Origin of the sequence: Bradyrhizobium erythrophlei (genome assembly GCF_900142985.1) — a bacterium.
Taxonomy (GTDB): Bacteria; Pseudomonadota; Alphaproteobacteria; order Rhizobiales; family Xanthobacteraceae; genus Bradyrhizobium; species Bradyrhizobium erythrophlei_B.
Window position 1 is genome coordinate 6907778 of record NZ_LT670849.1, and the last position, 113201, is coordinate 7020978.

The 113201-nt window shown below is 60.7% G+C and carries 106 protein-coding genes, 3 tRNA genes and 4 pseudogenes (1 of these 113 cut by a window edge); 47 read left to right on the plus strand and 66 right to left on the minus strand.

Translation table 11 applies throughout. The features are described from left to right. The first annotated feature begins 111 nt into the window (after window positions 1-111). Entirely contained in the window at window positions 112-738 is a 627-nt protein-coding gene (locus tag BUA38_RS33255) for an SAM-dependent methyltransferase (RefSeq protein ID WP_072824778.1), read from the plus strand. On the opposite strand, the gene BUA38_RS33260 is transcribed toward BUA38_RS33255, so the two are convergent. From BUA38_RS33260 to BUA38_RS33270, 3 genes are read right to left on the minus strand one after another with little or no spacing between them, the layout of a single operon-like run. Next, window positions 720-1025 carry a hypothetical protein gene (locus BUA38_RS33260; RefSeq protein ID WP_083587870.1) on the minus strand — a complete coding sequence of 102 codons (306 nt, stop codon included), beginning with the start codon at window positions 1023-1025 and terminating at the stop codon, window positions 720-722. The two genes, BUA38_RS33255 and BUA38_RS33260, sit on opposite strands and share 19 nt — an antisense overlap. Before the next feature lie 5 nt (window positions 1026-1030). Continuing rightward, entirely contained in the window at window positions 1031-1405 is a 375-nt protein-coding gene (locus BUA38_RS38675; RefSeq protein ID WP_072824780.1) for a hypothetical protein, read from the minus strand. Further along, the gene (locus BUA38_RS33270) at window positions 1399-1638 is read right to left on the minus strand and encodes a hypothetical protein (protein WP_072824782.1); all 240 of its coding nucleotides are present in this window, start codon (window positions 1636-1638) and stop codon (window positions 1399-1401) included. The genes BUA38_RS38675 and BUA38_RS33270 overlap by 7 nt, the downstream gene beginning before the upstream one ends. 286 nt (window positions 1639-1924) lie before the next feature. On the opposite strand from BUA38_RS33270, the gene BUA38_RS33275 reads away from it, so the two are divergent. From BUA38_RS33275 to BUA38_RS33290, 4 genes are all read left to right on the plus strand, one after another. Beyond that, the gene (locus BUA38_RS33275; protein ID WP_156898844.1) at window positions 1925-2407 is read left to right on the plus strand and encodes a hypothetical protein; all 483 of its coding nucleotides are present in this window, start codon (window positions 1925-1927) and stop codon (window positions 2405-2407) included. Further along, window positions 2404-3321 (plus strand): hypothetical protein, encoded by a 918-nt coding sequence (locus tag BUA38_RS33280; RefSeq protein ID WP_072824785.1) that lies wholly within the window; start codon window positions 2404-2406, stop codon window positions 3319-3321. The genes BUA38_RS33275 and BUA38_RS33280 overlap by 4 nt, the downstream gene beginning before the upstream one ends. Before the next feature lie 108 nt (window positions 3322-3429). Then, the gene (locus tag BUA38_RS33285; RefSeq protein WP_072824787.1) at window positions 3430-3792 is read left to right on the plus strand and encodes a hypothetical protein; all 363 of its coding nucleotides are present in this window, start codon (window positions 3430-3432) and stop codon (window positions 3790-3792) included. A gap of 575 nt (window positions 3793-4367) precedes the next feature. Then, complete coding sequence (locus BUA38_RS33290) at window positions 4368-4862, plus strand: putative quinol monooxygenase (RefSeq protein ID WP_244553126.1); 495 nt, start codon at window positions 4368-4370, stop codon at window positions 4860-4862. Between the two features lie 86 nt (window positions 4863-4948). Here BUA38_RS33290 and bla read toward each other — a convergent pair whose 3' ends face one another. After that, window positions 4949-5836: a class A beta-lactamase gene (gene bla / locus BUA38_RS33295; RefSeq protein WP_156898845.1), complete on the minus strand. Its 888-nt coding sequence runs from the start codon at window positions 5834-5836 to the stop codon at window positions 4949-4951. Between the two features lie 105 nt (window positions 5837-5941). On the opposite strand from bla, the gene BUA38_RS33300 reads away from it, so the two are divergent. From BUA38_RS33300 to BUA38_RS33335, 8 genes are all read left to right on the plus strand, one after another. Next, a complete protein-coding gene (locus BUA38_RS33300; protein WP_072824791.1) occupies window positions 5942-6841 on the plus strand; it encodes a LysR family transcriptional regulator in 900 nt (299 codons plus the stop codon). A gap of 199 nt (window positions 6842-7040) precedes the next feature. After that, window positions 7041-7964 (plus strand): septal ring lytic transglycosylase RlpA family protein, encoded by a 924-nt coding sequence (locus BUA38_RS33305; protein WP_072824793.1) that lies wholly within the window; start codon window positions 7041-7043, stop codon window positions 7962-7964. 208 nt (window positions 7965-8172) lie between these two features. Further along, a complete protein-coding gene (locus tag BUA38_RS33310; RefSeq protein WP_072824795.1) occupies window positions 8173-9429 on the plus strand; it encodes a D-alanyl-D-alanine carboxypeptidase family protein in 1257 nt (418 codons plus the stop codon). After that, entirely contained in the window at window positions 9429-10124 is a 696-nt protein-coding gene (gene tmk / locus BUA38_RS33315; protein WP_072824797.1) for a dTMP kinase, read from the plus strand. Before BUA38_RS33310 ends, tmk begins: the two co-directional genes overlap by 1 nt. Further along, complete coding sequence (locus BUA38_RS33320; RefSeq protein ID WP_072824798.1) at window positions 10121-11158, plus strand: DNA polymerase III subunit delta'; 1038 nt, start codon at window positions 10121-10123, stop codon at window positions 11156-11158. Before tmk ends, BUA38_RS33320 begins: the two co-directional genes overlap by 4 nt. A gap of 54 nt (window positions 11159-11212) precedes the next feature. Then, window positions 11213-13084 (plus strand): methionine--tRNA ligase, encoded by a 1872-nt coding sequence (metG, locus tag BUA38_RS33325; protein WP_072826633.1) that lies wholly within the window; start codon window positions 11213-11215, stop codon window positions 13082-13084. Window positions 13085-13093: 9 nt separating this feature from the next. Next, entirely contained in the window at window positions 13094-13870 is a 777-nt protein-coding gene (locus BUA38_RS33330; RefSeq protein ID WP_072824800.1) for a TatD family hydrolase, read from the plus strand. After that, window positions 13867-14664: an MBL fold metallo-hydrolase gene (locus tag BUA38_RS33335; protein WP_072824802.1), complete on the plus strand. Its 798-nt coding sequence runs from the start codon at window positions 13867-13869 to the stop codon at window positions 14662-14664. The genes BUA38_RS33330 and BUA38_RS33335 overlap by 4 nt, the downstream gene beginning before the upstream one ends. Window positions 14665-14681: 17 nt before the next feature. Here BUA38_RS33335 and BUA38_RS33340 read toward each other — a convergent pair whose 3' ends face one another. Together BUA38_RS33340 and BUA38_RS33345 are read right to left on the minus strand one after the other, a co-directional pair. Continuing rightward, a complete protein-coding gene (locus tag BUA38_RS33340; RefSeq protein ID WP_072824804.1) occupies window positions 14682-16013 on the minus strand; it encodes a GAF domain-containing protein in 1332 nt (443 codons plus the stop codon). Beyond that, window positions 16010-16498: a pyridoxamine 5'-phosphate oxidase family protein gene (locus BUA38_RS33345; protein ID WP_072824806.1), complete on the minus strand. Its 489-nt coding sequence runs from the start codon at window positions 16496-16498 to the stop codon at window positions 16010-16012. The genes BUA38_RS33340 and BUA38_RS33345 overlap by 4 nt, the downstream gene beginning before the upstream one ends. 121 nt (window positions 16499-16619) lie before the next feature. Between BUA38_RS33345 and BUA38_RS33350 the strand changes: the two genes are divergently transcribed. Further along, window positions 16620-18164, plus strand: a complete 1545-nt coding sequence (locus tag BUA38_RS33350) for a flavin-containing monooxygenase (RefSeq protein ID WP_072824808.1) — start codon at window positions 16620-16622, stop codon at window positions 18162-18164. Window positions 18165-18230: 66 nt separating this feature from the next. Here BUA38_RS33350 and BUA38_RS33355 read toward each other — a convergent pair whose 3' ends face one another. Further along, entirely contained in the window at window positions 18231-19220 is a 990-nt protein-coding gene (locus BUA38_RS33355) for an ABC transporter substrate-binding protein (RefSeq protein ID WP_072824810.1), read from the minus strand. Window positions 19221-19297: 77 nt separating this feature from the next. On the opposite strand from BUA38_RS33355, the gene BUA38_RS33360 reads away from it, so the two are divergent. After that, complete coding sequence (locus BUA38_RS33360; RefSeq protein ID WP_072824812.1) at window positions 19298-20038, plus strand: class II aldolase/adducin family protein; 741 nt, start codon at window positions 19298-19300, stop codon at window positions 20036-20038. 15 nt (window positions 20039-20053) lie between these two features. Here BUA38_RS33360 and BUA38_RS33365 read toward each other — a convergent pair whose 3' ends face one another. The 8 genes from BUA38_RS33365 to BUA38_RS33400 form a co-directional block, all read right to left on the minus strand. Further along, a complete protein-coding gene (locus BUA38_RS33365) occupies window positions 20054-21700 on the minus strand; it encodes an acyl-CoA synthetase (protein ID WP_072824814.1) in 1647 nt (548 codons plus the stop codon). A gap of 20 nt (window positions 21701-21720) precedes the next feature. Next, window positions 21721-23601 (minus strand): TRAP transporter large permease subunit, encoded by a 1881-nt coding sequence (locus tag BUA38_RS33370; RefSeq protein ID WP_072824816.1) that lies wholly within the window; start codon window positions 23599-23601, stop codon window positions 21721-21723. A 30-nt stretch (window positions 23602-23631) separates the two neighbouring features. Continuing rightward, a complete protein-coding gene (locus BUA38_RS33375; protein ID WP_072824818.1) occupies window positions 23632-24651 on the minus strand; it encodes a TRAP transporter substrate-binding protein in 1020 nt (339 codons plus the stop codon). A gap of 302 nt (window positions 24652-24953) precedes the next feature. Continuing rightward, the gene (locus tag BUA38_RS33380) at window positions 24954-25760 is read right to left on the minus strand and encodes an enoyl-CoA hydratase/isomerase family protein (protein ID WP_072824820.1); all 807 of its coding nucleotides are present in this window, start codon (window positions 25758-25760) and stop codon (window positions 24954-24956) included. An 18-nt stretch (window positions 25761-25778) separates the two neighbouring features. Beyond that, the gene (locus BUA38_RS33385; protein WP_244553127.1) at window positions 25779-26498 is read right to left on the minus strand and encodes a LamB/YcsF family protein; all 720 of its coding nucleotides are present in this window, start codon (window positions 26496-26498) and stop codon (window positions 25779-25781) included. A 30-nt stretch (window positions 26499-26528) separates the two neighbouring features. Then, window positions 26529-26942, minus strand: a complete 414-nt coding sequence (locus tag BUA38_RS33390; protein ID WP_072824824.1) for a DoxX family protein — start codon at window positions 26940-26942, stop codon at window positions 26529-26531. A gap of 21 nt (window positions 26943-26963) precedes the next feature. Next, window positions 26964-28316 (minus strand): MFS transporter, encoded by a 1353-nt coding sequence (locus BUA38_RS33395; protein ID WP_072824826.1) that lies wholly within the window; start codon window positions 28314-28316, stop codon window positions 26964-26966. Window positions 28317-28385: 69 nt separating this feature from the next. Next, complete coding sequence (locus BUA38_RS33400; protein WP_072824828.1) at window positions 28386-29363, minus strand: amidohydrolase family protein; 978 nt, start codon at window positions 29361-29363, stop codon at window positions 28386-28388. Between the two features lie 143 nt (window positions 29364-29506). On the opposite strand from BUA38_RS33400, the gene BUA38_RS33405 reads away from it, so the two are divergent. The 8 genes and pseudogenes from BUA38_RS33405 to BUA38_RS33440 all read left to right on the plus strand — a co-directional run bounded on the left by BUA38_RS33405 (window position 29507) and on the right by BUA38_RS33440 (window position 34674). Then, a complete protein-coding gene (locus tag BUA38_RS33405; RefSeq protein ID WP_072824830.1) occupies window positions 29507-30055 on the plus strand; it encodes a MarR family winged helix-turn-helix transcriptional regulator in 549 nt (182 codons plus the stop codon). A 99-nt stretch (window positions 30056-30154) separates the two neighbouring features. Further along, on the plus strand, window positions 30155-30784 hold the full coding sequence (nthA, locus tag BUA38_RS33410) for a nitrile hydratase subunit alpha (RefSeq protein ID WP_072824832.1): 630 nt from the start codon (window positions 30155-30157) through the stop codon (window positions 30782-30784). Further along, a complete protein-coding gene (nthB, locus tag BUA38_RS33415) occupies window positions 30781-31440 on the plus strand; it encodes a nitrile hydratase subunit beta (RefSeq protein WP_072824834.1) in 660 nt (219 codons plus the stop codon). Before nthA ends, nthB begins: the two co-directional genes overlap by 4 nt. Further along, a complete protein-coding gene (locus BUA38_RS33420; RefSeq protein ID WP_072824836.1) occupies window positions 31437-31823 on the plus strand; it encodes a nitrile hydratase accessory protein in 387 nt (128 codons plus the stop codon). The genes nthB and BUA38_RS33420 overlap by 4 nt, the downstream gene beginning before the upstream one ends. Before the next feature lie 101 nt (window positions 31824-31924). Then, window positions 31925-32173, plus strand: coding sequence for a hypothetical protein (locus tag BUA38_RS33425; RefSeq protein ID WP_072824838.1), 249 nt, complete (start codon window positions 31925-31927; stop codon window positions 32171-32173). A 146-nt stretch (window positions 32174-32319) separates the two neighbouring features. Further along, window positions 32320-33171 (plus strand): nucleoside triphosphate pyrophosphohydrolase, encoded by an 852-nt coding sequence (gene mazG / locus BUA38_RS33430; protein WP_072824840.1) that lies wholly within the window; start codon window positions 32320-32322, stop codon window positions 33169-33171. A 146-nt stretch (window positions 33172-33317) separates the two neighbouring features. After that, a pseudogene (locus BUA38_RS38370) lies at window positions 33318-33545 on the plus strand (NAD(P)-binding protein); the annotation flags it as partial. A gap of 370 nt (window positions 33546-33915) precedes the next feature. Continuing rightward, window positions 33916-34674, plus strand: coding sequence for an FAD-dependent oxidoreductase (locus BUA38_RS33440; protein WP_072824844.1), 759 nt, complete (start codon window positions 33916-33918; stop codon window positions 34672-34674). 72 nt (window positions 34675-34746) lie between these two features. On the opposite strand, the gene hflX is transcribed toward BUA38_RS33440, so the two are convergent. The 7 genes from hflX to dusB all read right to left on the minus strand — a co-directional run bounded on the left by hflX (window position 34747) and on the right by dusB (window position 44105). After that, window positions 34747-36126, minus strand: coding sequence for a GTPase HflX (gene hflX / locus BUA38_RS33445; protein ID WP_072824846.1), 1380 nt, complete (start codon window positions 36124-36126; stop codon window positions 34747-34749). A gap of 11 nt (window positions 36127-36137) precedes the next feature. Continuing rightward, window positions 36138-36386 (minus strand): RNA chaperone Hfq, encoded by a 249-nt coding sequence (gene hfq, locus BUA38_RS33450; RefSeq protein ID WP_006020546.1) that lies wholly within the window; start codon window positions 36384-36386, stop codon window positions 36138-36140. A gap of 244 nt (window positions 36387-36630) precedes the next feature. Continuing rightward, on the minus strand, window positions 36631-37998 hold the full coding sequence (locus tag BUA38_RS33455) for a sigma-54-dependent transcriptional regulator (protein ID WP_072824848.1): 1368 nt from the start codon (window positions 37996-37998) through the stop codon (window positions 36631-36633). Window positions 37999-38015: 17 nt separating this feature from the next. After that, window positions 38016-40343, minus strand: coding sequence for a sensor histidine kinase NtrY-like (locus BUA38_RS33460; protein WP_072826634.1), 2328 nt, complete (start codon window positions 40341-40343; stop codon window positions 38016-38018). A gap of 158 nt (window positions 40344-40501) precedes the next feature. After that, window positions 40502-41944, minus strand: coding sequence for a nitrogen regulation protein NR(I) (gene ntrC / locus BUA38_RS33465; RefSeq protein WP_072824850.1), 1443 nt, complete (start codon window positions 41942-41944; stop codon window positions 40502-40504). A gap of 14 nt (window positions 41945-41958) precedes the next feature. After that, window positions 41959-43107: a two-component system sensor histidine kinase NtrB gene (locus BUA38_RS33470; RefSeq protein ID WP_072824852.1), complete on the minus strand. Its 1149-nt coding sequence runs from the start codon at window positions 43105-43107 to the stop codon at window positions 41959-41961. Then, complete coding sequence (gene dusB / locus BUA38_RS33475) at window positions 43104-44105, minus strand: tRNA dihydrouridine synthase DusB (RefSeq protein WP_072824854.1); 1002 nt, start codon at window positions 44103-44105, stop codon at window positions 43104-43106. The genes BUA38_RS33470 and dusB overlap by 4 nt, the downstream gene beginning before the upstream one ends. 419 nt (window positions 44106-44524) lie before the next feature. On the opposite strand from dusB, the gene BUA38_RS33480 reads away from it, so the two are divergent. Together BUA38_RS33480 and BUA38_RS33485 are read left to right on the plus strand one after the other, a co-directional pair. Continuing rightward, entirely contained in the window at window positions 44525-45718 is a 1194-nt protein-coding gene (locus BUA38_RS33480; protein WP_072824856.1) for a bifunctional 2-C-methyl-D-erythritol 4-phosphate cytidylyltransferase/2-C-methyl-D-erythritol 2,4-cyclodiphosphate synthase, read from the plus strand. 25 nt (window positions 45719-45743) lie between these two features. Continuing rightward, complete coding sequence (locus BUA38_RS33485; RefSeq protein WP_072824857.1) at window positions 45744-46337, plus strand: CinA family protein; 594 nt, start codon at window positions 45744-45746, stop codon at window positions 46335-46337. A 9-nt stretch (window positions 46338-46346) separates the two neighbouring features. Here the strand turns inward: BUA38_RS33485 and BUA38_RS33490 are convergent, their stop codons facing one another. From BUA38_RS33490 to lipA, 5 genes are all read right to left on the minus strand, one after another. After that, a complete protein-coding gene (locus tag BUA38_RS33490) occupies window positions 46347-47051 on the minus strand; it encodes a transglutaminase-like cysteine peptidase (RefSeq protein ID WP_072824859.1) in 705 nt (234 codons plus the stop codon). A gap of 111 nt (window positions 47052-47162) precedes the next feature. Beyond that, window positions 47163-47372, minus strand: a complete 210-nt coding sequence (locus BUA38_RS33495; protein WP_072824861.1) for a hypothetical protein — start codon at window positions 47370-47372, stop codon at window positions 47163-47165. A gap of 576 nt (window positions 47373-47948) precedes the next feature. After that, window positions 47949-49001 (minus strand): IS110 family transposase, encoded by a 1053-nt coding sequence (locus BUA38_RS33505; protein ID WP_244553128.1) that lies wholly within the window; start codon window positions 48999-49001, stop codon window positions 47949-47951. A gap of 819 nt (window positions 49002-49820) precedes the next feature. Next, window positions 49821-50279 carry a type II toxin-antitoxin system RatA family toxin gene (locus tag BUA38_RS33510; RefSeq protein ID WP_072824865.1) on the minus strand — a complete coding sequence of 153 codons (459 nt, stop codon included), beginning with the start codon at window positions 50277-50279 and terminating at the stop codon, window positions 49821-49823. 4 nt (window positions 50280-50283) lie between these two features. Further along, complete coding sequence (gene lipA / locus BUA38_RS33515) at window positions 50284-51243, minus strand: lipoyl synthase (protein WP_072824867.1); 960 nt, start codon at window positions 51241-51243, stop codon at window positions 50284-50286. Between the two features lie 95 nt (window positions 51244-51338). On the opposite strand from lipA, the gene BUA38_RS33520 reads away from it, so the two are divergent. Further along, on the plus strand, window positions 51339-51938 hold the full coding sequence (locus tag BUA38_RS33520) for a DNA-3-methyladenine glycosylase (protein ID WP_072824869.1): 600 nt from the start codon (window positions 51339-51341) through the stop codon (window positions 51936-51938). A gap of 18 nt (window positions 51939-51956) precedes the next feature. Here the strand turns inward: BUA38_RS33520 and BUA38_RS33525 are convergent, their stop codons facing one another. Then, window positions 51957-53369 (minus strand): GH1 family beta-glucosidase, encoded by a 1413-nt coding sequence (locus BUA38_RS33525; protein ID WP_244553129.1) that lies wholly within the window; start codon window positions 53367-53369, stop codon window positions 51957-51959. Between the two features lie 268 nt (window positions 53370-53637). On the opposite strand from BUA38_RS33525, the gene BUA38_RS33530 reads away from it, so the two are divergent. Then, on the plus strand, window positions 53638-55191 hold the full coding sequence (locus tag BUA38_RS33530) for a beta-(1-6) glucans synthase (protein ID WP_244553130.1): 1554 nt from the start codon (window positions 53638-53640) through the stop codon (window positions 55189-55191). A 152-nt stretch (window positions 55192-55343) separates the two neighbouring features. Here the strand turns inward: BUA38_RS33530 and BUA38_RS33535 are convergent, their stop codons facing one another. From BUA38_RS33535 to BUA38_RS33555, 5 genes are all read right to left on the minus strand, one after another. Further along, window positions 55344-56084 carry an NAD-dependent epimerase/dehydratase family protein gene (locus BUA38_RS33535; RefSeq protein ID WP_072824875.1) on the minus strand — a complete coding sequence of 247 codons (741 nt, stop codon included), beginning with the start codon at window positions 56082-56084 and terminating at the stop codon, window positions 55344-55346. Between the two features lie 15 nt (window positions 56085-56099). Continuing rightward, complete coding sequence (locus tag BUA38_RS33540; RefSeq protein ID WP_072824877.1) at window positions 56100-58970, minus strand: valine--tRNA ligase; 2871 nt, start codon at window positions 58968-58970, stop codon at window positions 56100-56102. 197 nt (window positions 58971-59167) lie between these two features. After that, window positions 59168-59917 carry a PopZ family protein gene (locus tag BUA38_RS33545; RefSeq protein ID WP_072824879.1) on the minus strand — a complete coding sequence of 250 codons (750 nt, stop codon included), beginning with the start codon at window positions 59915-59917 and terminating at the stop codon, window positions 59168-59170. A gap of 338 nt (window positions 59918-60255) precedes the next feature. Then, window positions 60256-61665 (minus strand): TolC family outer membrane protein, encoded by a 1410-nt coding sequence (locus BUA38_RS33550; RefSeq protein WP_072826635.1) that lies wholly within the window; start codon window positions 61663-61665, stop codon window positions 60256-60258. Window positions 61666-61867: 202 nt separating this feature from the next. Continuing rightward, a complete protein-coding gene (locus BUA38_RS33555) occupies window positions 61868-62533 on the minus strand; it encodes a protein-L-isoaspartate O-methyltransferase family protein (protein ID WP_072824881.1) in 666 nt (221 codons plus the stop codon). Window positions 62534-62782: 249 nt separating this feature from the next. On the opposite strand from BUA38_RS33555, the gene BUA38_RS33560 reads away from it, so the two are divergent. After that, window positions 62783-62857, plus strand: a tRNA-Asn gene (locus BUA38_RS33560). A gap of 46 nt (window positions 62858-62903) precedes the next feature. On the opposite strand, the gene BUA38_RS33565 is transcribed toward BUA38_RS33560, so the two are convergent. After that, entirely contained in the window at window positions 62904-66209 is a 3306-nt protein-coding gene (locus BUA38_RS33565) for a sensor domain-containing protein (protein ID WP_072824883.1), read from the minus strand. Window positions 66210-66623: 414 nt separating this feature from the next. Here BUA38_RS33565 and BUA38_RS33570 point away from each other — a divergent pair, with 414 nt between their 5' ends. Further along, window positions 66624-66803: a hypothetical protein gene (locus BUA38_RS33570; RefSeq protein WP_072826636.1), complete on the plus strand. Its 180-nt coding sequence runs from the start codon at window positions 66624-66626 to the stop codon at window positions 66801-66803. A 103-nt stretch (window positions 66804-66906) separates the two neighbouring features. On the opposite strand, the gene BUA38_RS33575 is transcribed toward BUA38_RS33570, so the two are convergent. The 3 genes from BUA38_RS33575 to BUA38_RS33585 all read right to left on the minus strand — a co-directional run bounded on the left by BUA38_RS33575 (window position 66907) and on the right by BUA38_RS33585 (window position 68951). Beyond that, window positions 66907-66980 (minus strand) — tRNA-Cys (locus tag BUA38_RS33575). Between the two features lie 62 nt (window positions 66981-67042). Continuing rightward, window positions 67043-68053: a UDP-glucose 4-epimerase GalE gene (gene galE / locus BUA38_RS33580; RefSeq protein ID WP_072824885.1), complete on the minus strand. Its 1011-nt coding sequence runs from the start codon at window positions 68051-68053 to the stop codon at window positions 67043-67045. A 160-nt stretch (window positions 68054-68213) separates the two neighbouring features. Then, window positions 68214-68951 carry a tRNA-uridine aminocarboxypropyltransferase gene (locus tag BUA38_RS33585; RefSeq protein ID WP_072824886.1) on the minus strand — a complete coding sequence of 246 codons (738 nt, stop codon included), beginning with the start codon at window positions 68949-68951 and terminating at the stop codon, window positions 68214-68216. 147 nt (window positions 68952-69098) lie between these two features. Between BUA38_RS33585 and BUA38_RS33590 the strand changes: the two genes are divergently transcribed. The 4 genes from BUA38_RS33590 (at window position 69099) to BUA38_RS33605 (ending at window position 73718) form a co-directional block, all read left to right on the plus strand. After that, the gene (locus tag BUA38_RS33590) at window positions 69099-70412 is read left to right on the plus strand and encodes an NAD(P)/FAD-dependent oxidoreductase (protein WP_072824888.1); all 1314 of its coding nucleotides are present in this window, start codon (window positions 69099-69101) and stop codon (window positions 70410-70412) included. A gap of 3 nt (window positions 70413-70415) precedes the next feature. After that, window positions 70416-71273 carry a DUF1365 domain-containing protein gene (locus tag BUA38_RS33595; protein ID WP_072824890.1) on the plus strand — a complete coding sequence of 286 codons (858 nt, stop codon included), beginning with the start codon at window positions 70416-70418 and terminating at the stop codon, window positions 71271-71273. Window positions 71274-71291: 18 nt separating this feature from the next. Continuing rightward, window positions 71292-72518 (plus strand): SAM-dependent methyltransferase, encoded by a 1227-nt coding sequence (locus BUA38_RS33600; protein WP_072824892.1) that lies wholly within the window; start codon window positions 71292-71294, stop codon window positions 72516-72518. A gap of 150 nt (window positions 72519-72668) precedes the next feature. Further along, a complete protein-coding gene (locus BUA38_RS33605; RefSeq protein WP_072824893.1) occupies window positions 72669-73718 on the plus strand; it encodes a cysteine synthase A in 1050 nt (349 codons plus the stop codon). Window positions 73719-73747: 29 nt separating this feature from the next. On the opposite strand, the gene BUA38_RS33610 is transcribed toward BUA38_RS33605, so the two are convergent. Genes BUA38_RS33610 through BUA38_RS33625 form a run of 4 tightly spaced genes read right to left on the minus strand, consistent with a single transcriptional unit; the run spans window position 73748 to window position 78252 of the window. Further along, window positions 73748-74488 (minus strand): amino acid ABC transporter ATP-binding protein, encoded by a 741-nt coding sequence (locus tag BUA38_RS33610; RefSeq protein ID WP_072824895.1) that lies wholly within the window; start codon window positions 74486-74488, stop codon window positions 73748-73750. Window positions 74489-74500: 12 nt separating this feature from the next. Beyond that, window positions 74501-76012, minus strand: a complete 1512-nt coding sequence (locus BUA38_RS33615) for an amino acid ABC transporter permease (RefSeq protein WP_072824897.1) — start codon at window positions 76010-76012, stop codon at window positions 74501-74503. Continuing rightward, window positions 76009-77214, minus strand: a complete 1206-nt coding sequence (locus BUA38_RS33620) for an amino acid ABC transporter permease (RefSeq protein WP_072824899.1) — start codon at window positions 77212-77214, stop codon at window positions 76009-76011. Before BUA38_RS33620 ends, BUA38_RS33615 begins: the two co-directional genes overlap by 4 nt. Window positions 77215-77235: 21 nt before the next feature. Further along, window positions 77236-78252, minus strand: a complete 1017-nt coding sequence (locus BUA38_RS33625; RefSeq protein WP_072824901.1) for an amino acid ABC transporter substrate-binding protein — start codon at window positions 78250-78252, stop codon at window positions 77236-77238. A 322-nt stretch (window positions 78253-78574) separates the two neighbouring features. On the opposite strand from BUA38_RS33625, the gene metC reads away from it, so the two are divergent. Continuing rightward, window positions 78575-79765, plus strand: coding sequence for a cystathionine beta-lyase (gene metC, locus BUA38_RS33630; protein WP_072824903.1), 1191 nt, complete (start codon window positions 78575-78577; stop codon window positions 79763-79765). On the opposite strand, the gene BUA38_RS33635 is transcribed toward metC, so the two are convergent. The 6 genes from BUA38_RS33635 to BUA38_RS33660 are packed head-to-tail and all read right to left on the minus strand — an operon-like array spanning window position 79762 to window position 90845. Further along, a complete protein-coding gene (locus BUA38_RS33635) occupies window positions 79762-80100 on the minus strand; it encodes a lipid-A-disaccharide synthase N-terminal domain-containing protein (protein WP_072824905.1) in 339 nt (112 codons plus the stop codon). The genes metC and BUA38_RS33635 overlap by 4 nt on opposite strands. Further along, window positions 80100-80843, minus strand: coding sequence for a glycosyltransferase family 2 protein (locus BUA38_RS33640; RefSeq protein ID WP_072824907.1), 744 nt, complete (start codon window positions 80841-80843; stop codon window positions 80100-80102). The genes BUA38_RS33635 and BUA38_RS33640 overlap by 1 nt, the downstream gene beginning before the upstream one ends. A 46-nt stretch (window positions 80844-80889) precedes the next feature. Further along, entirely contained in the window at window positions 80890-81726 is an 837-nt protein-coding gene (locus tag BUA38_RS33645; RefSeq protein ID WP_072824909.1) for a phosphatase PAP2 family protein, read from the minus strand. After that, entirely contained in the window at window positions 81727-83469 is a 1743-nt protein-coding gene (locus BUA38_RS33650) for an ArnT family glycosyltransferase (protein WP_072826637.1), read from the minus strand. A gap of 51 nt (window positions 83470-83520) precedes the next feature. Then, the gene (gene pbpC / locus BUA38_RS33655; RefSeq protein ID WP_083587872.1) at window positions 83521-85632 is read right to left on the minus strand and encodes a penicillin-binding protein 1C; all 2112 of its coding nucleotides are present in this window, start codon (window positions 85630-85632) and stop codon (window positions 83521-83523) included. Next, window positions 85629-90845, minus strand: a complete 5217-nt coding sequence (locus BUA38_RS33660; protein ID WP_072824913.1) for an alpha-2-macroglobulin family protein — start codon at window positions 90843-90845, stop codon at window positions 85629-85631. The genes pbpC and BUA38_RS33660 overlap by 4 nt, the downstream gene beginning before the upstream one ends. 286 nt (window positions 90846-91131) lie before the next feature. Between BUA38_RS33660 and BUA38_RS33665 the strand changes: the two genes are divergently transcribed. From BUA38_RS33665 to BUA38_RS33675, 5 genes and pseudogenes are all read left to right on the plus strand, one after another. Continuing rightward, window positions 91132-91208, plus strand: a tRNA-Arg gene (locus BUA38_RS33665). 202 nt (window positions 91209-91410) lie between these two features. Further along, on the plus strand, window positions 91411-92043 hold the full coding sequence (locus BUA38_RS33670) for a hypothetical protein (RefSeq protein ID WP_072824915.1): 633 nt from the start codon (window positions 91411-91413) through the stop codon (window positions 92041-92043). 116 nt (window positions 92044-92159) lie between these two features. Further along, window positions 92160-92402: a hypothetical protein gene (locus tag BUA38_RS37305; RefSeq protein ID WP_156898847.1), complete on the plus strand. Its 243-nt coding sequence runs from the start codon at window positions 92160-92162 to the stop codon at window positions 92400-92402. A gap of 121 nt (window positions 92403-92523) precedes the next feature. Then, window positions 92524-92763, plus strand: a pseudogene (locus tag BUA38_RS38380) (hypothetical protein); the annotation flags it as partial. 107 nt (window positions 92764-92870) lie between these two features. Then, a complete protein-coding gene (locus BUA38_RS33675) occupies window positions 92871-93749 on the plus strand; it encodes a hypothetical protein (protein ID WP_072824917.1) in 879 nt (292 codons plus the stop codon). A gap of 128 nt (window positions 93750-93877) precedes the next feature. Here the strand turns inward: BUA38_RS33675 and BUA38_RS33680 are convergent, their stop codons facing one another. Next, entirely contained in the window at window positions 93878-94732 is an 855-nt protein-coding gene (locus BUA38_RS33680; RefSeq protein WP_172806131.1) for a hypothetical protein, read from the minus strand. A 152-nt stretch (window positions 94733-94884) separates the two neighbouring features. Beyond that, complete coding sequence (locus tag BUA38_RS33685) at window positions 94885-95139, minus strand: hypothetical protein (protein WP_072824921.1); 255 nt, start codon at window positions 95137-95139, stop codon at window positions 94885-94887. Between the two features lie 564 nt (window positions 95140-95703). On the opposite strand from BUA38_RS33685, the gene BUA38_RS33690 reads away from it, so the two are divergent. Continuing rightward, window positions 95704-95892 carry a hypothetical protein gene (locus BUA38_RS33690; RefSeq protein WP_072824923.1) on the plus strand — a complete coding sequence of 63 codons (189 nt, stop codon included), beginning with the start codon at window positions 95704-95706 and terminating at the stop codon, window positions 95890-95892. A 79-nt stretch (window positions 95893-95971) separates the two neighbouring features. Here BUA38_RS33690 and BUA38_RS33695 read toward each other — a convergent pair whose 3' ends face one another. The 8 genes from BUA38_RS33695 to BUA38_RS33720 all read right to left on the minus strand — a co-directional run bounded on the left by BUA38_RS33695 (window position 95972) and on the right by BUA38_RS33720 (window position 101597). Beyond that, on the minus strand, window positions 95972-97267 hold the full coding sequence (locus tag BUA38_RS33695) for a tetratricopeptide repeat protein (RefSeq protein ID WP_172806132.1): 1296 nt from the start codon (window positions 97265-97267) through the stop codon (window positions 95972-95974). Between the two features lie 400 nt (window positions 97268-97667). Continuing rightward, window positions 97668-99182, minus strand: coding sequence for a DNA-packaging protein (locus tag BUA38_RS33700; RefSeq protein WP_072824927.1), 1515 nt, complete (start codon window positions 99180-99182; stop codon window positions 97668-97670). Further along, complete coding sequence (locus BUA38_RS33705) at window positions 99179-99760, minus strand: hypothetical protein (RefSeq protein ID WP_072824929.1); 582 nt, start codon at window positions 99758-99760, stop codon at window positions 99179-99181. Before BUA38_RS33705 ends, BUA38_RS33700 begins: the two co-directional genes overlap by 4 nt. Before the next feature lie 91 nt (window positions 99761-99851). Further along, on the minus strand, window positions 99852-100043 hold the full coding sequence (locus BUA38_RS37310) for a hypothetical protein (RefSeq protein ID WP_156898848.1): 192 nt from the start codon (window positions 100041-100043) through the stop codon (window positions 99852-99854). A 19-nt stretch (window positions 100044-100062) separates the two neighbouring features. Beyond that, window positions 100063-100221 carry a hypothetical protein gene (locus BUA38_RS37315; protein WP_156898849.1) on the minus strand — a complete coding sequence of 53 codons (159 nt, stop codon included), beginning with the start codon at window positions 100219-100221 and terminating at the stop codon, window positions 100063-100065. A gap of 22 nt (window positions 100222-100243) precedes the next feature. Further along, a complete protein-coding gene (locus BUA38_RS33710) occupies window positions 100244-100681 on the minus strand; it encodes a hypothetical protein (RefSeq protein WP_072824931.1) in 438 nt (145 codons plus the stop codon). Continuing rightward, window positions 100678-100911: a hypothetical protein gene (locus BUA38_RS33715; protein WP_072824933.1), complete on the minus strand. Its 234-nt coding sequence runs from the start codon at window positions 100909-100911 to the stop codon at window positions 100678-100680. The genes BUA38_RS33710 and BUA38_RS33715 overlap by 4 nt, the downstream gene beginning before the upstream one ends. Then, window positions 100908-101597: a hypothetical protein gene (locus BUA38_RS33720; RefSeq protein ID WP_156898850.1), complete on the minus strand. Its 690-nt coding sequence runs from the start codon at window positions 101595-101597 to the stop codon at window positions 100908-100910. Before BUA38_RS33720 ends, BUA38_RS33715 begins: the two co-directional genes overlap by 4 nt. Window positions 101598-101903: 306 nt before the next feature. Here BUA38_RS33720 and BUA38_RS33725 point away from each other — a divergent pair, with 306 nt between their 5' ends. Further along, window positions 101904-102404 (plus strand): hypothetical protein, encoded by a 501-nt coding sequence (locus BUA38_RS33725; protein ID WP_072824937.1) that lies wholly within the window; start codon window positions 101904-101906, stop codon window positions 102402-102404. Window positions 102405-102566: 162 nt separating this feature from the next. Here the strand turns inward: BUA38_RS33725 and BUA38_RS33730 are convergent, their stop codons facing one another. Genes BUA38_RS33730 through BUA38_RS33740 form a run of 3 tightly spaced genes read right to left on the minus strand, consistent with a single transcriptional unit; the run spans window position 102567 to window position 103908 of the window. Next, window positions 102567-103280, minus strand: coding sequence for a DUF1376 domain-containing protein (locus BUA38_RS33730; protein ID WP_072824939.1), 714 nt, complete (start codon window positions 103278-103280; stop codon window positions 102567-102569). After that, window positions 103277-103567 (minus strand): hypothetical protein, encoded by a 291-nt coding sequence (locus BUA38_RS33735; protein WP_072824941.1) that lies wholly within the window; start codon window positions 103565-103567, stop codon window positions 103277-103279. Before BUA38_RS33735 ends, BUA38_RS33730 begins: the two co-directional genes overlap by 4 nt. Next, a complete protein-coding gene (locus tag BUA38_RS33740) occupies window positions 103564-103908 on the minus strand; it encodes a hypothetical protein (protein ID WP_072824943.1) in 345 nt (114 codons plus the stop codon). The genes BUA38_RS33735 and BUA38_RS33740 overlap by 4 nt, the downstream gene beginning before the upstream one ends. A gap of 347 nt (window positions 103909-104255) precedes the next feature. Between BUA38_RS33740 and BUA38_RS33745 the strand changes: the two genes are divergently transcribed. Then, complete coding sequence (locus tag BUA38_RS33745; protein ID WP_072824944.1) at window positions 104256-105023, plus strand: phage/plasmid primase, P4 family; 768 nt, start codon at window positions 104256-104258, stop codon at window positions 105021-105023. 412 nt (window positions 105024-105435) lie between these two features. On the opposite strand, the gene BUA38_RS33750 is transcribed toward BUA38_RS33745, so the two are convergent. Further along, window positions 105436-106101, minus strand: coding sequence for a recombinase family protein (locus tag BUA38_RS33750; RefSeq protein WP_072824946.1), 666 nt, complete (start codon window positions 106099-106101; stop codon window positions 105436-105438). A gap of 119 nt (window positions 106102-106220) precedes the next feature. On the opposite strand from BUA38_RS33750, the pseudogene BUA38_RS38905 reads away from it, so the two are divergent. Continuing rightward, window positions 106221-106331: pseudogene (locus BUA38_RS38905) on the plus strand (helix-turn-helix domain-containing protein); the annotation flags it as partial. Between the two features lie 1490 nt (window positions 106332-107821). Next, window positions 107822-108499, plus strand: a complete 678-nt coding sequence (locus BUA38_RS33760) for a Crp/Fnr family transcriptional regulator (protein ID WP_072824948.1) — start codon at window positions 107822-107824, stop codon at window positions 108497-108499. Between the two features lie 607 nt (window positions 108500-109106). On the opposite strand, the gene BUA38_RS33765 is transcribed toward BUA38_RS33760, so the two are convergent. Next, a complete protein-coding gene (locus BUA38_RS33765) occupies window positions 109107-109364 on the minus strand; it encodes a hypothetical protein (RefSeq protein ID WP_156898851.1) in 258 nt (85 codons plus the stop codon). A gap of 251 nt (window positions 109365-109615) precedes the next feature. On the opposite strand from BUA38_RS33765, the gene BUA38_RS37320 reads away from it, so the two are divergent. The 3 genes and pseudogenes from BUA38_RS37320 (at window position 109616) to BUA38_RS37325 (ending at window position 110591) form a co-directional block, all read left to right on the plus strand. Then, on the plus strand, window positions 109616-109765 hold the full coding sequence (locus tag BUA38_RS37320; protein WP_156898852.1) for a hypothetical protein: 150 nt from the start codon (window positions 109616-109618) through the stop codon (window positions 109763-109765). A 272-nt stretch (window positions 109766-110037) separates the two neighbouring features. Next, window positions 110038-110184: pseudogene (locus BUA38_RS38910) on the plus strand (DUF4167 domain-containing protein); the annotation flags it as partial. Between the two features lie 230 nt (window positions 110185-110414). Then, window positions 110415-110591 carry a hypothetical protein gene (locus BUA38_RS37325; protein ID WP_156898853.1) on the plus strand — a complete coding sequence of 59 codons (177 nt, stop codon included), beginning with the start codon at window positions 110415-110417 and terminating at the stop codon, window positions 110589-110591. 34 nt (window positions 110592-110625) lie between these two features. Here the strand turns inward: BUA38_RS37325 and BUA38_RS33775 are convergent, their stop codons facing one another. From BUA38_RS33775 to BUA38_RS33790, 4 genes are all read right to left on the minus strand, one after another. Beyond that, a complete protein-coding gene (locus BUA38_RS33775; RefSeq protein ID WP_197685891.1) occupies window positions 110626-111579 on the minus strand; it encodes a hypothetical protein in 954 nt (317 codons plus the stop codon). Window positions 111580-111706: 127 nt separating this feature from the next. After that, window positions 111707-112363, minus strand: a complete 657-nt coding sequence (locus BUA38_RS33780; RefSeq protein WP_072824956.1) for an SOS response-associated peptidase — start codon at window positions 112361-112363, stop codon at window positions 111707-111709. 32 nt (window positions 112364-112395) lie between these two features. After that, window positions 112396-112959, minus strand: a complete 564-nt coding sequence (locus tag BUA38_RS33785) for a hypothetical protein (RefSeq protein WP_072824958.1) — start codon at window positions 112957-112959, stop codon at window positions 112396-112398. Window positions 112960-113079: 120 nt separating this feature from the next. Continuing rightward, window positions 113080-113201, minus strand: partial view of a hypothetical protein gene (locus BUA38_RS33790; protein WP_072824960.1) — the final stretch only. The gene runs 211 nt beyond the window's last position; the window shows 122 of its 333 coding nt (coding positions 212-333); the start codon falls outside the window, past its right edge; the stop codon is at window positions 113080-113082.

Sequence of the window (113201 nt, forward strand, 5' to 3'; positions counted from 1 at the left end):
ATCCCGCCGATGATGGCCATGGCATAGATCAGAATCGTGAGAGTGATCGCCCGTACCAGGTCGAACGCATGAAGGGATTCCCTTCTATTCGAAAAAGCGTATGATTCTCTGATGGCCCAGAATCGATCTCACGCCGTGATGGCTCAACGAACCGAAGCTCAGGATAGTCGAGACGATTTTCCCACACCGCCTTGGGCGACCCGCGCTCTTTGTGAGCACATCCTCTCCAAAATCGAGCTTTCCTCCCAGACCTGCCTGGAGCCGGCATGCGGGCGCGGCTACATGGCAACGCCGCTAACGGAATATTTTGCCAACGTCGAAGCCGCGGATGCCTACCATTACGGTTTCGCGCCAGTCCGTGATTTTCTCAGTTACCCGTACGAGACAGGATCCCACGACTGGGTCATCACGAACCCGCCGTTTCGCTTGGCGGAAGAGTTTGTTTTACGGGCGTTGATAGTTGCCAGGCGAGGCGTGGCGATCCTCGCCCGTACGGTTTTTTTAGAAAGTTCTGGACGGCACGAGGCTATTTTTTCACGCACACCGCCGATGGCATTTGCTCAATTTGTCGAGCGCGTCCCGATGGTAAAGGGAAGGCTTGATCGAAAAGCATCAACCGCGACAGGGTATGCTTGGCTAGTCTGGGACAAGCGATATGTCGGACCACCGCTTCTCAAATGGGTACCTCCCTGCCGAAAGGCCCTTGAGCGCCAAAGCGACTATTCAGAGCGGTTGTAGCGTTCAAGGCCGGCTTCGAGCTGCTTGATGGCATCTTGCGTGTTATCCGCCTTCAGAGCAGCAAGCGCTTTTTCGACGAATGCATGAAGGAAGCGTCCTTTGACGCCTGGTGGACCTTTTGGCGGAAGCTCTGAAGCGTGAGCAGCTTCCGTTGTGCCGTACTTTCCCTGCGAAGCTTCAACGATGCGGGCCTGATTTTCGCCGAACCACGCGGCGACATCATGCTGGTTGTCACCTCTCGCTAGCATTCCAATGGCAATCTTGGCGTCGTGAACAGTCATCGCCATGACATTCAATCTCCAACAAATTTTGGTTTACACACATTATCCAACCCCAACCGCAGCGCGAGATCAATGGGGCGGAGCCGCGCGAAAACCGCCCATGAGGGCTTGGCGGCCTTCATGCAAATAGCTCCGCGCCCCGCCTGCGTGAACCGGACGAAGGTGCCGGACTCGTGCAGCACGATCCAGCCGCGCTCTACGGCGTGCTTTAGGCCGGCCAGGTACTGCGCTGGCGCGCCTTTGATCTCGAACAGGAACGGCCCGTTCATCTTCTCGATGTGAATGCGACCATCCTGAACGGCTTCGACCCCGCTGGCGATCTCGAGCAGCTTGCGCGCGGCAGTCTCGGGGTCTGATAGCGGACTGGTCTCGACGTACTTCACCATTTTCGGCCTTCTGCTTGTGCGGCGTAGATATGCGCACTGTGGTCGTAGCTCTCAGCGGGCGTGTGGCTGTCGAACCTTATGCCGCAGGCGCATCGCATCATCGAGCTAGGTGGGTCGACGTCGACCGGTACGCCGGCGCGCTCGCCGATTGTGCCGACATGCACGTCGCCCCAATAGACGTGCCAGGTGACCTGGTGCGGGTTGTCTGAGCGGCGGCGGGTGAGGGCGGGCATGCCCCATGATTCCGCCGAATGGGCGCGGAGGGAAGCCGCTAGGGATTGCGGGCGTGAACGCCGCGCAGACTATTGCCTGAGACAAACGCGCGAAGGCCGTCCCTGAGGGCTTGGCAACTCAGCAAATCAGTGATTCTGTTAGCGCCGCGACCAGGTGCTCTAACACCTGGCCGCGACTTACCACCGAACAGCCATAGGCGGGCAGTCCGATGATCGATTCTGAAAATATCACAGGTATATGCGGTGTGTCCGCCTTGGCGTTTTCAACGCACAGGAAGGATACAACATGACCATCGAACGACCGACATTCTCATCGCATGAGCCGTCTACATCCCCCCAGATTGGCAGACGTGGCCTGCTATGCGGCCTCGCTGCGGTACCAGCGGCGACCGCTCTCGCCAGCGCGACGCTGCACGCGTCGCCGGCAGCTACGCCTGATCCCGTCTTCGCCGCGATCGAGGTCCACCGTACTGCGAATGCCGCACACCATGCCGCTATCATCAAACTCAACCGGCTCCAAAAACTCCATCGCTTTGATGGTAACTTCGAAGAAATCACCGGCAAGGCCTGCGACGACGAGAACGAGGCTTTCGAGGTTCTAATCGGCGCGCCGGCCACCACGCTTCAAGGCCTTGTTGCCAAGCTGGACTATCTACGCGCCATTGCGGATAGCGACGAAGCATGGATGCTCGACGAGCGTGAGGGCGGCGCGCGGCTTTTGATCGACAGCATCACTGAGTCCCTCAGGAACGTGGGGGTGCTGTCATGACTGGCAATGTCGTCCAATTTCCTTCCGCAAAGAACCGGGCCACTCCTAAGGAACGAGCCTCGAAGTCTGCCGTTGAAGAGCGTTTCGAGGAGCCAATCGTCCGCCTTCCAATTACCCTAAGCCTCGAAAGCGCAGGCGATCCGATCTTCGCCGCGATCGAGGCTCACCGGAAGGCGTGCACTATCCACACTCAACGCGTCGAGGTCTCAGCCAACATGACATTAGACGATCCTGGCTTTGAAAAAGCCAACGCCTCAACCGGCGAAGCCGGTGATGAGATGTTCGATCGTGCCCAACAGTTGCTCGATGTCCGACCTTCGACGCGCGCCGGCGCGGACGCATTACTCTATTACGCCAGCCGACCCGAAGAACCCAACCTAGGTGACGACTGGCGATTTCCGGATTTTGCCGAGAACGGAAAGGCCTTCCACCTCGCGATGATGAAGCATGTTGCCTATGCTCTGTGTTCGATCGGAGCTAACGACAAAAACGTTAGTGGCGTCGACACCAAACGCCATGCGGCACCCGACGCCGAGCTCGTCGCGCTTGGAGACAGATATGAAGCCCTTTTAGATAAGTACTATCAGCGTCGCGCGGCATGGTCGGCAAAGCCATTGCGCAGTAGCGTTGTCGTTACGAAAAAAATGGCGATGGAAATGGAGGTGCTCGATCGAGCAATAAGGTCGCTTCCCGCAACCTCCATCGAGGGCTTGCGTGCGAAGGCACTCCCGGCGTTTTACGACGTGGCACCCGTTTGTCACGAGGATACCGAGTACAATTTTGAAGACTCGTTCGCTTTCCAAAATCTTTTTCAGGCGGTGGTGAATGTGGTCGGCCTCTCCGACAAGGTGGCTTCGACAGGATACGAGATGCCGGAAAGGATCTGGCTTCAGGAAGAGGACGAAGAGGCGTAAAACGTCTAATTCGAAGCGGAGGGTGGACAAGCTGATCCGCCCTCCGTTTTTACTCGAAAGCCAACTGACGCCGTCTATTTCTTCAGTGTCACATCAGCGGGGCGGACAATGCCAAAGCGCAAACGAAATCTCTCCGCGCCGCCTCCGAAGGTAGCTGCCGCACTTAAAGCCTTAAGGGATTTACATATCGGCCCGCGCCCCCTCAAATTTCAGGATCTTGCTGACGGCCTCGCAGCCAGTGGATGCACGATCAGCGATTTTCAGAAAGCAGCAATTGTCTTCGACGATTTGATGATGTGGGAGCAGGAGATATCTGATCTGTGTTGCCGGCTGCTCGCGAAGGGCGTCTCGCTTCCTGAAGGGTTCACCTACGAAGAGTTATTTAGGATTGCGATTGAATCTGGAGATCAAAGCGCTCAGCGCATGGTCGATGCAGATGTCATCAATATCTTAAAGGCCCCTTGGGCTTGATAGTCGCCCGCATCGCCTGGCGTAGCCCGGCTGACGAATATCCCTTTTTTGGCACCGCAATTGGCACCGAACGGATTGGGATAGCCCAATATTACGGAATACAAGATAGCATCGCATCGTTCGGAAACGTCAACAAAACAAGATAGCTTAGGATGAAACAGGACGCGGCATCATGCCAAAAACTGTATTTCAAGACCGGTGCCTTAAACCACTCGGCCACCCTTCCGTACGATGCGACTTCAATCACCTGACGGTTGAAAATTCAAGAACCCGTTAGAGGTTACGCGCATCTTTGGGCTCGCTTTCGGGCTGTGTTGCCATCCCGTTCCAAAGAAATCGAGCCGCAGATGATAAATGCGAGCGCCAAGGCCGAGGATGGCTCGTTCCGTCGGTTGGACCGAACGTTCGCGTTGTCGTGAACAAGCCTGCCGAGGATGCAAGCTGCGGAAGCATCGACAAAATCCGAAAAGCGGCGCCGGCTGCAATCTCACTTCGACCAACATCGAAGTGAGATGCGCAAAACCGATGTTATGGAGATCGGGTTGGTGGGCGAACGCGAGGCGATGGAGATATTCATGAAGCTTCCAGCAACAGAGACGACAGAGACCAAACCGGTCGAGGCGTTCAGCCGCAGATCGGCGATCGGAACATTCCTCGCCGTGCTGGCGGCCAGCAATTTTACGCCGTGGACGATCTCGTCATCTCAATCACAGCCGCAAGGAGCCAAGACCATGAGCCAATACGCCGTGAATCAAAAGACGATCGGAGACGCTGTCGCGAATGGCGGAGTCCTCGTCGTCGCGCAATGGGAAGCGAAGGAAGGCCAGGCCGACAATGTGGCCGGCATTCTCGATCGCTTTTTGCCGGAAGCCCAGCGCGATCCGGGTTCGCAACTGTTCCTGATCGGACGCAACAAGGAGAACCCGGCGCAGTTCTTGTTCTACGAGCTGTTCCGCGACGAAGCTGCCTTCAAGGCACATCAAGAAAGCAACTACTTCAAGACCTACATCGCCGGCCAGGCGCTGCCGCTGCTCGCAAAGCGCGAGCGGACGCAGTACGTCCTGCTGTAGGGCCATTCTCCAGACCAGGAAAGCGGCGGAGATTCTCCGCCGCTTTTTTTGGATGGCTGATAACAGACGCGGCCGCCGGAATAATCTCAAAGCGACGCTGCGACCAACCGCGCCACGGCGGCAAGTGTCGCATTGCGGTGGTCCGCCTCTGGTGAACCGCCGGTCAGATAGACAGAGACGAACAGCGGCGACCGGTTCGCTGACGGCCAAACGACCGCAATGTCGTTGGCCGTTCCTTTCTCACCGGAACCGGTCTTGTCTCCGACGCGCCAATCGCGGGGAAAGCCCGCCCGCAGGCGCGCATCGCCGGTCTTGTTTCCGACGAGCCACCCAACGAGGCGTTCCTTTGAGGCTGCCGTCAAAGCGTTGCCGATCACCAGCGTGCGAAGGTCGGAGAGCATGGCAAAAGGAGACGTCGTATCGCGCACATCGCCCGGCAAGGCCTCATTGAGGTCCGGCTCGTTGCGATCAAGGCGCGTCACGGTATCTCCGAGCGAACGCATATAAGCGGTCAAGCCCTCGGGTCCGCCCAGATTGGCAAGCAACAGATTGCCCGCCGTATTGTCGCTTAGCGTGATGGCCGCCTCGCATATCTCCGCAAGCGACATTCCTTCGCCACCGGCGCGATTTTTGCTGACGGGCGAGTACACCACGACATCCTTTGCTTCAAAGCGTAAACGGCGATCGAGTCGTTCCTGACCGGCGTCGACCCGGGCGAGCAGCGCCGCGACGGCAAGCGTCTTGAAGGTGCTGCATATCGGAAAGCGCTCATCGCCGCGATAGACAGCGCTGTTTCCGTTCTGCGTGTCGGCGACCGCAACGCCCAGGCGTCCGCCGCGTTCCTTTTCGAGTTCGGCAAAATTGCGCGACAGCTTTTCCGACCACTCCTCGCCGGCGCGGGCCGGGAGGAGCGGAAAAACACCTCCGCTTATCGTTACGCCAAGCCCACACAAAAATGCACGACGCCCCACCATTTTCATTTCTCCTTGCGGTTGCGGATGCGTCAATGCCGCGGGGCGATCGTGTTGACAAGCGATGAAAAATTGGGGGAGACATTAGGAAAATTTGGACCGCGACACATGATCAGATCGCATTTGCCGCTGAACGCGCTGCTCGCATTTGAAGCGTCCGCCCGTCATCTTAGCTTCACCTCCGCAGGTGTGGAGCTGCGCGTGACCCAGGCCGCGGTCAGCCATCAGGTCAAAGCCCTCGAAGAGTTGCTCGGCGTCAAGCTGTTTCGCCGGCTGCCGCGCGGGCTGGCGCTCACCGACGAAGGCCATGTCTTGCTGCCCGTGCTGAGTGAGACCTTCGACCGCATTCAAGCCACGCTCGACCAGTTCACCGGCGGAAAGTTCCGTGAAGCCGTCACGGTCGGCGCGGTCGGAATATTTGCCACGCGATGGCTGTTGCCGAGGATTCCGTCCTTCCGCAGAGCGCATCCCAACATCGATCTGCGCCTCTACACCAACAACAACCGCGTTGATCTTGCAGGCGAGGGGCTCGACTTCGCAATCCGTTTTGGCGATGGCTCGTGGCACGGAACAGATGCGGTAGAGCTTCTTACGGCGCCACATTCGCCGGCATGCGCGCCGGAGATCGCGAAGCGGTTGCGGCAGCCTGAGGACCTGCTCGGCGAAGTGCTTCTTCGCTCCTACCGGATTGACGAATGGGAGCGCTGGTTTGCGTCGGTCGGAATCGCTTCCGGGCAGGCCCGTGGGCCCGTCTTCGATTCGTCCGGCAGCCTCGCCGAGGTCGCGATTCTGGGGCAGGGGATAGCGTTGCTGCCGATCCGAATGTTTGCGCGCGAACTGGAAAGCGGACAGCTCGTCCAGCCTTTCAGGAAAGAAATCGCCCTCGGCCGCTACTGGCTGACGAGTCTGAAATCAAAACCCCAGACGGCGGGCATGAAAGCCTTTCAGCAATGGCTCTTGCAGAGCTGCCAGGAGCCAGCACCGGGCCCAGCCGCGCCTGCGGCCTGATTTTTCCTTGCCAAAATTGGAGGGCGGCACCCCTGCAAGGATTGATTTACCAACTTTGCCGCCCCCTCGCTCTCCCCATTTCCGCCGTGTTCTCACTGCGGTATATTGACCCATTGATGCGGGCCTTGAGAGGTCTGTTTCGGGGATAAGACCACCGGGCGCGCGGCAAACGCGGCTGGTGGAACGGTACTTGGGGCGAATGCAGTTTAAACGGTCAGCACCGGCTCTTGGCGCGTGGCGAGGAATCGCTACGGTTTCTGCGTGCCTTGTGCTCGCCAATTGCGCCTCATCGGGCCTCTCGAGCCGGGTCGATCCCAAATACGGCGTTTCCTCCAGCCCCCGCGTCGTCGCGATGGGTGATCCCGTACCGAAGGGCGGAGGAACCTATCGGGTCGGCAAACCCTATACCGTCGCCGGTCAGCTCTACGTCCCCGAAGAGAATGTCAATTATCGACAGGAAGGCCTTGCCTCCTGGTATGGTGACGATTTCCACGGCCGGCAGACCGCCAACGGCGAGGTCTTCGACATGACCTCGCTCTCGGCCGCCCATCCCACGCTGCCAATGCCGTGTTACGCCCGCGTCACCAATCTGGCCAACGGCAAATCGCTGATCGTGCGCGTCAATGACCGCGGTCCCTATCACGCCAACCGGGTGATGGACGTCTCAAGCCACGCGGCGGATCTCCTCGAATTCAAGAACAACGGCGTGGCGCGTGTGCGCGTCGAATATGTCGGCCGCGCGCCGCTCGAAGGTTCCGATGACCGCCTGCTGATGGCGACGCTGCGTACCGGCGTCCCGGCACCTGCGCCTTCGCTGGTCCAGATCGCATCGGCCCGGCCATTCGTTCCGCAATTGCCGTCGTCTTCGCGGCCGATCCGCGGCGAGGTACCAATCCCCGAAGGCCGGCCCTACAATCTCGGCAGCACGCAGCCGGACCAGGCCGCGTATGTGGAGCCGCAGACGCGTACCGCCTATATGCGCTCGCGTTCGAACGATCAGTTCCAGGATGATGCGCGCACCGCCTCCTACGACGATCGCTACGTCACGCGGCCCATCTCCGCCTATGCGCCGGTCGACCCGCAAATTCCGAGCGAAATTCTCGCCGGACACGGGCTTTACTGATTCCAGATTCGCACCTCACAGCAATCCGGCGCTAACCAGGCTGCTCAGGCCACCGGCCAGCGGAACCTAAGCATCGGGTTTCCGCCTTGTTCACAACATCTTATGCCGAGAGATGAAGGCGAAGCCTCAATCGTTTGAGAGAGCCGAAAGCCGTGTTGTTTGAGCGGTATCCAACTGTTAGAACGCAAGCCTTCAAGGATAGCTCTCGATGGCGCTTTCGACGTCGCGGTTTCATCGGCCTTTGGCCACGCCAGGTCGCCTCTCGCGCGGCCTCGCCGTTGGCGCGCTTCTGGTGGCTTTCGCCTGGAGCGGCGTGCTGCTCGCCGCCAATAACAGCGTGCAAGGCGCCAAGAAGGAAGAGGCCGGGTTTGACGGCGACGCGCCGACCGCGATCCTGACCGAAGCTTCAAGCGGCGCGGTGCTATTTGAGAAGAATGCCGACGAACTGCGCGCGCCGTCCAGCATGATGAAGCTCGTGACCGCGGAAGTCGTCTTTCATGCCATCAAGCAGGGTGACATCAAGCTGACCGACGAATTTCGCGTCAGCGAGAACGCCTGGCGCAGGGGCGGGGCGCCGGCCGGCGGCTCGACCATGTTCGCCGCGCTCAACAGCAAGATTTCCGTCGACGATCTCCTGCACGGCGCGATCATCCAGAGTGGCAACGATGCCTGCATCGTGCTGGCGGAAGCCATGGCCGGCAACGAGCGCGCTTTTGCCGAGATCATGACCAAGCGGGCCCGCGAGCTTGGCCTCGCACGGTCGACCTTTGGCAATTCCAACGGTCTGCCGGACCCCGCCAACAAGATGACGGTGCGCGAACTGGCAACGCTCGCGCGCTACATCATCCAGACCTATCCCGAATTCTACAAGCTGTTCGGCGAGAAGGAATTCACGTGGAACAAGATCCGGCAGCCGAACCGCAATCCCTTGCTCAATTCGCTTGAAGGCGCCGATGGTCTGAAAACCGGTTTCACCAAAGAGGGCGGCTACGGCATGGTCGGGTCGGCGGTGCAGAACGGCACGCGCCTGATCGTCGCCATCAACGGGCTTGAAGACCCCGATGATCGCGCCACCGAAGCCAAGAAGATGCTGGAGTGGGGCTTCCGCAATTTCGAGGTGCGGACCGTGTTCGCGGAAAACCAGACAATCGGCTATGCGAAGGTGTTCGGTGGCGATACCCGTTCGGTTGCCTTGGCAAGCCACGAGCCCGTCAAGGTCATGGTTCAGAAGAACGGCTCCGACAAGCTGATCGCGCGCGTCGTCTATAGCGGGCCCGTGCGCGCGCCGTTCGAGGCGGGCCAAAAGGTCGGCGTGGTCAAGGTCTGGCGCGGCGCCAATGTCGCGGTGGAGACGCCGGTCTATACGGCCGACGCGGTTGGCCGGGGCTCGACGCTGCGGCGCGCCGTCGATGGCGTGGCGGAACTTGCGATCGGGTTGTTCCGCGCAGGTGCCGAGAAGTTGTGATGGCGGCGCAAGTAGCGGTCAAAGCCGCGGGTGGGCGCGGACGTTTCATCTCCTTTGAGGGAGGTGAGGGGTCGGGCAAATCCACGCAGATCAAGATTCTTGCCGAACGATTGGCCGGCGTGAAGCTGCACACGCTTGTGACCCGTGAGCCTGGCGGATCACCGGGCGCCGAAATCATCCGCCATCTGGTTCTGTCCGGGATGGGCAAGTTGCTTGGCCCCGAGGCGGAAACGCTGCTGTTCGCGGCCGCACGCGATGACCATGCGCGCACCGTTATCGAGCCCGCGCTCAAGCAGGGCACATGGGTGCTGAGCGACCGCTTTTCGGATTCGACCCGCGTCTATCAGGGAACCCTCGGAAAGGTCGCGCCCGGACTTCTCAATGCGATGCAGCGGGTGACGATTGGTGATCTGAAGCCGGACCTTACGGTGATCCTCGACGTTCCCGTCGAGATCGGTCTCAAGCGTGCTGCCGCGCGGCGCGGCAACGCTGCAGCCGACCGGTTCGAGTCGGAAGACATCACGTTTCATCAAAAGCTGCGTGACGCCTATCGGCAGATCGCGAAGGACGAACCGCAACGCTGTGTACTGATCGACGCCAGCGAGGAGCCGGCAAAAGTTGCGGCAAACGTCTGGTCGGCCTTGCGCGACCGCTTTTTCGCTGCCAACGCAGGTAATGCGGCGGCGCCGGCATGAGCAGCAAGGCTGAGACTCAAATTCCGGTTTCTCGTCCCCGCGAGACCACCGATCTGTTCGGCCACCACGAAGCCGAGGCGGCGCTGTTGAATGCCTACCGCAGCGGACGCATCCCGCATGCCTGGCTGATCGGCGGCGCGCAGGGCATCGGCAAGGCCACGCTCGCCTACCGGATGGCCCGCTTCGTCCTTGCCCATCCCGATCCTCGTTCGGCGATTGTCCAGCGCGCCGACAGCCTGAACGTCGATCCATCGGATCCGGCGGCGCGCCGCATCGCGGCCGAAGCGCATGGCGGGCTTCTGGTGCTTCAGAGGACGGCCAACGACAAGGGCGTGATGCGGACTGTCATAACGGTCGACGAGACGCGCGAAACCATCGGCTTTTTCGGTTCGACAGCCGCCGCCGAAGGATGGAGGGTTTGCATCGTCGACACCGTCGACGAGCTCAATCCGAATGCCGCGAACGCGCTGCTCAAGACCCTCGAAGAACCGCCGCGCCAATCGCTGTTTCTGTTGATCAGCCACGCACCGGGCAGGGTCCTGCCGACCATTCTGTCGCGCTGCCGGCGGCTGTCGTTGCGGCCGCTCGGGACCGCTGACGTGATCAAGGCGGTGAGCCGGGCGACGGGGCTCGCCGGCACCGACCCTGCACTCCTCGAGGCGGCCGAGGCAGCGGAGGGAAGCGTCGCACGGGCGTTGACGCTGCTCGGAGGCGACGCCGTCAAACTTCACAACAAGACCGCGGCGCTGCTCGCGGCCCTGCCTCGGGTCGATCCGCGCGAACTGCATGCGTTGGGCGACGCGCTGGGCGGTAGCGACAAGGTGGCGCTCGCAACCTTCGTCGACAGCATCGACCGCTGGGTGGGCGCGCGCATGCGGACCGGCGACCCCAACGCCGACCTGCCGCGCCTTGCACGGCTGGCGGAGGTATGGGAAAAGATCAGCCGCGCCGCGCGCGATACCGCTGAATACAATTTAGAGCGAAAACCGCTCGTATTCTCGGTATTTGGGATGCTTGCGGAAGCTACGCGATAACAGCGGTCCCTCAAATCCCGATAGTCTTGTTTGATCCGATATAAGGAATTCGCCGTGGCGAAGGCTGCGAAAAAAACCGTCAAGAAAAAAGCAAAAAAGGCTCGTAAAGCGCGGGCTGGTGCGAAGCGTGCCGTAGCCAAGAAGAGCAGAAAGGCGGCCAAGAAGACCGTCAAGAAAGCCGCAAAGAAGGCGGCGAAAAAGGCAGTCAAAAAGAGCGCGAAGAAAGCCGCCAAAAAAGCAGCCCAGAAGCCTGCCACCAACGCGCCGGCGAAGACAAAGACTCCACCCACGGGTTCGAAGAAAACGAAAGCGGCAGCCGAGCCGAAGGCGAAGGCCGGCGCAGCGGCCTCCACTCCAGCGCCAAAGGCGCCGATCGCACGAACCAAAAACTCGTTCTACATCACCACTGCCATCGCGTACCCGAATGGCGTTCCCCATATCGGCCACGCCTACGAGGCGATCGCGACCGATGCGCTGGCGCGCTTTCAGCGGCTCGACGGCAAGGACGTGTTCTTCCTGACCGGCACCGACGAGCACGGCCTGAAGATGATCCAGACCGCGGAAGCCGAACAGCTGACGCCCATGGAGATAGCGACGCGCAACGCCCAGCGTTTCAAGGAGATGGATCAGCGGCTGAATATCTCCTTCGACCGCTTCATCCGCACCACCGAAGAGCAGCATCATCGCTCCAGCCAGGAAATCTGGAACCGGATGGTCGCGAATGGCGACATCTATCTCGACAGCTATTCCGGCTGGTACTCGGTGCGCGACGAGGCCTACTACGCCGAAGAGGAAACCACCCTCGGCGAGGACAATGTACGCCGCGGGCCGCAGGGTTCACCGGTCGATTGGGTAGAAGAGAAGAGCTACTTCTTCCGTCTCTCGGCCTATCAGGACAAGCTGCTTAGGCTTTACGAGTCGCAGCCGGATTTCATCGGGCCGGATTCGCGCAAGAACGAAGTGGTCAGCTTCGTCAAAAGCGGATTGCGCGATTTGTCGGTCTCCCGCACGACCTTCGATTGGGGCGTCAAGGTGCCCGGCGATCCCGAGCACGTGATGTATGTCTGGGTCGATGCGCTCACCAATTACATCACCGGCGTCGGCTTTCCCGATGAAGGAGACAAGGACTGGCACTACTGGCCCGCAGACGTCCACATCATCGGCAAGGATATTATCCGCTTCCACGCGGTGTACTGGCCGGCATTCCTGATGTCGGCCGGCATTCCCGTGCAGAAGCGCGTCTATGCGCACGGCTTCCTGTTCAATCGCGGTGAGAAAATGTCGAAGTCGGTCGGCAACGTCGTCGACCCCTTCAATCTCGCCGACCAGTACGGTGTCGATCAGACGCGTTATTTCTTCCTGCGCGAGGTGCCGTTCGGCCAGGACGGCAGCTATAACCATGAAGCCATTGTCGCGCGCATCAATGCCGATCTCGCCAACGATCTCGGCAACCTGGCGCAACGTTCGCTGTCGATGCTCGCCAAGCAGTATCAAGGCGTGCTGCCGGAGCCGGGCGAATTCACCGATAACGACAAGGCCATTCTGGCGCAGGCCGACGGCATGATCGCTCTCGCGCGAAGCGCGATGGCGACCCAGCAGATTCATCAGGCGTTGAATGCGGTATGGGCGGTGGTGGCCGAAGCCAACCGGTATTTCGCCGGCGAAGCTCCGTGGGCACTGGCCAAGACTGATCCGAAGCGTCAGGCGACGGTGTTGTACGTGACGGCCGAGGTCGTGCGGCAGACCGCCATTCTGGCACAGCCGGCGATGCCGAAAGCCTCAAGCAAGCTGCTCGACATTCTAGGCATTCCCGATGACGTCAATTCCCGCAACTTCGTGGCGCTCGCGACAAGGATCCAGCCAGGTTCGGTGCTTCCACCGCCGGCCCCGGTATTTCCGCGTTACATCGAGCCGACGGTAGCGTGAGCAGGGCCAATGCTCGTCGATAGCCACTGCCATCTCGACTTTCCCGACTTTGCTGAAGATCTCGACGGCATTGTCGCACGGGCCGAGACGGCCGGCATCGGGCGGATCGTCACCATTTCAACGCGGGTGAGACGGCTCGATGCGCTGCTTGCGATCACCGGCAAATACGCTCCTGTCTATTGCTCGGTCGGCACCCATCCGCATCAGGCCGACGAGGAAGACGGCATTCCTGCGGACGAACTGATCGCCTTGACCAAACATCCCAAGGTCGTCGCGCTTGGCGAGGCCGGGCTGGATTATTTCTACGAGCACGGTTCGCGCGAGGCGCAGGAGCGGGGCTTTCGGACCCATATTGCCGCGGCGCGCGCCACCGGTCTTCCGCTCGTCATCCACACCCGCGAGGCGGATGAGGATTGCGAGCGAATTCTGGTCGATGAGATGACCAAGGGAGCGTTTCGCGCGGTGCTGCATTGCTACACCGGCGGGCGAAAGCTCGCGATGAAAGCTATCGATCTCGGCCTGTCGATCTCGTTCACAGGCATCCTGACGTTCAAGAAGTCGGACGAATTGCGCGCGCTCGCCGCGGAATTGCCTGCGGATCGCATCATGGTCGAGACCGACGCGCCGTATCTCGCGCCCGGCAAATTCCGCGGCAAGCGCAATGAGCCGGCCTATGTGGTGGAGGTCGCCAAGGTGCTGGCGGAAGCCCGCGGCGTTTCGCTGGAAGAGATTTCCCGCCAGACGTCCGAGAACTTCTTCCGCCTGTTCTCCAAAGTGCCCGCATGACGCTCACGCTCACCATTCTCGGCTGCGGATCGTCGGCCGGCGTGCCGCGGCCGGCGCTCGGCTGGGGTGCCTGCGATCCGGCAAATCCGAAAAACCGCAGACTGCGCTGTTCGCTCCTGGTCGAGCAAGCGGGCGCGGCCGGCACGACGAGGGTCCTGATCGACACGTCGCCGGATCTGCGCGAACAGTTGATCAGCACCAACGTCGACCACATCGATGCGGTGTTCCTGACCCATGAGCATGCCGATCAAACCCACGGGATCGACGATCTGCGTTCCGTGGTGCTGCATCAGCGCCGGCGCATTCCGACCTATTTCAACATGTCCACCGCCAAGGACATCATGGCGCGGTTCTCGTACTGCTTCATAACCCCGGAAGGCAGCGAATATCCGCCGATCCTCGATCGCCATTCGATCGAGGCGGGCGAGACGCGGACGATCGAGGGAAAAGGCGGCGCCGTGGCGCTCTCGGCGTTCGACCTCGCCCACGGCAGGATTCCCGCACTCGGCTATCGGATCGGTTCAGCCGCCTATACGCCCGACGTCAGCGACATTCCGGAAGCGAGCTGGCCGTCCCTCGAAAACCTCGACCTCTGGATTATCGATGGCTTGCGTTATGCCGGTCATCCCAGCCACTTCAGTGTCAGCGATGCGCTGTCGTGGCTGGACCGCTTCAAACCGAAGCGTGCGGTGATCACCAACATGCATTCCGACCTCGACTACGAGGTGCTGCGGCAGAGCCTGCCCAAAGGCGTCGTACCGGCTTACGATGCCATGCGGCTGCAGGTTCGCTAGCTGCCCAATCCCACTCTTCATCGCGACTCAAGAAGCGCCGGTCCGGCTATTTCCAACCTCAGCTTTCCGCGACCCGTTTTGACTAGTCGGATTGGAGCAGCCTTCTCCTCCAGCCGCCGTCGGAGCAGGAGCAGGCGAGTCTCCAGATTGTCCTTGAAATCAGGCAATCGCAATTCGTCGGAGAGCCGCATCTCGCGATTGGTAAAGTCCGCACGTCCCTCTCGCAGATGCAGCCCGAGCAGATGCACCAGGAGCCGACCCGAAACGCCTTTGATCAAGTATTCGCCGTCAATGAACACGCTGTCGTCAAAAAGATGGTGGATGACGCTAAATGGCCGGCCGGCCAGGGCGCCGTTGCCCTGGGACGTGACCAGCGATTGCTCGTTGGCACTGGTATTGTCGGCAAGCGCAAGGGCTGCCGCCGCGTTGCTTGCCAGGATCGAAAGAGCCATTTCGACGTCTCTCGGGAAAGCGAGACGCTCCCTGTTTTCGAGAAAAAGCACGCCGCGCAAGACGCCACCCGCGATCATAGGCAGCGCCATCTGGCTCATGGCATCCGCTATGCCTGGCAACGCGATCGTGCGCGTCTGATTTTCGTCAACCGCCGACGCGCGTATCGCGTTACCGAACCGGCGAATGCGGCTCATGTCGCTGATGCGGATAGTGCGGCGCTCGGCTGCCGCCGTTCCGATGATTGCTTCGCCGATCGCCACTTCGGAGCCGATGCCGGTCCAGGAATAGCCGCGACTACCGACGGTCACCAGACGTTCGCCAGCGGGATATTTCAGGAGCAGCATCGAGTTGGCGCAGCCGAAGCTGTCGCGCGGTCCATCCAGCACCGCGTCGACGATTGCGTCGATTTCGCTTGCCTCGGAGATGCGACCGTTGAGCGTCGCCGCTGCAGCGAGATAAAGGCTCGTCGCCGGCGACGAGGTTGCGACGGCCGCGCCCGGCGTCGGAATGGCCTCCGCTGACGCAACGCGGTAAATGTCCACGCCGCGCAAGCGCATCACGTCGGCCATCCCGACTTGTGCGCTGCTGGCGCGGAGCTCAGCCGCCATCGTTTCGTACAGCGGGCCGCTGTCGAGCGAGCGCTCAAAGACCACGGACAGCCGGTATTGGCTGCCATCACGCGGATCGACCAGCATGACGGCGGCGTTGTTGTTGGCGCGGATGTTGGCGGCGGTCTTCGAGAAGAATTGGTCCGAGAGCGCTACGTGCTCGTCATCGACGAGCGCGACATGCGAGAGGTAGGAGATGTTAGGAACGCCAACTTGCGACGCCGTCGCGATGATCGAGGGAATGACGCCCTCGAAGCAGGTGTGGAGGTCACGTAGGCGGACCGTCATTGAGACGGCTCGAGGATACTGCCGGCCTTCTCGCCCGGCGTCTGCACGAAAATCGCCTCGACCGCGAGGCGCAAGACCTGCGGCTCCAGGTCGATGAGCCAAGGCGCCGCGACCGCCCGATCGAGACCGAGCCCCGCGAACGTCTCGGTCATCGCCTCGATGTAGTGCTGCGCGCGCTCCCGATGGGCGAGGGAAGCGGGAATGATCGCGGCACGACCTTTCAGCTGGTACGAGACATAGTCGGCGGGCCGCGCGAAGGTGACGGCGAGACGCCCATTGCGCCCGACGTTGGCGATGGTCTGCGGCCATTGCCAGCCCGAGACAATGAGGTCGATGCGACCTGTGGCACGATCGACGACAGCGCCGGCCGCCCGGGCAACCTGCGGCAGCAGGCCATCGTCGCAGCTTCCGACGATGATCATCACCGGGCTTTCCAGGAAGGCCGCCAGCGCGGCGTCGATCGAGTTGCGGTCTGTTCCCGGCATAAGCCTACTCTAGCGGTTGGCCATGATTTAGTAAAAGCGACCATGCGCTTAGTAATCATTTAGGAAAGCGGCGATCCAGAGAAGCGTACAGTTCCGGCCGACCATGAAGAGGACTGGCACCATGAATGCTTCTCTCGATCCGATCCATATGCCCCAACGAACCGTCGCCGTGATCGGCGGCGGCCCGGCCGGCCTTGTCGCAGCGCGCTTCCTCAAAAAGCACGGCTTCGATCCGGTCGTTTTCGAGGCTGCAGCGGCGGTAGGCGGGCAATGGAATGCGGGCTCGCCTTCGAGCGCTGTCTGGCCGGGCATGTGCACCAATACGAGCCGCGTACTGACCGCCTTCAGCGATCTCGATCATCTTGAAGGCGCCAGTGTCTATCCGAGCCAGATCGACATGCTGGCCTACCTGCAGCAATACGCCGAGAAGGCCGGCCTTGCGCCCCATCTCCGGCTGTCGACCCGCGTCGAAGGATTGGATCAGTGTGCCGGGAAAGGCTGGATCGTCCGCTCGCGACGCGGCGAGAGCACTGTATCGGAACTCTTTCCGCGCGTCGTGGTCGCAACGGGCTGCTGCACGGCACCCGACGTACCCACAGTTGCCGGGCTGAGTGGTTTTGCCGGCCGCAGCGGCGCCATCCATAGCTCCCAATATAAAGGGGCCGAGCCCTATCGCGGGCAATCCGTGCTCGTTGCCGGCTGTTCAATCAGCGCGCTCGAAATCGCAAGCGAATTGGCGGCATCGGGCGCAAAGGTCTGCGTCGCCATGCGTCGCCAGCGCTATGTCCTGCAAAAGCTCCTTGCCGGGGTGCCGACGGATCACGTTGCTTTCACGCGTTTTGCCGCACAAGCCGGACGGGTGCTGCCGCCGGAGGCGATCGCGGCGGGAATGAAACAAATGGTGCTGCAGAACTGCGGCAGCCCTGAGCAATTTGGTGCTCCGAAGCCAGACGAAAACATCTTCGCCGCCGGCTTGACCCAGTCGCAGAATTATCTGGCATTGGTGGCGGAAGGACGAATCCGATCACGGCCGTGGCTCGAAGCGGTCGACGGCCAAACCGTGCGCTTTGCCGACCAATCCAGCGAGGTCTTCGACGCGATCATTCTCGGCACCGGCTTCAAGCTCATGCTGCCGTTCGTCAGCGAGGCGATCGCGGCGACCCTGGGCCTCGACGGCTACCACGTCGACCTGCACGACCATACACTGCATCCCGATCTGGATGGTCTCGGTTTCATCGGCCTTTATCCACTAGTCGGCCCCTACTTCCCGGTGCTTGAATTGCAGGCGCGCTGGCTTGCTTATTTGTGGGCAGGGCTGCGGCCGATGCCGTCCATCGAAACGATGCAAGAGGGCGTTTCGACGGCAAGAGAACGTCGAAGTGGTCCGCGTGATGTTCCCATGCACGCGCTAGCAACGCTCTTTGCCACCCATGCTGGTGTCGAGCCGCGTCCCGCGGCTTGGCCCACGCTCGAACGCGCATTGTGGTTCGGCCCGTTGTCACCGGCCTCGTTCCGTCTGACCGGCCCCGATGCCGAACCGGACGCGCCAACCCGCGCCATGATGGCGGCGCGTTCTTTCAACGCGATCATCGGGGACGCGCTCACGCCCGAGGAGACGGCGCGTGTGAAGTCCGTGACTGCAACGCCCGACGTGCGAGCCGCATGATCCAACCCGGCGCTAGGCCCTGAGTGCTGGCGACAGCTGTTGATTGCGTGCTGATGCGTCCGCGCCCTAGATCTTGTGCAGTTCGAGCGCGGAAGGATGGAATAGTTCTTCCGGCGCCACAAGCCGCGAGGACAATCCTTCGGCGTGATGGCGCTCCAGAAAGCGCCTGAGCACCTCGCGGTTGGGCTCCAGTCCATACGACCAGAAATCCTCGCCCATCAGACGGCGCGCCGCGCCCAATTGCTCCTCGACAAAGGGTAGCGTCACCTTGGTGGCGGAAGTGTCCGAAAGCTTGGTCAGCGCGATCGCCTTCGAGCGTTCGAACGCCTTATAGACCGCAACCGGCAGCCACGGATGCTTGTCGACCAGCGTGCGGCGAATGCCGAGCGTATGCATGATGGGGAAGAGGCGGGTCCGCCGATACCATTCGGTCGCGGTCGCCTGCGGGTCGGCGAAGAGATAGCCGACATAGGGATGCCCGCGATCGAAACAGGAGGGGGCACGGGGCCCGATCACGGCATCGAGTTCGCCGCTCGCCAGTAGATCCGAGATGGTGGCGTCCGGTCGCGCATTCTCGACCCGGACATCGGACGGCAGATTGAGGCTGATCTTTTCGATCCTTCCGGGATGCTCGTAGCCGCCGCGCACCCAGGTGACGTCGGAGGGACGAATTCCGTAATCCTCTTCAAGAAAGAGGCGAACCCAGATGTTGGCCGTCAGTTGATATTCCGGCACGCCAATGCGGCGTCCTTTCAAATCGGCCGGGGATTTGATCCGGTCGGTGCGTACGTAGACGGAGGTATGGCGGAAGGCGCGGGACGGAAACACCGGCACGGCGACATAGGGGCTGGCGCCGGCCGCGGTCTTCACCGAATAGCTCGAAAGCGACAATTCGCAGACGTCGAAATCGGCGTGACGGAACGCGCGGAAGAATATCTCTTCCGGATCGAGCAGCATGAACTGCGCATCCACGCTGTCGATCTGGACCAGGCCATCGACCAGGGGGCGCATCCGGTCATAGTCACCGATCGCGACGGAAAGCTGCAATTTGCTCATCAGAGGGCGCTCCCTTAATATAGTTAGGAACCTTACTATTTCATCCAACCCCAAGAGCTCAACAGGGAATTCCTGCTATGTCCCATGCCGTAACCGAAAGCCTCACAACGACCATCCGCGAGCTGGTCGATGCCAACCATATCTTGTTCGATCAGGGCGTGGTGGATGGCTTCGGTCATGTCAGCGTACGGCATCCGGAAAGGCCCGACCGGTTTCTGCTGGCGCGGAGCATGGCGCCAGCGCTCGTCACCGAAAAGGACATCCTGGAATTCGACTTCGACGGCAATCCCGTCGTGCCCAACGGACCTGCGCCCTATCTGGAACGGTTCATTCACGGCGAAATCTACCGCAAACGGAAGGACGTGAATTCGGTCGTGCACAGCCATTCGCCCTCGGTCGTGCCGTTCAGCGTGGTCCCGACCGTCAAGTTGCGCCCGGTCTGCCATATGTGCGGTTTCCTCAGCGAAAAGGGGGCGCCGATTTTCGAAATCCGCGATTTCGCGGGCCCCGGCAGCGACCTCCTGATCACGAGCCAGAAGCTTGGCGCGGCGCTTGCCGATAGCCTCGGCAATGAGCCTGCTGTTCTGATGCGCGGCCACGGCTCGACGGTTGTCGCCGGAACGATCCGTCAGGCGGTGTTCCGCGCTGTTTACACCGAGATTGGCGCGCGGCTGCAAATGGAAGCGATGAAGCTCGGGCCGGTCACTTACCTCACGGAAGAAGAGACCGTCGGGACCACCAAGACCATCTCTACGCAGTACGACCGCTCCTGGTTCCTCTGGCTCAAGGCGGCGCGAAACAGCCCGATGTCGCAGTAACTGGCAAAGCGCGCGTTACGACTGGATCGCCTTGGCTGAGTGGACCTGATCGCGCAGGATGAATTTCTGGATCTTGCCGGTTGAGGTCTTCGGGATCGGCCCGAACACGACCGCCTTTGGCGTCTTGAATCCGGGCATCTGCGCCCGGCAGAAGGCGATGATGTCGGCCTCGCTCGCTTGCGCATTTTCCTTGAGCTCAATGAATGCGCAGGGCACTTCGCCCCATTTGGCGTCCGGCTTGGCGACGACGGCGGCGAACAGCACGGACGGATGCTTGTAGAGGACATCCTCGACCTCAACGGAGGAGACGTTCTCACCGCCGGAAATGATGATGTCCTTGGAGCGGTCCTTGATGATGACGTAGCCGTCCTCGTCGAGCACGCCGAGATCGCCGGTATGAAACCAGCCGCCGGCAAAGGCTTCACGTGTGGCCTTGTCGTTCTTGAGATAGCCCTTCATCACGATATTGCCGCGGAACATCACCTCGCCGATGGTCTCGCCGTCGCGCGGCACTTCGCGCATGGTTTCGGGATCGATGACGGTCACGGCTTCCTGGAGCGGGTAGGAGACGCCCTGCCGGCGCTTGAGCTGCGCGCGTTGATCAGCGGCGAGATCGTCCCAACCGGGTTGCTCGGCACAGAAAGAAGCCGGACCATAGGTCTCGGTCAATCCGTAGACATGGGTAAGCCTGACGCCGATGCGCTCGGCGCCCTCGAGAACGGCGACCGGAGGCGCCGCGCCCGCGATCAACCCGACCACCGGATGGGCTTCTGACTTCTTCGGCGCGTCGGGGGCATTGATCAGCGTGTTGTAGACGATCGGCGCACCGCACATATGCGTCACGCCGTGTTTCGGAATCAATCCGAAGATCTTTGCTGGATCGACCTTGCGCAGGCACACATTGATCCCGGCCAAAGCGGCAACTGTCCACGGAAAGCACCAGCCGTTGCAATGAAACATCGGCAGCGTCCAGAGATAGACCGGGTGCGGTCCGAGATTCGCCGCGAGGATGTTGCTGACCGCGTTGAGGTACGCACCGCGATGGTGCGTCACCACCCCCTTGGGATTTCCGGTCGTGCCGGACGTATAGCTTAGCGCGATCGCGTCCCATTCATCTGCAGGCGGGCGGGGAACAAACCCTTCGTCGCCTTGCGCGAGCGCTGCCTCATATTCGATTTCGCCGATCCGTTTGATACCGAAGGCCTCGTCATCGACGTCGATCACGAACGGCCTGGCGCCTTTCATTTGTTTCAGCGCGTCCGAAATCACACCGGCAAATTCCGGATCGACCAGAACGATCCTGGCGCCGCCATGGTCGAGCTGAAAGGCGATGGCAGCCGCGTCAAGCCGGATATTGAGCGTATTGAGCACGGCACCTGTCATCGGCACGGCAAAATGCGCCTCGTTCATCGCCGGGATATTCGGAAGCATCGCGGCAACCGTATCGCCCGGACCGATGCCACGACCGGCGAGATACGCGGCAAAGCGGCGACAACGTGCATAGGTCTGCGACCAGGTGAAGCTGCGGCCCTCGTAGACCGTGCTGGTGTGGCTGGGATAGATCGCGGCCGTGCGCGCCAGAAAGCTCAGGGGTGTCAGCGCGACGAAATTGGCCGGCGTCTTCGCGAGGCCGATATCGTACTGGTTCTGTGGTCCTGCCATCGGTCACCCCTCAAGTCCGTCTAAAGGAAGCCGATCGATATCCATGGAAAGATAGCAACAATTATCAGGCCTGCCATCAGCGCCAGCAAATAGCCCCAGATCGGGCGAATGCCCTCGGCAGGGTCGACGCGGCCGATGGCGCAGGCGGCGTAGTAACCGACCCCGAACGGCGGAGCGAACAACCCGATGCCCATCGCCAGAATGATGATCATGGCGTAGTGCACCTCGTGCACGCCGACAGTCCGCGCAATCGGGAACAACAGCGGACCGAACAGCACGATGGCCGGAATGCCCTCGAGCACGCTGCCAAGCACGACAAAGGCCAGGATCGAGACTGCGATGAAGCTGGCGGAGCCGCCGGGCAGGCCGGTCATTGCGGCCGCCAGCGCCCGCGAGAAGCCGGACTGGGTCAGGCCCCAGGCCATGCCGGTTGCGGTTCCAATGATCAGCAGGATTGCGCCGGACAAGCAGGCGGTGTCGATCAGCATCGGCATCAGCCGCCGCCAGTCGAACTGGCGATAGATCAGAAGGCCGACCACGAAACCGTAGACGATGCCGATCGTGGAAACTTCTGTCGCGGTCGCCACGCCTTCGACAACCGCATAGCGGATGACAAACGGGAGCGCGAGGGCGGGCAGGGCGATGATGAAGGTACGAAAGATCTCCGCGCGCGTCGCCCGCCGGACATGGCTCAGGTCCTCGCCGCGATAGCGCCACCACACCAGCACCGACAGCGTGATCGCCAGCACCACGCCCGGCAGCAGGCCGCCGGTGAACAATGCCGAAATCGAAACGCCGGTCACCGAGCCGATGGTGATCAGCACCAGGCTTGGCGGGATGGTCTCGGTTTGCGCGCCGGTCGAAGCGAGCAGGGCGACGAGATCGCCGGGGCGAGCGCCGCGCTGCTTCATTTCAGGGAATAGCACCGGCGCGACTGCGGCCATGTCGGCGGCCTTGGACCCGGAAATGCCTGAAACAAGGTACATCGCGCCAACCAGCACATAGTGCAAACCGCCGCGGACATGGCCGAGCAGGCTCGCCAGAAACGCCACCATGGCCCGCGCCATGCCGGCCATCTCGATCAGAAGCCCGAGGAAAACGAACAGCGGTACGGCGAGCAGGATCAGATGGCTCATGCCTTCATCCATCCGGCCGACCAGCACCATCAGCGGCGTGCGGGTGGTCAGCGCCAGATATCCGAAAATCGCCAATCCGAACGCAAACGCGATCGGCACGCCGGCAAAGACGCAAAAGCCGACCACACCGACGAAGAAGATCACGAGGTTAAGATTGCCGAGCGGCCGCAGCCAGGGCGAGGCAAGCCAGAACAGCACCACGACGAGCGCCACCGACAACACCGCCCGGACGACGGTCCTGGCATCGCCAACCCGCAGCAAGCGCAGCAACGCAAACAGCACCATCAGGCAGATGCCGACCGGCAATGCCGCAGCACGCCAGCTATTGGAAATCTGCAACGCCGGCGTCGTGATGAAACTTTCCTCGTAGGCGTACTGATAGCTCGGAGCCACGATAAGAAGCAGGAAAGCCAGCGCCGCGCAGGTCGCGACGACATCGAGATAGGCCCTTAAAGTCGGCCCGGCGCTCGCAACCACCGCCGTCATCCGCATATGCTCGGAACGGCGAAAGGCGACGACGGCGCCCAGCATCGCCAGCCACAGGAACAGGATCGAGGCCAGTTCGTCGGACCAGATCAGCGGCTGTTGCACGACGTAACGCGCCACGACCCCGGCGAATAACACCACGATCTCGGCAACGACGAGCAAAGCGGCCGGAATCTCGACAAGCGTTCCGAGTAAACGCTCGAACGCCGCGACAGGCGCACGCCGGCGAGGGGACACCACCTCGCCGGCTACCGCCTGCGTTACCTCGGCATTGATCATCCTAGTGCCCAACCCTCGTCTGGGCCGATACTACGACAGTTTGCCGACGGATTTCTCCAGGATCGCCCACGCCTCTTCGCCGTATTTCGTCTTCCATTCGGAATAGAAACCGGCGGCACGCAGTTTCTCCCGGAACGGTGTGAGATCGGGCTGATTGAAGGTCAATCCTTTGGCCGCGAGGTCTTCCCGGACGGTCGCATTCAGCTTCTCGGTGTCGACACGGGCCTTCAGCGCCGCCGCGTTGACGTTCTTCTCGACGACCGTACGTATATCCGGCGACAAAGCTTCCAGCGCGCGGCGGTTGGCCAGGAACCAGTAGCCGTCCCACATATGGTTGGTGAGCGAGCAGAACTTCTGCACTTCGTAGAGCTTGGCGGTCGAAATCAGCGCCAGCGGGTTTTCCTGGCCCTCGACGATTTTGGTCTGAAGCGCCGAATAGACCTCGTTGAAGTTAATGGAGGCGGGCGCTGCATCGAACGCCTTGAACATCGAGGTCCACAGCGGCGATACCGGCACGCGGATCTTGAAGCCTTTATAGTCGCCCGGCCCCGTGATCGGCTTGGTCGAAGAAGTGGTCTGGCGGAAGCCGTTGTCCCAGATCTTCTCGAACGCGATGATATTCGCCTTGGCAACTTCCTTACGCACATAGGCGCCCAAATCGCCGTCCATGGCCTTCCAGACGGTCGGATAATCCGGGAACGCGAAGCCCATGCCATTGATCGACGCCGCCGGCACCAGCGTCGCCAGGATCAGCCCGGACATCGTGAAAAACTCGACGCCGCCGGAACGAAGCTGGCTCAAAACGTCCGTATCGGCGCCGAGCTGGTTGTTCGGGAAGATTTGCAGGTCGAACTTGCCATTGGTCTCGGTCTTGATCGCGGCCGCCATCTCCCGCGCACGGATATTGAGTGGATGGGTGTCCGGCAGGTTGTTGGCGAACTTGTAGGTGAATTCCGCTTGCTGGGCTCGCGCAACAAACGGCGCGCCCAGGCCGCTGAGCACCGCTGAAGCGGCCGTGGTCTTCAATAGCGAACGTCGTGAAAAGCCCATCGTATCGTCTCCCAAATCGTTTCTTATCGGCTCCGTATCGAAGCCTTCTGAATTCCTTTTTGCCTGCTTTGACGGGAAATACCAAGCGGAGCTTCGCGCGCCATTCGCCACGGCGCGCGCGGGTGATTTGGCGAGGGTTTGACGCGGCGTCCGCAGGGTCACGATCGGTCTTCAAATCTGCTAGAAGCTGAGGATTTAGATACAAATGTCCGGAATCTCTATAGAATAAAATATTCCATAATATACCTTATGCGAATCGTGGATATGTAGACCGGGATTGGGGCGGACCGAGCAATCCACCTTCAGCGGCCTCGGAAACGCGGCTTGCGCCGCTCCAGAAATGCCGCCACGCCCTCCTTGTGATCTTCGGTCAGGGTTGCGAGCGCGAACTGATCGACATCCATGTGACTGGTGAGATCGTCGAGCGCATGCGTCAGGCGGTTGATGGTGAGCTTGGTCATCGCAGCCGAGATCGGCGGCTGGCTTGCAAACTTTGTGGCGAACGCCATCGCGTCGTCGAAGGCCTGGCCGGGCTCGGTGACCTCCTCCACCAGACGCCAGGCATGGGCTTCCTCGGCCGTGATGCGCTGGTCGGCCAGGATCACGGCCTGCTTGGTGCGGGCCGGGCCCATAAGGTGCAGCAGGCGCGGGATGCTCTGCCAGCTCATGTTCATGCCGAGACCGATCTCGGGGATGCGGATATGGGCGTTGCTGCTCATGACGCGGAAGTCGAGCGCGACGGCGAGCGCAATGCCGCCGCCGATGCAAAAACCTTCAATCGCGGCGATGGTGATCTGGTCCAGCTCTTGCCACGCGCGGGCGAGCCGGGGCCCGAGCTTCAGGTGCCGGCGCAGGGAGCCGATGTCCATGGACTTGCGCAGGCGGCCCTCGGGGTCCTTGAGGTCAAATCCGGCGCTGAAGGCTTTCGGACCGCCGGTTAAAACGACCACCGAAGTATCGCCATCGTCCTCGAAACTTCGCGCCGCCTGCGTCAACTGCCGCATGGCTTCAGGCGACAGCGCGTTGATGCCGTCGCCGCGGTCGAACCGCACCACGGCGATCCGGCCTTCGGGGCCGAGGCCTTTTTCGATGGTCACAAAGTTGGTCACACGCCCCTCCTCTGTGCGTTAAGGATTAAGCTTCGAGGCCTCGCGAACGGCGCGCGCCACATCGACCGCATTCGGCGTGTCCGAGTGCACGCAGATGGAATCGGCGCGCACGGCGACATCCTTGCCGTTAATGCTTTCGGCCTTGCCTTCGGCGATGGCCCGCCGACAGCGCGCGGCGGTGCGCAAGGGGTCGACGGCGTAATGCTCGCGCGTGATGATCAGGCGGCCGTCATCGTCGTAGTCCAGATCGGCATAGAATTCGGCGATCAGCACGTGGCCACGGGCGCCATAGACCGTCTCGTGGCAGGTACCGATCATCCCCATGACCGGCACCTTGAAGACATCGGCCGCGTCGCAGATCGCGTGCGCGACCGACTCATCCCGCGCCGCCATGCCATAGAGCGAGCCATGCGGCTTGAGATGGTTCAGCGCCATGCCTTCGGCTTCGAGGAAACCTTTTAGCGCGCCCACCTGGTAGACGATGCAATTGGCGAGCTCTTCGCGCGGCATCTTCATTTCACGGCGGCCGAAGCCTTGCAGATCCGGCAGCGACGGATGCGCCCCGACCTTGACGCCATGGGCCTTGGCAAGCCTGACCGTCTTGCGCATGTGGTTGAAGTCGGAGGCATGGAAGCCGCAGGCGACATTCGCCACCGAAATCAGCGGCATCAACGCTTCGTCGTCGCCCATCCGGTAGAGGCCGAAGGCCTCTCCCATATCGCAATTGATCGTTGCCACGCCCTGCTCCCGGGCCTCTTGAGTTAGCCCTTATTTCTTCCGAAGCGCGTAAGCGCCGGGACCAAAGGCCGCGATCATGGCAAACAGGCCGATCAGCCCAAGGTTCTTGAGGAAGTTGACGGTCTGCGGGATCACCTGCGCCGGCGGTGAGGCCCAGAAATTGTGGAACATTACGCTTGCCAGAACCGTGAACACGATGAAAGCAATCGCCGCGCAACGCGTATAGATACCCAGAATGAGCGCAAGCGAACCGCCGAGTTCGATCACGATAGCACAAGCCGCCAGAACACTGCCGAAGCCACCTGCGCCACCCGGCAAGCGTCCCGCCGTTACTTCGAAGGCCAGGATTTTTCCGATCCCGCTATAGATGAACAGCGGTGCCGCCAGCAGGCGCGCGGCCAACAGCACCTTGTCCTGTAAAGCCGTGGTATCCGAACTCGACATTCTCTTCCCCCTTTGTGAGAACTATTCCGCGGGCGCCACGCTCGTTTCGGTGGCCTTAGCTGGCACCGAGAGCGAGCCGATCACGAGAGCCGCGACGACTGCCGCGCCTCCAATGGCCCAAAAGACCGCGTCCTGTCCGCCGGTCACCTGTTGCAGAAACCCGATAACCGACGGCCCCAGAATGCCGCCGACGCGCCCTACCCCAAGCTCCATGCCGACCCCGCTGGCGCGGAAGCCGGTCTCGTAGGAATTGGCCGTGAAGTTGTTGAGGACATGCTGGGCGCCGATCACGCAGAAGCCGGCGACCGCACCGACCACAAAATTGAACGCGTGGCTGTTGACGAACACCAGAGTTCCGACAGCGATGCCGCCGATGATCCACCACATGCCGAGCAGCCGCGGCGTCGGCGCAAATCCGCGGTCAGCCAGCATCGCGAGCGTCAGCCCGCCAATGAAGGACGTACCCTGCATCAAGGCGCCATAACTGAAGCCCGACGCAAAGCTCTCGCCGCGCTGGATCATGACGGTCGGAATCCACCCGACCAGCCCGAAGATCGCAAACAGCGTGAGGAAGGCTGTAACCCAGATTGTGAGCGACACACGGCGATAACGCGGCGCAAGCAGAGCTGCGATCGTATTCCTGGGCGCGGCGCGATCGGGACTATGGAACGTCGCAGTCGCGTAAACCGCACTCCGATCCGGCCGCAGCCGCACCATCAGCGCGCGCAACTCCTCGAGCCGGCCTCGGGCGGCAAGATATTTCGGGCTCTCGGGCAACACCGCGTGCACCAGCAGCGTCAACGGGATCGACAGCGCACCGACGAAATAGAGAATTTGCCAGCCATAGGTCGGCGTCAGGAAAACCCCGATCAATCCGGCAAAGACGCCCCCCAGCGACCAGCCGAACGTGACGCCCCACAGGGAGAACGCGTTGCTGACCCGCGGCGGGGCGAGTTCGTTGATGAAGGTGGTGCCAAGCGGCAGCAGCACGCCGAGACCGAGACCGGTGAGAAAGCGCAAGGTGCAGAAGCTCGCGAAACTGGTCGCAAAGATCGCCGTGAGCAGCGTCAAGACATTGACGATCCACAAGCCCGCCAGCAGCGTGTTGCGGCGGCCATAGCGGTCGGCGATCATGCCGTGCCCCATCGCGCCGAACAGAAAGCCGATCAATCCGGAAGAGACCAGAAATCCGGCCTGGCTCGGCAACAGTCCCCAGGGCTGTCTCACATACTGAATGACATAAGCTGGGTTGAAGGTGTCATAGCCGTCGAACAGCGTGATCAGGGTGATGACGATGCCGAGCATCTTGTGCAGCGGCGTGACGGCAGCCCCCGCCAGTTCTTCATGGATATCGACTTCGTTTCCCGAACTCATGGATCGTCCCTCCCCGTGCTCCTTGTTCCCATACCGTCCCTGCTCTTCCGGCAGGTTTCCAACAGCACGTTATTTCAGCTTGAACAGCGCCCTCGCATTGTCGCTGCCTATCTTTTGACGGTCGATCTCCGAGATCGGCGCCGCATCGAACCAGTCGGAGGCGTGATCGATGTTCTCGAACGGCCAATCGGTCGAGAACAGGATTCGATCCGAGCCGATTTCGAGCATGGCGTCGATCAGCGTCTGCGTGCGGAAATTCCCCGATGTCGTAATGTAGAAATTCTCACGGAAATATTCGCCGATCTGGCGCTTGGCGGGATAGTTGTTCTGCACCCGCATCCACTTGTTGTGATTGTCGATCCGCCACATCGAGTATGGCAGTCCCTCGCCCATGTGGCCGAGCACGATATTGAGCCGCGGATACGCGTCGAACAACCCTGAACCCATCAGCCTGAGCGCGTGAACGGCCGTTTCCTGGCCGAACGCCCAGGACGGTCCCAACAGCCAGCGGTGGCCTTCATAGATCGCCGCATCCTTCGGCAGCGGATTGCGCGGGTGCAAATAGAACGGCACGTCGAGCCGCTCGACCTCGGCCCAGAACGGCCAATAGGCCTTGATGTCGTAATAAATACCGGACGGATTGTCCGTGACCTGGCTGAAGCCATTGACCAGCGCGCCGCAAAAGCCGAGCTCCTTCACGCACCGCGTGAGCTCGCGTGTCGCAAGCTCCGGCGTCTGCATCGGCAGCGCGGCAAGGCCGGCAAAACGCGTTGGCTGGCGAGCGATCTGTTCGGCCATGAAGTCGTTCGACCGGCGCGCGATGTCGTTGGCTTTGTCGGAATCAGGGATCGCCTGCACGGCCGGCGCGTTGAGCGACAGCAGCATCATCTCGATGCCGTGCGCGTCCATCTCGCGCAGGCGGCGCTCCTGGATGTCGAGCAACCGGCCCTTCAATTCCGGCCAGTCGGCCTCGGGAGCAAAACCGGCACTATCCTGAAGGGTTTCCGGAATCGCAAAGTGCTCTTCGAGCGCTACTTTTCCCTGCATGCCGCTTCCCCCGATTTTTATGCGTGGACGGGTCGGATGAAATATCAGCGTCCGCGGCCTGTCAACGCGAACGTTGCAAATGCAAATGTTGCATTCTAAACAATTGGTGATAAGCCGGATATTCCGCTTGGCTGGAATCGCCCGTGTACAGGCTGTCAACTTCGCTGCCTTATCTTCTCGCCCGCCTCGGCGTGCGCATGGGCGATCTGTTTGTCCAGGTCGTCGGCAAGGATGGATTGACGCTGCCGATGTATCGCGTGCTTGCCGCGCTCGCCGAGCAGGGACGTCCGCTCCGGCTCGGCGAACTCGCAGCGCTGACGTCGGCGGAAATGTCGACGCTGTCGCGATTGATCGCCGACATGCATCGCGACGGCATCGTCTTTCGCGAACGGCCGCAAAACAACCAGCGAAGCCTGCAAGTGAGCCTTACGCCCCATGGCGCGGCGCTGGCCGAACGCTTCATGCCCGTCGCGGCCCATTACGAGAAGGTCGCAACGGGTGCCATGACGGCGAAGGAAGCGGCGGCGCTGAAGGCGACGCTGGCGCAGATCTACGAAAATCTCGACCGTCTGGAGCGAGACCTCGCATCGGGGGCCATCGAGAAGTTGGTTGGTCCGGAGCCACGGCCTCGTGCGACGCGCGCGCGCGGCGAGCGCTCGCCCTCCCCGCGGCGAACCAGCACCGCATCCTGAGACAAGCCAAAACTGGGCCATAGAATCGGCTCGTTCGCCGAATTGGATGGCCGCGGCCGGTCCTCGACATCAGCCTTCCATTGCGCTTATCCTTGGCCCATGAGCAGCCACGACCATCACCATCACCACGACGACCATTCGGAACTGTCCGAGACGGAGCTGCGCGTGCGCGCGCTGGAGACCATCCTGACGGAAAAGGGATATGTCGAACCAGCCGCGCTCGACGCCATCGTTCAGGCCTATGAGACCAAGATTGGTCCCCACATCGGCGCGAGCGTCGTTGCGAAGGCTTGGACCGATCCCGATTTCAAGAAGGCGCTGCTTGAGGACGGATCGAAGGCTGTTCACGCGCTTGGTCATCAGGGTCGCGTCGGCGACCATCTGGTAGTCGTGCAAAATACGCCGCAGCGACACAACATGGTCGTCTGCACATTATGCTCCTGTTATCCCTGGGACATGCTCGGGCTGCCTCCGGTCTGGTACAAGGCCTCGCCCTATCGCTCGCGTGCGGTGAAAGACCCGCGCGGCGTGCTCGCCGATTTCGGCGTGAGCTTGCCGAAGGAAACCGAAATCAGGGTCTGGGACTCAACCGCCGAGACCCGATTCCTTGTCTTGCCGATGCGGCCCAAGGGCACGGAAGGCTGGAGCGAAAAGCAATTGGCCGAGCTCGTGACACGGGATTCGATGATCGGCACCGGATTTCCAAAGGCGCCGGGAGCGGCATCTTGAACGGCGTCCACGACATGGGCGGCATGGACGGCTTCGGCAAGGTCGAGCCCGAGCCGAACGAACCGCCATTTCACGAGAAATGGGAAGGCCGCGTGCTGGCGATGGTCCGCGCGATGGGCGCTGCCGGTGCGTTCAACATCGATACGTCCCGCTTCTATCGTGAATCCCTGCCGCCGCATGTTTATCTGGCCAGCTCCTACTATCGGAAGTGGCTGCTCGGGCTGGAGGATAATCTGGTCGACAAGGGTTATGTCACGGCATCGGAACTTTCGGCCGGCCATGCGGAAGGAACTGCAAAACCGGTCAAGAACGGCAAGTTTGGGCTTGAGAAAGTCGAAAAGAGCCTGGTGCGCGGTCACTTCGAACGGCAAGCACCCGCGCCCGCCAAATTCAGGATCGGCGATCGCGTGCGCGCCAAAAACATGCATCCCGCCACGCATACCCGCCTCCCCCGCTACACGCGCGGCCATGTCGGCGTGATCGACCGCATTCTGGGCTGCCAGGTGTTTCCGGATTCAGCCGCCATGGAGTTGGGTGAAAATCCGCAGTGGCTCTACAACGTGGTGTTCGACAGCATCGAGTTGTGGGGGCCGGACGCCGACCCCACCGTCAAGATCTCCATTGACGCGTTTGAGCCTTATCTGGAGCTAGCATGAGGAACGCGGCCATAGTCCAAGCGACCGGCGCCCTTCCGGATTTGCCACGGGACGAAGACGGCCCGGTGTTTCGCGAGCCCTGGGAAGCGCAGGCTTTTGCGATGGCGCTCTCGCTCTACGATCGCGGCCTGTTCTCGTGGAAGGAATGGGCGGCGGCGCTTGCCGATGAAATCAAGCTCGCGCAGGCCGGAGGCGATCCCGATACCGGAACGACCTATTACCGGCATTGGCTCGCCACCTTGGAAAAAATGGTGGCTGCAAAAGGCGTGACCACGGCCGCAACACTGCATCGCTACCGCGATGCCTGGGATCGCGCCGCCGATCGCACGCCTCACGGCAAGCCGATTGAGCTCAAGCCGGAAGATTTTCCGCCGAACACTTGAGCCGTGAGCGCGCTATTTTAATTTAACGCGCGCAACACCTTTAAGCTGCTCCCGCAAATCGCTAGCCTGTGTTGACGCAGTCCTCTTGCAGGATTTCCCTCATGAACATGCTGTTTCGCTGCGCCTCGCGCCTGATTGCCGTTAGCGTCTTCGCTCTCTCGATTCCAGCGCATGCCTCATCACCGGACATCGAGTCGACCAAGGGTTTCAAATTGGCGATGGGGCCGACGAGTGCCGCGCCGAAGAACAAAGGCCCGGCGATGACGGAATCCGGTTCTGTCGAGGTCAAGCCGCGCCACCGCGTCAAGCCTCATCACCATCGCATCAAGCATCACCGGCGGCACGACTAGCCGCAAACACCACTTCGGGAACCTGTTCCGACGGGCCGCCCGGCCCAAAGCCGGGGAAATCTGACCTGTTTGCACCGTTGTTGCTGGGATGGTCCTGCGTCTTGCGGCATAGAAGTCTCTAAGATTTCCCTGGCGCTCGGTGCAGCATGACCCCTTCCCGCGATATTTCCCGCCTGATCGAGATCATGGCGCAACTCCGCACACCCGTGACCGGCTGTCCGTGGGATCTCGAGCAGAATTTCGAGACGATCGCGCCCTACACGGTCGAGGAGGCCTATGAAGTCGCCGACGCGATCGCGCGTCACGATCTCGAAGACCTCAGGGAAGAGCTTGGCGACCTCCTGCTTCAGGTCGTCTATCACGCGCGCATGGCCGAAGAGCAGGACGCGTTCGATTTCGGCGATGTGGTCGAGGTGATCTGCCGCAAGATGATCCGCAGGCACCCGCATGTCTTTGCCGACAAGGACGGCAACATCAAACCCGCTGGCGTCAAGAGCGCGTGGGAGCGCATCAAGGCCGAGGAGAAGGCCGAGCGCGCCGCGCGCCGTCCGGCAAACTCCGAGCCGTCCGGTTCGCTGCTGTCGAACGTCAAGGCCGGACAACCGGCGCTGACGCGCGCGATGGCGTTGCAACGCAAGGCGTCAACCGTCGGCTTTGACTGGAATGATCCCCGCGCCGTCTTGCAGAAAATTCGTGAAGAGGCCGATGAGATCGAGGCCGCGCTCGACCACGGCGACAAGGAGGAGCTTGCGGCGGAGACCGGCGATCTGATGTTCGCGCTAGTCAATCTCGCCCGTCACGTCGAAGCCGATCCCGAAGTAGCGCTACGCGGCGCCAATGCTAAGTTCGAGCGCCGCTTTGGCTATATTGAGCGCGCCTTGGCGTCAAAGGGCCGGACGCTGGAGGCCGCCTCGCTTGAGGAGATGGACGCGTTGTGGAATGAGGCGAAGAAGAAAGAGTCTTCGTCGTCCCGGCCAAGCGAGCACAGCGAGCGTTGAGCCGGGACTCATAACCACGAAATGAAGTGATTTAGACTGCGGGAGGCCGTGGCCCTTACACAACAACAGGCATTTTCGGCTCCGCCGTCTCCTTGAACTCACAAACGACGTGCAACACCCTCGCCTTTTCCTCTAAAACCCCGCCCATGCGTGCGCATATTGTCATCATCGGCGCCGGCATTTCCGGCCTGACCGCTGCCATCACCATTGGGGAAGGCGTCGACAAGCTCATGTCGGCTGGCAAGACCATCGCGCGGCCCGAGATGACGCTCCTTGACGCCGCGGACTGGATCGGCGGGCGGGCGCGCACTGTTGAGCTGTCTACGGGTGTATCGGTGGACGCCGGAGCGCACTGGTTCCATGGCGGAGGGAGGAACCCGTTCTATAAATGGGCCTGCGCTCGGCATTACGATCTGGGGCCGATCGGCATCGATACCGCCACGCGGCGCTTCAATGTCTCGGTGGAAGGCGCAGTGGCTCCTGAGCAGCGCGAATGGGCGATGAACCGGCTTTACGAGATGTATGCGATCTGGAAGGCGCAGCATCGGGATGAAGACGTGTCGCTCCGGCAATTGGCCGACATGTCGAAGTCGCGCGTGATCGTCGCTGTGGCCGAGGAACGGGCAAACAACTGGATGGCGGTCGATAGCGCGGCCAAGGTCTCAAGCGATGAATTCTGGGGCGACGATGCGGGTTCCGGCGGCATGCAATTGCAGTACGGGATCGAAAAGCTCATCGCGGGCCATGACCAACGAAGCCCGGTATTACAAGGCCGATATCCAGCTCCGCCGCCTCGTGCAAACGGTCAAAAAGGCCGGAAAGCACTTTGCAATCGTGACCGACAAGGACACGGTCGAAGCCGACTATGTGCTTAGCACGCTCTCGGTTGGCGTGCTGAAATCGCACGGCGTCAGATTCGACAAGAGCGCGCGCGCGCAGCTGGACCCGGTCCTGGCGGGCATGACGGCGGCGAAAATGACCAAGATCTTCGTGCCGCTGCGGCCAGAATTCTTTGCCGAACGCAATATCGCACCGGACACGTTCGTCACGATTTACGAACAGCGTCACGCCTGGCTCCTGCACCTTCGCACCGACGGCAAGCCGCTCGTCACCATCTTTGCTTCAGGCGCGATGTCGGATCTGGTAGAGAAATCGCACTACGCCGACATCGAAAACCAGATGCTTGATCTGCTCGATCGCGTCGGCGAACCCGATTTGACCGGTGCGCGCAACAACCTGGAAGGCCGCATCCACATCACCGACTGGACGACCAATCCGAATTTCCTGGCCGCCTATTCGGCCATGCTGCCCGGCGTCAAACGCCGCAATCCGCTGGTGATCGGCAACCTGATATTCGCGGGCGAGGCGTTTGTGCAGGACCTGAAGAAAAGCCCCAGTCAAATGACCGGCGCCTGGGAGTCGGGACGTATCGCGGGCAAGAAGATTTTGACAAAGCTGGCGCTGGAGGCTCGCAGGGCGGGCAAAGTAGGATCGGGACCGTAGTCGATTGGCCCGTAGCCGACCTGACTCTTGCGGCTTTTGATGGCGTTTCGGAAGTAGAGTCGGCGGGGACGGCTATGGTGCGTGAGGCACCGCATCAAAGCGGTTGATCACGAGATCACGCTTGGTCTCATCGACGCGCACCGTCATCTCGTAACGTCCGTCCTGAAGGTTCTTGCCCAGAACTTCCGAGTTGCGATGCAGCCAGCTGACGCCGGCGCCATCGGCCGCATCGATCGACAGATGCAATGTCGTTCGCGTCGCGGCCAGCCGTTCTTCGATCGCCGCCAACAGACCATCGATCCCCTCCCCGGTTTCGGCCGAAACCAGAAAACACGGCCGCTCCGGTGAGCGGCGGGCAGCGATATTGACAACGTTTTCGCGTTCCTCAGGCGAGAGCCGGTCGATCTTGTTCCAGACTTCAAGAATACGCTGGCCGCCGTCGGTATTGATCCCGAGCTGACGCAACACGGCTTCGACGTCCTGCTCCTGCGCTTCACTGTCTTCGTGCGAAATATCCCTGACGTGAAGAATGACGTCGGCCTCGAGCACCTCTTCAAGAGTGGCGCGAAACGCGGCCACCAGCTGCGTCGGCAGGTTGGAGATGAAACCGACCGTGTCCGACAGCATCGCCTTGCCGCCATGCGGCAGGGTAAGCGCGCGCAAGGTAGGATCGAGCGTGGCGAACAGCATGTCGGCGGCCTGAACCTCGGCGCGGGTCAGCCGGTTGAACAGCGTCGATTTGCCGGCGTTCGTATAGCCGACCAGCGCGACGACGCGATAAGGCACCCGTTGCCGGCCGGCGCGATGCAGCCGCCGTGTCGCCTGAACCTTCTTGAGCTCCTGCTCAAGCCGCGTGATGCGGTCGCCGATCAAACGGCGGTCGGCCTCGATCTGGGTTTCGCCGGGGCCGCCCATGAAACCAAAGCCGCCGCGCTGACGCTCAAGGTGGGTCCACGACCGCACCAGACGGCTACGCTGGTAGTTCAGGTGCGCGAGTTCGACCTGAAGCGTACCCTCTTTCGTCTTGGCGCGACGGCCAAAGATTTCGAGGATCAGCCCGGTGCGGTCGAGGACCTTGGTGTGCCAGGCCTTCTCCAGGTTGCGTTGCTGGATCGGCGATAGCGCGCAATCCATGATCACGAGCTCGGCTTCGTGGCCGGCCACAAGACCCGTGATCTCCTCAACCTTGCCCTTGCCGAGATAGGTCGCCGGTCTGATTTGGCTGACCGGCGCGATAAGAGCTTCCGCAACCGTGAGATCGATCGCGCGCGCAAGGCCTGCCGCCTCCTCGAGACGGGCTTCAGAACCACGGATGGCGGACGAATCCTCTCGCGCATCGGGATCACCCCGGCGCGTTCGCAGGTAAGGGCCGATGACAATCACCCGCCCGGTTTGCTTCCCCACCGCCGACCGCGGACGGTCGACTCCCCCGTCAGAATTTCGGGGTTCCAATCAGCTCACTCTCAAGCCGGTGCATCCTCGCCGCCTTCGAACAACTGGATCGGGGCTCCCGGCATGATGGTCGAGATCGCATGCTTGTAGACAAGCTGCGAATGACCGTCGCGACGCAGCAGCAGGCAGAAATTGTCGAACCAGGTCACAATTCCTTGCAGCTTTACCCCGTTGACCAGAAAAATCGTCAGTGGCGTTTTGGTTTTTCTAACGTGATTGAGGAAGGTGTCTTGTAGATTTTGTGCGCGGTCTGCCGCCATTGTTTTTATCCCGCAAGTCTCGGTGCTTCTTGTTATTGAACCGCAGGCCACTTTCTGTCGAAGCAGTCCTTTCGGCTACCGGCTCTCTTGAGATCCCCCTCGGGAGAGCACGATCGTGTGATTAGAAGGCAGGCTTGGTTATTAGGCAAGCAGCTTCACGCGGAAGTGGCGTCAAAGAGGGAGCAATTCTCCATAAGACCGTGAAAAGAGACCGAAATTCCCGGCCCCTTCCCGGCTGTTCCGTTCAACCGACGCCGAGCGCCTTCAACTTTCGATGCAGGGCCGACCGCTCCATGCCGACGAATTCCGCTGTGCGGGAGATATTGCCGGAGAAACGGCTGATCTGAGCCATCAGGTAGTCGCGTTCAAAGACCTCCCGCGCCTCGCGCAGCGGCAGACCCATGATGTGTTCGCCGTTGTTGCTGGTCGGCATGGCCGGCACCATCGAGCCCACGTCCTGCGGCAGCATATCGGCGGTGATGATGACTTCCGGCCCGCCGCCGGCCAGAATCATCACCCGCTCCACATTGTTGCGGAGCTGGCGGACGTTTCCGGGCCAGACATGCGACTGCAGGACCGCCATCGCGTCCTGGCCGATCTGCCGCTTCGGCAGGCCGGTCGCGGCCGATATCTGGTCCATGAAGTAGTCGATCAATTCCGGGATATCCTCGCGCCGCTCCGACAGCGGCGGAACGCGGATCGGCACCACCGACAGGCGGTGATACAGGTCTTCGCGGAAGCGTCCGGCCGCGATTTCTTCCTCGAGATTGCGAGCGGTCGAGGAAATGATGCGGACATCGACGCTCACCTTGGCCGTGCCGCCCTGGCGCTGGAAGGTCTGCTCGACCAGGACGCGCAAAATCTTGTTCTGGGTCTCGCGCGGCATGTCGCCGATTTCGTCGACAAACAACGTGCCGCCATGGGCCTCTTCGAGCGCGCCGGTCTTGCGGGCGTGCTCGCCGTTGGGCTCGACGCCGAACAGCTCGATTTCCATGCGCTCCGGCGTAATCGCCGCGGCGTTGATCACCACGAACGGGCCTTCGGCGCGGCTCGACATGTTGTGCAGTGTACGCGCGGCCAGTTCCTTGCCCGCGCCCGAGGGACCCACGATCAGGATACGGCTGTTGGCCTTGGCGGCCCGGTCGATGGTCTGCCGCAACTGGTTCATGCAGGCCGAGCGGCCGGTCATGACGCTCGCCGTCGGCGCCAGTTGCTTGAGCTCCTTCACCTCGCGCTTCAGGCGCGAGGTTTCCAGCGCCCGCGTGGCGACCAGAATCAGCCGATCGGACTTGAACGGCTTCTCGATGAAATCGTAAGCGCCGCGCTTGATGGCGGCGACCGCGGTTTCGATGTTGCCGTGGCCCGAAATCATCACGACCGGAAGATCGGCATGGTCGCGCTTGACCTGTTCAAGCAGTTGCAACCCGTCGAGCTTGCTGCCTTGCAACCAGATGTCGAGGAACACCAGGTTAGGCCTGCGGTTGGCGATTTCGGCCAGCGCAGAATCGCTGTCGCGCGCCGTGCGCGTCGTGAATCCCTCGTCGTCAAGAATCCCGGCGACAAGTTCACGAATGTCGGCTTCGTCATCGACAATCAAAATATCACTTGCCATAGGATACGCCCGTCTTCTCAGTTGCCTGTCGCGGCTTCGATTTTGGTCTGCTCATTAGTCGTTTCTTGTTGTCCGCTGGTTTCTTCGGCCGGTGACTTTGTTTCGGCCGTAGGTTGAACGATCTCAGACGTCGGCGCCTGACCAGATATCGCGAATCGTAGCCGCATCCAGGCCCCTCGTGCACCCGGCCGCATTTCCGATGCATCGTGGAGCTCGATCCGGCCGCCATGGTCCTGCAAGACCCGGCCGACGATCGCAAGGCCAAGGCCGGTGCCCTTCTCGCGCGTGGTCACGTAGGGTTCAAGCAGGCGCGCGCGGGCCACCTTCGGCAGGCCGACGCCATTATCGACGACATCGATCACGATGTCGTCGTTTTCGCGCGCCGCGATGACGTCAATACGACCGCGCCCCAATTCTTCCGGCGGCACGGCCTCGATCGCCTCGGTCGCGTTCTTGATGATGTTCGTCAGCGCCTGCGAAATCAGCCGGCGGTCGAACTTCGCTTGCAGCGGCTCCTGCTTGATCTCGGCCTCGATATCGACGTCGGGATGGCCAACCCGCATCAGGAATACCGCCTGACGCACGGTGTCGGCGACATCTTCGCCCTCGATCACCGGTTTTGGCATCCGCGCAAAGCGCGAGAACTCGTCGACCATCCGCCTGATGTCGTCGACCTGCCGCACGATCGTATCCGTACACTGCTCGAACACGGCCTTGTCTTCGACGATCGATTTGCCGAATTTGCGGCGGATGCGCTCGGCCGACAACTGAATTGGCGTCAGCGGGTTCTTGATTTCATGCGCGATCCTGCGGGCGACGTCGGCCCAGGCTGAGGTTCGCTGCGCCGAAACCAGCTCGGTAATGTCATCGAGCGTGATGATATAGCTGTCGCGCGTCTGGCTGGTCTGTTCCGCGGTGACGCGCACCGACAGGTTTCGCTCATGGCCGTCGCGGTTGATCGTGATCTGGCCCTGCACCAGCCGCTGGGTGCTCTCGCGCGCCGTCTTCATCATCTCGTCGAGTTCCGGCAACACGTCGGAGAGCGGGTGATCCAGCGTTTCGGATTCGGCGTGTCCGATCAGTTTTTCCGCCGAGCGATTGAGGATGCCAACGCTTCCCGATGCATCCACACCGATGATTCCGGCGCTCGCCGACGACAACACCGCTTCGATAAATCGCCGCCGGCTGTCGATCAGTTCGCTCGCATTGACGAGTTCGTCGCGCTGGGTGCGCAGCTCCTGCGTCATCTTGTTGAAGGTTTCGCCGAGTTGCGCGAGGTCGCCTTCCGAACGCTTCACCGGCACCTGGACATGCAGATCGCCGGTCGAGACCATGTGCGCGGCGCCCATCAGCCGGCGGATCGGGGTGACCAGCGAGTTGGCGAAATTGAGCCCCAGCAGGATCGAGGCCATCAGGATGGTCAGCGCGATGACGGCGAAGATCAGCGCAAAATTAACCTGAACGCCGAGCCGGCGCGCCTCGATCTCGGCATATTCGGCGACGCTCGCCTCGGTCTGCTTCAACTGGTCGACGACGTGAGGATCGAGCTGCCGTGCGACGTAAAGGAACGTATCCTGAAAGGCGCGCAGCCGGATCAAGGCAGCGACATTGTTCTCTTCGGGCAGAACCGCAATTTCCGGCTCGGTTTCATTGACGTTACTGAGGAAGTCCGACGGCGGCGCGGCGAACGCCAGCTGGATGCCGGTCTCGGCGCTTTCCAGGATGTGGCGGTCCTTGTCGATCAGCATTGCGCCGGGAAGATTGCGGGAGGCGGCGCTTGCGGTGAGAAATTCACGGAAGGACTGACGGTCCTGGTCGTAGAGCGGTCGCGCACGGCCGATATCTGCTGCCATTCCCAGAATGTCGCCGCGAATGAGCTGGGCGTGCTCTTGCATATAGGCGCGTGCGATGATCAGCGAGTTCTGGATCACCTCCCGCGTCGGACCCGAGAACAGCCGATCGAGGCCACGTTCGATCGTCAGGTTGGCGACGACCGCCACGAGGACCGCCGGCAGCACCGCCATGATCGAGAACAGGCTGACGATCTGAACATGAAGCCTGGCGGCGGCGCGGCCGCGGCGCCGGGCCTGCATCACCTGCCAGACTTCGCGGGCGATGATACCGAGCAGCACCAGGATCGTGGCGCCGTTCATCAACATGAAGGATACTGCGACCTCACGGGTCGGCTCGATCCGCGTCAGGCCGGTCAGCACCACAAAGGTCAGGAAAGCCGATACCAGCGCCAGCCCGATCGCAATCGGGGCAAGCAGCCTTAGAATGGACCGTCCCTTGGGCTCAACGAGAGACGGATCGAACTGGGCGGCCGAGGTGTCCACGCTGGTTATACCGGCAAACGATGAAATGAAGGCTTCAGCATCCGCACGTTGCGGACTGATGCATTCATACCACAATGTTGCCGAATTGCGACAATTCCGCGGCGCATACCATGCCGCGTTCAGCCAATCCCCTGAGAAATCGCGCGGTTAGACCGGCTTTCGGCGGCTCAATTGCCCGTCCGATAGACCTGAATGTCCAGATCACGGATTTTCTTCCGCAGCGTATTGCGATTGAGCCCGAGAAGGTCGGCCGCCCGGATTTGGTTACCTCGGGTCGCCGCAAGCGCGGCCGTGAGTAGCGGGACCTCGATTTCCTTGAGGATGCGGTGATAGAGGCCCGGCGGCGGTACGCCGTTCGGAAAGCCCGAGAAGTGCGACGACAGATAGGCCTCGACCGCGCCGCCGAGATTGTCGACGCCCTGGTGCATCGTGCCGCCAGAGGTGACGGCCGGCGGCGCTAGCTCGCCGTCAATCACCGACGCCGTGATGACGTCCTGCGGGTAAAGGGCGGCAAGCCGGCGGGCGAGGTTTTCAAGTTCGCGGACATTGCCGGGCCAGCGATGCTGCTTCATCCGCTCCAGCGCCAAAGCGTCCAGCTTCTTGGGCGGCAAACCGTCCTTCTCGGCCAGCGAAAAGAAATGGCGGATCAGGTCGGGCAGATCCTCGATTCGCTCCCGCAGCGGCGGAAGCCGCAGTGGCACCACGTTCAGGCGGAAGAACAGATCTTCACGGAACAGGCCCTGCTGAATCAGGATGCGCAAATCCTTGTTGCTGGCAGCAACGATGCGCACGTCGGTCTTGATCGGCGTACGGCCACCGACGGTGGTGTATTCGCCCTGCTGAAGCACGCGCAACAGCCGCGTTTGCGCTTCCATCGGCATGTCGCCGATTTCGTCGAGAAATAACGTGCCGCCTTCGGCCTGCTCGAACCGGCCCGAGGCGCGGGTGTTGGCGCCCGTGAACGCACCGCGCTCGTGACCGAACAACTCCGACTCGATCAGGTCGCGCGGGATCGCCGCCATGTTGACGGCCACGAACGGTCCATTACGCCGCTTGCCGTAATCGTGCAGCGCGCGTGCGACGAGCTCCTTGCCGGTACCGGACTCGCCCGAAATCATCACGGTCAAATCCGTCTGCATCAGCCGCGCCAGCACGCGATAAATTTCCTGCATCGCGGGCGAACGGCCGACCAGCGGGATCGAATCGAACTCGGAATCGTCAGGCGCGCTCGCCACCCGCTCCTTCGGCTCCGCGAGTGCACGGCCGACGATCCCGATCAATTCCTTCAAGTCGAACGGTTTCGGCAGATATTCATAGGCTCCGCGTTCGGAAGCGCGGATCGCCGTCATGAACGTGTTCTGGGCGCTCATTACGATGACGGGAAGGTTCGGCCGCATCTTCTTGATCCGCGGCAGAAGATCGAACGCGTTCTCGTCCGGCATCACAACGTCGGTGATGACGAGATCGCCCTCGCCCTGGCTCACCCAGCGCCACAGCGTCGCAGCGTTTCCGGTCAGCCGCACCTCGTATCCGGCGCGCGACAGGGCCTGATTGAGCACGGTGCGGATGGCGGTATCGTCATCGGCAACGAGAATACTACCTGCGGGCATCGTTCTTCCTCATCTCAAGTCCCGGCAACGTTATCGCGATCATTTTGATCAAGCTTCTTGGCTGGATTGAACATCGGCAGCAGCACGCGGAAAGTCGTCTTTCTCGGTTGCGACTCGCACTCGATGATTCCGCCGTGGTCGCCGACGATCTTGGCGACCAGCGCCAGACCAAGCCCGCTGCCGGTCGGCTTGGTCGTGACAAAGGGATCAAACAGATTCGGCATCAGATCTTCCGGCACGCCGGGGCCGTTGTCGCGAACGCAGAATTCAAGCGGCAACGATACACGCGACTTCTTCCCCGGCACCGAAAGCCGCACGCCGGGACGGAATGCGGTGGTGAGCTGAATTTCCGCCTCATGGCCGAGATCGGCGGTGGCTTCGGCCGCGTTCTTCACAAGGTTGAGGAAGACCTGGATCAGTTGATCCTGATTGGCGAGCACCGGCGGCAACGACGGGTCGTAATCCTCGACAAAGCGGACGTTACGCGCAAAGCCGGATTGCGCGAGCCGTTTGACGTGATCGAGCACGGAATGGATGTTGACCGGGCCACGCGCCACGGGCCGGTCATCGCCAAACACTTCCATGCGATCGACCAGCGTGACAATGCGGTCGGCCTCATCGCAGATCAACCGCGTCAGTGTCCGGTCTTCCGGCGACGCCGCCTGCTCGAGCAATTGCGCCGCGCCGCGAATTCCCGACAGCGGATTCTTGATCTCGTGCGCCAGCATGGCGGCCAACGCGATCACCGAGCGGGCGGCGCTGCGGTGGGTGAGCTGCCGGTCCATCTTGTCGGCAATACTTCGCTCCTGGAGCATCACGACGATGTGGCCGGGCCGCTCGCTGACCGGGGCTACGTGAAGATCGACCTGGCGGTCGCCGCCCATGCGCGGCGTGCCGAGGTCGACCTTGTATTCATTGACGGGAGAACCGCTGGAGCGAACCTGGTCGATCAACGACAACAGCGGACTTCCGAACGGAACCAGGTCCTTCAGCGAATGCCGTTGCAGGAACTGCGCGGAGATCTCGAAGAATGATTCCGCGGCCATGTTGGCGTCCGCAATCCGGCCGTCGGGTGCGACCAGCAGCACCGGGTTTGGCAACGCGTTGAGGATGATCTCCGCGTCGGTCGGTAACGGCCTGCGATGTTCGGCAGTGGAACTCATGCCGCCGTACTCCACGCAAAATCGTCGAACGCCTCGCCAAGGGAGCGGTGGACGGCGTGCGGATCCTCCGCGGTCAGGATGCGGCTACGCCAGTTCTTCAACGCCGCTGCCGGCGCGCGGCTATAGCCGGCCGCGACTTCCAGGGCGGAGCCAAGGTGTTTGCGGGCATGGCGAAGACCGATGCGCAAACCATAGTGATGGCAGATCTCGTCATAGAGCGTGCGGACATATCGCAACTGCTCCCGAAGCGGCGGCACGGCCTCGGCGACACCGCTCTGAAGCTGCCGGCCGATCTGGCCGGGCAGCCAGGGTTGGCCCTGCGCTCCCCGCCCGACCATGACCGCATCGGCGCTCGATGCTTCAAGCGCGGCAACTGCCTTGTCGAACGAGGTGATGTCGCCGTTGACGACAAGTGGAATCCGGATGGCGTCCTTGACCGCCCTCACGGCGCGCCAGTCGGCCTCGCCCTTGTAGAACTGGCATCGGGTCCGGCCGTGGACCGAGATAAGTTGTACGCCGGCAGCCTCGGCACGGCGCGCGAGCTCCGGCGCATTCAGCGACCGCTCGTCCCAGCCAAGCCGCATCTTGAGTGTGACCGGCACCTTCACCGCGCCGACGGTCGCTTCGATCAGCCTCTCGGCGTGATCGAGATCGCGCATCAAGGCAGACCCGGATTGGCCGCCAGTCACATGACGCGCCGGACAGCCCATATTGATGTCGATGATATCGGCGCCGGCGGCTTCGGCGATCCGAGCCCCCTCCGCCATCCACTTGGCCTCGCAGCCCGCCAGCTGGACGACGTGGGGACCGATGCCGGCCGCCTCACAGCGGAGCTGCGACATCGGCTTGCCGTTGACCAAGTCGTCGCTCGCCGTCATTTCGGACACGACGAGCCCGGCCCCAAGCTCCGCAACCAAGCGTCGAAACGGTGCATCCGTGACGCCCGACATGGGTGCCAGAACAACCCGGTTCGCGACCTCAATACCGCCTATTTTCAATGGGTTAGGACGCAAAGAGTCGGGGTTGCTCACGGATTTCTCGTTTGCTTCACGGGTGTCGTTACCCGTTGGAATCCATTCTTGCGCACAAATCTTGTGCAGTCAAGTTTCATGCCTACACTTTAACCAGCCCAGCGAATCTTGCAAGTGCACTGCAACAAAGTATCGACTTTTTTCAAGCCACAGGAATCGCTCTGTCTTCCTGGCTAGTCAGCTTTCCGAGGTTCGTGCTCGACCTCAGCACCCATCTTTCACGAACTTCGGAAAGTCACGGGCATTAGCACCCTATTCCAGTGCCGCTTACCATTGGAAGTTCCCGGACAGAATTCGCCGCTTGTGATGCAGGAACTTCCAATGGGCGGCACTAGCATGATAAGGGCTGAGCCCCATCAACTTCGATCGATAGACAGCTAAAAACGATGCCTAATCAGCCGCGGACTGCCGCCATCCTCGTTGCCGCGGGTCGCGGCCTGCGCGCCGGTGCAGGTGGCCCGAAGCAATATCGTTCGATCGGTGGACAACCCGTCATCTACCGGGCGATGTACCCATTCTCTACCCATCCGCAAATATCTGCCGTGCAGCCGGTCGTGAATCCGGACGATGCCGGCGTGTTCGACGCAGCGGTGCGCGGTCTGCGCTACACCCCTGCCGTCAAGGGCGGCGCGACACGTCAGGCGTCGGTGCATGCGGGCCTTGAAGCGTTGGCCGCGGCGAAGCCCGACATCGTTCTTATTCATGACGCGGCGCGGCCTTTCGTTTCTGCCTCGCTGATATCGCGCGCGATCGATGCGGCGGCGGCGACCGGCGCAGCGATCCCCGCCATCCCCGTGGCCGACACGATCAAGCTGGTCGACGGCAATGGCCGCATCGAAGCCACGCCTGAGCGCGCGCGCTTGCGGATTGCCCAAACGCCTCAGTCCTTCCGCTTCGATGCGATCCTCGAGGCGCATCGGCGCGCTGCGCGAGAGGGACGCGATGATTTCACCGATGACGCCGCGCTCGCCGAATGGGTGGGATTGACGGTTGCGACCTTTGAAGGCGATGCTGCAAACATGAAACTCACCACACCGGAAGACTTCGTGCGCGAAGAAGCGCGCCTGGCAAGCCTGCTCGGCGATGTCAGGAGCGGCACCGGCTACGACGTGCACGCCTTCGGCGATGGCGACCACCTGATGATCTGCGGCATTCGCGTGCCGCATACCCGCGGATTCCTCGCTCATTCCGACGGCGACGTCGGCCTCCATGCTCTGGTCGACGCGATCCTGGGCGCGCTGGCCGATGGCGATATCGGCTCGCACTTCCCACCCAGCGACATGAAGTGGAAAGGCGCTGCCTCCGACAAGTTTTTGAAATACGCGGTCGAGCGCGTCACCTCGCGCGGCGGCCGCATCGCCAATCTCGAAGTCACGCTGATCTGCGAGCGGCCCAAGATTGGCCCGCTGCGCGATCAGATGCGCGCACGCATCGCCGAGATCACCGGGCTCGACATATCGCGCGTGGCCGTCAAAGCGACCACCAGTGAGCGCCTCGGCTTTACCGGCCGCGAGGAAGGCATCGCGGCGACCGCCTGCGCCACTATCCGCCTGCCGTGGGACGACAAGGGTCCGGTTTAGCGGTCGCTGAGGGGACAGCGGGGAAATGGCCAGTTCGACTAATACCCTCGCCCGCTCGCTGCTCGATCTCTGCCGCAGCCGCAAGCTGACGATCGCGACCGCCGAATCCTGCACCGGCGGTCTCGTCGCCGGCGCGCTGACCGATATTCCCGGCTCCTCCGACGTCATCGATCGCGGCTTCGTCACCTATTCCAACGACGCCAAGCACGCGATGTTGGGCGTGGAGACGACCACACTTGCGGCCTTCGGCGCGGTCAGCAAGGAAACCGCAACCCAGATGGCGGTCGGTGCGTTGGAGCGAGCGGGCGTCGATCTCGCGGTCGCCATCACCGGCATTGCGGGCCCGGGCGGCGCGGTGCCCGGCAAGCCCGTCGGCCTCGTGCATTTTGCGGTCGCCGCGCGCGACGGACGCATCACCACCCACGAATGCCGCTTTGGCGCCATCGGACGTGGCGCGGTGCGACAGCGCTCCGTGATCGAGGCCTTGCGGATGCTGATGGAGATGGCGCGCGGGCCCAAGGTCGCAAAGGCGAAGCGTGCGGCCGTCAGCCGGGTTCGCCCGCGTGTGACGCGCACGGCCCGCCGGCATGCGTCAAAAGGGCGAAGGCCGCGAGGCTAACTAGCTCGATCAACTCGACAGCTTTCGCAGCCAGCTATTCGAAATCAGGCGTCTCACACCCTGTCCATCCAGAACGAACTCGGGGATTACCCGTCTGACGTCCGTATCGCGCACGAGAGCCAAAGTGACATTATCAAGAATGAGCCACTGATTATCGACGCGGACCGCCAGGACAGCATGATCTTCTTCCGGCCACCGATTCTTCCACACGACGATCTTCAGCGCCTCTTTCGGAAATCCCGCTTCGAGCAACGCAGTGTATTTGAGGATCGCGTAGTCCTCACAGTCGCCGCGCTCCGAGATAAGCGTTTCGAACGGATCACTCCAACGATCCGGAACGCCCCACTGCTTCTCGTCGCTGACTGGCCTGATCGCGAGGTCCACCGCCCTGTTGATCAAACCGACCCGCGCGCGGCTACTACGTCCCGCGCCTTCCAGACTGAGATCGATCAGCTTTTGCGCCGGAGCCGAACACGAGTGACTGACCCGGCATTGCGCGATGGCTTCGCGATCCCTGGTTATCCTGGCTTCGACCCGTCGCCATTTTTCCGGCAGCGCACCACCAAATACCGGCTCCGTATCCAAGCCGAAGAGTTCGGCGGGTTTTCCGCCGGGGGTCGTGGAGAGATTTTCGCCAGCGGTCGCACCAACGTAATCGGCGGTCAGAACATTGGATAGCGCGGGATCGATCAGCGGCCTGGGCCATCCGGGCATATGAAGTGCAGCGGCACATAAAACGCCGAGCGTAACGATAATTTTCCAGCGGCCGAAAATTCGATTCCCAAGGCCGCGTTTTTTTGAAGCCGTCGACACGATAATCAAGTCCTATGCGCCGTTGCGATTCCGGCTACCCGACACGCAACGCCATGCCGCCAGACGCTCGGCCGGGTGCTGTTTCATCCACTCGGCAAGCTGTGGCGCACCCATCAGGCAGGACTGCATCGAGATATCGGCGAAGTCCGACGTGGTGACGGTCAACTCCTGGCAGCTAGCCGGAGAAGTCAGGCTGCAAAGCACAGCGAGGATGGTGATCATCGCGAGAGAGGCTCTTCAATGCGGCGGACATTGGTCACCCTCGCCGGCTGAACCGCGGGAACCCACTGCTGCGGATTGGCCGACGGAAACACGCTTTCGTAGATCGCGCGCGCCCTTTCGATCAGACGGCTTCGCTCCTGCTCCGACCTCGACACAAATCGAATAACTTCACCCATATCTCGCTCCTGTCGTGGAAAAATCAACTCGCGTTTATATTATGATCGTCATTCCATTGAGCTAGTTGTGGCCTCGTTTTCGCTTGTGAAGTCCGCAAAGGAACCCGGGGAAACAAAAGCTCGTGACTGGCATCTAGACGCCGGGCACGGGCTTTGAATGCACTGCAGCGCAGACCGGCAATGCGCCGGAGGTGGGCAGCGATTGGCTGCTATGCAGCCATAGGGGTATTGGCGCCCTTGCAGACCGCGATCGCCCGAGCCCGAAGCGACCCGGCCGGCCGCTCGAATTCTCCCCTTGCGCCGACGGGCAAATCACCTTTACGACCTTGCCCGTTTCACGCCTGACCAAGAGCAACTGTGCCGAAGTAAACGGGGACCAAGGGCGATAAAGTTCGCTGGATCAGGCCGATGTGTAGCGCGCGGCATCCCATTTCTGGCGACGAGCGATCATGACGTTGAGGATGACGATCAGCTTTCGCATGCAGGCGACGAGGGCCACCTTCGGCTCCTTTCCCTTGGCGATCAGGCGTTGATAGAAGGCCTTGAGCACCGGGTTGTGCTGCGTGGCTGCGCTGAGGCAAGGCATGTAGACGGCGTTTCTGACCCAACGGCGGCCGCCCTTGATGTGTCGCTCGCCGCGCCGTTTGCCACTATCGTCATCATAAGGTGCGAGGCCTATCAAGGCCGCGGCGATCTCCTCACCCACCATCCCGAGCTCCGGCATCCCCGCGATGAGGATCGCGGATGTCGTTTCGGCGAGGCCCGGCACACTCTCGATGATCTCGGCGCGCTCAGCAAAGCCCGGTGTCGCCTTGACCTTGGCGGAGATCGCAGTCTCGAGCTTGGCAATTTCGGCAGCCAGACTCTTCAACACGTGGGAATGGGCCTTCTGCACCGGTCTCGGTCCGGCGTGTTCGTTCTGGCTTTGCAATCGGGTCTTAACATCAATCAGGTTTTTGCGTGCCTTCACCAGCGCTGCCAGCTCCTCGCGTGCGGCATCGTGGATCTGGCCAGGTATCTCGTCAAATGTCTCTGCGAACCAGGCGATCATCCCCGCGTCGATCGGATCGTTCTTCGCTAGGCGTCCGGCCGACAGCGCGAAGCTGCGGACCCGCCTGGGATCAACGATCCGCACCTCGATGCCGGCTTGGCGCAGCACTTTGGCCCAATCGCGTTCGTAGCCGCCACTGGCCTCCATAACGGCCTTGTTCACTTGGTGCTTGCGAAGCCAGGCCACCAGCTTGCTGTGCCCTGGCGCGGTGTTCGGGAACACCTGACGCAATGCGAACTTGCGAAGGCAGACATCTACTTTGTCCTTGGCCACGTCGATACCGGCGACAACCAAACCGCTTTGTGCCATCATCCACTCCCTTCCTTGCTCGGTACGGGCTCGAAGCCCTTGCAACTGTTCGGGTTGAGGAAGACACCGGAACTGTCCCTCGCTCTTGAACAAGCTTTGTCGCTTTTGGGGCGCTACGGGCTCAGCTCCAGCAACGGGCGGTTGGTCAGAACCGCCCGTTCGCACATTCTGCCAGATTTCCTGGACACAAGGGGCGCTTCGCGGTCGTCACGAACGTTTGGCGTGGAATGCGGTGGACGCGTTGGTGCGCGAAGGACGAGGCGCACGAATGCGGACGGTGAAGTCGTGTGGTCCTGACGCCTCGACGCTGGCGTCAACTGGGTGACGATGCTGGCGCATGGCACCCGGGACGGGGGCAAGAAAGCCCGATCCCCGGGGAGAGCACGAAGCAACCTGTTAAAACCATCGCGCAGGGAAGGCCGGATGTTTCGGCGTACCTGTGGTGACTAACTCATGTGCTTTTTCACTTTGCACATGAGGCTACGGGTGCATCAGACGCCCGGCTTTCCCTGCGCCCTCCTCCTTTGGAGGACGTAAGCGACGCACCAACCCGGGCGCCATTCGCGCCGCGGGAATGTGGATATGCGTCCCGAGCTGTTTGACAGGTTGATCAGAACAGACCGCCGCGGCGTCAGGTGTCGGCGAGTGAGAACCCATCGGTTGCAATGGCCGGCTTGCGGCGTGAAACGCGATCGCCGATCGGGCGCCGGGACGCAAGGAACGAGGTCGCTCTTCTAGCCAAAATCGCGGCGCTAGTGTCCCGATTCCGGAGTTCGAAGCATTTTCGGAGCCACGTTTCGAACTTCGGAATCGAAAGGACACTAGCTAATTTATTGATCTAGTGTGGCTTTGGCTCAGAAGTCCGCATGACGAACTCGCGGCAACAATGATGCGGACTTCTGAACCGCCACACTAGCCGCGCTTCCCGTACACGATATCCGCGCGTTTCTCGAAGGCGGCGGAGAACCGCGTGAACGCCACATCGAACATCGATCCCATCAGCATCGCAAGCATGCGGCTCTTGAATTCGTAAGTGATATAGAAGCCGACGTCGCTGGCGTCATCGCCCTTCGGCTCGAACGTCCAGCGATTTTCCAAGTTGGAAAACGGCCCGCGCAGGTATCGCACGGTGATTTTCAGGTTCGGACGATCGAGCGTCACCTCGCTCGTGAACGTTTCCTTCACAAGCTTGAACGACACGGTCATGTCAGCCACGATGACCTCGGTGCCGTCCGCCCTCGGCGTACGCTGGCGCACCTTCAGCGCCTGGCAGAGCGGCACGAATTCCGGATAGCGTTCGACATCGGCGACAAGGTCGAACATCTCGGATGCCTTGTGCTGCACCCGGCGTTTGTTGGAGAAGCTGGGCATTGCCTTAGCGGATGATCGCCGCGCGCGCCGCCTGCAACCTTGCGAAATCCTCGCCGGCGTGATGCGACGAGCGCGTCAGCGGGCTCGCCGACACCATCAGGAACCCCTTGGTGTAGGCGACCTTCTCGTAGCCTGCGAATTCGTCCGGCGTGACGTAACGCATCACGGCATGATGCTTTCGTGTCGGCTGCAGATATTGACCGATGGTGAGAAAATCCACATCCGCCGAACGGAGGTCATCCATCACCTGGAGGACTTCATGACGTTCTTCGCCGAGACCCACCATGATGCCGGACTTGGTGAAGATGGAGGGATCGACTTCCTTCACCCGTTGCAAGAGACGGATCGAATGAAAATAACGAGCGCCCGGCCGCACGTTCAGATACCGCGACGGTACCGTTTCCAGATTGTGGTTGAACACGTCCGGCTTGGCCGCGGCCACAACCTCGAGCGCGCCGTCCTTGCGCAGGAAGTCGGGGGTGAGGATTTCGATTGATGTCTCCGGGCAACGCGCGCGGATGGCCCGGATGGTCCGGGCAAAATGTTCGGCGCCGCCGTCGGTCAAATCGTCACGATCGACGGAGGTAACGACGACATGTTTCAAACCGAGCTTGAAGGTGGCCTCGGCCACGTATTCGGGCTCGTTGGCATCGAGCGCGCCCGGCATGCCTGTCTTGACGTTGCAGAACGCGCACGCCCGGGTGCAGGTGTCGCCCATGATCATGAAAGTGGCGTGCTTCTTGTCCCAGCACTCGCCGATATTCGGACAACCCGCCTCCTCACATACCGTAACGAGGCCGTTTTCCTTCACGATGTTGCGGGTATCGGCATAGCCGCGCGTGGTCGGGGCGCGCACGCGAATCCAGTCCGGCTTGGGCGGCGACAGCGCATCCGGGCGGTTCACCTTTTCCGGGTGACGCGGGCGCACCGGCGTGGCGGAGACGGTATCGACGATCACGACCATGGGGAATCCGTAAACCTTCCTAACAACCTAGCTAATCCGGTGGACTAAGAACCGCAACCGCTCGCTTTGCCGGACTTGGGGTCTTATACCCGGCCATGCTCCAAAATTCCGCTAGAACCAGCCCAAAACCCGGCAAACAGCTCAAGAAAGCCTTCTTCGGCCGCAGCGTGCACGAGGTCGCGCCCGACCTGATCGGGGCGACGTTTTTGGTCGACGGCGTCGGCGGAATCATCGTGGAGGTCGAGGCCTATCACCACACCGAGCCTGCGGCGCATTCCTACCGGGGACCGACGCCCCGCAATTCCGTGATGTTCGGGCCACCCGGCTTCACCTACGTCTACCGCTCTTACGGTATTCACTGGTGCGTCAATTTCGTCTGCGAGAAAGCAGGATCGGCGAGTGCCGTGCTGATCCGCGCCCTGGAGCCAACCCACGGGATTCCCAGGATGCGGCGGCGCCGCGGCCTTCCGGACGAACGATCGCTGTGCTCGGGTCCCGGCAAGTTGACCGAAGCGCTCGGCATCACCCACGCCCACAACGGCCTGCCGCTGGATGCTGCTCCGATCGCGCTTTATGCGCGAACAGCCAAACCCGACGTCGTCACGGGATTGCGGATCGGCATCACCAAGGCGGTGGACCTGCCCTGGCGCTACGGGTTGAGGGACTCGAAATTCCTCTCCAGGCCATTTGCCTGACGGACCGCGTACGACGGATCACACGACCGCGTTTTGCTTGATGACCTCGCGATAGAACGAGGCCGAAAGTTTTGGCGTGCGCTGCTGTGTTTCGAAGTTGACGTGATAGAGCCCGAAACGCTTATCGTATCCGTCCGACCATTCGAAATTGTCCATCAGGCTCCAGAGGAAATATCCGTTGACCGGCACGCCTTCCGAGGTCGCGCGCTGGAGCTGCGTCAGGTAATTGCGCAAGTACATAATGCGCTCGATATCGTAGACTTTGCCGTCTGCCGACGGCTGGTCCGCGGCCGACGTTCCGTTCTCGGTGATATAGATCGACTTGACGTTCCAAAGCCTGGCGACATGGCGTGGCGCCCAGTACATCGCCTCGGGCCCTATTCGCAGCCAGTTCGAATCCATGTGCGGGTAGGTCGCCGCGAACGGCAGCAGCGCGAAGGGATTGCCGTTCTCGCCCGCCACGACATATTGATTGGGCATGTACACGTTGATCCCGACAAAATCGATCGGCGATGCAATGGCCTTGAGATCGTCTGGTGTGAATGACGGCGCATTGGCGCCGGCATAGGCCAGGAAGGCGTCGGTGTATTTTCCCTCGAGGATCGCTGTCAGATAGCCGGCGTTGAGCTCGCGGGTAGCGGTTTCGGCCGCGCGAATATTGGCCGGCGTTTCGATCGCCGGAATGCAAATTTCCATATTCTCGGCCGGGCCGACTCTGGTGCCGCTACGCCCATGCGCGCGGATGGCCTGCACCGCGAGACCGTGGCCGAGCGCGACGTGATGGCGGACTTGATTGATTTCCTTTTGAGGCAGGTTAAGGCCCGGCGCATCGATCCCCGTGCCGAAGCCGGCCTGAACGAGCCTTGCGCACTCGTTGATCGTGAAGATGTGTTTTACGCGGTCGCTGATGCGCTCGGTGACGTAGCCCGCGTAATCCGCAAATGCCTTGGCCGTGTCGCGCGACCTCCACCCATCATAACGATCCTGAATCCCCTGAGGGAGGTCCCAGTGATACAGCGTCGCAAACGGCTCAATGCCGTTCGCCAGCAATTCATCCAGCAGCCGCTGATAAAAATCGAGGCCTTTTGCGTTTGGGGTCCCGCTCCCTTCCGGAAATACACGAGGCCACGCGATCGAAAAACGGTAAGCCTTGGCGCCGAGTTCCTTGATGAGCTGAACGTCCTCCTTGTAGCGATGGTAGTGGTCGTTGGCGACGTCAGCGGTGCTGTGATCGATGATCTTGCCGGGCAGATGCGTGAACCGATCCCATATCGACGGGCCGCGACCATCTTCGTTGACCGCCCCCTCGATCTGATAGGATGATGTCGCCGTACCCCACCGAAACCCCGTCGGGAAAGCTGCCTTGCTGTCTCGGAATAGGCGCGCGGAAGTTGTAGTCTTTTGGGCCGCCTCGGCTACTGTGGCCGACATTCCGAGAGTTGACCACGCGGCAATTTTGGCAAATCGTCGCCGAGAAAGTCCGTTGAAAAACATCACGTCACTTGTTGTTGAACGGGGCGGCCTTTATTGGTGATCCCAGTTTGCTATCACGATGTTGCTTTTCGGCCATGGGTAGCTGGACCATAGTCGACAAGTTCCCAGGAGGATAGAACCAATTGCTGTTCGCACGCCGCTGGCGCTTCTGCTGATATCGCTGACGATCATTGCCTCGGCCTGGTGGTGGCTGGCCCAGCCAGCCATGCTTGCGCGCGCGCCGATCGATTCGACAGCCAAGCTCGAATGCGTGTCCTACGCTCCGTTTCGTGACGGCCAGACTCCGCTCAATCCGAAGCTGGAAGTCAGTGCCGAGCAGATTCGCGAAGACTTGATTCATCTTTCCGAAATATCGCGCTGCGTTCGCACCTATTCCGTCGACAACGGTCTGAACCAGGTACCTGAACTCGCGTCGGAGGTCGGGCTGAAGGTTCTTCTGGGTATCTGGATCGGCAACAACCGGATCAAGAATGCGCAACTCGTCGACACCGCGGTTGCACTTGCGGAAAAATATCCGGACACGGTCACGGCGATTGTCGTCGGCAACGAGGTGCTGTTGCACGGCGACATGAGCCCGTCCGATCTTCGCGACCTCATACGTTCGGTCAAGGCGCGCGTCAGTGTCCCCGTGACCTATGCCGATGCCTGGGAATATTGGCTGCGCTATCGGGAAATTCAGGATGCCGTCGACTTCGTCACGGTTCACATCCTGCCCTACTGGGACAACGTTCCGGTCCGTGCGCAGGACGCGGCGGCGGACGTGGCGACGATTCACAAGCGACTGGCGCTCGCCTTTCCCGACAAAGAGGTGATGATCGGCGAAACCGGCTGGCCGAGCATGGGACGGATGCGTGAAGGCGCCCTCCCGTCGCGTATCAATCAGGCTCGCGTGATTTCGGAAATTCTCGATGTCGCCAAACGCGACAACTTCCGCGTCAACCTGATCGAGGCGTTTGATGCATCCTGGAAGCGATACTGGGAAGGGACCGTCGGCGGCAACTGGGGCTTGTTCGCTGCCGATCACCGAACCCTGAAATACCCGCCTGGCGTTTCCATCAGCAACTACCCGCTGTGGAAGCCGCTGATGGGAAGCGGGATGATATTGGCAACCTTCGTTTTCGCGGCGGCCTGGTTCAGCCAACGGCGCAAGCCGTGGAAGCCGCGGACCTCGTCATGGATCGCCATCGGTGTTTCGGCGACAATCGCCGGAATCCTGCTGGGGATCGCCATCGACAAGATGACGTATGAGAGCTTCGGCGCCTGGGGCTGGCTCCGATGGGGTTCACTGCTCGTGGCCGCCGCCGCTACACCGTTGTTGTGCGCCAGCGCGCTGATGTCCGGCCGCGCGCTGCCTGCGTTTCTCGAACTGATCGGGCCGCGCGACAGCCGGACCCGGTCTTTTCCAACATTCGCTCTCGGCCTCGTCCTGATCGGCATCGTCGTGATCGCGACAGGTGCGGCGCTGGGCTCGGTGTTCGATCCGCGCTGGCAGGATCTTCCCTACGCCGCCCTGACCATGGCTGCGGTGCCGCTGGTTTCGCTGTCATGGCTCAACCGGCCCAAAGCGGGCGCCCGTCCGATTGCGGAGATGGTGTTTGCCGCAATCTTCATTTTCAGCGCGCTCTACATCGTTTTCATCGAGGGCACCCAGAATTGGCAAGCCGTTTGGACCTCGGGAGCTTATATCGCGCTGGGGCTCGCGCTAGTCGGAGTCCGCAGCAAGGAAGCGATCGTTCAGCCCGAGCCCTCAAGCGCCTGACACTAGTGGTCCAGCTCTAACATTCGCATCCCTTCCCAGCGCGCACTTTTGCGAATGTTAGAACAACGGGACCACTAGCAATTATGAGTTTCTCGTGGAGCTTCGGATTTGACATTCGCAGGACGAGCCCGCGGCCAGCTCGGGAGCGAATGTCAAATCCACTCCACTAGGCGCGCTGGCATTCGAAACATCGGATCGAATCCCAACTCGCGCTTTGCCTTTGCTGACGATACGGCGTCACCGTCTTCGGCAATGTTATAAACGCCGTTTCCTTTGTCCACCGAGAGCAGCGCCGCGTGAGCAGCGGCATCGATATGAACCGACGGCGGCTTCGGTGGCGCGTCATACCAGGTGCCGGCGCCGTAGAAATAGCCGTAACGCAACACGACGCCCGCAATATCTGAGGTGTGCAGCACCTCGCGCTCTAACGCGACGACGCCTTCCACGGTGAGGTTGCGCGGCGGTCCGGCGGCAATGTCGAAAGGATCGCTCTCCACGCGCGGGGCCCGACCCGGCGCGTAAACAAAGGCGATACTCTGGGCGATAACGCGGCGAACGCCGGCCTTTGCCGCGGCCTGCATCAGATTATGCGTCCCGTCGATGCGAAGGCGTCGGTTGGCCTCCTGCCCGGCTGCATAGCCTGGGGTGCCCGGCGCACTCGGCAAATCCGTAAGCTGGTGAACAATCACATCCGGCCGAGCACGCACCACTGCCCGCGCCAAGCCATCTGCATCAAACACATCGACTACGACAGGCTCGATACCAAGCGCTTCCAGGCGGACGGCCTTGGCCGGATCGCGCGTCGACCCGGCTACTTCGTGTTTTGCGTCCCGCAGCAGCAGCGCCAGCCGCCGTCCGATCACGCCGGTAGCGCCCGCCAGAAAAATTCTCAACAGCGGCTCCCCGCATCAAGACGCAACGCTCTTCAGGCGTTCCATCGCCTCCAGAATCTTCGCCTTTCGCGCGACGGCCGCCTCGCGCTTTTCCTTTTCCTCTTCGACGACTTCCTCGGGCGCGTTGGCGACAAATTTTTCGTTCGCGAGCTTGGCATCGACCCGCTTGATGTCGGCCTCGGCCTTGGCCAATTCCTTATCGAGCCGCACCTTCTCGGCGGAAAGATCGATCACACCCTTGAGCGGCAGCGAAGCAACTTCACCACGGACCAGCAGCTGAACCGAGCCCTCTGGGGCCTGCCCTGCAAAGGAAATATCGGAAAGCCGCGCCATCCGCTTGACGACGTCGCTCCAGCGCGGCGCGCGCTCTTTTGTCTCGGCGGATGCGCCCGACAGCACGAGCGCGGTCAGCGTTGCCGGCGGGATGTTCATTTCGGCCCGCACCGAGCGGATCGCGGTGACGAGATCGACGACCCAGCCGATCTCGGCTTCCGCCGCGGAATCGCTGAATTCGGCCGTATCCAGCATCGGCAAAGCGATTGCCGGGACTGGCTCGATGGGGCTCGCTGCCGCCATCAGCGCCACCTGCTCCGGCGTCAGCCCCTTCGCCTGCCGTGGCCAGGCGGCTAACGCCAACAGGCTGTCGCGTTTGGCCGTGACCGCCCACAGTTCTTCGGTAATGAACGGCATGAAGGGGTGAAGCAGCTTGAGGATCTCATCGCGCGCCCACGCCACCGTCGCGCGGGTCTCGGCTTTGGCCTCGCCCTCCTCACCCATCAGAACCGGCTTGGCCAATTCGAGGTACCAGTCGCAATAGACGTTCCAGACGAAGCGGTAGATCGCGCCGGCCGCGTCGTTGAAGCGATAGGCCTCGATTGCCTCCGTCACCTCGCGCGTGGCCCGCGCGGTCTCATGCGCGATCCAGCGGTTCAACGTCTGCGTCGTCTTGGCGGGCTCTAAATCCGAAGGCGCCGCGCACGCGTTCATCTCGGCAAACCGGCACGCGTTCCAAAGCTTGGTCGCGAAATTGCGGTAGCCCTCGACGCGGCTTGCAGCGAGCTTGATGTCCCGTCCCTGGGCGGCCATCGCCGCCAGCGTGAAGCGAAGCGCGTCGGCGCCATACTCATCGATCAGATGCAGGGGATCGATGACGTTGCCCTTCGACTTCGACATCTTCGCGCCCTTCTCGTCGCGGACGAGGGCGTGGATGTAGACGGTCGAGAATGGCGCCTCCTTCATGAAGTGGATGCCCATCATCATCATGCGGGCGACCCAGAAGAAGATGATGTCAAAACCAGTGACCAGCACATTGGTCGGATAGTAACGCTTCACCTCAGGCGTCTCGTCCGGCCAGCCGAGCGTCGAGAATGGCCACAGCGCCGAGGAAAACCAGGTGTCGAGCACGTCCTCGTCGCGCGTGATGAAGCCCTCGCGCTTGTTGCGGTCGAGCGCCATCTCCCGCCCCTGCTCCGGCGTGATGACTTCCTGCTCGACATAATAGCCAAGCGCGTGGCCGACGGCCTCTTCTTCCGTCTCGGCAACGAACACCCTGCCATCCGGCCCGTACCAGGCGGGAATCTGGTGACCCCACCAAAGTTGGCGAGAGACGCACCACGGCTGGATGTTCTCCATCCAGTCGAAATAAGTCTTCTCCCAGTTCTTCGGCACAAAACTGGTCGTCCCGCTGCGAACGGCGGCCATCGCCGGCTGGGCCAGCGTCTTGGCGTCGACGTACCACTGATCCGTCAGATAGGGCTCGATCACGACGCCGGAGCGGTCGCCGTGCGGCACCATGTGCGTGTTCGGCTCGATCCGCTCCAGGAAACCGAAGTCTTCCATGCGCGCGACGATCGTTTTGCGCGCGGCAAAGCGATCGAGGCCGTTCAGTTCCGCCGCAAGCTCGGCCGAACCTTCGGGCAGTCCACGCAGGTAATCCTCGTTGTCGACGAGCGTGAGAGAGGCTTCCCTGTCGAGCACGCTGATCTGCGGCAGGTTGTGCCGCCTTCCGACCTCGAAGTCGTTGAAGTCGTGCGCAGGCGTGACCTTGACGGCGCCAGAGCCTTTTTCCGGATCGGAATATTCGTCGGCCACGATCGGAATCCGCCGTCCGACCAACGGAAGGATCACGTGCTTGCCGACCAGGTCGCGGTAGCGCTCGTCATCGGGATGCACGGCGACAGCGGCATCGCCGAGCATGGTTTCTGGCCGGGTCGTGGCGACCACGATAAAGCTTTTGGGATCGTCTGGACTGAATGTCTTGCCCTCGATCGGATAGCGCAGATACCACAGGCTGCCCTTGACCTCGGTCTGCTGCACCTCGAGGTCCGAAATCGCCGTCAGCAGTTTCGGATCCCAGTTCACGAGCCGCTTGTCTTTGTAGATCAGGCCCTGACGGTGCAATTCCACAAACACCTTCACGACGGCTCGCGACAATCCCTCGTCCATCGTGAAGCGTTCGCGCGACCAGTCGCAGGAGGCGCCGAGCCGCTTGAGCTGGTTGACGATGATGCCGCCGCTTTCGGCCTTCCACCGCCAGACGCGCTCCAGGAATTTGGCGCGGCCAAGGTCGCGACGGCCCGGCTCCTGCCGCTCCATCAACTGCCGTTCGACAACCATCTGAGTGGCGATGCCAGCGTGGTCGGTGCCGGGTTGCCACAACACGTCGCGGCCGCGCATCCGTTCAAAACGGCACAGAATGTCCTGCAGCGTATTGTTGAGCGCATGCCCCATGTGCAGCGAGCCCGTCACGTTGGGCGGCGGGATCACGATGGTGAAGGGTGTGGCCTCGCGCCGTTCCGCGCGCCCGGCCTTGAACGCGCCAGCGTCCTCCCACAGGCGGGACATGCGCGCTTCGATATCGGCAGGCTGGTAATTCTTCTCAATCATGTCGGTCGCGGTCAGAGATCAGGAAAGCGGGATTTGCGGGATGCGTTCGGCCTTCGCGAAGGCCTCGGCGGGAGGCAGCGGGCGAACGCCACAATTAGAGCCCTAAAAAGCCGTCCCGGCTCGCCAAGTCAACCTGACGGCCCGTTCGGAGGCGAAGATAAGGCTTAAATCGCGGCTGGCAATCTGGCCACGCGCAGTTAACGTCCGCGTGAAACCCGCTCGATTTCCGCCTTGACGATGCGTTCCACGAGCCCCGGCAGGTTGTCGTCGAGCCAGGACTTCAGCATTGGGCGCAGCATTTCCTTAACCAGGTCTTCCAGCGTCCGCGCGTTGTTGCTCAACACCGTGTGAGCAAGGCTGTTGAACGCCGACTCGACCGCTGACACCGTCGAGCGCGACAGGATGGCCGGCGAATCCATCGGGCTTGGCGGAGGCAGGTCATACGCGGGCTCGCGCAAAGGCGCCCTCGCAGCCGCCTCCGTGAATTCGAGATCGTCCGGCGGCTCGACCTTCTTGAAGGCCGCCTGAGGTTGCGGATCGGGCAACGCCATCTCGTCGGTGAGTTCGAGAACGTCGGGTTCGGGCTCCGGCTCGGACGCGCGGATTTCTTCCGGGGTCGTTGCTTCGTCGAGACCGTTGAGGAGCGCATCGATGTCGTCCTGGCTATTGGACGCTGACGGCGCGGGGCTCGGGGGCGCAACGGGGGGCGCGGCCTTTACGGGTGCCGGGGCCGGCGGCAGCTCAGGCGCCCGCGCAACCGGGGCAGGCGCTGGAGCAGGCTTTTCCGGCCTGGGCGGCGGAGCGGCGGCCGCAGGCGTTGGGCTTGCGGGCGCTGGTGGAGCCTTCTCGGCGGCAGGCGGCTTCGCCTCGTCGTCGGCGATGATACGCCGGATCGACGCCAGAATCTCCTCCATCGAGGGTTCCTGAACCTTTGCAGGCTGCGTCATCTCCGATCCCACCTCATCAACGCCGTCAACAGCGTTTTACACCAAGCGAGGCAGGTAGTTGCCGGTTCCGGATAGACAGGTTCGGGATTTCATCGCGCCGACCCGACTTGTCCCCAGACAAACGCCGCTCGACACATCGAACGACTTTCGCCCTGCCCCGGCGCACCGACGTCCCGCCTCAAAAAATTCGATGCGGCGCGAATCGCCATGCTGCCCCACAGAACGCTACGTCAGGGCGACAAATGATTGCAAGCAACGCCAGGTCCGTGAAAGCCACGGCAGAGTGGCAACGCCCGACCACTAGAACCTAGCCAAGCGTTGCAATAGAACGGCGACGATCAGTGGCCGTCGGGCGTGCGAACCCCAAACCAGCTATCGCGTACCTGGTGATAGTGCACGCTGGGATCATAGGTCGTGGTCGCAAGACCAAGCACCTGCGGCGCCAACCGTCCCACCGACGACAACACACTGTAGGAAGCCACAACACGATCGTGCTGGGCCGTCACCAGCGCAACGCGGGCATTGACCAGGGCCTGCTGGGCGTTGAGCACGTCGAGTGTGGTGCGCTGACCGGCCTTGGCTTCTTCACGCACACCGTTGAGCGCGATTTCCGATGCCGTCACCTGCGACTGGGCCGACGCGACCTGCGCCTTGCCGGCTACGAGTTGTCCCCAAGACGTGACGGTGTTGGCGCGGGTCTGATCGCGGGTCTGTTCGAGAACAAGACGCTGCTGCGCGAGCGATTCTTTCGACTGACGGATCAGTGAATATTCGGCGCCGCCCTGATAGATCGGAACCGAAACCTGGGCTATCGCAGAAGCCCCGAACTGCCGGTAGACCTGCAGGCTCTGCTCGTAGGCTTGCTGCACCGATGCCTGCACCGTCACCGTCGGCAACAGCGCGCCCTCGTTCACCTTGACCTGAAGGAAGTTCACGTCGATGCCGTACATCGCCGCAGTCACGTTCGGGTTTTCAATCAGGCTGAGCTCAACGGCCGAAGGAAGCGTCGTCGGCAAATAGCGATCGACCGGAGAACCCGGCGCCAGCGCCTGCGGCTCGTTGCCGATGATTCGACGGAAGTTGGCCTGCGTTGTCGTCAGCGTCGCATCGGCTGCCAGCAGCTGGGTCTTGCCGGCAGCAAGTTGCGCCTCCGACTGGGCCACGTCGGTGCGGGTCACTTCGCCGACATTGAAGCGGTCTTTGGTCTGCTTCAGCGTCTGATCGAGAACGCGAACGTTGCTCTTGTTCACCTCAACGATGGCGGCGTCGCGCAGGTAATCCATATAGATCGTGGCCGCTGACAGCAGCACGGTCTGCTCCAGCACGCGCAGAGCTTCACGTGCACCGGAGACCTGGCTCTCGGCCTGGCGCGTTTTGTTGGCGGTCTGGTTTCCGTTGTAGACGGTCTGGGTCACGGTGAGACCGGCAGAGCGCGGCGGATCGGTACCGTGAACGTCGGAGCGAACGATTTGCGTGGCCGTGCCCCCGAACGTCGAGAGAACGTCGGTATATTGATAGCCGGTACTCGCCGTTAGCGCGACCTTCGGCCGATAGCCTGACAACGCTTGCGGAACGTTTTCGTCAGTGGACCTAACCTGCGCGCGCTGAGCATTGAGCTGCGGATTGTTCTGATAGGCGCGCACGAGCGCAGCCTCGATCGTATCGGCCAAAGCCGGCAATGGCGTCGCCAACAATGCCCCAAGAAGTACCGTCGCCGCAGCGCCGGTTACGACCTTCACCCCATTCATCCAGGTATTCCAATCATCCTGATCCGGCTCCGAGCCCCTGAACCGGGTCATCCAGTCTTTCCAAACAGATATCCCGCACACAGCATATGCATCACATCGGGCATACGGAACCCCCCGAAGGGGCAGGACAGTGGGAAACTCCTGAGATGGGGCATCCGGGCCACACTTGACGGCCCGACTCGCTCGACAGGGCAGCTAACCGCTAAAAAACGAAGGCCGGCGGGCGCTCAAGCCCCGGAAGTACCGGTATCGCGGTGTCGAAAAGCGCCCGATGTCCGAAATCGCCGTGGGAACTGGTCACGATCACGGCCCGTTGCGGTCCGTTCAGAGCGAAGGCGCCGACCAGCCGGCCGCCCTCCTTGAGCTGCCGGTAGAGGCCGTCCAGTGCGATCTCGGAGGCGCCGTTGAGAAGAATCACGTCAAAGGGCGCATTCGCCGAATCGCCGTCGGCGACGGGCGCGGTCTTGACCGTCACGTTACCGAAGGAAAGCGCCGCCAGATTTGCCTGAGCCGCCGCAGCAAGCGCGGAATCGCACTCCGTCGCCACGACCCTCGAGGCCAAACGGGCCGCCACAGCGGGCAAATAGCCGGAAGCGCAAGCGACGACCAGCACATTGTCTGTCTCGCTGATCTCGGCCGCCTGGAGCATTTTGGCCGTGACCGCCGGCCGCAACAGGAATCGCTTCGCCGCTCCACCCGCACTGACGTCGATATCGAGGTCCAGATAGGCGAGCGAACGCTGCGCCTGCGGAACAAATGCCTCACGCGGGATCGCGAGCATGGCGTCGATGATTCGGCTGTCGGTAACATCGCTCGGACGTACCTGGCCATCGACCATCTTCTGGCGCGCGGTCGAAAAGTCAGACATTGGAAACCCCGGTGGCAGGCGGTCGTAGCCGCGGGAGATGGAGAAAAATCGGCGCCATCTTTGATACAGGACCTGTCAAAACGCAACATGACGGCCGCAATGCAGGGCTCTAAGCCGGGGAATGGCTCCGGGCGACCGAAAAGCACCTCAAGAGCCCGTAGCTCAGCCTTAAAAACTGCCCCATTTGGTCCTTTGCAAGCACGGAAGGCTTTGTTATACGCTCCGCCCAGCGAACACAGCTTCGCCTATTCCTCGGTAGCTCAGCGGTAGAGCATTCGACTGTTAATCGAATGGTCCCTGGTTCGAATCCAGGCCGAGGAGCCAAAAATCCAAGCCCCCGCTCCTTATCTCCCCCACCGCCCTCGCAGGCTCAGTCCGCTGCCTTCGCCAGTGGGCACTCGCTTTCCGATAGCGGGATGAAGGCTTCATCCGAGGCGCACCCGGAGACCTCGATCAGGTAGAATGGATCGATCAGTTTTCTGTCGTCGCGAATCCTGGCGCCGCGCGCATAAAAATCATCGGTCAAGGCTGCGGATAGATCGCGGGTCAGGCGGTTTCGCGCATCCCCTGACGCTCTCGGCCTACCAGCTCGCCATATTGATCGATCGCCGAGGGGCGGCCGACATAATAGCCTTGAACCTCGTCGCAGGGTTTCCTGGGCGAGGAACGACAGCTGGTCCTGGGTCTCCACGCCTTCGGCGATGACCGGCAGGTTGAGCCCGCGTGCCAGTCCGATGACCGCGCGCACGATGGCGGCGGATTGCGGATTGGCCACGACGCTGGAGATGAACGACTGGTCGATCTTGATCTTGTCGAATGGAAACGCCTGAAGGTAGGCCAGCGACGAGTAGCCCGTTCCAAAGTCATCCATCGATATGCGAATGCCGAGCGCCTTCAGCCGGCGCATGATGGAGAGCGCGCGCGAAAAATCGTCAATCAGCACATTCTCGGTGATTTCGATTTCCAGCCGGTGCGGTGCCAGCCCGGTCTCCAGCAGGATGGTGTGAACCAACGCTGGAAGGTCGCCATCGCGGAATTGAACCGGTGACAGGTTGACCGCGATATTCAAGGGCCGCGGCCACGATGCCGCTTCGCGGCAGGCTTCGCGCAGAATCCATTCGCCCATCGGCAGGATCGTTCCCGATTCCTCGGCGAGCGGAATGAAGACATTGGGCGGAACCCAGCCGCGCTCGGGATGCTTCCAGCGTGCCAGCGCTTCAAATCCCGTAATGGCAGAGCCGATCCGCATCTGAGGCTGGTAGTGCAGCGTGATCTCGCCATTGGCGACCGCGGCATCGAGATCCCGTTGCATCGCGCGCCGCTCCCGGAGGTGCGCGTTCATCTCCGCTTCGAAGAAGCGCACCGAGCCGCGGCCTTCCGCCTTGGCGCGATACAGCGCAGCATCGGCGTTACCGACCACGGTGATCGCGTCATTGCCGTCCGTCGGATATATCGCAACCCCGATGCTCGTTGCATTGCGCAAGCGTTGGCCGTCGATGAGGAAATCGATCGCAAACTCTGCGAGCAGCCGCTGTGCCAGCGCCTCCGCGATCGCCGGCTGCGGCCCGGTCGCAACGAGGGTGAATTCGTCGCCGCCTAGACGGGCCACAAAGGCTCCCTCCGCCGCCGACTGCAATCGCCGCGCCACCTCCTGCAAGAGCTCGTCCCCGACCAGATGGCCATACGTGTCGTTGATTTCCTTGAAGCGGTCGAGGTCGAGACAGAGCACTGCGAACATCTGGTTGTTGGCCGCAGCTTGTTCGACGGTCGCATTCAAGTGCTTGGCGAAGGCCGCCCGGTTCGGCAGATCGGTCAATGCGTCGTAGTGGGCTAGATGCGCAATTCGTTCCTGGTCTTTCTTTCGCTCCGTAATGTCTTCGGCAACGCCGAGCAGATATTGCGCCTGATCGTCATCGCCGGGAATGGCAAGCCGACGGGTCGCAATCAGGCGCTGGCCGTGGCTGCGTGTCTCGATCGTCTCTTCATCAAAGGAATGCTTTTGCGCACCATGGAGAACTTCGAGATCGCGCACAAAGGACAGACTGGCCTCGTCCGTCGACAACAGGTCAAAATCGGTCTTGCCGACGATTTCCTCGCTCGGCATTCCGAAAAGCTCCTCGCCGGCGCGATTGATCAGGACATACCGATGCTCCTGAGGTTCCTTGACGAAGAGGATGGCCGGCATGTTTTCGACAACCGCGTCCAGGAATGAACGGGTGCGGCGCAATTCCTTCTCGGCCCGCCTGCGCTCGGTGACGTCGACGGCGACGCTCAGCGTGGCCAAGTGGCCTTCGTAGGGAAGCATCTTGGCATAGATGATGACGTCGATAGGGGTTCCGTCCGATTTGATATGCCGCCACACACGGTCGCTCCGAACGTCGCCAGGCGCAGCTCCCGCAACCGTGTTGCGCAACAGTTCCTGATCTTCCTTTGAGCGGATGTCGAGGGAAGTCATCTTCATGAACTGTTCGCGGCTATAGCCGTAATGCCTGCAAGCGGCGTCATTGACCGCGAGATATTCGAAAGTATTCCGATCCCACAGGAACATCGGCAGCGGGTGGCTGTCGAACAGCAGGCGGAATGAAGCTTCCTTCCGCTTCAGATCGGTGATGTCGACGCGAATGCCGACGCTGCCGCCATCCGAGGTGCGCCGCTCCATGATCCTGAGCCAGCGATTGCCATGAAGCGCCTGCTCTTCCTCGTTCTCCGCCTGGCGATGCCGTGCCAGTCGCGCTGCGAGCCATGCCTCCTTGTCGCCCGCCGCCTCCGCTTCGGGAAATCTGCCCGCTGTCATGCCGGCGCGGATCGTATCTTCGAAAGTCGTGTCGCTGGTTATTTTGAAACCTTCCCATTCGTGCAGCTCCGCAAAGCGGCGGTTCCACATGACGTAGCGGTCGTTGGCGTCAAACAACACAAATCCTTCAGGAATGACGTCGCAGGCCTCGCGCAGCCGCGCATGCGCCGCTCGCGCCGAATATTCGGCGCGCTCCGCGGCCGAGATTGCCTCCTTCAAGCGGCCGTTGACGTCTTTCGTGCCGGTGGCGAAGTGGTAGATGCCAAACAGTGCGGCGACACTCGCAAGGCTGCCCACTAGCATCGCCGAAACCAGAAGAAGTGCGGATCTACTTAGCCTCTGCAACGAAGCAGCGGCCTCGCTCTGTGCCGCCTGCGAAGCTTCGGCCTCCAAGGCGAGAAGCAGACGTCTTGCGATTCCGGTCTGCTCCAGGATACGCAGGAAGTGATGGCTCTTCTCGACCGGCGTGATCGCGTCGGGCACCTGGTCGCGCAACTCCTCCCAGCTGTGGGTGAGCGATGCGATGGCTTGGCCGAGCCTCTGCTGCCCATCGAGCGACAGCGCGTTTGAGTTGGATTTGGTAACGCGCTGGACCGCCAGATCCAGTTCGTTGAACTGCTGTTCGCCCTCCGCCAGGACCTTCGATCGGTCGGCCGGCGAAAGCTCGAGCGCTTTGGCGGTGAAATTGACGAGACTCTGCGAGACCTTGTCGATGACGTCGCGTGCCAGCTTCACATCCGAAACGGCTTGCTCGATCTTGACGATGCTGCCGCGCAGCCGGCCCAACTCCATGATGCCGAGCGCGACCGGAATAGCGGCAGCGCCGAGTGCCAGCGCCACAGCACCGATCAGCAGCATCTGGATATTGGGGAATCTCTTCATCGACGATCAGAATTCACGGACATCGCCTAACCACGAGCAGCGAAGCGTCCCTGGGGCGACGCGCGAAAGCCGCTTTCGATTCAAAGCGTGGCAGTGCGTCGTAAAGTTTTGGTGAACTGACGCAGGCAACTCGTGATGATGCGCCGAGAGGCATCGTGAGCCGACACCGCATCGTTCGACTGCGTACAAATGCGGCAGGCAGCACGTGCGTGTCGCAACCGGCGTCCGGGCAATGCCGGAGAAACGACGATCTGGCGCGAAGCGCCGAGCAGCCGACGGTCTCTTCCGCCAGTCGTTAACACCTCATCAACCAAGCCGGCCGCGTTTACCGGATCGATTACAATTTGAGGGGTTCGCGCAATCGCGAAAAAAGGAACTTTTGCGACGCTCGGTGTCCGGATGCCGGAGAGCGCCATGAGCGAAGCAGAGTTCGAGCGATTACTTGACGTCGTGAATGCGGCGGTCGCACCGATTCCTCTGCAGGACTTCATGGCCGGCATGACGGCGTCCGGCCGAGTGCCTGAAGCCGCCAACGATAATGGCGGGGAATGGCCGCTGATCCCCTTTCCCGATGGCTGGCACGCCGCCTGCTGAATCGAAAAGCCGCTCGGCAATTCGCGGGTTGGCTTGGCCGAATTTTCGGAGGGCTTTCAGCCCCTTCTTCCAAAAAAGCGTCCTAAGCCTCTGATATTATTGATGGAGGCCACGACCAGAATTGAACTGGTGTAAACGGTTTTGCAGACCGCTGCGTAACCACTCCGCCACGTGGCCCCATGGGGGCGGATCAATACAGGCGGCCAATGGGTTAGGCAACCACCCCGTGCCGACTATCGCTACCCGTCAAATCCCTTGGGATTTTGGCTTTGCCATCGCCAATGATCCCTGCACATGGTCTCCAGATCCCGCTTGGCGCGCCACCCGCCCAGAACTTTCGCGGCGAGATCGGTCGCGGCGTAGCACGTCGCAACGTCGCCGGACCGCCGCGGGCGAATATCGTAAGGAACCGGCTTTCCGCTGGCGTTCTCGAAAGCCTTGACGACCTCCAGCACGCTATAGCCCCTTCCCGTCCCGAGATTGACGCTAAAGCAGGCGGGACGATCCAGAGATGCAAGCGCCGCGACATGTCCCTGCGCGAGGTCCACGACGTGAATGTAATCCCGCACCCCGGTGCCGTCGGGCGTGTCGTAATCGTTTCCGAAAACATTCAACCGCTCGCGCCGTCCGACCGCGACCTGCGCAACGAAGGGCAAGAGATTGTTCGGCACGCCCTTCGGATCTTCGCCGATCAGGCCGCTTTCATGCGCACCGATGGGATTGAAGTAACGAAGGATGCCGATGCCCCAGTTGGGATCACTGACGAACAGGTCGCGCAGCATGCCCTCGACGAAAAACTTCGTTTGGCCATACGGATTGACCGGGCTGAGCGGATGATCCTCGCTGTAGGGCAGAAACTTCGGGTCTCCATATACGGTCGCAGACGAGGAAAAGACGATGCATTTGACACCGCAGACCTGCATGGCCCGCAACAGACGATGGGTGCCGATGACGTTGTTGTCGTAATAGTCGAGCGGCGATGAGACGGAATCGAATACCGATTTCAGGCCGGCGAAATGAATGACGGCCGTGCAGTTGAATTCGCGCAAGGCTTTCTCGACGACAGCCTGGTCGCGAATATCGCCATCGACGACGGTGAGCGGCTTCCTGCAAATCTGTCGAACGCGTTCGAGCGAGGTTCGGCTGCTGTTAGAGAAGTTGTCGAAGACCACGACCTCATGGCCTGCGTTGAGCAGTTCGACGCAGGTATGAGAGCCGATATATCCGGCACCGCCGGTCACCAAGATCATGGGGTCTCCTCGCAACCCGACCAAGACTTTGCCGGACCTCGCCCGACTTGGATAGGCCAGCCCGGTGGGCAATTAGACGTCCGATGTCAATAACGACGCCTTAACATCGACTTCGTTGAAGTTTCAGCTTCGAAGCCCGGACGCTTGCGGCTTCGCTCCTTCAGCTTTTGCGGCGGCGCCGAAAATCGCGCCTTGGCCTTGGCTTCGGTGCGAGGGAGGGCAGCTCTTCCAGCACTTCCCGATACCTCTTCAACATTTGCATGAAGCTAGAGTTCAGCGTTTCGGCAATGTCGGGCCGGCCTTCGAGACGGGAAAGGACCAGCCCCGCCGCTTCGATAGTCGATAGCCCGTCGCGGCGCGGCTCGCGGCGAAGCTTTCCGTAGCGCGACGGGTGCGAAGGTCCAAGAATCAGGCGCTGGCATTTCAGCATCCAGGGATTGCGCCACCATAGCGCCTTGGCCTGGCTCCAGCTGCCGTCCAACAGCACAACGCCCTCGATCCCCCGCAAGATCGAGCGCTGGTTTTCGGCCAGCTCGCCCTTGCGATTGATCGCGACAACTTCTGCCGTCGTCTCAAGGTCGGCCGCCTTTGCTGACCCCAGATAGAGCACCGCCCATCGGGAGGGATCGGCGACCGTCCGGCCCAAAGCCCTGGCGAGACTGGGCCACGAAAGGCCGATCTTGAGGACCGCCTTTTCAAAATGCATCGCCGCCAGACGGGCGGTGCCGAGCGTTCGATCCTGCTCTTGCGGATGCTGCAAAATCAAAAGCTCGATGCGGCTTTCGATCGGCGTGACACCATCGCAAACACACAACGGCAGCGGCTTGTGGCATTGCGGGCAATCCGGCGCCGCCGCAGCCGGGGCGACGCCATCTTCGACCTCGGAGGGTTTCGACATGCGTCTTGCTATACGCCGCGCCGAGACCGGCTTCAACGGGCCTACGGAAGGCTGGCAAGCTTTGCCGTCGCGGCCGCGCAACTCCTCTTCAGGTGAAACCTTCCGTGCCACGCCCCGTATCTCAGGGGTTAGAGGACGAGGGCTGGAATGCGCATTGCAGTGGTTGGGACGGGAATTGCCGGCAACGCCGCTGCGTGGACCTTATCGAGACGTTACCCGGTCACCGTATATGAGCGCGATATCCGACCGGGAGGACACAGCCATACCGTCACGGTCGACTATGACGGGACGCCGATCGCCGTCGATGTCGGCTTCATCGTCTACAACGAACTCAACTACCCCGATTTGACGGCGCTGTTCGACCACCTCGACGTCGAAACCACCGAAAGCTGCATGAGCTTTGCCGTTACCGCCGACGGCGGCCGCTTCGAGTGGAAGGGCGGCGGCAATAACTGGTGGCAGACAGCCGTGGGCCTGTTCGCGCAACCGCGAAATCTGCTGTCGCCGAGCTACCTCTGGATGCTGCGGGATATCCTGACCTTCGGTCGCCAAAGCGTCGAGGACTACGATGCTGGCCGGTTGGCCGGACTGAGCCTCGGCGAATACTTCGACTTGCAGAAATTCTCACCGCGGCTGCTGTCCGATTATCTGGGGCCGATGGGCGCTGCGATCTGGTCGACGCCGGCGCACGACATGCTGAAATTTCCGGCCGAGAACTTCGTTGCGTTCTTCAAAAATCACCGCCTTTTGCAGTACGAGCGCCCGGTCTGGCGAACCGTCAAAGGCGGTAGCCGCAACTACGTCGAGAAGCTGGCCGATACTTTTCGGCATCAGGTCCGGCTGGGCTGCGCGGTCACCTCCATCGAGCGGAAAACGCGTGGCGTCGTTGTAACCGATAGCCACGGCGGCAGCGAGATGTATGACCACGTCGTCATCGCCGCACACAGCGATCAGGCGCTGAAAATGCTCGCGGATGCCGACGACCGCGAGCGCTCGATTCTGGGCGCGATCGGCTATTCTCCCAACACGATTTACCTGCACCGTGACACCAGGCTGATGCCGCGGCGCCGGCGCGCGTGGGCGTCGTGGAATTTTCTGCGCTGGGCGCGCCAAGGAGCGGCCGTCAACGACGCGGCCGTCACCTACTGGATGAACGAACTCCAGGGCATCGACAAAAACAAGCCGCTGTTCGTCAGCCTCAACCCGCCGTTCGAACCCGAGCCCGGTCTCACCTTCGGCAGATATATCTGCGAGCATCCCCAGTATGACGCGGCTGCCTTTGCCGCTCAACGACGCCTCGCGGACATTCAGGGCAAGCGTCACACCTGGTTTTGCGGCGCCTGGACCGGTTACGGCTTCCACGAAGACGGGCTAAGGTCGGCGCTATCGGTGGCAGAGGCGTTGGGCGCCACCACGCCCTGGCGCGAAGCCCCACCCGAACTGGCCGAAGCCGCGGAGTAGGTAATGCGGGATGTCAACCTCACACCTGCCGTGATCGAGGGCGATGCCGCCGCACTTTATGTCGGCGAGATCATGCACGCCCGCCTCAAGCCGGTCGGTCATCGCTTCAGCTATCGCGTGATGAGCCTGTTGATCGATCTGGATCGGCTTGAGGTTGCCGATCGGCAGTCTCGGCTGTTCGGCGTCAACCGGGCGGCGCTCTACAGTTTTCATGAAGCCGACCACGGCGACCGCGACGGCTCATCTTTGCGGCTTTATGCTCAGCGCAAGGCCGGCGAGCATGGGATCGACCTCACGGGCGGCCGGGTGCTGATGCTCTGCTACCCGCGCCTGCTCGGTTACGCCTTCAACCCGCTATCGGTCTACTTCTGCTATCGCGCGAATGGAGAGCCCGCGCTCCTCATCTACGAGGTCCGCAATACGTTCGGCGGCCTTCACGCTTATGTGCTTCCAGTGAAGCGCGGCGAGATCAGCCCGGCCGGCATTCGCCAGATCCAGGACAAGCGATTTTACGTCTCGCCGTTTATCGAGATGGCGATGCGCTACCATTTCCGGGTCATGCCACCGAAAGATTGCGTCAAGCTGCGTATTCTCGCGACCGACAGCGAAGGCCCGCTGCTTTCGGCAGCCTTCATGGGATACCGGCGTCTTCTGACCAGCAAAGAACTGCTGCGCTCGTTCTTTTCGCTTCCGTTGGTCACTTTGAAGGTCATTGCCGCCATCCACTGGGAGGCGCTACGGCTCTGCCTAAAGGGGGTGCGGCTGGCCCCGAAGCCGGACAAGACCGCCGATGGAAGCTTGGCGAGCGGCCAGCGCAGTGATTATACTTCCAACATGATGTCTGCCCACCGCAGACGGTGAAGCTTCAATCGGCCGGCCATGCCCGAGGTGATTCCGATCACGTCCGACACTGTAGATCGCTTGCCCGGGAACCTCCCCCGCATGGTCCGCCTGGCGCTCGGCTACGGCGCAAAACTGCGCTACGGCTCGCTCGAAGTAACCCTCCCCGACGGCCGCATCTTCAAACTCGGCGATAATGGCCCCGGTCCAGCCGCGGCCATGAAGGTCTACCACCACAGCTTTGCCTCGCGCCTGATTCGCGGCGGCGATATCGGCATTGCGGAGGCCTATCTGCGCGGCGAATGGGATACGCCGGACCTCACCCAGTTCCTCTATCTCTTCTGTGTGAACCAGGACTGGATGCGTTCCATGCTGATCGGCAAGCCGATGGTGCGCGCGGTCCAGGTGGTCCGGCATTGGCTCAACCGCAACACAAGGCGTCAGGCGCGACGCAACATCTACAGCCACTACGATATCGGCAACGCATTCTATTCGGCGTGGCTCGACCCGAGCATGACCTACTCGTCGGCCCTGTTCGAAGAGCACACGACCGACCTGACCGCAGCCCAGAACAACAAGTACCGACGGCTGGCCGAAGCAATCGACCTCAAGCCGGATCAGAAACTGCTGGAGATCGGCTGCGGATGGGGCGGGTTCGCCGAATATGCCGCGAAAGTCGGTGCCCGCGTGGTCGGGCTCACAATCAGCAAGGAGCAGCGTGACTTCGCTCAGGCCCGCATCCAGGCCGCCGGCCTCAACGATCGCGTTGAGATCAGGTTGCAGGACTATCGCGACGAACGCGACCAGTATGACCGCATCGCCTCCATCGAAATGATCGAGGCGGTGGGCGAGGAATTCTGGCCGCGCTATTTTTCGCAACTGCGTGATCGGCTGCTGCCGGGAGGTCTTGCCGGAATCCAGGCGATCACCATCCAGGACAAGCTGTTCCAGGATTATCGCCGCGACGTTGATTTCATTCAGCGTTACGTTTTTCCAGGCGGCATGCTGCCGTCGCCGCTCATCCTGAAGTCGCTGGGCGAACGCTTTGGCGTACCCGTCATTCGCGAACGCATTTTCGGGCAAGATTATGCCAAGACGCTCGCGACCTGGCGAAATAACTTCCGCGCAGCATGGCCGAGGCTCGCGCCGCTCGGCTTCGATGACCGTTTTCGGCGCCTTTGGGAATATTACCTCTCCTATTGTGAGGCCGGATTCCTGTCCGGAAATATTGACGTCCGTCAGGTCGTGTTCGCTAAAACAGGTTAGACCGCAGCGCACAAAACAGCGGCAGAACTTGCTTCCACTTTCATCTCTCGGGCACTACTGTGGCGGTTCCTTTTTGAACCGATCCACACCGAACTCGTTGAATTTCTGATTCAATTCCGACGGTCGCACTTCGAGCAAGAACCAGCACGCATGAAAATCAACAACGACGTCATCGAGGCGATCGGCAACACCCCGCTGATCAAGCTGAAGCACGCTTCCGAACTGACCGGCTGCACCATTCTCGGCAAAGCCGAGTTCATGAATCCCGGCCAGTCCGTCAAGGACCGCGCCGGAAAATGGATGATCCTCGAAGCCGAGAAGCGCGGCGAGCTCAAGCCAGGTGGCCTCGTGGTGGAGGCCACCGCCGGCAATACGGGAATTGGCCTCGCCGTCGTTGCGAGCGCGCGCGGATACCGGACGCTGATCGTCATTCCGGAAACGCAGAGCCAGGAAAAGAAGGACATGTTGCGGCTCTGCGGCGCAGAACTCGTCGAAGTGCCGGCGCTTCCGTTCGCCAACCCGAACAACTACCAGCACATCGGACGACGCCTGGCCGACAAGCTTCGCGCGCAGGAACCGAACGGCGTGTTGTTTGCCGATCAATGGAACAACCTCGATAATCCCAAGGCGCATTATGAATCGACCGGCCCCGAAATCTGGCAGCAGACCGCCGGCAAGGTCGACGGCTTTATCTGCTCGGTCGGATCGGGCGGTACACTCGCCGGAACGAGCCGGTTTCTGAAAGAAAAAAACAAGGCCATCGTCATCGGCTGCGCCGATCCGCGTGGTGCTGCGATGTATGAGCTGTTCAAGCACGGCCAGGCCAAGGCCACGCCAGGTGGCTCGATCACGGAAGGCATCGGCCTTGGCCGAGTGACGCCGATCATCGAGCAAGCCAAGGTCGATGAAGCCTATTTGATACCGGACGAGGAAGCCGTTCCCGTGATCTACGAGCTGCTCGAGCACGAAGGCCTTTGCCTCGGCGGCTCGACCGGGATCAATGTGGCGGGCGCGATCCGCCTGGCCAGGCAGCTCGGTCCCGGCAAAACCATCGTGACGATCCTTTGCGATTCCGGAAATCGCTATCAGTCAAAGCTGTTCAATCCGGAATTCATGCGCTCGAAGAACCTGCCGGTGCCGGCCTGGCTGGAAAAGCGCAGCAAGATCGATATTCCGTTTGAGACGGCGCACTTCGGATAGCCGGCACTCATCCGGGGTAGCGGCGGAAATTAGCGCAGGATCTGGCTCAGGAAAAGCTTGGTCCGCGCGTGCTGCGGGTTGGCGAAGAAGTTTTCCGGCGTATTGGTCTCGATGATCTGGCCTGCATCCATGAAGATGATGCGGTTGGCCACTTCCCTGGCAAAGCCCATTTCGTGGGTCACGACCAGCATGGTCATGCCCTCTTTCGCGAGGTCGACCATGGTGTCGAGCACTTCCTTGACCATTTCCGGATCGAGCGCCGAGGTCGGCTCGTCGAACAGCATGACCTTCGGATTCATGGTCAGCGCCCGCGCGATCGCCACCCGCTGCTGCTGGCCGCCGGACAACTGTCCCGGATATTTGCTGGCCTGATGCGGGATCTTCACCCGCTCCAGATATTTCATCGCTGCCGCTTCGGCGTCCTTTTTCGGCATGTGACGGACCCAGATCGGCGCAAGCGTGCAGTTTTCGAGCACAGTCAGGTGCGGAAACAGGTTGAAGCTCTGAAACACCATGCCCACTTCGCGGCGGACTTCGTCCACCCGGCGAAGCTGGGGACCAAGTTCGATGCCATCAACCACGATCCGGCCTTCCTGAAATTCCTCGAGCGCGTTGATGCAGCGGATGAAGGTCGATTTTCCGGACCCCGAAGGGCCGCAGATCACGATGCGCTCGCCCTTGGCCACGTCGACTTCGATGTCGCGCAACACGTGAAAGTCGCCAAACCATTTGTTGAGCCCGGCAATACCGACGATCGGATCAGTGGTCATGACGTCTCTCGGTTACTTACGATGAATATTCAGCCTGTTCTCGACGAACAGCGAATAGCGGGACATTCCAAAGCAGAAAGTGAAGTAGATCATTCCGGCGAACGCAAACCCGGTAAACAGCGTCGACGGCGTCGCCCAGACAGGATCGGCGAACGAGGCGTGCACCTGTCCCAACAGGTCGAACAGCGACACGATCGATACCAGCGACGTATCCTTGAACAGGCTGATAAAGCTGTTGACGATTCCGGGGATGACGTGCCGGAGCGCCTGCGGCATCACAATAAGGGCTGTCGTCTTCCACCAGGAAAGACCGATGGCGTTCGCCGCTTCGCTCTGCCCGCGCGGAATTGCCTGCAATCCGCCGCGGATGACCTCAGCCATATAGGCCCCCGAAAACAGCGCGATACCGATCAGCGCACGAACCAGACCGTCGATCTTGAAATTGCCCGGCATGAACAGCGGCAGCATATAGGTTGCGAAAAACAGCACGGTGATCAGGGGCACGCCGCGCCAGATTTCGATAAATCCGACCGAGAAGAAACGAATCAGGGGAATCGTCGAGCGCCGGCCGAGCGCCAGCGCAATCCCTATCGGCATGCATGTGACGATACCGGTGACTGAAACCACCAGCGTTATCAGAAAGCCGCCCCAGAGACCGCTATCGACGATGGGCAGTCCGCCATGGTCGAGCCCCATCGCGGCCATGACGACGCCAATGCCGGCAAATGTCACGAGGCTGCCGAGCAGAATGCGCCAGCCAGTACGAATGCCGCCGCTGAGGAAAAACAGGGTCAGCGAGATGAGAACTGCCGTTACCGCGAAGTCGACCCAGACCGGGTGCCAGGAGTCTCGAATTTGGCTGTTGAGCCAGACCAACGGCCAGATCAGAACAGACACCGCCATTCCGAACCATACGACGAGGTTGCCCAGCACGTGCAAGAGCGGTCCGATAACGGCCACCGCGCCGCCGGCCGTCGAGAGTTTTTGGCCGACATCACCTATTGCGCCGGCGAAACCTGACAGAATGCCCGTCGCCCAGCTCACGCCGAAACCATTCAGGCCGCCGCCACGCAGCAGAAAGAATGCGACGACGGGAAAGGCGATGAAGAACAGGCCGGCGTTGAGCGCCTTCGCAGGCAACCGCGGGATCAGCAGCGGCAACAGCAAGATGGCTGCCAGGAAGAAGGTCAGGCTGACTCGCCAGCGCTCTGCATCTGGATAAAAACCGTAAATGAACTGGCTGAATTTCGCCTGGACAAAGGGCCAGCAAGCCCCGACGGAATGTCCGACATTTTCGGCGAGGCAGGCGGTTCGGTCCTTCCCGCTCCAGACCGCATCGACCAGAAGAAATTTGACGGCCGGAATGATCGTAAACCAGAGCAGCAGAATGCTCACGAGCGTCAGCAGGATATTGGTCGGCGAATTCAACAGGCGCGTACGCACAAACCCGACAAAGCCGGTCACCTTGATTGGTGCCGCGCGCTCAGGGACGAGTTCCTTTCGAACGAAGGCGTTCTCGCTCATACGCCCATGCTCCGCCCGATCCGCCAGTTGTAGAAACTCATAACGGCGCTCGTGACCAGCGAGATCAGCAAGTAAACGCCCATCGTGATACCGATGATTTCGATCGCCTGCCCGGTCTGGTTCAACGATGTGCCCGCAAAAACCGAGACCAGATCGGGATAGCCGATCGCGACCGCCAGCGATGAGTTCTTGGTGAGGTTGAGATATTGATTGGTCAGCGGCGGCAGGATCACGCGCATCGCTTGCGGCACCACGATCAGCCGCAAGGTCGCGCCCCGCGTCAGCCCGAGCGAAGAGCCCGCCTCCATCTGTCCTTTGTGAACCGCCAGAATCCCCGAACGCACGACCTCGGCGATAAAGGCGCCCGTATAGGTCGATAGCGCCAGCGTCAGCGCCACGAGTTCGGGAATGATCCGCGATCCGCCGGCAAAATTGAACCCCTTGAGCTCTGGAATTTCAAAACTGACAGGCGCGCCGAATACCAGCGAAGCGACCAGCGGCAGAGCGATCAACAAGCCGACGACATAAGGCCAGATCGTTACCACCCGGCCGGTTTGGAACAGTTGCCGGCGCGCGTAGAACCGAAACAGCAGCGAAGCTGCGATCGCGATCAGCAGCGCAATCGCCACCGGTTCCCATCCGGGCTGTGGAATGGGAGTTGGAACAACCAATCCTCGATTGGACAGGAAAATAACGCCGAACAGCGAAATGCTCTGCCTCGGCGACGGCAGCGTCCCGAGCACCGCGAGATACCAGAACAGGATCTGAAACAAGAGCGGGATGTTGCGCAGCAATTCCACGTAACCGCCGGAAATCCGCGCCAGCAGCCAGTTCGGCGACAGCCGGCCCAGCGCCACCAGGAATCCGATCACGGTTGCGAAGAAAATGCCGATGATCGCAACCAACAGCGTGTTGAGCAGGCCAACAACGAAAACCCGGGCATAAGTATCCGACTGCGAATACGGAATGAGACTCTGATTGACGTCGAAGCCTGCGTTGTTGCTCAAGAAGCCGAAGCCGGCGGCAATTCGTTGCGTCTCCAGATTGCTTCGAACATTGGCGACGATGTCGTAGGCGATCCAGCCAAGCAGGGCCACGAACAGGATCTGAAGGAAAAACCCATTCCAGCCTGCACCGCCACCAAGCACCCGCCGCAGTTTCGCGACAAGCTGCCGCGGCGGTGGTCGTGGCCCGATACTCATCTTTGCAGCAATCTGGTGCGATCAGCGGATCGGCGGCGCGTACTGAATTCCACCCTTGTTCCAGAGCGCATTAAGGCCGCGCGCTATCCCGAGCGGCGAGCCGGCGCCAACGTTGCGATCGAAGGTCTCGCCGTAGTTGCCCACGGCCTTGAGGATCCTGATAACCCAATCCTTGGTGAGGCCTAGCTGTTCACCGAAATTGCCGTCGGTCCCAAGCACCCGCTTCAATTCCGGTTTATCCGATTTCGCCATCTCATCGACGTTCCTCTGGGTGATGCCGAGTTCTTCGGCGTCGACCATGGCAAACAGCACCCATTTGACGAGGTCGAACCATTGATCGTCGCCATGGCGCACCATCGGGCCGAGCGGCTCCTTCGAAATGATTTCGGGGAGCACGACGTGATCGGCGGGATTGGTCATCTTGAGACGGTAAGCGTAGAGTCCCGAGGCATCGGTCGTGAAGGCATCGCAGCGACCGGACTCGTAGGCTTTGACGGTCTCATCTGCGCCGGCGAACGCGACCACCTCGTATTTCATATTGTTGCTTTTAAAGAAGTCGGCGAGGTTTTGTTCGGTGGTCGTTCCGGTCTGCACGCAGACCGAAGCACTGTTCAGTTCGAGCGCGGAGTTGACCTTGAGCGCCTTCCTCACCATGAAGCCCTGCCCGTCGTAATATGTCACCCCGGTAAAATTGGCGCCGAGCGTGGTGTCGCGAGAGAGCGTCCAGGTCGTATTGCGCGACAACAGGTCGATTTCGCCGGATTGCAGGGCCGTGAAACGGTCCTTGGCCGATAGCGCCACGAATTTGACCTTGGTCGGATCATTGAAAATGGCCGCGGCGACCGCGCGGCAGACATCAACATCGATTCCGGTCCAGTTTCCCTTGTCGTCGGGTGCGGAGAAGCCCGGCAGTCCCTGGCTGACGCCACAGGCCACCATGCCCCGGTCCTTGATCGTTTTGAGGGTCTGCGCGGTGGCAGACTGGGCCGAAAAAGCGGCGGCGAGAGCAAGAGCTAGGACAAAGGAGACGCGTTTCATGGCGGGGCCTTTCGAGGGTCGTCCGGGAGCGATGACTGTCCTGCGCAGGCAAAGTGCGGGCCAACATCCGCCACAGCAAACGCCGACCCGGATGAGCGACAATTTGCCCATTTCCGGTTCGGAGACGAAGTGACGGTCGCAGCAGGCCCCTCAACTCTGCGGCGAAGTTGTAGCTGCCATCTCAGAACGACTGGCGGTCCGGGTCAAGGGGTTGACGGCGGTCTTCCCTGCCCTGCTATTAACACCTCGGCCGTCTTTCGCCGCTTTGCAAACGCTTCACACTGCAAGACGGCCGAAAGACCATGAAGGAGGCCAATGGAATATGAGCGCCGGCGACGACGAGAACACCCTGCCGCTAAAGATCGAAACTGCGCTTGTGACCGCGGGGCGCGACACCAAAGCGCAGAAGGGTTTCGTCAACCCACCCGTCGTTCACGGTTCCACCGTGCTTTACCCCACGGTGGACGACCTGCGCGCCCACCGCGGCGAGTTCCGGTACGGCCGCCACGGCACCCCCACGACGAGAGCCCTGCAGCAAGCGCTGATGGCACTCGAAGGGCCGCAGTGCGCAGGCGTCGGCATCGCTCAATCGGGAGCGGCCGCCATCAGCACGGCCCTGCTCTCGCTGCTGAAATCAGGCGACCATCTCCTGGTCTGCGACAATGCCTACCAACCGACACGCAATTTCTGTAACGGGATACTCACGCGCTATGGCGTCGAGACCACCTATTTCGATCCGATGATCGGCTCCGCGATCGCGAGTTTATTCAAGCCCAGCACGAAAGCCGTGCTCATCGAGGCACCCGGCTCGCAGTCCTTTGAAATGCCGGACCTTCCCGCCATCGCATCCGCCGCGCATGCCCATGGCGCGATCGTGATCGACGACAACACTTGGGCGACGCCGCTATTTCATCGCTCGCTGGAGCAAGGCGTCGATATCAGCGTCCAGGCCGCCACCAAATATATCGGCGGACATTCCGACATCATGTTTGGCACGATCTCGGCCAACGCAAGAACGTGGCCTGCGATTTCCGAGGGGATCCGGCTGCTCGGGGTCTGTGCCGGTCCCGACGACGTCTTTCTCGCGATCCGCGGATTGCGGACGCTGGCGGTGCGGCTCGCTCAGCACCATCGATCCGCGCTGGAAATGGCGCATTGGCTGGCGCAGCGGCCGGAGGTCGCGCGTGTGCTTTACCCGGCGCTTGAAAGCGATCCCGGACATGCAATCTGGAAGCGGGACTTTACCGGAGCCTCCGGTCTGTTCAGTATCGTTCTCAATCCGGTTGCGCAAACGTCAGTCGATGCCATGCTCGACAGTCTCAAGCTGTTCGGCATGGGCTACTCCTGGGGCGGCTTTGAAAGCCTTATCATCCCCTTTGACTGCACCGGATATCGCACGGCGACAAAATGGGAGCCGGGCGGACCGACGCTCCGGCTGCACATTGGTCTTGAGAACGTCGAAGACCTGAAGGCCGATCTAGCGCGCGGATTTGAAGTCCTGCGCGCAGCCTAACTGTCCAGTGTCTCCGAGACCTGCGCGCGACTCTTGAAGATCAGCATCAGGTTGCGAACATAGATGATGTTCGAGGCCAACTGTCCGATGATGATCACCGGCTCGCGCTTGACCAGGCCATAGATCAGCGTCAATAGCCCGCCGCAGATCGAGAAAAACCAGAACGCCAGCGGCACCACGCTTTTTCCCGCCCGCTCGCTCGCGATCCACTGCACCAGGAAGCGCGCGGCAAAGGCGAGTTGTGCAATCAGGCCGAAGGCCAGCCAGAAGTCGAACTTGGCGACAAATATATCGTAAAGGTAATTGCCAAGGGCTTGGCCGTATTGGATCAGCATCACTTCACCTCGGTCGCAACAGGCGTCGGTTTCTTGCGGCGGATCAGCCACCACACGCCAGCAAGATCCATGATTCCGATCCAGAGCCGGTCGAAAAAGCCATAGTTTGACACGCCCGAATGTCGCGGACGGTCAACCACGTCGACATAGACGATGTCATATCCCTCACGGCGCACCAGCGCCGGCAGGAAACGGTGCAGGCCGTCGAAATACGGCAACGCCAAAAACACGTCGCGCCGAAACGCCTTCAGGCCGCAACCGGTATCACGCGTGCCGTCATGCAGGATCGCGTTGCGCACGGCGTTGGCGACGCGTGACTGAATCTTCTTGAAGCCGGTATCTTTGCGGCCTACCCGTTGGCCAGCGGCAAGGCCGGTACGTTCGCCACCTTGCTCGATGGCGGAAACCAGCGCGGGCAGGAAGGCGGGGTTGTTCTGGCCATCGCCGTCGAGCGTTGCAACGATCGCGCCGCGCGCCGCGCGAACGCCACTGCGCACGGCTGCTGATTGCCCCCCCGATGTCGCATGACGGATCTGGCGCAGGTTGGGACGACTTTCCATGACGGCGGCGAGCCGGTCGCCGGTTGCATCCGTCGAGCCATCGTTGACATAGATGATTTCGTAACGCCAGCGGTCGTCGAGCGCCGCCGAGATCTCCGCGATCACGGGCGCGATATTTTCAGCCTCGTTGCGCACGGGAACAACGATCGAGACGGCGATGGCGGCTGGCTCAGAAGAAGGCAAATCTCACCCGTTTTGCGTTAGCCGTGATCGGCCGACGGTCCGCTTCTTATGAGGCTGGTGCCCCGGCGGCAACCCCCTTGAGGGGCTCATTGGCGGCTGGCGAAATGATGCCGCCCTCGCCCACGGCAAACCCCAGTCCCCGCGCGGCAAACCAGTATCTCACCCACATGGCACCTATGATTCCGATTGCGGCGCCAGCCACAACGTCGCTCGGGTGGTGCGCCAGAAGGACGAGACGCGTAAACGCGATCAGCAGTGCATAGGCGATTGCGAGCCCCCGCAGCCGCGGCCAGACCGCAGCGACCGCAAAGGCGAGCGCAAAGGCCGTGATCGAATGTGCCGAGGGGAGGCTCGCGTGGGCTTCGGTTCCTGCAAAAGGCGCGAAGTTGAAGGGATTGGACTGCCCGCCGACGAACGGCCGGCCCCGGCCGGCGATCCACTTCAATACCTCGCCGGCGGCAAGCGGTATCGCTAACGCGAGCAATAGAAATTGCAGATGCACGCCGATCGCAAGCAGCCGGTGTCTTGCGGAATCGCGTGCGGCGGCGGCGGCCAGCGCCGCGCCGACCAGCAGAATGATCAACAGCAATAGCACATAGTTGTCCTTGCCGAAGTCGGTCAGAATCCGGAATGGCCAGAGACTCGTGGTGCCGCGCGGCGGCATTAATGCGATTTCTGGCGCGTCGATCCAAATCATCAACACGCCGATCAGCATGACAGCGCTTACGAAGGCCAGAAGCGTCTGGCGCGTCACTTTCCGTGCGGCTTCAGTGCGGTGCGCTTGGGATGCCGAACTTGCGAGCTGCTTCGCCCATGTTGATACAATCGTCGACAGGCGAGAGAAGTAGCCGGCGGCTGGTTCGGAGCCGGACTGGGTGGACATCTATTCCGTCCCTTCGGAGCGGAAGATGGCGATCGAAATCGCGCGCCCCTGCGAGATGTTATAGCCCTCGACACGCGACGCCACGTCGTAGCGCAGGCCGATCGCCTCGGCGCGCTGGGCAAAGCTGCGTTCCGCACGCTGTTCGATCAAGGCAAACCGGCAGCTTCCCTGGGCAAGGAAATCGGCCGCGCCCGAACCATCCGTGAGCAGCGTCGAAGTGCCGGTCATGAAGACCAGACTCGGCTCATGAAAACCGGCGGCCGCGGCCTTCGGTCCAACACAGACGACGTTGCGCAACGCCCGCGCCACCTCGGCGCTGGGAAATAGCGGCGTCAGCGCCGGCACGACCACGCCGTAAATGGCGAAAGCGAGAAACAGAGCTGCGACGACCGCGTTCATCAACGAGCGCTCGGCACGGTTATCGTCATAGAGCCACCACGCAAACAGCCCGAAGATCAAGGCCGCCGCCACGAAGGGCCACGCCAGAAACACCGGTTGGCGCGTCACGCTCACAGCCCCGACCACGGCGGCGAGTGAGGCAAGCGCCGGAATGATGAACCACCACGCCGTTCCGCTCGTGAGCCAGGAACGCGACAACACGCGGCGCTCGAGCGCGCCGATGGTGAGGATCGCAATCGCCGGGTAGAGCGGCAGGACATAATGCGGCAGCTTGGTCAGCACCGCCTCGAACACGATCCAGGATGGTACCAGCCAGGCGAGAAGGAACTGCGCGCCCGGCTCTCGCCTCGCCCGCCACACCGCAGGCGCAGCCATCGCCGCCAGTGGCGCGCCAGGCCAGAATGTCAACCAGAACAGCAGCAGATAGAGACCAGGCGGCATGCCGTGCGATTCCTGCGCCGCCAGCTTGCTCAGCATGTCGCCGCCGATTGAATCGGTGAAGAATGCATCGCCAGCGCGCCAGAAGATCGCGATAAACCACGGCAAGACGAGCACCAGCAGCCACATCAGGCCCCATACCGGCCGCAACCGCCAAAGCCACGTCAGCGAGCGATCGAAAAAGGCCAGCATCGCAACCGTGAGCGCGACGAACATCAGAATCAGCGGCCCCTTGATCAGGATGCCGCCCGCCAGCGCAGTCCAGAAAATGGCCGGCCACGACCAGGGCGGATGAGGATCGTCCTCACCGCGTTGCCACGACAAATAGACCCGCGCCATCGCTCCCATCGCAGCCACGACGGTCAAAAGCAACATCGCATCCGTCTTGGCGAGCCGCGCTTCGACGCCGAGCAGGACTGAGCTTCCCATGATCAGCGCTGCGAGAACGGCGCCGCGCCGGGTCACGAAGGCAAGCGCCGTCCAGTAGGTCAGGAGCATGGCGCCGAACGCCCCGATCAGCGACGGCACCCGATAGATCCAGATGCGGACCTGGGCGCGCGGCAGGTGGAGCGCGGAAGCCGCTTCGACCGCGGCCGCTTGCATCCAGTAAATGCCGACCGGCTTCTTGTAACGAACATCATCCTGGAAACGGATATCAACGAAATCGCCGGTCTCGACCATTTGCTTGGTCGCTTGCGCAAACCGTGCTTCGTCGCGGTCGATCGGCGGAATACTGAAGAAGCCGGGCAGGAACAGCAAAAAGCCGCACAGCACCAGAAATGCCACCGATCGGACATGGCTCGTAGCCACAAAATCCAGCAGATCGACGAGGCGGCTGCCCCGATCGACCTTCTTTTGAGGTTCGCGCGGCTGTCCAAACCGGGGGCGGGCATAGGTCTCGCTCATCGGTTCCGCATACGCCGAAAACAACGTCACGACAACCGCTTAGCGGAAACACTATTGAATTCTGATGATAACTGTGTCCGCCGCGCCCTTGGCGTCGATGACGGTCAATCTGGCAAAGCCAGGCCCCGGTGAATCGACCAGCCGTTGTCTCCGGTTGTCGAGTTCCCCGACCGCCACGCCATTGACGAGCATCGTGATCGGAAGCACGCCACCTGCTACTTTTACCGGCATGGCGGCAGACGACGTTCCCTCCCCCCAGATATCCATCCGCGACCCGTCGAGCGGAAACTGAATATGAGGCGCGCGTTCGCCGTCGGTCCGGAGCAGTTCTCCCAACGGCCGATAGCGCCGCAACGGCAGCGGCAATTTCGTATTGCTGGCCGTCAAGGTTCCCTTGGGCGGTTTCGGCAGAGCGGCCGGCAATTTGCCGGTACGAGCAAAGGCATCGAACAGAATCGGCGCGGCTGCGGTGCGGCCAACGATTCCGGGCACGGGCGCGCCGTCAGGACGACCGACCCAGACACCGATGGTGATCCGGCCATCGAAGCCAATCGACCAAGCATCGCGGTAGCCGTAGCTGGTTCCCGTCTTGAACGCGATCCGGTTGTGCACGCCGTTCTCCGGCGGCGGCGTCCCCAACAAGACGTTACCGACCTGCCAGGCCGCAACGTGATCCAAAAGCCGCTGCGATTCACTCGCCTCGTCGCGCTGGCTCTGGATTTCGAGTAGCGGTCGCGCGTCGCCGAGCCGCGCCAGCCCCGAATAAAGCTGAACGAGATCCTGCAACGTGATGCCGACGCCGCCGAGACCCATGGCCAGCCCCGGCGTCTCGTCTTTCGGGAGTTCGAGATGAGCTCCCGCCTGCTTGAGCCGCGATGCCAGCCGGCTGGCGCCGACACGGTCGAGCAGCGCGACGGCGGGTACGTTAAGCGACATTTGCAGCGCCTTGCGCACCGGAACCGTGCCCTGGAACGTCATGTCGAAATTTTCCGGCGCGTAAGAGCCGAAGCGAATCGGCCGGTCATCGATCAGGCTTTCCGGATGAACAAAGCCGTCTTCGAAGGCCAGACCATAGATGAACGGCTTCAGTGTCGATCCTGGCGAACGCATCGCGCGTGTCATGTCAACCTGACCGGCGCGGCGGTCGTCAAAATAGTCCGGTGAGCCGACGCGGGCGAGCACATCGCCACTTCCATTGTCGACTGCAAGAATGGCCACCGAAATGTTCGGGCCGAGTGAGGCTGCGCGGTCGCGCGCCAATGCCTCGAACGCCTGCTGCAACGGCGCCTCCAGCGTCAAGGCGATCACAGGCGTGTCCCTCACCGAGGCGATCGCCCGGTCGGCCGAATGCGGCGCCAGGATTGGCATGGGCTTGCGCAACCGCGGCACGGCTACAGCCTTCGCCATTGCGGCATCGTCACTGGAGATCGCGCCGTCCTCGACCATCCGATCCAGCACCCGGTCGCGGGCGGCACGGGCAGCATTCGGATAACGATCGAGCCTGCGGTTTTCCGGCGATTGCGGCAACGCCACCAGGAGCGCGGCTTCGGATAGCGACAGGCGTTTCGGCTCCTTGCCGAAATAGGCGATTGAAGCGGCGCGAATGCCTTCGAGATTGCCGCCGTAGGGCGCCATCGCCAGATACAGGTCGAGTATCTGGTCCTTGCTCATTTGCCGTTCGATTTCGATGGCGCGGACGATCTGTCTGAGCTTGGCCGTGATCGAACGCTGTCGCCGCGGCTCCATCAGACGCGCGAGCTGCATGGTGATGGTCGAGCCGCCCGACACAATATGGCCGCTGGTCACCAGTTGAAACGCAGCGCGTCCTAGCGCCAGAACATCAACCCCACCGTGAGAATAAAAGCGACGATCTTCATAAGCGAACAGCAGCTTCAGATAGGTCGGGTCGACCTCCTTTGCCGCATGGACCGGCAACCGCCAGCGGCCATCCGCCATCGCATAAGCGCGCAACAGCTTGCCGTGGCGATCGATGATCGTGGTTGAGACTTCATGGGCTTCGCGAAGCGGCAGCGGTCCGAGCGAGACCACCCACGCCGCAATCGTCAGACTGAGTGCCACGACCACGGCGAACGCCGCACCTCCCGTTCGTCTCCATCGGAGGGCCGGCCTGGTTGCGCCTATCTGATCGGCTTCAGCGCTCATTTGGCCGGACGCACCTCGACCGAACCCGTAACTGTGCGGCCGTAGCGCGAGGGATTGTACATGTCCTCGACATAAGCCTGCGGCAGCACATATTTGCCCGGCGACACCGCGCGCACCACATAAGCGACCGTGAAGATCGACTTGTCGTCGGCGGCGCGATCGATCGCCGCCGTGAAGCGGTCATCGCGGAACTCAGTGTTTTCCGGCTCCTCGCCATCCTCGATCCAGGCAAGCGTGCCGGTATCGCCGGACGAGACCAGATGCGGATTGTCGATCTCGAAGCCGGCGGGCAGATAGTCCGACACCATGATATGACCGAACTCCGGTCTGGCTTCGGTGATCTTGAGCACGACCGCAAAGCGATCGTTCTGCTTGACCTTCGATACATCGGCCGGCTTGCCGTCTAGCGTGAAGTAATTGCGCTCGATCTTGAAGCCGTTGGCCGCGGCCGGCTCGGGCGTCACCGGTGAACCACCGACCGAGACCACCGCTTGTATCGGCGCGTCGCCGGTATTGCTGATCTTGACCGGTTTGCCCGATATCTCGGCCGCCTTGTAGCTGCGATAGAGCGCGGTCTTGACCGGGCTACCCTCGACATCAAGCGCGATGGTCTCGTTGGCGAGCGCTCGTGACGCCAGCACCAGCCAGGCGTTTTCCTGGGTCGAGGTGTAAGGCGAAAGCCCGCGCGCGGCTTCGACGCGTGACACCGCCTGCATCAGCGTGGCCTTCGGCGCATTGCCTTCTCCGGCCAACGACACCAATGCCGCCGCATCGCGCAAGGCGCTGCCGTAGTCGACGCGGCCGAATTCAAGCGCAGGCTTTGGTAGGAGGCTGTCGGCAGCGGTGGCATAGACCCGCTCGGCCCTTGCCTTGTCGCCGACCAGCGCCAGCGCCGCGGCAAGCTGCGCCTTGGCGATCGGCGTCGCGAGGTTGTTTAGCTTGGTATCGGCGAGATAGCGCAGATCACCGATCGGCGCGGCACCGTTGCGGGCGAGCACATAAAGGCCGTAAGCCAGATTCTTTCCGCCGTCCTTTTCCGGTTCTTCGGCGTTCACAACCGAATTGCGGATACGATCGAGCGCGGTGCGGAACAGCACGTCGGGTACGGTGAACCCTTTTTCACGCGCGCGAGTTAGGAAATCGGTCACATACGCATCGAGCCAGGCGTCATCGCCACCGGCCGACCACAGGCCGAACGAACCGTTTGAGCCCTGCCGTGCCAGCAGGCGGTCGATCGCATCGCGAATCCGCTGGTCGACCGCGGTGTCCATCGCCAGATGCGCGCCGACGGCCAGATCGTTGACATAAAGCAACGGCATCGCGCGGCTCGTAATCTGCTCCGAACAGCCATGGGGGTAGCGGTCCAGTGCTTTCAGGATGGTTGCCGCATCCAGCGCACTGGAAAGGCTCGCCGAAACCGAGACGGTGCCGGTGCCGTCAACGAGATCAGAGAACATGTCCGGCGTCAGCGTCAGGCTCTCACCCTTCGCCAAGGTCCGGACCGAGCGTCGCGTCAGCACCTGCGTCGACGGCTTCACATCCAGCGTGTAATGCCGCGCCAGCGTCAGCCCGTTCGGTCCCTTGATATCGACGTCGAGCGCAGCCTGGCCTGCGCCGCCGGCATCGAGCGCCAGCGACATCGAGGTCCGCTGCTGGGCGGCGAGTTTCACTGATGTCGTCGGATTGCCGCTGACCTTTACCGGCCCCGAGGTTTTGACGCTGACGGAATAATCGCCCGCGGCGCCTTCGACGTTGTCCAGATCAAAACTCATGGTGCCGTGATCGCCGTTAAGCAGGAAGCGTGGCAGAGTTGCGGTCAGCACGACGGGATCGCGCACGGTGACGTCGACCGTGGCGCGGCCGAGCTTGGTCGCGGTCCACGCCACCGCCATCACGCGCGCGGTGCCGGCGAATTCCGGAATGTCGAAGGTGATTTCGGCGGTGCCGTCGGCTGCCACCGTCACAATTCCGGAATAGAGCGCAAGTGGCTTCTGGGTGGGCGGGCTGCCTTGCAATTCTGCGCCGGCGCCATCGCCGCCGGTCTTGAGCTGACCGCGTGTGCCCTGCATGCCGTCGATCAACTGGCCGTAGAGATCGCGGATTTCCGCCGTGAGGCGGCGCTGGCCCAGATAATAGTCGTCGGGCGCCGGCGGCTTGTAATTGGTGAGATTGAGAATGCCGACATCGACGGCGGCCACGACGACCTTGGCGTCTTCGCCGGGGTTGAGGCCGGTCAGCTTCACCGGCAACTTCATCGTGGAGTTCGGCCGCACCAGCACGGGCGGCGACAGGCTGACTTGAAGGGTACGGGCCTTCTTGTCGATGCCGAACCATTTGAGCCCGATGGCGCGGCCGGGCATGCGCAGCGCTGCCGCATCAAGTGGACGGCGCAACGTCGCCACCACATAGGCGCCGGTGCCCCAGTCCTTGCCGACGGGAATTTTGAGCTGGGCGGTGCCTTCCTTGACGTCACTCGTTTGAGTGGTCAGCAGCCGATCGCCAAGCACGTTGATCGTCAGCTTGCCGGCGGTACGCGCATTGACTGATGCAACCATGGTGTCGCCGGATTGATATTCCGGCTTGTCGATCGACGTCTCCAGCAGATCCGGCGTATCGGCACTGCCGTCGGAGTACCAGCCGACGTCGAATTGTACCGAGGTCAGCGGACCGTCCGCATCGGTCGATTTGACGTCGAGGCGATAGCGCCCGGGCTCCGGCGACAGCGTGACGCGGGCGGGCTTGTCGGCTGCGACCGTTAAATCGCCATCGGCAACGCGTTTGGTCGATTTGACCGGTTCGAACTCCCAGGAGGAGTTCTGGCGATACCACTGATAGCGGGACTCGATCTTCAAGAGCTCGTAGCGCAGACCGTCCCGCGCCAGTGATTTGCCATCGGGCGCAACGAACACGACGTCGAAGGCGGCCTTGTCGCCCTCCGCAACGTTCTTGTCGCCGAATAGCGGCTTGACGCCGATCATGGCGATGGTCGGCGCGACCGGCAGCACGATCTTGCGCTCCACGGCGCGACCGCCCGCTTCCGCCATGCGGATGAAGATCTGTGCCTCCTGCGGACGGGTCGAGGTCGGCGGCTTCGCGATACTGACCGGGAAGGTCGCCGCGCCGCTCGCGTCGGACTCCGGGAGATTTTCGATCGGCGTGCGCTCGTTGCTGGCGTTTTCCTCATCCGCCACGCCGAACTGATAACCGGGGAAGCCGGTTCGCTCGTCGGCGGACGCGACCAGCATGTCGCCTTCGAGCTGAAGAGCGGAAGCCGGCGCGCCATACAGGAAGTGACCGGCCACTTTGATCTGTACCGGAGCATCGACCTTGATCTGCTTGTCTTTGCTTGTGATTTCGAAGTCGATCCGCTCGGGGATGTAGTCCTCGACCATGAAGGTCGTCTCGCCGACCGAATTCGCCTTCGGATCGGTGAAAGCACGCACCCGCCAGGTCCCGGTCGGGACGGCCGAATTCAGCGGCAGCGTCAGCGTCCGGCCACCAGCGCCCTGATCCGCAAGCACCGCGCGTCGGAATTCGACGCCGTCAGGGCGCTCAACCACGAGCGTCAGCGGGCCGCCAGAGATCGCATTGCCTTGGCCATCACGCAACAGCGCGGTGAGAAAGACGGTTTCGCTGGAGCGATAGACGCCACGTTCAGCATAGACGAACGCATCCGCGCCGGCGGGCACCGCCCTGCCCGACACGCCGCGATCCGACAAATCGAACGCATTGGATTTCAGGCTGAGGAACGCGTAGTCGGCCTTATTCGTGCTGACCGTCAGCATGGCCGGCGAAAGGCCACCCTCGCCGCGCGCCAGGCCCGCCTCGAACACGGCATGACCGGCGTCATCGGTTTTGCGGGTGGCGAGGATTTCGTTGTTGCGCGCCACGAGACGCACTTCCGCCTTGGTCACGGCTTCCGTCGACGCCAGCGAATTCACGAATACATGAATGCCGTCATTGCCGGAAAACGCCGTCAGGCCGAGATCGGAGACGATGAACCATTGTGTCGCCAATCCGCCATCATCATCGCTGCCCGGTCCCTTGGCGGCAGCGGTCATGACATAAATACCGGGCTGTAAGGTGCCGAGCGCTTCATCGACCGGGAAAGCCGTCGTGACATCCTGGTTCAGCGTCATGGCGGTCGACAGTTCGCCCGACCACACCTTGACGCCCCGTTCGTCACCGAGGCTCGTGAGTTCGTAGCGGCTCAAGGCGCGCTGGAAGTCGCCGTCGATCACGGTGTTGATCAGGTTGCGATCCCCGATACGGAACACATTGATGGAGACAGCAGGCGTATTGACGCTGACCAAGGGAATGCCACGCTGGCCGGTGCGCGGCAGCACATAGGCGCGCCCGGTGAAACGCACGAATGGCTTGCGGTCGCGCACATACATATTGAATTCAGCCGACTTCGGCAGGCCTTCTTTCACGGTCGACGGCAGGCCGGCGCGCAGGTTGATGTTGTAGCGCTCGCCGTGCTTCAGACCGTCGACGCAGAGCTGTTTTCCTTCGGAGATCAGGGCCGGTTTGTCATTGCCGGCGAGCGCCAAAAACGGCGTGAAGTCGGTGCGCTTGGCGAGGTCTTCGGAAAACTGGAAGCAGGCCCGCGGCGAGGCGGAATCGGAATCGATGGTATAGTCGAGCAGCCGGAAGCCGTGCTCGTCGCGCATTTTCTCGTATTGGCCGCGTATTTCGGCGACCTCGCGCAAATCCAGTGATAAGCGCAGGCTGTCCAGCGCCGGCCGCCACAGCTTGCGCTCCGATAGCGCGCGGCCGAGCACGGCGAGCGCATCGGCTTCATCGCTGGCGTTGGCGGCGCGCTGGTAGCCGATATAGGCCGCGGTCGAGGCACGCTCGAGCAGAAAGGTCTGCTCGCTGGAATTGGTCGGCCGCATCTGGAAAATCGTGCGCGCAAGCCGCACCCAGTTGCCGCTATCGTCGGGCGCCGTCACCGCAATCTGCCCGAGGATTTGCAAGCCGGTCCGGTAGTCGTTGCGCTTGAAGGCGGCGTCCGCATCGGCTTTCAACGCCGCGCCGGATTTGTTGACGGCGCCCGCCTCGCTCTTGATCTGGGCTTCGAGCTTGATGGAGAAATCGGCGAGGTCGTCGCGCTTGAACGCCTTGTCCGCGGCCAAGGCCGACGGAAGCGCTGAGGTCAGGCCAAACGACAGCGTGGCGCAAAAAATTGCAGCCCGAACCAGACCGATCATGATGAAGCTCCCGGCGCGGCGGATGGGCCGCCGATGATAAGGAAGTGCGCTAAAAAGTGACGGACTCGTGGCGGAGGCACGGACGAGCAAAAAATCGCATGCGACATTTGTCGGACGCCTTCGAGTTCTCGGGTCCGCCGCCGCCTCTGGGGGGCGGCAAGGCGAAAGCCGGCCAAGCGTCGTGCCAGCCGGGTCAATCCTTAGTCGCGGGGCTCCCAAAACGGGTTCGGTATAGCCCCGTTTGAATGCTAAATTTTTACATTCGGTGGTATAAGCCGGACCCGACGGTCCCATAGCTCAACTGGATAGAGTAACGGATTTCTACTCCGTGGGTTGCAGGTTCGAATCCTGCTGGGATCGCCACGAGTTATGCCGATAAAATAAGGGTTTCTTGCAGTTTCGGCTTCGTTCTATCGCCCGATTTCGTGTTGCGACGTGTCGCGAGCCAGTGCGAAGAAAATCAACGGCTTACCAAGCCCTACTAATCGCTCCACGCAACACGGACGCAACATGCTGCTTCGCTATTTGTTCTCCCTCGCAAAGCGTTCTAGATGACGAGAGAACCATGAGCGCACCTACCTCGCTCGTCTTGCTCTACGTCGCCGCATTGGCTGCGATCGCCGTTCTAGGAATAGCCGTCTATAGGACGACAGCTACGTCCGCGGAGCGACGCCTACAATTTCAGACCTCGCTTCTAATTCAACTTCTAGGATCGATTGTTTTTGGGGCAATCGTAACCTACTCCATCTACGTCATTGAGCACGCCCAGCAAGCGGAAGAAAAGCATCTAGACGATCTTAAGCTTGCCGCCGATAACAAGGCGCGTGTTCTACGCTTTATCAAAGATGAGCTGTCATATGACCTCGCGGCCCTTCAGGCCCGCGATGGTAGTATTGGCAAAATTCAACAACAGCCACTAAAGTCGGATTTTTGGAGAATTGCGGGCCTGAGTGGCGACCTCAAGTGGGTCGATGATCTCGATGCACTCAATTTGATAGCCCAAGCGTATTTTGGCATCGATCAAAGTTCCGCTTGGGAAGTCCGCTATCTCGATGCGACGCTCGGAGTAACGTCAACTATTAGCATGACCGTCAATGGCGGCCCGCAAGTCCCGCTGAAGCAATTCATGCTAACACTCATGGTCCCCGGTTACGCGACAGCACAATCGGCAATTAATTCCGCTCTTAAAAAGCTTTGATAGTGTTTTTTTGGCGCATGCCCGCTCTCACCCGCCGCCGATCCTCGAAGCCCACGAGAATGGTGGCAAATCTATTGCGGTGACTGCCAAAGTCCAAATCAAGAAGGGCGATCTCAATGTCGAAGACCCTACTGGCACTTGGAGATTTGCGAGCGCGCGCGTTAGCAGAAATTCGGCAGCAGCCCGGCTGTTCTAGTGTTCGTGACGTCGCCATCAATCGCGTCACCGATGACCGTTCCGAGAGCAATTGGTCGATGTGCGTTGTGCCCGTTGGTAATGCCGACGCAAACACAGCGGCTCGCGCGGCTATTTATGTCCAGCACGCGCTGCGCCGGAATTACGATCTAATGACGGATTGACTGGGGAGGTCTCACCGGCCTGCACTTCGCTGTAATCCCGAGCCGCAGTAGGCCGACCGGCGAGCGCGCCCCAACATCTTGGACGATTTCCCCAAGCGGCGCTGCGAGTTCATGCTTCCGCATGGCCCGAAAATCCCACCACTTTCCAATGTCAGGCGGCGACCGAAAAGCCTTCTCGAAAGAGCTTCGAAGTCGCGCGCTATGACGCACATCTTTGAGCGCTCGGCTGAGAAGCGGCGCGAGGGCGGGGCCCTGATCCGCGAGGCCGACGATCTCGCCTGCCAAAGTTGGATGAACGCATGTGGTCGGACGGCGGCCCATCGATCCGAGCCCGACCGTTGATCAAGCCATCAACGGCGGCTAGTTATTGTCGCCGCTAGCGACCTCATTGATGCGCGCGGGCCCCTCGCGCTAGACAGGGTAGAGTACGCTCAGTGCAACCCGAGATTCCTGTCGTAAGGGGGAGAAATGAACTGGATCAGCAAGGAGTTTCTGTTCGCCCTATCGGGCGCGCTGCTTATTGCGCTGATTGCCATCTGGAGGTCGCCATACCCTCCAGTAACTACGAGCGGAACCGTCGAGACGCATAGGAATAGCCCAGACAATCTTGGAGCGGACAACCGATCAGCATCTAATGTTCCTTCGGCGCTTCGCGGCTCGGAATCAGTCAAACTCGACGAGAGCAAAACCGGAGAAAAACCCGGTGAAGATGGCACAGAGTTTTGGCCAGCTCTCTTCGGATACAAGCTAAAAATAACGGACACAGTTATCGCCGCGTTCACCGCTCTCCTGTTCTGGGCAACTTACTTGCTTTGGCGCGCCACACAAAGATTGGTGATCGGGGCGGATCAAACATCTGAAAATCAGCTACGCGCCTATGTCTCTATGCGTGGCAAATTCGTTTACGCATTCGACGAAAAACGCTACTGCCGCGTTCGATACGACATAGAGAATCTCGGGCAGACGCCGGCCCACAACGTTTGTCACCACGGGGATGTATTGGTTGCTTCCCATCCGCTTCCGGACGGTTTCGCTTTTCCTAGTCCACTCAAAAAACTGACCAATCCGTTCGTTCTTTTTCCTCGCTTACCTATGGAAGGTACGCAGGTCGCAAGCTCAATGTTTTCTCAGAGCGAAATCGCCGCGATAGTAGCCGGAACCGCGCGTATCTATCTATACGGGGAGGTATTTTACGAAGATATTTTCCACAAGAGCGCTAGAGCCACCCGATTTGCTCTCAGTGTGGTCGCAGATCAGGCCACCTTGCAAAAACTATCGACAAACTATTCAGGGACGGACCTAAAACTTCATTTTGAAACAGCTCCTATTGGCAACACAGCAACCTAGTTTCCGACCGCTGAGCCAGACATTCGTATCTCTTGACCAGGGCCAGCCTAATCTGTTGGACCGTCGAGCCCTCGGTCCTCGGTCAGGAAGCGGTCGGTGATCGGTGGTTCCTCATCGGGTCGCGGTTTCTAGAGGTGCTCGCTGGGCCGGGTCGGTAACTTGTTCAACGCTTCTGTAATCGCCGCTTGATCTGCTTCACTAAGATTTCCGTCCTTACCGGCTCGAAGATTGGCCATGCGCTCCATCATAGAAGGGAAAAGCACAGCCATGAACGCGGTCATGTCAGTCCCATTGGAGTTGGTTGGCAAAGACAAATGACCTGTTGCCGTCGCTAGTCCTTTGAAGCCCATAAAGTTTGGAGTTAGCTTAAGTGGCCCGTTGCGGCGGTAAGACCACGCAACCACACAGTCCGGCCCTACCGAATTGTCTTTACCGGCGACCTCAAGATTTATCTTCGCGAACTCTCGCGCTACTGCAAATGCAGTTATCTTGCCCTTTTCGTGCTTACTTATCAGGCGCAGCAGGGCAATCAACTTTGGGCGTTGCGTGACGATAAACGGCGTACCGCTGCCGGCTATTCCAATTCGGGTGTACCGCCGTGGCGGCCCCACAGTCTCGTGCCGCTCATTGGATATACGATAGAGTTTTTTCTTTGCGTTGATAATGTCTAATTTCACGGTGTAGAGTATCGGCTTTTCGGCCACAAACGCTGGGGCCAACACAACATGCGCCGCGTTCCCCATGCCCGGTACGTGGAGCAAGTATTTCAGAATTTGCCGACTAATGGCTCCGCCCAAAATCTCGAGCGAGCGTTCTAGCGGCTCGTTTCGTCCTCGAAGGACATTGTTCATCCACTCTGATGGCTGCTTTCCTTTCGGAGTTTTCCCGAGACCAGAATAACCCAACAGCGCGACGTCATCGCCGCGATCGACCCGCAATATCTTGACCGCGTCGTCACTGACCGCCTTCTGTCGAATGGACAATCTTCGATCTGCGCAGAGCCATATACTCTCACGGCCGATGGCTGCGACTACTAATGTCATGTTCACCCCGCCTTGTGCTGCGTTTGGCTAGAACGCCCGTTGTCTGTCTCGCCCTCTCATGTCTCCGAAATGCCCCTCAACATGCAGGTGGCTCAGTCGCGACCGGCAGCGTACGAACCAGGATGCAGCGCATCATAGGCCATTCCCCAAAGACCTTTGAGAGAGCCCAAAAACAACCAATCCAGGTTGACCTCATGGCGGCGGACGAACGCCAGCATCGTGTCGTCCAATTCGATCACCTTGGGAAGCTCAGCGGGCTGCAGCCCTCGCTCGATAGCCAAGAGACTGAGCCGGGCGCGGATAGCGCGGTTCGAATGTCGGGCAGTAGACCACTTCTTTAAGCGCATCGTCCATCCTTACGGGCTGGCGGGTACGCAGGAATTGCGTGTGTCCGCACGGGGCTAGGAGAGGGGTGAGTTTGACCGGAAAGGGCTGCTCAGAGGCCGGCGGCGCGTCAAAACGAGCAAGGCCCCTGAGGGAGCTGGCGAGTCAGGCCAGCTCTAATTCGCGGTCGGAAACCACGGCGGCACCGCCATCAAGCGACGGCGGGTTATCAACTGACACCGAAAGCGGTGCCAGCCCATCCCGCTCCGCGGCCTTAAAGGCGGCGCGGACTGGCGTCACGGATCAGGGATGAAAGATTTGTGGTACGCTGGGAATCAGCTCGGGCCATCGGGTCACTCTGTGGTTCGTGTTAGAGCCGGGTGGAAGTTAGCGCTTCCCCCGGCTTGCCCAGAGTGATGACACACCTTCAGACGCTTGCATAACCAAGTAATTTGGATTGGTCGGGATCGGGCATGCAAAATCCAAAAAAGTTGGATTTGCATCTCGCCATTTCCGCGTAACGCATGAAGATGAATGAGCGGTGATCCAAATTATTTGGACGCAAGAATATTTTAGGATGAGATATTATGGACGAGCCAAAAATCAGGCTGTACCCCGACGGCAAGCCCGACAGCGTCGTCGCGTGGAATTGGGAGTTGCTCTTGAACGGCAAGAAGATTGCCGGCGGCAACTCTCCGGGCACCCAAGACATCGCTTTCGCGGCTGCGAGAGCCGCGCTCGTCAAGGAACAGGCGCGTAGGGCTAAGCGGGACTGACGCGTATTGATAACCGCTTATCCCCCTATTGCGACCGAACAGCGGACGTGGCGAGAGTACCGCTATGGGAAGCAGAATCTCATTTCCGTGGCCTCTCACCGGCGATGTGCTGTCTAAGTCTCGTGAAGGCAATCCCAAGACTCCCCCTCGCAAGAGCCCTATCGACCGCCCCGAGGAGGACGAGGGGTCTTTCCGTAAGCGCTGCGCGATAGGCTACGATCGCCTCTTGGAGCCGAGCGGTGCCGCTCTCTTGATCTCCAAGCGATAGGAGCGCGTCGCCGAGGAGGTGCTGCGTCGCGGCCCAATCGAACGGCATCCGCTCGCGGGTCATTTCTGTAAGTGCAGCGCGATGGGCCGCAACCGCCTCTTCGAGCCGCGCGGTGCTGTTCTCTTCGTCACCGAGCAATCTGAGCGCACTGCCGAGACTGTTCTGCGTCGCGGCCCAATCGAGCGGCACCCGCTCGCGGGTCATTTCTGTAAGTGCAGCGCGATGGGCGGCAACCGCCTCTTCGAGCGAGCCAAGCCTCCTAAGCGCGGTGCCGAGATTGTTCTGTGCGTTGGCCCAATCGAGTGGCAGGCGCTCCCGAGGTGTCAGATCGATGATGCGCCGATATCGCTCGATTGCAAGACGCAGAGGTTTGTCGTCGTCGCCATAGCTCAGACGGAAGTGCAGCGGCTGGTCGTCGTAGCCCCAGCTCAGACGTAAGAGCGCGTCAGCCTCCTTGTTGAGGTAATGCAAACGCCCATCCTGCTCGATGATACTAGGCGGAAACACCGCGGCTACATCCGCGAAGTGCTTTGCCGCCTCCTTGTACCGCAATCGCGTCATTGCGATATCACCACGCTCGCCTGATGTTCGGGCGACATTGGCGGCGAAACGATCGAGAGCCCGTCTCTGCTCTGTTTCGACGTTAGCGAGCAGAAGGTCCGCCCGAGCAAGATCGCCCGCGTCGATGGCCTTCCGGGCGTCAGACTTCAAGGCAACAATAGAAGGGTTATCGCCTAGATCATCGGATGCTGCCTTCCGAAGCGCTTTGAAGCGCTCAGCGATTTCCACGAGCTTCGCGCTCAGAAGCTCTGTCGGGACATTCACCTCGCCGACGATCTCAAGCGCCGCCCGGACTTGCCGCTCACCAACGTCGAGCTTTCCCTGAAGCTCAGCAACGATCTTTTTATTTGCTTCGGACAGATCATGGGCTTGTCGGACAAGAGCCTCCAGCTGTTCTGGAGGAATCCCGATATTGATCGTCGAGTTGCTGACATTGCCGCCGATGGCGACGCCACCCTCCGCTTTGATTTGCTGGGCAACGATCGGCACGTTTGGAGCGACAAACAACATTGTAAGCGCGGCGAGCAAAGTTGAGGAGCGGACCATGAACGGCTTCTCACTTTGACTCATTCGGACAATCTGAACCGGAGGTGGCTCCCGAAATGGTCGCGCCGGTTACATTGCCGCCAATTGCAACACCCCCACAATTCGCCCGGACGCTCGGCCGATCCATCGATTTAGGGGGAGTCAAATAGACAAAAACAGTCCATGCCCCCGCCGCCAGGACAACGAACCCGCCCCCAAGCCAAGCCAGGACCTCGCGGTTAGTCTTCTGGCGGAGGAATTGCCAAATCGGCATAATCTATCCCACGCGAAGGAGATAGAAACTCTACCCCCGATTGCGCCGTCTGGCAATTCGAGGGTCTGCTCCGAGTCATTCGCGACCGAATTGATCTGTCCGCGTCACGTCCGCTTTACCCCCGGCAGCGACCGGACGGCAGACTTGCTAACCAGCCACCCCCGCACTCGCCTCAACCCAGCCGATGCCCAGCAACGGCTTGCTGTCCTCAGCCGTCATTGCCACCAATCCGTCGGACGGCACCAGCACCTGACGCCCGGACATGAGATGCAGCGTCCCCGCACCACCGGGCGGTGCTTTGAGCGTCACCGCGAAGGTTGTCGGATCGTTTGGGTTGACGGGCGGGGCATTCGTTTTCTCAGCCTCAAGCCGGGCGTACTCGATAATCCCCGGTTCGGCCTGCACCATCAGTTCGCTAAGCGCCCACACCAGCGCGTCAACGTGATCAGGCGAATACCCTGCCCGCCCGCGATCAAAGTCGCTTGTAAACGCTGACATCCGATCCTCAAGCATGGGAAACGTGCCAACGTGATGGACGCGGCGCTGTTCATACAGGGCCGCGATGGGTTCTGCGCGGACGGCCTTGCCGCGGCTGGCATGCACGGCCTTGTAGCTGACGTTGGGATCAACCATTCGCACCGTAGCCTCAACCAGCGCGCCGCCGTTGTTGACCTCAGCGATGACGCGATCAGCATGGTGACGATGGTAGGCCTTTATGGCCTCACGCGCCCAACTATCAGGCGAAAACTTGCCGCTGTAGTCCGCGATCACGTAGGCATGGCCGTCATCAGCACGGCCGGCAACAATGATGCCGGTCTCGTCGCTGTTTTCGTTATTGCTGACGGCGGGATCAATCGCGACCACGACGCGGCGTATCGTCGGCAGCGCCGTTGGTGCGATGCGCGCAGCCTCGATATCGGAAAGCTTCCACAATGCGCCCGGCGTATCTTCAAGTAGCTCAGCATCAAGCTCTTGCCTGCCTAGCCGGGTGCCACTGTAGCGTGCCATGATGCTAGCGACGAAAGTCGGGGCCAGGTTGGCGACATTGTCAGCCGTGCGACCGCGCGTTACGTGAGTTCGCGGATCAGCGATGATTGTTTTGAGCAGCTTAGTCGGCTTCGGCGTGGTGGTGATCAGTGCACGCGGCTGTGTGCCGAGCCGTAAGCCGAATTGCAGTTGATCCCAGACTTCTTGCGCCAACGCAAACTTGGCGAGTTCATCAACCCAAGCGCCATCATGTTCAGGGCCTCTGAGCTGATCAGGGTCAGTGGCATTGTAGATCATCGCGATGGCCCCATTCGGCCACGTCAACCTATCCTTCGAACTTTCATAGGTGGGCATGAAGCTTTTCGGATGAACCTGCAGGAGACCTGACCCCTCCCCCGGCCCCTTGCCGTCACCGACCATGACGTCACGCGCATCAGCCGCAGTCTCCGCTACCAGCGCGATATGACGACACCGGCCCGCCGCCAATGGCGTGGTGCCGCACATCATCGAGCGCACCCATTCCGCCCCGGTACGGGTTTTGCCGAAACCACGGCCGGCGAGGATCAGCCAGTTAGCCCAATCGCCAACCGGCTCAAGCTGATTTGGTCGCGCAATGTGCCGCCAGTCGAATTTAGATGTTTCGACGAAGTGGCGGGCGATGTCAGCGATGCTCATGCAGCGGCCTCATGATCGAGGACCGGAGACGCCGTGATCATGGGCGGGGCCACGCCGTTGCTAACACCCTCAAGCGCACGCAGGACATCAATGCGTGCCGCCGGATGGTTTGCCAGAGCTGCGAGGATTGCGTTTTGGATCAGCCAATAGTCCGGGCTGTTATAAAAATTGTTTTGAATGTTGAATGAGTGGGCTTTGAGCTGTTCAGCGGCATGCCCGATCATCTCGAAATATTTTCGGGCGTGGCCGGTCCACTGTGCAGCGGCCTGATGATCGTTGTCCGCGATGCAGCAATCTCGGTAAAAAAGGACCTTGCCAAGATCGGCACGCACGTTCGCCAACCAGCCTTCAGAAGTCTCAAGGCGTAGGGCTTCCAATTCCTCCGGCTTGACCTTCCAGTCACGGGCCTGAACCGCGAGAAACATCTCCGGCGCGTCGCGTAGAAGCTTTTTCTTGTGGCGATGCAGAGCATCAATCGACACACCGAAGCGCTTACCCAGCTTGCGCAAGGCTACGCGACGCGCCAGCCCGCTTTCGATGGCGGGCCGGTCAGGGTGCTTATCGATAGTCGATTTCATTGCTGGCTTTCGAAAATGTGGACCTGACCACCAACAACCACGAAAGTGGTCAGGCCTCCTCTCCCTCAACGCGTTGTGGAGCAACCGCGCGCTACGGAACGTGTGTGCTATTCGCCGCAATTTGGATTTGCCAACCCGCCGCTAGCATTGAGATCAAAAAAGAGGCCGGGACATTGATCAGTCCCGTCACGTCCGGCGTCAGCGTGGTGCTATCCGGCAGTTGCACCACCGTGGGCACTCCCAAGCCGGTCCCCATTTTCATCGGAATTGTCGTCTGTGACATCGTGTTTCCTTTTTTCGGTTTAGGCGTCGGACGTCGTGTGCACGTATCCCGCCTTCATCATGGATATGACGTGTTCGGCGGGGACCATCACGACGCCGTTGTGATCGGGCTTGATCACGCACTCGCTATCAAGCGATCCATCCGCGCGCTGCATCGCCACCAGAGTTTTGTTTGGCATCGATCCCCGCAGCATTGCTGGCCTATGCCGCGTCGCCGTTGGGGATCGGCGGATCGGACATCGGATATTTTTCGCCCAACGCGGTGATCACTGAGTTGGCCCTGAAGTAGCCGCGCGCCATCATCGCTGGCACCATGCTGGCGGGCACCACGATCTGGCCCTGAGGATTTGGCGCGGCAAGCGAACCGTTAGGCAGCTTGACCGGGCCGGTGATGCGCGTTTCAGCAGGGCCGGTCATGAACACGGGATGGTCACGGACGGTGTCATCCTTGTAGACGCCTGCCATGCTCTGCGGCTTCGCGGCCTTGAATGCGGCCACTGCCTTGTCATCACTGATCTGCTTTTCCAGATCAGCTTTGACGCTGAGGCCTTCCTGTCGCGCGGCGTGCTTCTGAAACGGTGTCTTGGCGTCGTCGATGGCTGCCATGGCAGCGCGGGCGCGATGTTGCAGCGGGATCATGAATGCATTCTCCGAAGGGGTTGGTCGGGCTGAAAGTCTCGAATGAACTCGATTTCAGCGGCGAGTTGGTTGAGCTGGACCTGAGCCTTTGCCAATGTGCCGCCCATCGCGTCGTAACTCTTGACCAGCGCATCAGCAGCGGCGGCCATAGAGCTGTGCAGCTTGTCGAGTGGTTGGCGGCGGATTGGTTTTGCCTGCGCTGCGATGGCGAGCGCTTCAGCTGTTTTCATTTGCCGGACCTCAACGCTGCGGCGCGGCGGCCCCAATTTGATGCCGCGGCTTCGATTTCATGGCGGTTGACGCCGGGATTGGGGAGCTTGATGTTCGTCAGCGCTGATGCGCGTTGCAGGTACATCGTGCCGGCGTCTTGATCGCCGCGGCTGATCAGCGTGCGGCCGGCATCGCCGTAGAAACTTGCCAGCCCGTGGATTTGCGCGGCGAGCTTGCTGCCCTGCTCGCAGTTGGCTCGATATTGCGTGATGACGTGACCGTGCTCGGTTTCCATCTTGTCAAAGATGGCCTGTTCGATCTGGGCACTGATTGAGCGAAGCCGGTCATTGAGCGCTGCGATCTTCTGGTGAATATCAGCACCAGCACCCTTTGCAGCGGCGGCGGCGGCTTGGGCAGCGTTGAGTTTTTGCGCCAACCTGATCCGCGTTTGCTGATCGGAACGCGGAGCCTCGCCGTGGCAGCCTTCGGTTGCCCATTTCAGCATCGCGCCAGTTTCGATGCGTCCTAGCTCATCTAGTTCCGCCCGTACAGCAGCCTCAGCATTGGCTGTTTCCCGGAGCCGGGCTACGCCGGCGTTCAAGCCATCTAACTCACGGGCAAGGCTGGCTCGCTCAGCATGAAGCCGTTCAAGCGGCGTCGCCGGTTGGGGTGCTGGTGTCAGGGGTTTGGTTGCTGTTGCCGCCATGCTGAGCTTCCTTGTGGTTGGAAGCCCGCTCTGCCATCGGCAGCCATGGGACGGTCGCGCAAATCAGTGCGACACAAGAATCATCGCGGAAACAGCGTTGCGGTGCAAGCGATCCGATTACCAATGGCTACGCTCAATCAGGTCCGCGCAACACGACCGCAACACGCCGTAAATTGGTTTGCAAATTCAGCAGCCTACAGATGCTCAACGGATATGATATCCGCTACTCATGATGACATGGCGTAGCAAGATGCGCGCAATGAGTTGTGGTAATCATTGCGGACGTGAACGGCCAAGGAGGACGCAATGTCAGCGACAATCGAATCTGCTGCAACCGCAAAGTCGGTGCTTACGGAAGAGGAAGCGAAAGCGGCGATCGCGCCGTACGTCGAGGGGATGCTTGAATGGTACTGGCATGAAACCGACAAATGGGAACACATGGCATGGCGTCTTCAAACTGCGATTTTGATTATGTCGTCTTTGGTGACCGTCGTCGCGGCGCTTCCGTCCACGGCCCCCGAATACCAACCGTGGATGAAATGGTTAGTGGTGATAATTTCCGCTTCGACAACTCTGTTATCGGGTCTCCTGTCTAAAAGCGGAATAGAGCGAACTGCTCAACTCCGAGAGCAAGGAAGGATTAAGCTGGTGGCGTTGCAGCAAAAGACGGTTTTGAGGTTTACGAAAAAGATGATGACCGAAGAGGAACGCGCCGCTTACCTAGAGAAGGTTATTGATGCGGCAGAACTCGTCGAGCAGCAATTCGGCGTACACCCCTTAACCGCAGGCAAGCGACATTCAAAATAGGTCCGCGAGCGCGTTGCTGACAACGGTTTGGGCCAATTATTGCAAAGTCCTTACGACTGTAAATCGCCACGAAAGACGTTGCGGGCGTGAACGAACGGCACACGGCACATCGGATTGGCGTAAGTCATTGCAAAGTCACAACCCCACTCAGCGGACGCTGGGCTAACGCATCGCGGCCAATGCAGCCAACTCAAGATTGTTGCGGTCGTGTACGCGTCGAAACGTCGTATCGAAATAACCCAGCGGTTTCCTATGGCCGCCCTTGTGCGCAATCATTCGGGTTTCGGCGATGATCATTGAACGTGGATAGCCAGCGTTGATCCAAGCCTTCGTGTGATCGGCCAGAACTTCCCAGCCCTCCGTTGAAGTCGGGTTCTCGAAGCCGGCCGCTAGCAAAAACTCAAGACCAAGCGTTCTTGCTTCTTCGTTGAAAGCCTCTTCGATTGTCTCGCGCGCGTCCGCGTCAACAACAACAACACCACTCTGATGTACGTGTAAGTGTGTGTGGTCCTGCTGCGGCTCCTGCGCCGGCTCTGCTCTAGCTCTGCGCAGGCTATGCCCCAGCTCTGCTTTTTCTCTGTTTTTATTGGACAAATCGATAATCTTTGCCAATTCGAGATCAAGTCTTTCGCTTGTCCATTGATCACCAAAAAACTCGCTAATTGCTGCCCTTGATTTGTTCCACTGCTTCGGCGTCATCCGTGCGATGCGTGCCAGTTTTTGGTCGTCGTCGGGTAGCCCGCCGTTTTCCCAGTAGCTCCAAATAAGCCGGAGCAGCGCAATCGCTTGTGCGTCAGATATTAGGTTGGCCTTGGCAAAAAACTCAGCGCCATGGAACGGAACCCATGGTCGCCTCACGGCCGTGCCGATCTTCATACGAGCACCTTCACTTTGCTGAAGTGACCCAGCGCGACGGCGATGGGGCCGTTGACGGCGTGACGGATCGTTTCTGGCGAAACCCCATGCTGCAAGGCCAGTGACGTCAAGATCGCCGCGCACTCAGCATTTAGCTGCAAGGGCGTTCCAGCCTTTGCGACGTCGAGGAAAATCTCTGCAAGTTCGCCATTCGGAAACCGGCCAGCACTGGCACGGTATCGGTGGCCGTCGAGTTGAAAGGTGTAGGTTTCGTTGGCGCGGCGGTTAGCGAGGCGACGGCGGGTCATGTCCTGCACCCCGCAACAAACTTGAGGAGTGCGGTGACCAACTCGCGAGCCATTACCTTGTCGATGTTGCTGATGCCTGATCTGGTTGGCTTCAGCTCCTGGAGGCCGTTAGGCTCATGCTGCCTGATGTCGAGTAAGGGGTGCTGACCATCCTCTTTGACTGAGACCACAACGGCATTGCGGTTGCCCTTGCGGATCGTCGCGACGATGCCAGGCGGCTTGTCTTGCTTTCGAGATGAGGTTTCGCTATTTCTGCAAATGAGCCGGCTGCCAAGCTGCTCCGATTTCCGAAGCCCGTTCACCGTGTCCGCGGTGGCGGGCTTCGCTGCTTCTGCGTCCATAGGTTGGGTGCTCCAATACACATGATGTCGGCCCGCGCGCGCGAGGTCCGAACGACGATGATGTTTTGAGTGGGAATGCACCCGTCCCCGGGGCAGTGAGCTCAGGCTGTCCGTCCCCGGATGCCCGCTCTGGTCGCCAGTTCTTCGGTCGTCTCGACCAAATCAAAATAATTTGGATTAGGGCGGCCCGCAGGCCGTTTCAGATATTCAGTTGAACCAAATCGGCGTGTCTCAGGCCGCCTTATCTTTGGTGATCCGCTCGTAGTGAGCACGCAGCACACCCTTCGATGCGATCCACTGGTTTCCTTCTTTGCCGCCGGGCAGTTTACCCGTAGACAGCTTGTAATATGTGGCTCTTTCTGAACACCATCGTCAAGGTGTTCGGCGAGTACGCCACAGTCGCGGACATGGCCACATTCATTGATTCCAAGAACGACAGGCATCCAACGGAGCTGGCGAAGCTACGCGGCTCCCGCCTCGTTGTGGCACAAGAAACGCAACAGGGACGATCATGGGATGAAGCCAAGATCAAAGCGATTACCGGAGGTGATAAACAAACCGCACGATTCATGCGGCAGGATTTCTTCGACTTCTATCCGACGTTCAAGCTGTTCATCGCCGGGAATCACAAGCCGCGATTACAGAACGTCGATGAGGCGATGCGCCGCCGGTTGCTTCTGGTTCCGTTCACCGTGCAAATTCCGCCAGTCGAGCGCGATCCGAAATTGACAGACAAGCTAAGAGCCGAATGGCCAGCGATCCTACGTTGGGCGATTGATGGCTGTCTTGAGTGGCAACGCATCGGGTTGGCACCGCCTGCCATGGTGACCGATGCGACGGACGAGTACTTCGATAGCGAGGATTCGTTCGGCCAATGGCTCGAAGATAAGTGCGATTCCGATCCTGGCAACGGCCACAAGTGGGATCGGATCAGTGACCTGTTTGCCGATTGGTCCGCGTATGCCGTAGCTGGTGGCGACAAGGCAGGCTCTACCAAGGCCTTCAACAGCCTGATGGCCAGCCGTGGGTTCACCGCCTGCCGGAAAGGCAGTCCCCATCAGGAGCGTTGTTTCGCCGGAGTTCGGCTCAAACTTGACGTTGGGCCGGCGTCGTGAAGGGGGTCGAAGGAAATTAGACAGGTTCAGACAGGTCCTCACCTTATAGACGTACAACAGGTTCCATTGTCTATACGTCCTATAGCGGTAGACCTGTCTGAATCTGTCTATGGCAACATCACAGCCGTTGCGAGCCGAGGCCCCGCCAATGGTGAGGCAATCAGTGCCATTGGCATGTGCATGACGGCCAATGAGAAGATTTCATAAGGTTTGGGCCGATTAATCTCGCACAGGCAGACGCACGCGCCGCCAAATAGCAGAGTCACGTCAGCTACTTGCGGCGGTCAGTGCGACGATGCTCGTAAATCAAGTTTTTCAAATCCGCACAACGCTCCAATTCCAACAATTCCAATACGTGCCCAATCAATCGTGTTCGATGCTGTTGCCTCGCCCCTCCGGTCGCTGAGCAAGGTCAATTCGCCGCCAATCGGCGTTGAATGCGGATGACAGTCACAGCGGACCATTTGCCGCCTGTTGGCGTCGCTATCTTGCGCTCGTTCAGTGCTGCCGCGATGGCGCGGGCAGATCGCAAGCCGGACAGTTCCTTAAAGACCGTGCGCAGCCCTTCGGCGCGTTGCTGGGCCTCGGCATGAGTTCGCATGGTGCCAGCATTTGCACCACCCAGCGCGACTCCCTGTGCCTTCTTGGCGGCAAGCGCGTCCCTGGTTGGCTCACTGATCCGGCGACGCTCCTGTTCAGCCACGGCGGCATGAATGTGGAGCATGAACGGATCAACGTTGCGCCCAAGCTCGGTCACGATGAACGGCGTCTTGTGCGCCATCAGACCAGAGATAAAATGAACATCGCGGGAGAGCCGATCCAATTTCGCTACGATGATCGGGGGCTTGTGCAGCTTCGTCGAATACTGCTTCGCGACCCTCAACGCCGCTGCGAGTTGTGGCCGGCGTTCGAGCGCGTCAGCCCCCTTCCCGGTCTCGACCTCTTGAAATGTTTCGATGAGGTCGAAGCCCTCATCCTCTGCGAACCGATCAATCGCGGCCTGTTGAGCCGCAAGTCCCAATCCCGACCTGCCCTGTCGGCCAGTCGATACTCGTATGTACGCAATGGCGCTTTGCATGGCTCTTGCCCCCAAATCTGAAACACAGCAACGAACGTCGCTATGTTGCAGGACCAACGCAGCAAAGGCGATGAGTCACTTCAACGCACCACCACCACCGAAACGAACAATGCCTAACGCCGCATCAGAAGCGCGAAGCAATCAAGCGCCGCGATGCCGGCGAGGCAAACACAGCCATCGCTCGCGACTTTAACGTAAGCCACCAAACGATTGGCCGACTATCGGCTTGATCAGCATAGGCGAGCGCCTGCCCTTCTCCGGTCCTGTCACCGAAGTCGGGGATAGCTGATCGACTGCTCTTGCCACGATAACCCAGCCTGATGCCATACGCCGCGCCGTCACTATCACCACGCCAGCGTCTCGATCCCGCTATGGGCAATCGGCCGAACCGAGGGGGTAGACCCCCCCGCCTCCACACACGGTTCGTAATTCAATCATGCCCTATCTGAAATTATTTCGGTCGGGTTACGGCGGCTCTGATTGTAGCTTTGTCTAACACACGCTTCACGACGGAACACCGATTTTGTTGAATGCCGCACAGCACGGGTAATTTGTGGGTTAGTGTCCATGAGACTGCCTTCAATAAATAGAGGAGAAGAAAGCAGATGAAGAAAATGTTTGTGGCGGCCCTCGTACTCGGTGCATTCGTCAGTGCGACTGCAACTTCGGCATTCGCTGAGACACGTGCGCAATTTTGTAGCCGCTGGCACCACGTGTGCGAACGCTGCGATGGTCTCGGAGCCAGAGTCCCACGCCATGAGTGCTTGAGTACGTGCAGCGTCCGGCTCTCAAGCTGCCAGCAGACCGGATGTTATTACTTTAGGGCTACTGGCGAGCAATGCATGGGTAAGCCCGCGCGTTGAACAGCGTCACAGCTATCTCCCTTTCGCGTCAAGACGATAAAGCTAGGTCGTTGACAATCGTTCTGTTGTTAGACGGGCTGCCACTCATTCCAACCAGGAACAATCGCCCGATCCGAGGGGGTACATCCCCCGCCTATTAGGGAGGATCGTGAATCTATGATGCCCCACCCGAAATTTTTTCGGTCCAGTTATGGCGGACGAGGTTGTATCCTTGTCCAACACACGCTTAACGAAAGGCTGCCTGTATGCCCCGACCGGCTTTGTCTACGCGCTGGACGTTCCCATGACGTCGCTGGTCGCGCCATCCTGAATCCTTGGAACCGACGTCGCCGTGACCGCTTGTGATAGGCGACCGGATGCATGGCGCCCCCCAGGCATCCGATGAACTGACGGCCTCAGCCTGTACCCCCGCGCTGAGGCCGTTTTCTATTTCCGAATGTGAGCAAAATTGACCACGGGCTCAGAGCGAAACCGCGCCATGACTATCTGTCACCGCACGGTACCCGGCCGCTACCGGTGACGAGAGCAAAGCTCCCGCCTGAACCAAAGGGGGCATCATGCCTTCGCCTGACAGAAAGCCAGAGCCGGAACCCGACAGCCGCCGCCAGACGGCGCACTTTATCGAGATGCGGCGCAATGTGCTGCGATATGCTCGGACGTTCCCACCCGGGGGCCAACGCAACCAGCACCGGCAGATTGCGTTATCGCTTCGCGCGCTGTTCAGAAGTAAAACATGGCTCGAAAGCCACACGTTGGACGGCTGACGCAGAAACGTTTTCCTTATAATATTTCGCAAACCGCCAGGCGCGCGCAGCCTGCGATTTGACGGCCGTCGTCTGGGCCAAAGGAGGCCCGTCATGAGCACCCCGCCGAAGGACATATTTGACGCCAAGCTCTTTCTCGCCAAAGTCGGGGACGGGAAAGCTATCCTTGAATTTCACAAGAACCAGAAAATCTTCGAACAGGGCGACGTCGCCGAGACGGTGTTTTACATTCAAAAAGGCAAGGTCAAGCTCACCGTCTTGTCCGAACAGGGCAAGGAAGCTGTCGTCGCGATCCTTGAGCCCGGACATTTCTTCGGCGAAGGCTGCATGAACGGCCATAAGGTGCGCATATCGACGACAACCGCGATGGAAGATTGTGTGATCACTTCCATCGCCAAAGCAGCCATGATCACCGCGCTCCATGATGAGCCGAAATTCTCCGAGTTATTCATGTCCTATCTCCTGACCCGGAACAGCCGGATTGAGGAGGACCTGATCGACCAGCTGTTCAATTCAAGCGAGCGGCGGCTAGCCCGGCTGCTTTTGCTGCTCGCCAATTTCGGCAAGGACGGCGAGCCACAGCGGATCAGCCCGAATATCAGCCAGGAAACGCTGGCCGAGATGGTTGGCACCACCCGGTCCCGCGTCAGCCATTTCATGAACAAATTTCGAAAGCTGGGGCTCATCAGCTACAACGGCCATATCGAGGTCAACAACTCGCTGCTGTCTGCGGTTTTGCACGAGAAGCCTCTGCTCAAAGAGCGTGACTAGGACCAACCATCAATAACTTTCGGAATGTGAGCTGTATTGAACAGCATCCCGAAACTCAAGCGAGCATGATTGCTCCACTACCGCGCCATGTTGGCTGCCATCGGTGACCGAGAGTTCGGTAACGCTCCCGCCTTATATGGAGAAAAACCGTGACCTTACCCGACCAATTCTTGACCGATATCGAGCGCGCTCGCTGCTCCCGTTGCCAAACGCGGATGATGCTTGAACGCGTTTCGGCAGGACCAATTGGTTTCAAACGCCGGCTGTTCGAATGCCCCAAATGCGACCAGGTTGAGATGAGGATTATTGCATCGGATCCCCTCAAATCGAAGGTGGCCGGCTGGCTCGCCGGCGAACTCAGGGCGCCGAACTAAGAGCCAACTTCACGGAGGCGGCACATGCTCGATAAACAAAACCAAGGCCCGCAATGCACCGCCTGCGGTTCGCCCATGAGGCTGTCGGTGATTGAGCCGAGCATGTGGGGCCAGGATCTACGGACGTTTGCTTGCCCGCATTGCAAGAGAGTTCAGCGGCACGTCATCGAAAGCACGGTGACTGAGGCGTGGGTCGCGCCAAGGGAGCAATGATAGCGGTCGCGGACTAGCTATCAATGGGCGGCTCGTGGCAACAGGTAGCGCACCGTCACGCCCACCAGATGGTCCTCTTCCACCACCAGGACGTCACCGGCTTTCATTTCATTACGCATCACCAGACGACATGAGACCAGTCTATCGTTCGAGCCAGGAAAGTCATCGAGCGAGGAATGCAGCTCGCGTGCGTTGATCAGAATGTGCTTCATGCCTCGGGAGACCGCACGCCCAAATTGAGCGTTCAATTCTTGACTATAGTGGTCTGACGAAGCCATCGATGTTCTCCTCAAAGTAGCGGGCAACGGCTGTACGCTCAATCGGCAGCGAAGTCTCTGGTCTTGTTTTAGCGTACCGGTCGCACCCCACCAATCCCGTAAAAACGTCGCTTAATGGCACTAAACCGACTGCCTGCGAAGTCCGCAGCTTAGTCGCTGTTGGGGTGAGAGCGCACACGATGCCGAGAGCGAAAATCGCAGACATGCCCAGCGGGGTTTAATTCTGCTCCCGGCATCCCCACATATAGCCCATGACCTCATGGCAACCACCCAAGCGCGAACCGAAGAAGACCAGGGCAGAGCTGTACGAGATGCTGGCCGAGGCCGTTCGCAATACGCAGCCTGAGAACAAGCGCCTGCAACGGGTCAAGAAAAAAGGTCGCGGCGAAAAGGCCGCGTGACTTTTAACGCCCGCATAGCGGCGTTCTTTGCCAACTCGATCCGTCTCCACTCCGTGCTCACCCTCGCCCAGCAGAGGAACTAGGATGCAATGGAGCGGTTGAAGTAACACCTATCAAAGCCCTCAAGATATTTTGCGCGACGCGCCCAGCGCAAAGGATCGACTGTAATCACTAGGCAGCGGCGCCAAAGTACGAAAGTCATGACCAACGCTATGCTGCGAAGATCGCAACCCACCCACCGAAGACCTGCCGGGTTCGTCCGCGCCCAGGTAGGTAATGTTCAACACTTCCATAAAAGCTATGAACGCTATTTGGACTTAGCCCGCGCCGAAACTCTGACCGGAGATCGGATCGAGGCGGAAAATTACTTCCAACACGCCGAACACTATCTCCGAGCGATGCGCGAGAAGCAAAGTTAAGGATGCGAGCCAGCTATGGTTTGCGTCCGCCGGTTGAGCCGGCAGGACGGAAGCGGACATCGGTGAGCCGAAACGTATCATGATTGTTGAGGACAGCGGAATACGCCACCGAATCGGTTCGGTGGATCAGCATCGTCCACGATGTCCATTTCATTATGTTTTTTGAATGAGGCGCACTGATCCAATCGCGTGAGATAATGAACGTCTGATGAGTCCTTGGGGAGTTCTCGATGTCAAAATTTGCCATTGGCGATAGAGTCGATAAAGCCACCGACGAACACGAAGGCGGCGTCGTTGTCGCTGTGTTCCCAACAGATGACGGCAATTTCAGATACGCCGTCGATATGGAAGGGTACGGCGCGCTGCAATTCCTGAGCGAAGAAAAATTAGTCGTTCACCGGGTCTAGGAGACAGCCCGAGGCACAAGCGCGTGCTAACGCGTCAAGCGTTGCCCTTTGCTGGGCGGCCTTCGATTTGCTGTTTCGGGGATACCGCCCTCGCCGGTGGCTTAGGTTTATTGAGCAATTTCCCGAGCGCCTTTGTTAGTTCGGCTTCGTCCTTGAGAGCGTTTGTCAGCCGTTCAGCAAGTTCGGCAAGAACAACTCGGATTGCCTGAGCTATCTCTAGACATTCAACGTCGGTCTGCGCGTGAAGTCCTGTGCTTAAGCTGTCATGTAACAGCGTCATTGGATTGTGCCCCTGAATGCGAAGGCTTTCAGGTATTGCGTCTTTGATCATGTCGAGAGATTTTGAGAATTGTGTCTCTTTTCTTGCAGATTCGAGTGAAGCAAGAGTCTCGGCCGGTGCGTTGATTAGCTTTGCAACGCGAATAATCTCGCCAATGATCGCGGTGCGTTGATCCTCAACAACCCGACGATAGTAGACAAAGGCACCGACGCCCAGGCCTTGGCTTTCACATCGGCGCCCCTTCATGAAGAGGTCACGGTTATGTTCGAAGAGCTTTAAGAGCCGGGGCGGAGTGCTCGGTCCGAAAGGCGGCATCTCGCCGTATTTATAACATAGGCCAACCTCGTCATTTTCACTCTCGGCTGCGGCATTCAGTGAATAGACCTTAGTTGACCGTCGGCAATTTGAACAAACATAAGTCAAGTACGTTAGCAGGCGCTTGCTGTCCTTGGGCTGCCGGTCCCCGGCTACAAAGCGAAAATGCCGGAGGCCATCACACTCCGTGTCGTCGCAATGCAGCGTCAGGCGAGGAGTGTTGATTTGCCATGGGGCGTATTTGTTGGTGTTGCGTATCTCGGGGCTAAATAGGTCTGAGATTTTGATGTTGACGCCGGGTGGCTTAGTTTCGAGAAAACTGGCGAGCGTCATTACTTCTACGTCTGGCTTTCTGTCGTCCGATACGTCAGGCTGGTCGCTACTATCGCTCATCAAAAAGCGGCTCCGAAAAAGGCAAACACGGTTCATATCCAAGCTCAACCGAGGCGAATGCGCAATCTCAATTTGAGCTGTCGTAACGTTACGCGCGACGGCTACCAACGCAACGGCGTGTTCCGGCTCACAGATTGTCCTCCTTGTCCGCCCCGCGCATCACGATCTTCAACGCATCGTCAAGCAACGGCCGTTGCAGCGCATTCGCCTCATCCCATGGCGCGCGCATCCAAACGTCGCGTTCTTCATCTGTCGTCAGGATCACCGGCATGGCCTTGGGGTGGATAGGTTCGACGACGGCGTTCGGCGAGGTCGTCAGGAATCCATAAACCTCATGCGGCCCCGGTATCGGCTTGGACTTGGTGCCGCGATCACCGTTGAAGGTTGTCCATATCCCAGCGAACGCGGTCAATGGCCTGTCATCATTTAGCGCGAACCACACCACGTCTTTCTTCTTCGTCTCGGGATTAGGCTCAGGCGCATACTCGGCGAAGGAATTGAACGGCACCAAGCAACGGTTCTCGGGCTTGAGCCATCCACGCCAGTGCGGCGATGACGTGTTGCGAATGTTGGTGACCGGCGGTCCGCCAGTGCGCGGCGGTGGCGGCATTCCCCAACGCATCATGGCCAGTTCGGTGCCGGACTCGGTATTGCGGATCACGGGCGCTGGATAGTCAGGAAAGACCCCCGGCATAGGCGCAAGGTTGCCGACGTATCGGTTTACCACGCGGAACAGCGCGATGATGGCGGCTTGGTTGGTGGTGATACTGTAGAGGTTACACATTTATTAGTGATGCTGGGCCGGGCCAAGCATGATCAAGAGCCAGCGCCCGTAATCCACTGGATTGCTTTTTGCACAAGGGGATTGTCAAAGGCTGCACTTAGAAGCCCTTTTGCATCAGCTTTCTCTTTCGTCGAGGCGCCTGCGCTGTCGATATAGTTGTTCAATCGCTCTAGCGCGAGATTGACGTTTTGGATGTTACCGCTCCCGCCGATCTGCACGCCCTGCGAGCCGTGAACGTTTACGCTTTTGTCTACGCTCGTATGGATATTAATAGCGAAAGGAGGTTTGGTGGCACCCTCAATAACATCGACGCCATAGGCATTGATCCTTGCCATTAGAATTAGGTACTTCGCCGGACTATTGATGCCGCCTGTCACCGGATGCCACTCAATTAGACCTTTATCTGCGAGTTGCTCGATAATTCTTGCCACGGTATCAGATGCGATGCCCGTGTCGGTGAAATTACTTAGTTCGGCAGGCTGCCTTGCATCTCTGATGTCGTAGAGCCGTTTCAGAACAACGCCTCTCGCCTCTTGGTCTTTCATTTCTTTCCCTTTTTCACCGTTCGCCCGGCCACCACGTTGACGGCGGATCAATCGCCGATGTTTTCGTCGGCTACAATGCTACCAGATGGCTGCGCGTGTAGGGATAGGCGTTTATCATCTCCGACGTGACTTCGGCGCGGCCGGATATTGTGTGTGTCGGCGAAATTGCCCTTACGGCGCGATAGGTGGCGCGAGTTCTAATACCTCGCACTGCTCCTTGGCATATTCCCAGGCAGAGAACACCACCCGTGCGTCGGTACGATCAACTGGCATGACGTAAGGGTCCTCACCAA

Coding starts and splice junctions, on each gene's coding strand:
- BUA38_RS33255 (WP_072824778.1), top strand. CDS start 112: ATGGCCCAGAATCGATCTCACGCCGTGATGGCTCAACGAACCGAAGCT.
- BUA38_RS33260 (WP_083587870.1), bottom strand. CDS start 1,025: ATGGCGATGACTGTTCACGACGCCAAGATTGCCATTGGAATGCTAGCG.
- BUA38_RS38675 (WP_072824780.1), bottom strand. CDS start 1,405: ATGGTGAAGTACGTCGAGACCAGTCCGCTATCAGACCCCGAGACTGCC.
- BUA38_RS33270 (WP_072824782.1), bottom strand. CDS start 1,638: ATGCCCGCCCTCACCCGCCGCCGCTCAGACAACCCGCACCAGGTCACC.
- BUA38_RS33275 (WP_156898844.1), top strand. CDS start 1,925: ATGACCATCGAACGACCGACATTCTCATCGCATGAGCCGTCTACATCC.
- BUA38_RS33280 (WP_072824785.1), top strand. CDS start 2,404: ATGACTGGCAATGTCGTCCAATTTCCTTCCGCAAAGAACCGGGCCACT.
- BUA38_RS33285 (WP_072824787.1), top strand. CDS start 3,430: ATGCCAAAGCGCAAACGAAATCTCTCCGCGCCGCCTCCGAAGGTAGCT.
- BUA38_RS33290 (WP_244553126.1), top strand. CDS start 4,368: ATGAAGCTTCCAGCAACAGAGACGACAGAGACCAAACCGGTCGAGGCG.
- bla (WP_156898845.1), bottom strand. CDS start 5,836: ATGGTGGGGCGTCGTGCATTTTTGTGTGGGCTTGGCGTAACGATAAGC.
- BUA38_RS33300 (WP_072824791.1), top strand. CDS start 5,942: ATGATCAGATCGCATTTGCCGCTGAACGCGCTGCTCGCATTTGAAGCG.
- BUA38_RS33305 (WP_072824793.1), top strand. CDS start 7,041: ATGCAGTTTAAACGGTCAGCACCGGCTCTTGGCGCGTGGCGAGGAATC.
- BUA38_RS33310 (WP_072824795.1), top strand. CDS start 8,173: ATGGCGCTTTCGACGTCGCGGTTTCATCGGCCTTTGGCCACGCCAGGT.
- tmk (WP_072824797.1), top strand. CDS start 9,429: ATGGCGGCGCAAGTAGCGGTCAAAGCCGCGGGTGGGCGCGGACGTTTC.
- BUA38_RS33320 (WP_072824798.1), top strand. CDS start 10,121: ATGAGCAGCAAGGCTGAGACTCAAATTCCGGTTTCTCGTCCCCGCGAG.
- BUA38_RS33330 (WP_072824800.1), top strand. CDS start 13,094: ATGCTCGTCGATAGCCACTGCCATCTCGACTTTCCCGACTTTGCTGAA.
- BUA38_RS33335 (WP_072824802.1), top strand. CDS start 13,867: ATGACGCTCACGCTCACCATTCTCGGCTGCGGATCGTCGGCCGGCGTG.
- BUA38_RS33340 (WP_072824804.1), bottom strand. CDS start 16,013: ATGACGGTCCGCCTACGTGACCTCCACACCTGCTTCGAGGGCGTCATT.
- BUA38_RS33345 (WP_072824806.1), bottom strand. CDS start 16,498: ATGCCGGGAACAGACCGCAACTCGATCGACGCCGCGCTGGCGGCCTTC.
- BUA38_RS33350 (WP_072824808.1), top strand. CDS start 16,620: ATGAATGCTTCTCTCGATCCGATCCATATGCCCCAACGAACCGTCGCC.
- BUA38_RS33355 (WP_072824810.1), bottom strand. CDS start 19,220: ATGAGCAAATTGCAGCTTTCCGTCGCGATCGGTGACTATGACCGGATG.
- BUA38_RS33360 (WP_072824812.1), top strand. CDS start 19,298: ATGTCCCATGCCGTAACCGAAAGCCTCACAACGACCATCCGCGAGCTG.
- BUA38_RS33365 (WP_072824814.1), bottom strand. CDS start 21,700: ATGGCAGGACCACAGAACCAGTACGATATCGGCCTCGCGAAGACGCCG.
- BUA38_RS33370 (WP_072824816.1), bottom strand. CDS start 23,601: ATGATCAATGCCGAGGTAACGCAGGCGGTAGCCGGCGAGGTGGTGTCC.
- BUA38_RS33375 (WP_072824818.1), bottom strand. CDS start 24,651: ATGGGCTTTTCACGACGTTCGCTATTGAAGACCACGGCCGCTTCAGCG.
- BUA38_RS33390 (WP_072824824.1), bottom strand. CDS start 26,942: ATGTCGAGTTCGGATACCACGGCTTTACAGGACAAGGTGCTGTTGGCC.
- BUA38_RS33395 (WP_072824826.1), bottom strand. CDS start 28,316: ATGAGTTCGGGAAACGAAGTCGATATCCATGAAGAACTGGCGGGGGCT.
- BUA38_RS33400 (WP_072824828.1), bottom strand. CDS start 29,363: ATGCAGGGAAAAGTAGCGCTCGAAGAGCACTTTGCGATTCCGGAAACC.
- nthA (WP_072824832.1), top strand. CDS start 30,155: ATGAGCAGCCACGACCATCACCATCACCACGACGACCATTCGGAACTG.
- BUA38_RS33420 (WP_072824836.1), top strand. CDS start 31,437: ATGAGGAACGCGGCCATAGTCCAAGCGACCGGCGCCCTTCCGGATTTG.
- BUA38_RS33425 (WP_072824838.1), top strand. CDS start 31,925: ATGAACATGCTGTTTCGCTGCGCCTCGCGCCTGATTGCCGTTAGCGTC.
- mazG (WP_072824840.1), top strand. CDS start 32,320: ATGACCCCTTCCCGCGATATTTCCCGCCTGATCGAGATCATGGCGCAA.
- BUA38_RS33440 (WP_072824844.1), top strand. CDS start 33,916: ATGACCAACGAAGCCCGGTATTACAAGGCCGATATCCAGCTCCGCCGC.
- hfq (WP_006020546.1), bottom strand. CDS start 36,386: ATGGCGGCAGACCGCGCACAAAATCTACAAGACACCTTCCTCAATCAC.
- BUA38_RS33455 (WP_072824848.1), bottom strand. CDS start 37,998: ATGGCAAGTGATATTTTGATTGTCGATGACGAAGCCGACATTCGTGAA.
- ntrC (WP_072824850.1), bottom strand. CDS start 41,944: ATGCCCGCAGGTAGTATTCTCGTTGCCGATGACGATACCGCCATCCGC.
- BUA38_RS33470 (WP_072824852.1), bottom strand. CDS start 43,107: ATGAGTTCCACTGCCGAACATCGCAGGCCGTTACCGACCGACGCGGAG.
- BUA38_RS33480 (WP_072824856.1), top strand. CDS start 44,525: ATGCCTAATCAGCCGCGGACTGCCGCCATCCTCGTTGCCGCGGGTCGC.
- BUA38_RS33485 (WP_072824857.1), top strand. CDS start 45,744: ATGGCCAGTTCGACTAATACCCTCGCCCGCTCGCTGCTCGATCTCTGC.
- BUA38_RS33490 (WP_072824859.1), bottom strand. CDS start 47,051: ATGCCCGGATGGCCCAGGCCGCTGATCGATCCCGCGCTATCCAATGTT.
- BUA38_RS33495 (WP_072824861.1), bottom strand. CDS start 47,372: ATGATCACCATCCTCGCTGTGCTTTGCAGCCTGACTTCTCCGGCTAGC.
- BUA38_RS33510 (WP_072824865.1), bottom strand. CDS start 50,279: ATGCCCAGCTTCTCCAACAAACGCCGGGTGCAGCACAAGGCATCCGAG.
- lipA (WP_072824867.1), bottom strand. CDS start 51,243: ATGGTCGTGATCGTCGATACCGTCTCCGCCACGCCGGTGCGCCCGCGT.
- BUA38_RS33520 (WP_072824869.1), top strand. CDS start 51,339: ATGCTCCAAAATTCCGCTAGAACCAGCCCAAAACCCGGCAAACAGCTC.
- BUA38_RS33525 (WP_244553129.1), bottom strand. CDS start 53,369: ATGTCGGCCACAGTAGCCGAGGCGGCCCAAAAGACTACAACTTCCGCG.
- BUA38_RS33530 (WP_244553130.1), top strand. CDS start 53,638: ATGCTTGCGCGCGCGCCGATCGATTCGACAGCCAAGCTCGAATGCGTG.
- BUA38_RS33540 (WP_072824877.1), bottom strand. CDS start 58,970: ATGATTGAGAAGAATTACCAGCCTGCCGATATCGAAGCGCGCATGTCC.
- BUA38_RS33545 (WP_072824879.1), bottom strand. CDS start 59,917: ATGACGCAGCCTGCAAAGGTTCAGGAACCCTCGATGGAGGAGATTCTG.
- BUA38_RS33550 (WP_072826635.1), bottom strand. CDS start 61,665: ATGAATGGGGTGAAGGTCGTAACCGGCGCTGCGGCGACGGTACTTCTT.
- BUA38_RS33555 (WP_072824881.1), bottom strand. CDS start 62,533: ATGTCTGACTTTTCGACCGCGCGCCAGAAGATGGTCGATGGCCAGGTA.
- BUA38_RS33565 (WP_072824883.1), bottom strand. CDS start 66,209: ATGAAGAGATTCCCCAATATCCAGATGCTGCTGATCGGTGCTGTGGCG.
- BUA38_RS33570 (WP_072826636.1), top strand. CDS start 66,624: ATGAGCGAAGCAGAGTTCGAGCGATTACTTGACGTCGTGAATGCGGCG.
- galE (WP_072824885.1), bottom strand. CDS start 68,053: ATGATCTTGGTGACCGGCGGTGCCGGATATATCGGCTCTCATACCTGC.
- BUA38_RS33585 (WP_072824886.1), bottom strand. CDS start 68,951: ATGTCGAAACCCTCCGAGGTCGAAGATGGCGTCGCCCCGGCTGCGGCG.
- BUA38_RS33590 (WP_072824888.1), top strand. CDS start 69,099: ATGCGCATTGCAGTGGTTGGGACGGGAATTGCCGGCAACGCCGCTGCG.
- BUA38_RS33595 (WP_072824890.1), top strand. CDS start 70,416: ATGCGGGATGTCAACCTCACACCTGCCGTGATCGAGGGCGATGCCGCC.
- BUA38_RS33600 (WP_072824892.1), top strand. CDS start 71,292: ATGCCCGAGGTGATTCCGATCACGTCCGACACTGTAGATCGCTTGCCC.
- BUA38_RS33605 (WP_072824893.1), top strand. CDS start 72,669: ATGAAAATCAACAACGACGTCATCGAGGCGATCGGCAACACCCCGCTG.
- BUA38_RS33610 (WP_072824895.1), bottom strand. CDS start 74,488: ATGACCACTGATCCGATCGTCGGTATTGCCGGGCTCAACAAATGGTTT.
- BUA38_RS33615 (WP_072824897.1), bottom strand. CDS start 76,012: ATGAGCGAGAACGCCTTCGTTCGAAAGGAACTCGTCCCTGAGCGCGCG.
- BUA38_RS33620 (WP_072824899.1), bottom strand. CDS start 77,214: ATGAGTATCGGGCCACGACCACCGCCGCGGCAGCTTGTCGCGAAACTG.
- BUA38_RS33625 (WP_072824901.1), bottom strand. CDS start 78,252: ATGAAACGCGTCTCCTTTGTCCTAGCTCTTGCTCTCGCCGCCGCTTTT.
- metC (WP_072824903.1), top strand. CDS start 78,575: ATGAGCGCCGGCGACGACGAGAACACCCTGCCGCTAAAGATCGAAACT.
- BUA38_RS33635 (WP_072824905.1), bottom strand. CDS start 80,100: ATGCTGATCCAATACGGCCAAGCCCTTGGCAATTACCTTTACGATATA.
- BUA38_RS33645 (WP_072824909.1), bottom strand. CDS start 81,726: ATGTCCACCCAGTCCGGCTCCGAACCAGCCGCCGGCTACTTCTCTCGC.
- BUA38_RS33650 (WP_072826637.1), bottom strand. CDS start 83,469: ATGAGCGAGACCTATGCCCGCCCCCGGTTTGGACAGCCGCGCGAACCT.
- pbpC (WP_083587872.1), bottom strand. CDS start 85,632: ATGAGCGCTGAAGCCGATCAGATAGGCGCAACCAGGCCGGCCCTCCGA.
- BUA38_RS33660 (WP_072824913.1), bottom strand. CDS start 90,845: ATGATCGGTCTGGTTCGGGCTGCAATTTTTTGCGCCACGCTGTCGTTT.
- BUA38_RS33670 (WP_072824915.1), top strand. CDS start 91,411: ATGAGCGCACCTACCTCGCTCGTCTTGCTCTACGTCGCCGCATTGGCT.
- BUA38_RS37305 (WP_156898847.1), top strand. CDS start 92,160: ATGTCGAAGACCCTACTGGCACTTGGAGATTTGCGAGCGCGCGCGTTA.
- BUA38_RS33675 (WP_072824917.1), top strand. CDS start 92,871: ATGAACTGGATCAGCAAGGAGTTTCTGTTCGCCCTATCGGGCGCGCTG.
- BUA38_RS33685 (WP_072824921.1), bottom strand. CDS start 95,139: ATGCGCTTAAAGAAGTGGTCTACTGCCCGACATTCGAACCGCGCTATC.
- BUA38_RS33690 (WP_072824923.1), top strand. CDS start 95,704: ATGGACGAGCCAAAAATCAGGCTGTACCCCGACGGCAAGCCCGACAGC.
- BUA38_RS33695 (WP_172806132.1), bottom strand. CDS start 97,267: ATGGTCCGCTCCTCAACTTTGCTCGCCGCGCTTACAATGTTGTTTGTC.
- BUA38_RS33700 (WP_072824927.1), bottom strand. CDS start 99,182: ATGAGCATCGCTGACATCGCCCGCCACTTCGTCGAAACATCTAAATTC.
- BUA38_RS33705 (WP_072824929.1), bottom strand. CDS start 99,760: ATGAAATCGACTATCGATAAGCACCCTGACCGGCCCGCCATCGAAAGC.
- BUA38_RS37310 (WP_156898848.1), bottom strand. CDS start 100,043: ATGTCACAGACGACAATTCCGATGAAAATGGGGACCGGCTTGGGAGTG.
- BUA38_RS37315 (WP_156898849.1), bottom strand. CDS start 100,221: ATGCCAAACAAAACTCTGGTGGCGATGCAGCGCGCGGATGGATCGCTT.
- BUA38_RS33710 (WP_072824931.1), bottom strand. CDS start 100,681: ATGATCCCGCTGCAACATCGCGCCCGCGCTGCCATGGCAGCCATCGAC.
- BUA38_RS33715 (WP_072824933.1), bottom strand. CDS start 100,911: ATGAAAACAGCTGAAGCGCTCGCCATCGCAGCGCAGGCAAAACCAATC.
- BUA38_RS33720 (WP_156898850.1), bottom strand. CDS start 101,597: ATGGCGGCAACAGCAACCAAACCCCTGACACCAGCACCCCAACCGGCG.
- BUA38_RS33725 (WP_072824937.1), top strand. CDS start 101,904: ATGTCAGCGACAATCGAATCTGCTGCAACCGCAAAGTCGGTGCTTACG.
- BUA38_RS33730 (WP_072824939.1), bottom strand. CDS start 103,280: ATGAAGATCGGCACGGCCGTGAGGCGACCATGGGTTCCGTTCCATGGC.
- BUA38_RS33735 (WP_072824941.1), bottom strand. CDS start 103,567: ATGACCCGCCGTCGCCTCGCTAACCGCCGCGCCAACGAAACCTACACC.
- BUA38_RS33740 (WP_072824943.1), bottom strand. CDS start 103,908: ATGGACGCAGAAGCAGCGAAGCCCGCCACCGCGGACACGGTGAACGGG.
- BUA38_RS33745 (WP_072824944.1), top strand. CDS start 104,256: ATGTGGCTCTTTCTGAACACCATCGTCAAGGTGTTCGGCGAGTACGCC.
- BUA38_RS33750 (WP_072824946.1), bottom strand. CDS start 106,101: ATGCAAAGCGCCATTGCGTACATACGAGTATCGACTGGCCGACAGGGC.
- BUA38_RS33760 (WP_072824948.1), top strand. CDS start 107,822: ATGAGCACCCCGCCGAAGGACATATTTGACGCCAAGCTCTTTCTCGCC.
- BUA38_RS33765 (WP_156898851.1), bottom strand. CDS start 109,364: ATGGCTTCGTCAGACCACTATAGTCAAGAATTGAACGCTCAATTTGGG.
- BUA38_RS37320 (WP_156898852.1), top strand. CDS start 109,616: ATGACCTCATGGCAACCACCCAAGCGCGAACCGAAGAAGACCAGGGCA.
- BUA38_RS37325 (WP_156898853.1), top strand. CDS start 110,415: ATGTCAAAATTTGCCATTGGCGATAGAGTCGATAAAGCCACCGACGAA.
- BUA38_RS33775 (WP_197685891.1), bottom strand. CDS start 111,579: ATGAGCGATAGTAGCGACCAGCCTGACGTATCGGACGACAGAAAGCCA.
- BUA38_RS33780 (WP_072824956.1), bottom strand. CDS start 112,363: ATGTGTAACCTCTACAGTATCACCACCAACCAAGCCGCCATCATCGCG.